Genomic DNA, 115,343 nt, shown 5'->3' with positions numbered 1-115,343 from the left:
TGATGCGGGAGATGAAGCTGTTCGCCATCGACGATGACGATCTGAAGAACTACCTCAAGGTCTCCGCCATCCACAACGAGGAGGGTTATCGACTGGTACGCAATACCCTGTCGGCCCAGTACAACTTGAGCAATCTGGAGCCCAACATTCAGGTCTACAACGTGGCGGTGAAGGGCGATCGTTCGCTGACCCTGCGCTATGTGCCGCACAACCGGATCCCGCTGGGGGATTCCCGCCACGAGGTGCTCAGGCATCTGCATCAGCTATGGGGATTCGATGTGGTGCTGGAGCAGGATAACGGCGACTTGCCTGCCGACATCATAGGCCGCTGTCCGGAGAAGAAACCGGCCTGAGGCCACTTTCAGCCATAAAAAAACGCGCCAGAAGGCGCGTTTTTCTTTGCATCAGCAATCAGTTATCGCACAGATTGCTCGGCATGTCCTGACGCAGGCGGGTCCACAGCTTGCCGGACTCTATCCCGTACTGGCGTACCGTCATGAACACGGCCTCGTGATTCTTGGTCTCGGCCAGACCCAGCAAGGTCTTGTAATAGGCATCCGCCGTTTCACGAGCCTGCTTGTCAGAGAAGTAGTAACGTCCAACCCGACTATAGAGCCCCTTGAAGCCATTGAGGATCAGGGCGTAGATGGGGTTGCCGGAGGCAAAGGAGAGCTGGTGATGCAGACGGTAATCAAACTCCGCATACGCTTCCGGAGTGCTGTCCACCGCATTGGCACCACGCAGTATCTCGGCGGCTTGCTCAGGATTGTTGCGGATCGCGCCACGGATGAAGATGGTGCAGATATTGGTGCGGGCTGACAGCAGCTGGGCCACCAGATCCGGTACCTTGTCCTGATCCAGACGGGCCAAAGTTTCCAGGATGTTGAGACCCGAGGTCTCCCAGAAATTGTTCACCTTGGTCGGTTTGCCATGCTGGATGGTGAGCCAGCCATCGCGGGCCAGACGCTGCAGCACTTCGCGCAAGGTAGTACGAGTCACCCCGATCAGCTCGGACAGCTCGCGCTCGGCCGGCAATATGGATCCTGGAGGAAAGCGATTGTTCCAGATGGACTCGATGATGTATTCCTCGGCAAACCCTGCAGGGCTCTGCGCTTTTATGACCATGTAGTGACTCTGTTGTAGTACGTAAAAAGGCCCACGAATAATAGCAAAGCAGAGAGGGCTGGCAAGCAGAAGGTCAGTCCTCTGCTCACATAAGCAGGCTATCTTGTTAAATAAATGTATGTATTTCCACCATGGGTGCCAGCCAACCCCGCCGTCTGGCGATAAAACGGACATTCTCTTGGGCAAGGGTCACTATGTTATTTATAGTTAAGGCCATTTTTGATTAAAATCATGAGGAATCAATCTGATAAGGGACAACATCCGGATGTTCTGGTCGAGCCTGTCTTGACTGCATAGACGCAGATACCCACAACAAAACAGAGACCCATTATTATGCCAATCAGCTTAGGACAAGCCTTTGCCAGGAACTTCCTGGGCAATGCGCCCCAGTGGTACAAGGCCGCCATTCTGCTATTTCTGCTGATCAACCCGATCGCCTTCCATCTCGACCCTTTCGCCGCCGGCTGGCTGCTGGTGGTCGAATTCATCTTCACCCTGGCCATGGCGCTCAAGTGCTATCCACTGCAACCCGGTGGCTTGCTTGCCATCGAGGCCGTGCTGATCGGCATGACCTCGGCAGAGCAGGTCAAGCATGAGCTGGTGGCCAACATAGAGGTGCTGCTGCTGCTGGTGTTCATGGTGGCCGGCATCTACTTCATGAAGCAGTTGCTGCTCTACGTGTTTACCAAGCTGCTGATCCGTATCCACTCCAAGACCCTGCTCTCCCTGGCGTTTTGCCTGGTATCGGCCTTCCTGTCTGCCTTCCTCGACGCCCTGACCGTGATTGCCGTGGTGATCAGCGTCGCGACGGGCTTCTACGCCATCTACCACAAGGTCTCCTCCGGCAAGGATTTCGGCAATTCACACGACTACACCAACGACAATTCCGTCAACGAACTCAATCGCCAGCATCTGGACGACTTCCGTGCCTTCCTGCGCAGCCTGATGATGCACGCCGCCATAGGGACGGCCCTCGGCGGTGTCTGTACCCTGGTGGGAGAGCCGCAGAACCTCATCATAGGTGAGCAGGCTGGCTGGCATTTTGGTGAATTTGCCATCCGCATGTCACCGGTCACAGTTCCCGTGTTTTTCTGCGGCCTGCTCACCTGCATCCTGGTCGAGAAGTGCCGCTGGTTTGGCTATGGCGCCCAGTTGCCGGATGCGGTGCGTCGCATCATGGAGGATTACAACCGCTACGAAGAGGCCGAGCGCTCCCCACAAGACAAGGCCAAGCTGATCGTACAGGCGCTGATCGCCCTCTGGCTGATCGCAGGGCTGGCCATGCACTTGGCAGCCGTCGGGCTGATCGGGTTGTCTGTCATAGTACTGGCGACCTCACTGACCGGCATCACGGAGGAGCATTCGCTCGGCAAGGCGTTCCAGGAGGCCCTGCCCTTCACCGCTCTGCTCGCCGTCTTCTTCAGCGTGGTGGCCGTCATCATAGATCAGCAGCTGTTCAAACCCGTGATCCAGTGGGTGCTGGCAGCCGAGCCGGACGATCAACTCGCCCTCTTCTATCTGGCCAACGGCCTGCTCTCCATGGTCAGCGACAACGTCTTCGTCGGCACCGTCTACATCAATGAGGTGAAGACGGCCCTGCTCAACAACGCCATCAGCCGTGAACAGTTCGATCTGCTGGCCGTCGCCATCAATACCGGCACCAACCTGCCGTCAGTCGCCACCCCCAACGGCCAGGCCGCCTTCCTGTTCATGCTGACCTCGGCACTGGCTCCCTTGTTGCGCCTCTCCTATGGCCGCATGGTATGGATGGCGCTGCCCTATACCCTGGTGCTGGGGCTGGTGGGTTTCGTCTCGGTGGAGATGCTGCTCGGCCCGGTAACCGAGTGGTTCTATCAGGCCGGTTGGCTGGTGCTCGACAAGGTCACACCTACGGTGCTGCCTGTACTGCACTGATCCCATAAGGGCCCGCCTGGGCCCTTTCTTTTTAACCCCTGCTCTGCTCTAATTCAGCCACTGTTTTTTCTGTGAGATCAACCAGATGATTGAGTTTCTGCGACGTATCGCCGCCCATCGGCTGGCATGGGGCCTGCTTGCCGCCTCCGCCCTGTTCCTCGAGTTGAGCGCCCTCTTCTTCCAGCACGTGCTGGGCCTGCATCCCTGCGTCATGTGCGTCTATGAGCGGATCGCCACGCTGGGGGTCATATCGGCAGGCCTGCTTGGTATGGTGGCACCGCAGAAGTGGTATGTGCGCTGGAGCGCCCTGCTGCTGTGGGGCTACAGTGCCTTCCGCGGCCTCCAGCTGGCGCTCAAGCACGTGGATTATCAGATGAACCCCTCCCCGTTCAACGTCTGCAGCCCCTTTGCCGACTTCCCGAGCTGGGCGCCGCTGGATCAGTGGGTCCCCTGGCTGTTCTTCCCGGATGGGGATTGCAGCGAGATCAGCTGGCAGTTTCTGAGCTTCTCCATGCCCCAGTGGCTGGTGGCCATCTTCGCCGCCTACCTGCTGGTCTTCGTGGTGGTAGCCATCGGCAACCTGGTCAAGGGCCGCTGCTGCAGCTAAACCAGACAGTGCCATTAAAAATGGGAGCCATTGGCTCCCATTTTTTCAATCATTATCCATCGCCAGACCCAGCGCTCATCCGCTTCCAACACGCACTCACCATGCCGTAGCCAGCTTAGCCGCCTGCACGCGGGTTTATGCGGTGGTGGCCATCGGCAATCTGGTCAAGGGTCGCTGCTGCAGCTGAGGCTGCCAATACCACATAAAAAGGGGAGCCACTGGCTCCCCTTTTCTCATGCTGATCTCTCACCCATACAAGATGTGGATCAGGATGCCGCCTTGCTGGCGTTCATCCTGGCCTTCACCATGCCGATCACCATGGGCAACAGCGAGATGCCGATGATACCGAAGATGAGCAGCGTAAAGTTCTGACGCACCACAGGCAGATTGCCAAAGAAGTGGCCGGCGTAGACGAACGAGAGCACCCACAACAGGCCGCCCACCAGGTTGAACACCAGGAAGCGCGGGTAGGTCATGGCGCCCATGCCCGCTACGAAGGGGGCAAAGGTACGCACGATCGGCAGGAAGCGGGTGATGATGATGGTCTTGCCGCCATGACGCGCATAGAAGGCATGAGTCTTGTCCAGATAGTCCCGACGGAAGATCTTGGAGTCCGGATTGCGGAACAACTGCTCCCCGAAGAAGTGACCTATGGTGTAGTTGACCACGTTGCCGAGCACGGCGGCCACGATCAGCAGCCCAGCCAGGGTATGCACGTCCAGCACGCTGCCGACGGTGAGGGCTCCGGCCGCAAACAGCAGGGAGTCACCCGGCAGGAAGGGTGTCACTACCAGCCCGGTTTCACAGAAGATGATCAGAAACAGGATGGCGTAAACCCAGACACCATAGTTTTCGAACAGCTCTTTCAAATGCACGTCGACGTGCAGGATAAAGTCGATTGCAAACAGGATCAGATCCATTTTTTCATACTCATAAAGTGAACGGCGTGGAGTCTACGCCAATGCATCCAGGGTCACAATCTCCCTATTATGCTCTTTTTAATCAGTGGAAAACGAAATCCAATCGATTCCCTTTTTTACCTGAAAAAGATAAAAAACCGGCTCCTGTTCACCCCTGATTAAGAGGGGAACTGATTCAGTTTCGTTTATCCAGCGTCAGCCTGACGTGTTCAGGCAGGCATTTCTCCCAGCCCCACAGCAACACCAGCAGTAGAGTCACATCATCGAGCCAGCCGAGCAGGGGCACCACATCGGGGATAAGATCCACCGGGCTGATGCCATAGAGCAAAATGAGGATCACCAGCCCCTTGGCCCACCAGGGGGTGGCCGGATGGCGAAAGCCCAGATAGAGGCGACGCACGCGCCGCCAGATGAGCCAGCGTTTGCCCATCAGCTTTCGATCAACTCGTGGCGCAGCCGCTGGATCTGGTCTCGCAACGCGGCCGCCTGTTCGAACTCCAGATCCCGCGCATGCTGGAACATCTGCTCTTCCATCCGCTTGATCTCTTTGGCGATCTCGCTGGCGGAGCGGGCATGATATTCCCCTTGTGGCTCGGCTGCCTTGCGACCGCCCCTGCCCGCCTTGCCCGCGCTGCGGCTGCCCCCCATATCCATCACGTCCCCCACCGACTTGTTGAGCCCCTTGGGGGTAATGCCGTGTTCGAGGTTGTGGGCATGCTGCAGGGCGCGGCGGCGCTCTGTCTCCTCAATGGCCACCCTCATGGAGTTGGTGATGGTATCCCCATAGAGAATGACCTTGCCGTTGAGGTTGCGGGCGGCACGGCCAATGGTCTGGATCAACGACCGGGTGGAGCGCAGGAAGCCCTCCTTGTCCGCATCCAGAATGGCCACCAGGGAGACCTCCGGCATGTCTAGCCCTTCGCGCAACAGGTTGATGCCCACCAGCACGTCGAACTTGCCGAGGCGCAGATCGCGGATGATCTCCACCCGCTCGACGGTGTCGATGTCGGAGTGCAAATAACGCACCCGCACGTCGTGATCCGCCAGATACTCGGTCAAGTCCTCCGACATCCGTTTGGTGAGCGTGGTCACCAGCACCCGCTCCTCCACCGCGACCCGCAGCCGGATCTCGGAGAGCAGATCGTCCACCTGGGTGGTAACAGGCCGCACCTCGATCTCGGGATCGAGCAAGCCGGTGGGACGCACCACCTGCTGCACCACGTCGCCACCGGACTTGTCCAGCTCGTAAGGGCCAGGGGTCGCCGAGACAAACACCGTCTGCGGCATCAGGGCCTCGAATTCATCAAACTTCAGCGGCCGGTTGTCGAGTGCCGAGGGCAGCCGGAAACCGTACTCCACCAGGGTCTCCTTGCGGGACCTGTCCCCTTTGAACATGGCGCCTATCTGCGGCACGGTAACGTGAGACTCGTCGATGATGAGCAGGCCATCCCCCGGCAGGTAGTCAAACAGGGTGGGCGGCGGCTCCCCTGGCGCCCGGCCCGAGAGATAGCGGCTGTAGTTCTCGATGCCGGAGCAGTAACCGAGCTCCTGCATCATCTCCATGTCGAACTGGGTACGCTGGCTGATGCGCTGCTCCTCCACCAGCTTGTTGAGCGACAACAGCTGCTCCCGGCGGCTCCTGAGCTCCTCCTTGATGTGTTCGATGGCGCCCAGTATGGTCTCGCGCGGGGTGGCGTAGTGGGTCTTGGGGTAGATGGTGTAGCGCACCACAGTCTGCTCGATGGCACCGGTCAGGGGATCGAACTGGGAGAGCCGCTCCACCTCCTCGTCAAACAGCTCCACCCGCAACGCCAGCTTGTCCGATTCGGCGGGATAGATGTCGATCACCTCGCCCCGCACCCGGAAGGTGCCGCGCTGAAACGCCATGTCGTTGCGGGTGTATTGCAGCTCGGCGAGGCGGCGCAGTATGTCCCGCTGGTTGATCAGGTCCCCGACTTTGAGGTGCAGCATCATGCTGAGATAGGCTTGGGGATCCCCCAGACCATAGATGGCCGACACAGAGGCGACTATGATCACGTCCCGCCGCTCCAGCAGGGCCTTGGTGGCCGACAGCCGCATCTGCTCTATGTGATCGTTGATGGAGGCATCCTTCTCGATGAAGGTGTCCGTGGTCGGCACATAGGCCTCGGGCTGGTAGTAGTCGTAGTAGGAGACGAAATACTCCACCGAGTTGTCGGGGAAGAACTCCTTCATCTCGCCATAGAGCTGGGCCGCCAGCGTCTTGTTGGGGGCCAGTATCATGGTGGGACGGTTCAGGGTCGCGATCACGTTGGCCATGGTGAAGGTCTTGCCCGAGCCAGTCACCCCGAGCAGGGTCTGGTGGGCGAGGCCGGACTCTATGCCATCGAGCAGGCGGGCGATCGCCTCTGGCTGATCGCCCGCGGGTTCAAACTGGCTGGCCAACTGGAATAACTTGCTCATGACGACTCCCGGCAAAAAACGGCAAGGCAGAAGTGTACTCCGAGTTGGGGTGGCCTGGGTATCCACTCTCCTGCCCAAGCGGCTATTGACCTCGAAAAGCGAGCTCTGTATAGTGCCCCTCCTTGCCTGATGTTCCCCCGTAGTTCAGTCGGTAGAACGGCGGACTGTTAATCCGTATGTCACTGGTTCAAGTCCAGTCGGGGGAGCCAATTCCTCACCATCTCGGTGCAAGTTATCCACTTTAGTGCTTTCCTCTGCCAATTTTAATGCACAAGCCGCACCCTGCGGTGACAACCTCTCATTGCTCCCTCTCCCGCCCCGACAGCGTTTTGTTCTGTCACACCTAACCATTTGATTTTTATAGAAACATTTTTTTCCGGTATTTTTTGAACAGCCCTTGCGCCCCAGTATTGGCGCGGCCTGCAGGCTGATCACCAAGTTTCACGCACAGGGTTATCCACAGATTTTGTGGGTAAGTCAGCCAAAGCCAGTCGTGGCTTAGCCTCGCAGGCCATCGCCGCCAGCGAGAGCCCATTTTCCTTGCCGCCCCCATTTTCTGCTGTTTTTGAGCGCCCCCCCGAATGGGTCAAAAGGCCAGCGAACAGATACTTTTTCCAGATATCTTTTCGCCATCCCATACGCCATGGGTCACCCCCCATCCGGTCCCCCAATACCCGTTTCCATTACGGTCCATCGCCCCCAGTCAGATATGCTGAAAAAGCGCGAAACCTGGCCGCCAAACAGCAGGGAATAAATTTTCAAGCTGGGTGCACGGGCCGAGATCACAGATAGCAGGAATCACTCATTGACAGCGGGGCAGACAGAGGGAAATAGAGGTTATTTTCCTGCCAGCCCCGAGGTTTCCCTCGACCATGGCGGCAGCGGAACGCTTTACTGCCGATTAATCCTCCTTTGACGCTTCTTTATTGGTGAGGGATCCGGCACAATATCGGCCCCACTTTTTTCCTCGGTTTTTCCGGGCATGACCATAGATTTCGTGACACTGCTACATCAAAGCGACTCCCTGCTGCTGTTCGTGGTACTGGCCTTCGGCCTGCTGCTGGGCAAAGTCAAACTCGGCAATTTCCAGATTGGCAACACCATAGGCGTGCTGTTTACCGCCCTGCTGTTCGGCCAGATGGGCTTCGAGTTCACCGCCACCACGGAGAACGTCGGCTTCATGCTGTTCATCTTCTGCGTGGGCATAGAGGCGGGACCGCACTTCTTCAGCGTCTTCCTGCGCGACGGCATCCACTACATCACCCTCACCCTGGTGATCCTGCTGACGGCGCTGCTGTTGACGGTGGGGCTGGCCAAGTTCTTCAACCTGGGACCAGGCATGGCCGCCGGCATATTGGCCGGTTCGCTGACCTCGACCCCAGCCTTGGTGGGGGCCCAGGATGCCCTGCGCAGCGGCCTGCTCAACCTGCCCCATGGCACCGACATGCAACCCGTGCTCGACAACATGGGGATCGGCTATGCCCTGACCTACCTGGTGGGTCTGGTGGGGCTGATGCTGGTGGTGCGCTACCTCCCCTCCCTGGCACGGCTGGACCTCAACACCGAGGCCCAGAAGATAGCCCGCGAGCGGGGGCTGTCCGACAGCGAGAGCCGCAAGACCTATCTACCCATCATCCGCGCCTACCGGGTCGGCCCGGAGCTCGCGGCCTGGATCGGGGGACGCACCCTGCGCGAGACCGGCATCTATCCCCACACCGGCTGCTATGTGGAGCGGATCCGCCGCAACGGCATACTGGCGAGCCCGGATGGCGACGCCGTCATCCAGGAGGGGGACGAGATCGCCCTGGTGGGTTATCCCGAGAGCCACGAGAAGCTCGACGTCAACTATCGCAACGGCAAGGAGGTGTTCGACCGCAACCTGCTTGACCTGCAGATAGTCACCGAAGAGATAGTGGTGAAGAACGATGCCGTGGTGGGCCGCCATCTGGTGGAGCTCAACCTCACCGAGAAGGGCTGCTTCCTCAACCGGGTGGTACGCTCCCAGATAGAGATGCCGTTCGATCGCAACATCATGCTGCAAAAGGGCGACGTGCTGCAGATCAGCGGCGAGAAGCAGCGGGTCAAGCTGCTGGCCAACAAGATAGGCTTCATCAGCATCCACAGCCAAACCACGGATCTGGTGGCCTTCACCACCTTCTTCGTGCTGGGCCTACTGATAGGCTCTGTCTCCCTGGTGTTCGGCCAGCTCGAATTTGGTTTGGGCAACGCCGTCGGCCTGCTGCTGGCGGGGATCCTGATGGGCTACCTGAGAGCCAACCACCCCACGGTCGGCTATGTGCCGCCGGGCGCCCTGCGTCTGGCCAAGGATCTGGGGCTCGCCGTCTTCATGGTGAGCACCGGCCTCAAGGCGGGCGGCGGCATTCTGGATCACCTGAGCCAGGTCGGTGCCGTGGTGCTCTTCTCCGGCATGCTGGTGACCACCTTGCCGGTGCTGGTGGGCTACCTGTTCGGGGTCTGGGTGCTGAAGATGAACCCGGCCCTGCTGCTGGGAGCCATCACGGGTGCTCGCACCTGTGCCCCAGCCATGGACGTGGTGAACGAGGCGGCCAACAGCTCCATCCCGGCGCTCGGCTATGCAGGCACCTATGCGGTGGCCAACGTCATGCTGACCCTGGCAGGCTCCTTCATCATCGGCTTCTGGTTCTAGCGCCGTATCGCACCGCAACAAGAAGGGAGCCATTATGGCTCCCTTCTTCATTTCACCCCCATCACCCGCACACAGCCTAGACCACTGCCTCCCCCTTCCTGACCCGGCCAATCCAATAGGGCCTATTGTGCTATCCGGCTCGTTTTAGCAAACCCAATGAGCTAAGTAGCACTTAGCCTGCCGCTTACACTCAATGAAACGAGTGAGGTACTCATCATGAAACGGTTATGGATCATCCTGAGCTGCTTGCTGTGCACCCTGGCCCCGGCCACGGCGGCGGAGCAGAAAGTGGCAGCCGACGAGGAGCCAGCCTCGCTGGCATTCAGCGCCGAAGAGCTGGCCACCCCCATGCTCGGCGACCTCGATGACATGCTGGCGCGGCGCACCCTGCGGGTGCTGACCACCTACAACAAGACCGGCTACTTCATCAACAAGGGGGTGCAAAGGGGCGTTACCTACGACGCCTTCATGCAATTGGAGAAACGGCTCAACGAACAGCTGCGCAAGGGAAAAAACCTCAAGCGCCACCTCAAGCTGCACATCGTCTTCATCCCGGTAGCCAGGGAGTCCCTGCTCAAGTCCCTTGTCGAGGGCAAGGGTGACATAGCCGCCGCCAACCTCACCATCACGGATCAGCGCAAGAAGCAGGGGGTTGAATTTACCGCGCCCCTGCTGGAAAACGTACGGGAGCTGCTGATCTCGGGGCCGGCCTCCCCCAAGGTGGAGAGCGCCGCCGATCTGGGGGGCCAGACCCTCTATGTGCGCCCCTCTTCGAGCTACTTCGAGAGCCTGATCGCCTACAACCTGGCGCGCAAGGCGGCGGGTGAACCCCTTATCGATATCCAGCCGGCCCCGGAGGCGCTGGAAGATGAGGATCTGGTGGAGATGGTCAACGCCGGCCTGCTGCCCTTCATCGTCATGGACGAGCACAAGGCCCGCTTCTGGCAGAAGATCTTCCCCGCCATCCGCATCCATGAAGACCCCGTGTTCCGGGAGGGAGGCATCATCGCCTGGGCGGTGCGCAAGGAGAGCCCCCAGCTGCTCGCCATGCTCAACGAGCAGATAGCCGCCCTGCGCGGCAAGGCGACGGGAGAGGCCATCCTGGCCCGTTATCTCAAGCAGAACAAGTTCGTCAAGAGCGCCGCCGCCGAGGCCGAGCGCAAGAAATTCCTGCAGGTGGTGGAGCTGTTTCGCCAGTATGGCGATCGCTATGATGTGGACTGGCTGCTGATGGCAGCCCAGGGTTATCAGGAGTCGGCGCTCAACCAGAAGGCGCGCAGCCACGTCGGTGCCATCGGCATCATGCAGATCATGCCCGCCACCGGCAAGGGGTTGAAGGTGGGCGATATCCGCCAGATCGAGCCCAACATCCACGGCGGCGCCAAATACATGCGCTGGATGATAGATCACTACTATGCGGACGAACCCATGACGGCCCTCGACAAGGCGCTGTTCTCGTTCGCCTCCTACAACGCCGGCCCCGCCCGGGTGGCGCGGCTGCGCACCGAGGCGAAGAAGCGGGGGCTGGATCCCAACGTCTGGTTCCACAACGTCGAGTACGTGGCGGCGGAGAAGATAGGCCCCGAAACCGTGACCTACGTGGGCAACATCTACAAATACTACATCGCCTACAAGCTGGTGATGGAGCAGTTGCAGCTCAAGCAGCAGGCAACCGAAGCCATCAAGCAGCAGGGAAGCCGCGACGACAAGGTGTCCGCCACGCCATCAAAGGGATGAGCCACACCCGGCATCCGCTGGGCTCACCACTTTCAGGCGGGGAGCCTAGCGCATTTTCACCCTGCGGCAGGGTTCGCACATGCCCGCCATCCGCCATGGCCAAGCCCCTCACACCGCCATGACCAGAATGAACACAATGACCACAACAGCCTTAATAGCCATTACGGCCAGATTGTTTTCCAGCCAGGCATGATTAATTAACCTTCTTGCAACAATCACAAGGAGTACACCATGTTGCAAGGAACCCTCAAACGCACGTTGCTCTGCTGCCTGCTGGGCGCCAGCCTCGGCGCCCAGGCCAAGATAGACGAAATCCACTTCCTCATTCCGGGCGGTGCCGGCGGCGGCTGGGACAACACGGCCCGTGGCACCGGCGAGGCGCTGACCAAGTCCGGCCTCATCACCACCGCCTCCTACCAGAACATCTCGGCCGGCGGCGGTGCCAAGGCCATCGCCCACCTGATCGAGACCTCGGCCCAGTCCGACAAGACGCTGATGGTCAACTCCACCCCCATCATCGTCAAATCCCTCTCCAAGGAGCTGCCCCAATCGTTCCGGGATCTCACCCCGGTCGCCGCCATCATCGCCGATTATCAGGTGCTGGCCGTGCCGCTGGACTCCCCCTACCAGAACTGGCCCCAGCTGCTGGCCGCCTATGAGGCCAACCCCGCCAAGGTGAAGATAGCCGGCGGCTCAGCCCGTGGCAGCCTGGATCACCTGGTGGCGGCCATGACCTTCAAGAATGCCGGGGCGGATGCCGGCAAGCTGCGTTACGTGGCCTATGACGCCGGCGGCAGCGCCATGGCGGCTGTGCTGTCAGGGGAAACCCAGGTGCTCTCCACCGGCTTTGGCGAGGCGATGGAGGCGGTCAAGTCCGGCCAGATGCGGATCCTCGGCATGACGGCCCCGACGCGCATGCCGGATGCCAGCGAGATCCCCACCTTCAGCGAGCAGGGCAACCCGACTGTCTTTGCCAACTGGCGCGGCTATTTTGCCTCCCCCGCCGTCAGCGCCGAAAAATCCGCCGAATTCGCCGCCCTGCTCAAGCAGATGTATGACAAGCCGGAGTGGGAAACGGTCCGGGCCCGCAACAGCTGGACCAATCTCTACCAGGCCGGTCCCGAGTTCACCGCCTTCCTCAACCAGCAGGAGCAGCAGATTGGCGGCCTGATGCGCGAGCTCGGCTTCATCAAGTGATCCCTCAACCTGTGGCGGGCCAGCCCCGCCCAACGGAGTCATCGTCATGCACCTGACCAAGGAGCGACTCGGGGGGCTGCTGTTTTTGCTGCTCTCCCTCGCCTACGGCTATCACGCCACCCAGATCCCCGGCTACCCCGGGGACGAATATGAACCCTTCACCGCCAGCACCCTGCCCTATGCCCTGGCCGGCGCCGGCGCCCTGCTCTCCCTGCTGCTGATCTGCTTTCCGGGCGGCGAGCGGCTGCAGCGGGAGAGCGGCAACTGGCGGCTGGTGTTTGCCCTGTTGCTGCTGATGCTGGCCTACGGCCTGGCCCTTGGCTGGCTCGGTTTTCTGGTCGCCACCACCCTGTTTCTCATCGGCGGGATCCGGCTGATGGGCGAGCAGAGCCTCACCTTCGCCTGCAAGGTGAGCCTGCCCTTCACCCTCATCTTCTGGGCCCTGCTCACCAAGGGGCTCAACGTCTACCTCGAGCCAGGCCGGCTGTTCACCCAGTTGCTGGGATAAGGAGAACCCATGTTAGACGGCATTTTGCAAGGACTGGGCACCGCCATGATGCCCATCAACATCTTCATGGTGATCGTCGGCTGTTTCGTCGGCACCTTCATCGGCATGCTGCCGGGCCTTGGGCCCGTCACCGCCATCGCCCTGATGATCCCCATCACCTACGGGCTGGACCCGGCCTCCGGCATCATTTTGATGGCCGGGGTCTATTACGGCTCCATGTTCGGTGGCTCCACCTCCTCCATCCTGATCAACACCCCGGGCTGCTCCGCCAGCATGATCACCGCCATCGACGGCTTTCCGCTGGCCTGCAAGGGGCAGGCGGGCAAGGCGCTGGCCATCGCCGCCTACGCCTCCTTCACCGGCGGCACTCTATCGGCCATCTTCCTGATGGTGGCGGCACCGCTGCTGGCCAAGGTCTCCCTCTCGTTCCAGTCGGCGGACTACTTCGCCTTGATGGTGCTGGGGCTCTCGGCGGTGGCGGCCTTTGCCGGCAAGGGCCAGGTGCTCAAGGCGCTGATCATGGCGCTGTTCGGCATCATGCTCTCCACCGTCGGCATCGATCGCAGCGTCGGGGTGGACAGGTTCACCTTCGGTCTGCCGGACTTGCGCGACGGCTTCTCCTTCCTGCTGCTGGCCATGGCCACCTTCGCCCTGGCGGAGATCCTGATGACGGTGCTGCGCCCGGGCAAGGACACCAGCAAGGAGGAGGCGCGCAAGATCCAGCAGCTCGGCTCCCTCAAGCTGAGCAGGGACGAGGTCAAAGAGATAGCGCCCCCCATCGCCCGCTCCTCGGTGATGGGTTTCCTCATCGGCGTGCTGCCGGGGGCCGGTGCCACCATCGCCTCCTTCATGGCCTATGGCGCCGAGCGCAACTTCGCCAGCAAGCGCAGGCAGGAGGAGTTCGGCAAGGGCAGCCTGACCGGCATCGCCGCGCCGGAAGCAGCCAACAATGCCGCCTCCAGCGGGGCCTTCGTGCCGCTGCTGACCCTGGGGATCCCGGGCTCGGGCACCACGGCGCTGATGCTGGGGGCCCTCATCGCCTACGGTATCCAGCCGGGCCCGCGCCTGTTCATGGAGCACCCGGACGTGTTCTGGTCGGTGATCATCTCCATGTACCTGGGCAACGTGGTGCTCTTGATCCTCAATCTGCCGCTCATCCCTTATCTTGCCAAGATCCTGCAGGTGCCGCGCCCCGTGCTCATCCCCATGGTACTGCTGTTTTCGCTGATCGGGGTCTATCTGGTCTCCTTCAACACCATGGACATCTATGTGATGGCGCTGGTGGCGCTGATCGCCATCGGCCTGCGCCTGCTGGACTTCCCCATGGCGCCCATGCTGCTCGGCTTCATTCTGGGGGGCATGCTGGAGGACAACCTGCGCCGGGCCCTGGTGATCAACGACGGCTCCCTAAGCTTCCTGTGGGAGCGCCCCATCACCCTCGCCTTTACCCTGATCACCCTGGTGATGCTGCTGTTGCCGGTGTGGCAGTGGTGGCAGGCGCGCCGCGCACCGGCCGCCCAGCTGCAATCCGATCCGAGCTGAGTTGGCGGATCTCACACAGCAAAAGAGCGCCGACAGGCGCTCTTTTTATGGACAAGACGAGATGGGGGATTATTCCATTCAGGGCTGGCGATAACGCCGCTCCGGCCGGCCCACGGTGCCGTACTCCAGCTCCGGGCTCGCCAGTTGCTGGCCCACCAGAAACTCCAGATAGCGGCGCGCCGTGGTGCGGCTCACCCCGACCCGGTTGCCTATCTCCTCGGCGCTGGCTCCCTGCGATCCCAGCGCCGCCAGCACCCGCTGCAGGGTGAGCCCATCGATCCCCTTGGGCAAGCCGCCCGCCGCCACCTGCTGCAACGGCGTCCCCAGCAGGGCGTCCACCGCCTGCTGATCGATGTCGGCCAGCGCCGCCAGGGCGGCGCGGTTCTGGCAATATTTGTCGAGGGTGTCGCGCAGCCGCTCGAACACCACGGGCTTGAGGATGAAATCCACCACCCCGAGCCGCATCGCCTCCTGCAGGGCACTGGCCTCCCGCGCCGCGGTGAGCAGTATCACATCCAGGCCGGCCCCGGCCTGGCGCAATTCACGCAAGAGGGAAAACCCTTCGCCATCCGGCAGCCACACATCCAGCAGCACCAGATCGGGTTTGAGGATCTCTATCTGTTCTCTGGCATCGAACAGGGTGAGCGCCACCCCCAGCACCTCGAAGCCCACCAGCCGCTGCACGAAGCGGCGGTGGATCTCGGCAATGGCCGGGTCATCCTCGACCATCAGGATCTTGATCACTCACACCTCCTTGGGAATGTAACAGACGACGCAACTCCCCTGCGCCGTGGCTTCTATGGTGATCTGCCCCTGCAGGGCATCCAGGGTCTTGCGCACCAGCGCGAGGCCGATGCCGTGATCCGGCTCCGCCTTGCTGCTGACGCCCCGTTCGAACAGGCGATCCGCCAGCGCGGGATCGATCCCCCCCGCCCCGTCTTCCACCTCCAGGATCAGAACCTGGCCGAGATCGCTCAGCGCCACCCGCACCGGCTGGTAAGGGGCACCGTGGCGACGGGTCGCCTCGAAGGCATTGTCGATGAGATTGCCCAGCACTGTCACCAGCTGGGAACCGCTGACGCGAAGGGGGATGTCGTGCAGATGAGCGTCGGCGTCGACCACCAGTACCAGCCCCAGCTCGTGGGCCCTGTGATACTTGCCAAGCAGCAGGCCCGCCACCTTGGGCTTGGCGATGGCCCCCATCAGGAAGCTGAGCAGGGTCTGCTCGGTGGCGGCCTCCCGTCCGATGAAGGCGAGCGCCTCCTGGGTGGCACCGAGTTCGATCAGGCCGGCTATGGTGCCGAGCTGGTTGTTGTGTTCGTGGGTCTGTACCCGCAGCAGGTCGCTGTAAGCCTGCACCTGGGAGAGCTGGGCGCTGAGCTCCGCCAGCTCGTCCTTGCGGCGAAAGCTCGACACGGCGCCGATCAGCTTGCCGTCCCGCACCAGCGGCAGCCGGTTGACGATGAGCTGCTGGCCGTTGAGCACTATCTCCTCATCAAACTGGGGACGGGGATCCTGAATGAGGGAGAGCATGCGGCTCTCCGGCAGCAAGCGGGTGACGGGCTGACCTATGGCCGCCCTCGCCACCTGCTCGTCAAGACGCAGCAGGCGGATACCGTTGGGGTTGAGAGAGGTGAGCCGCCCCTGTTCATCTATGGTGAGGATCCCCTCACGCACGGTGCGCAGGGTGCAATCCAGCTCCGCATAGAGGCGGCCGATCTGCTCAGGCTCGAACCCCAGCAGGGCGCGCTTGTAGCGCCGTGCCAGCCAGGCCGCCGCACCGCTGTTGAGCAAGACGATGAGCAGAGTCATCGCAAGGCCAAAACGCAGGAAACCCTGCAGATCCGCATCTATGTCGCGCACCAGATAACCGACCGACACCACGCCAATCACCTGTCCCATTTCGTTGCGGATCGGCCCCTTGCCGCGCACCGAGACCCCGAGCGATCCCTGGGCACGGGAAATATAGGCTTCTCCTTGCAGGGCACGCCTGGGATCGTCCCCCACCATGGGCTGGCCGATGCGATCCGCATTGGGGTGCACCAGCCGCCGCGCTTCGCTGTCACCGATGACGATGTAACTGGCGCCGACCTCGGCGCGGATCCGCTCCACCAGCAGGTTGAGCCTGGCGGTATCGTCGCGCTTCACCCCGGCGATGACACCGGGTTCACGGGCCACCAGCCGCGCCACGTCGAGGGCCTGATCCCCCACCTCGCGGTAGCGTTGCTCGGAGACGTAGTAGTAGCTGGCCCCGCTCAGCAACACCAGTTGCAGCAGACTGACCAGACAGAGCATGAGCAGGAAGCGTCCTTGCAACCCGAGTCTCATGCCTCCTTGTCACCTCGCAACAGGTCGAGCAGCAGGCTGCCGTCGCGCAGGGCCTTGTGCACCTGCACCGAGGTGGGCTTGGTGGGATCTTCGTAGAAATGGGTGGATTCGATCTGCAGCCGCACCAGGTATTCGGCCGGCAACTGGCTGGCCAGGGACTGGTGCAGCATGGGGAACAGCAGCCGATCGGCGCGGGTTATTTCCCCCCCCAGCAGCAGCTTGCCCGGATTGAGCAGACAGATGAGGTTGGAGAGCACCCGGGAGAGACGACCAGCCGCCTGATGGAGAATGTCCTGACACAGGCTGTTGCCCGCCAACGCCAGCTCGCACAACTCGCGGATGGTGACACTCTCCGGCAAATCATACTCCTGCATGCGCTCGCGCAGATCCCGGTATTGCGCCTCCAGCGCCTGATTGGTCACCAGGGTGCAGGCACAGCCAAAGCCGCCGCAGTAGCAGCGCTGGCCGTAGGGTTCGAGCTGCAGGTGGCTGAGATCGCCGAGCAGGGCCGACTCGCTCTCGATGAGCTGACCGTTGACCACCATGCCGACACCTATGTCGTTGTGCACGAACACCAGCACAGCATCGGCACAATTTTTGGCGGCGCCCCACTCGCGCTCGGCCTGGATCCAGGTGCGCACGTCGCCACTGACCAGCACGGGCACCTCGAACGCCTGTTGCAGGGTCGGACCAAGTGGCCAGTTGCGCAGATCATAGAAGGGGAAGTGTTTCACCATGCCGGAGTGACGCTCCACCTGCCCGGGCAGACAGAGGGCGATACAGGCAAGGCGCAACGCCTTCTTTGGCAGGAAACCCTCAATGGCTCGCACCAGACTGGCCAGCAGATCGGCGCGTTCCACTTCGCTGAAAGTATGACGATGACGGGCGAGAGAGCGACCGGCCAAATCGAACAGGGCCATGTCCACATAGCCACGGCCCAGACGCATGGAGAGAAACTGGAAGCGGCGTTCGTTGATGCGCAGCAGGGTCTGACGGCGACCACGTCCCACCGAGCTTTCACCACAGGTCACCACCAGACCGCCATCAAGCAGTTCACGGGTGATCTTGGTGATGCTGGCCGGAGAGAGGCCGGTCAAACGGGACAGATCGGTACGGGACAGCTCCTTGTGCTCCTCCAGGCTGGCGTAGACCAGGCCATAGTTGAGCTGACGGATCAAATCGATACTGCCTTTCACGATCTCATTCATAGGGTACGGGTTAACGAAAGGAACGGATGGCGGCAATTTTCCCACATTCTCCGCCGATCCCCAAATTTGCCGTCTGGAAATGACGTCCAGACGGCAAAAATGCGATCAATAACGGAATTGGGAGACAAGTTTACGCAATTTGTCACCCGTGCTGGCCAGGTCGCGGGTGGTGCTGTTGGACTCCACAGCCGCATCGGTCAGCTCGCTGACGATCTGCTGTATGGCCACCAGGTTCTTGTTGATCTCCTCCGACACCGCATGCTGCTCCTCGGCGGCGGTGGCAATCTGGATATTCATGTCGTTGATGGTGCTGACCGCCATCACCATGCTGTCGAGAGAGGTGGCGATATGGCTTGCCTCCTGTACCGTCTCCTGGCTGCGCTCCTCGCTGGCCTGCATCACGTCTACCGCCTGTTTGACGCCACTTTGCAGCCGTTGAAGCATCTCGTTGATCTCCTTGGTGCTCTGCTGGGTTCGGCCCGCCAGGGAGCGCACCTCGTCCGCAACAACTGCAAAGCCGCGCCCCTGCTCACCGGCCCGTGCCGCTTCGATGGCGGCGTTGAGCGCCAGCAGATTGGTCTGCTCTGCAATGCCGCGAATGACCTCCACCACAGAGCCAATCTTGCCGGTTTCATGGGCCAGCTGCTCGATGACCCCGGAGGCGGTATGCACCTCCCCCACCAGCCGGTTGATGCTGTTGATGGCGGTGCCCACCACACCACGGGCAGCGTCGGACTCCCGTGCCGCATCGCTGGTGGCAGTCGCCGCGTTGGAGGCACTGGCCGCCACTTCCTGCGCGGTGGAGCTCATCTCGGTCACGGCAGTGACCACCTGATCCGTCTCTCTGCTGTGGCCCTGCATCTGATGATCATAGTGTTCGCTCAAACTGTGCAACTTCTCCACGGCACTGAACAGATGATTGCTGGTTTCCCCCACCTGGCTCACCACCGACTGGATCCGCTCGACGAAGCGGTTGAACGCCGTGGCCAGCTGGCCAATTTCATCATTGCTCTGCACCTTGAGGCGCTGGGTCAAATCCCCCTCACCGTCTGCGATGTCATTAAGTGCCTGAACTGCATCTGCCAGCGGTCGGGTAACCCGGTTGCCTATCACCACTGTCGCCACCAGGGTGATGCCCAGTATCACCAGAATGAGCAATACACTGCTCTGCAGGGAGTCGTGCATGTTGTTCTCGCGCTCGGTGCGCAGCGCCGCCAGCTCGTTGTCGATGTCGTCGATATAAAAGCCGGTACCGATAATCCACTCATATTTGTCGAGCACCAGGTTGAAGGAGAGCTTGGGCGCATCCCGCCCGATAGAAGGCTTGGCGGTCCAGTATTCCGAGAAACCATCTCCCTGACGGGCGGCTTTGACGATCTCCTGGATCAGCAGCTTGCCCTTGGCATCCTTGTCCTGCCAACGGTTCTTGCCCTCCATCTCGGGACGGGTCGGCAACAAGACGGTATTGCCCTGAAAGTCGTAAACGAAGAAATAGCCATCGCTGCTGTAGCGCAACGGCCGCAATATTTCGGCTACCTGCTTGCGCACTTCCGGGGTATCTGGCTGGTTGTAGACAGTGTCGACAGCCGTCTTGGCGAGCATCAGATAGCTGCTGAGCAGCGCCTTGCGCTCCTTGATCGCATTCTCCCGCGCAACGATCAGATCGGCTTCGAGATCGCTCTTGGAGATCATGTAATTGCTGAGGTTGACTACCAGAGCCATCAGGAGCACGGGGACGGCTCCCAACAACAGAATTTTCTGTTTTAGCGTCATTTTTCACATCCTTGCTGCTGTTTTTATTGGTGTTCCGTTCCTACCTGACCAGTATAGGACGCTGGTCGACGGGGACCCGCTTTCGCTACAATCCCCGCACCTTTATCTATCGACCCTGATGGGCTGACACATGAACAAATGTCCTTGCGGTTCCACTCTTTCTCTCGAACTGTGCTGTGGATCACTGCACCAGGGGGCCGAGGCCCGCACACCGGAGCAGCTGATGCGCTCCCGTTACAGTGCCTTCGTGCTGGGGCTGGGCGACTATCTGGTACACAGCTGGCACCCTGATCATCTGGGTGGGTTGACGGCAGATCAACTCTCCCAGACCGACACCCGCTGGGACGGGTTGGATATCCTCGCCGCTCAGGGTGGTCCGCTGGACGACACCGGCATGGTGGAATTCAAGGCCTGGTTCCGGGAGGGAGATGAACGCCACTGCCTGCATGAGCGTTCCCGCTTCGTGCGCCATCAGGGGCGCTGGGTCTATGCCAATGGCGAGCAGGATCCGGCACCGCTGCAGGCAGGGCGCAACGACCCCTGCCCCTGTGGCAGCGGCACAAAGTTCAAGAAGTGCTGCGGTTAAAGGCTCGACCATCCAGCTTTTGGGGCGCTCGGCGCCCTTTTTCTTTGTTCGCCGGTGACGCCTGCGGCTGTCTCTTGTGACTCCCGTCACATAATGCTCATATCCTTGTCATTTATGCGCGTTTACGAACATTAATTTGGCCCATATCAAACATTTTTGGCTAGAGAGGCGCCACACTGGCGTCATCTGGAAGAGATGAGACGGGCAAGAATGAAAAGAATAACCACACAAGTCGTCATCATAGGGGGTGGCGCCACCGGAGCCGGCATCATGCGCGATTGCGCACTGCGCGGCATCGACTGCATCCTGCTGGAGCGCGATGACATCGCCGCCGGCACCACGGGCCGCAACCACGGCCTGCTCCACTCGGGCGCCCGCTATGCGGTGACGGATCCGGAGTCCGCCCGCGAGTGCATTCAGGAGAACCGCATCCTCAAGCGGATCGCCAGCCACTGCGTCGAGGACACGGGCGGCCTCTTCGTCACCCTGCCGGAAGATGACATCAATTTTCAAAGCACCTTCATGGACGCCTGCGCCCTGGCGGGTATCGACGCCCGCCAGCTGGATCCGGCCGATGCGCTGCGCCTCGAGCCCAACGTCAACCCGGCGCTGATCGGTGCCATTCAAGTGCCGGACGGCACTGTCGATCCCTTCCGCCTCGCCGCCGCCAACGTGCTGGATGCGAAAGAACATGGCGCGCGCATCTTCACCCACAGCAAGGTGCTGGGGCTGCTGCGCAATCAGGACAGGGTCCATGGCGTCAAGGCCATCAACACCCGCACCGGCGAGGCGTTCGAGGTGGAGTGTCAGGAGGTGATCAATGCCGCCGGGATCTGGGGCCAGCAGATCTGCGAGTACGCCGATCTCGGCATCCGCATGTTCCCGGCCAAGGGCTCGTTGCTCATCATGGATTACCGCATCAACCAGATGGTGCTCAACCGCGCTCGCAAACCGGCGGACGCGGACATTCTGGTGCCGGGCGATACCATCTCCCTCATAGGCACCACCTCGAGCCGCATCGACTACCACAAGATTGACCAGCTCACCGTGGATCCGGACGAAGTGGAGGTGCTGCTGCGTGAGGGGATCAAGCTCGCACCCATCATGGCGCGCACCCGTCTGCTGCGCGCCTACGCCGGGGTTCGACCCCTGGTGGCGGTGGATGGCGACGAAACCGGCCGCAACATCAGCCGCGGTATAGTCCTGCTCGATCACAGCGATCGTGACGGCCTGCAGGGCTTCAACACCATCACAGGCGGCAAGCTGATGACCTATCGGCTGATGGCCGAGTGGGCCACCGACCTCATTGCCAAGAAGATAGGCAACACCAAACCGTGCCGCACCGCCGAACTCAGCTTGCCAGGATCGCGGGATCCGGAGAAGGTCTCCGCCCCCGGTCTGTCGGCCCCGGCAGAAGGCTCGGCCCAGTATCGCCACGGCGAGCGGGTCATCGCCTTCTTTCGTGACAACCCCAAAGCCAACGCCCTCATCTGCGAATGCGAGATGGTGACGGCTGGCGAAATCGAGTACGCCCTGCGCGAACTGGACGTGGACAACCTGGTGGATCTGCGCCGCCGCACCCGTCTGGGCATGGGTCCCTGTCAGGGTGAGCTCTGCGCCTACCGGGCCGCCGGCCTGATGCAGGAGTACGGCAAGGCCGATGGCCGCCAGGCCTGCGTCATGCTGCGCCAGTTCCTGGAGGAGCGCTACAAGGGCACCCGTCCCGTGCTGTGGGGCGATGCCCTGCGCGAGGCGGAGTTTACCTACTGGATCTACGAAGGGCTGTTTGGTCTGGGAGAGTGGACGGCGCCCCACCTGGTGGCCGAGCCCCCCTTTCCCCTCGACCCCGTCACCAGGACAGAAGACCACAGCCAGGCCCCATTGACTCAAGGAGTGCAGTCATGAAATTTGACAGTATCGTGATAGGTGGCGGCATGGCGGGCCTCTCGGCGGCACTGCGCCTCGCCGAAGCGGGTCAGAAGACGCTGCTGATGGCCTCGGGCCAGAGCGCCTTGCACTTCTCCTCCGGCTCGGTCGATCTGCTGGAGAGCGAGGGCGATCCCCGCGCCGCCCTGCCCGCCTTCATGGCCGAGCACCCGGATCACCCCTACAGCAAGGTGGGCCTGACCAACATAGAGGCGAGCCTCGCCGATCTGCAGCGCCACTGCCACGAGCAGGGGCTGCCCCTGTTTCGCCAGGAGACCAACCACCAGCGGCTAACCCCCATAGGCACCCTGAAATCCACCTGGCTATCGCCCCATACCTGCGCCTGCCAGACAGATGCGCCCGCCCCCGATGCCATCCTGCTGGCTACCCTGGAAGGGTTTCGCGACTTTCACCCGGCGCTCGCGGCTGCCAACCTGGCGACCCATCCGCGCTTCGCCCACTGCCGCATCATGACGGGTGAAATTCGCCTGCCCCAGCTCGCCGAATTCAGCCGCAATCCCCACGAGTTTCGCTCCGCCGACATAGCCCGCCTGTTTGACAAGCAAAAGGGCGAACAGCCCGATCTGCTGGCCGATCTGGCCCGCGAGATCTGCCGCATGGTGCACGAGAGCAGCGATCCCGGTTGCCGTCATGTGGTGTTGCCCGCCTGCCTGTCGCTGGGGCTGGTCGGCCCCCGTCTGGCGGAGCTGGAAAAACGCACCGGCTGCACCATCAAGGAGGTGGCCACCATGCCGCCCTCACTCATCGGCATGCGGATGCAGGAGGCGCTCAAGCGCCGCTTCCTGGCCCTTGGCGGCACCTTCCTCACCAGCGAACGGGTGCTGGGCGCCCGCTATGAGGGGGACAGAGTGATAGGCGTGCACAGCCAGAACGGCGACGATCAGCTGTTCGAGGCGGACCACTTCGTGCTCGCCTCCGGCAGCTTCTTCAGCCGCGGCCTCGAATCCCGACTGCGCGGCATTCGCGAACCCATCTTCAACGCCGACGTGCTGAGCCTGGAGGAGCGCGATGCCTGGGCCGGTCGCCGCCTGTTCGACCACCACCCCTTCATGGGCTTCGGGGTCAAGACGGACGACAAGCTGCGGGTGATGCGCGGCGGCAAACCGCTCGCCAACCTCTATGGGGCGGGCAGTGTGCTGGCCCATTACGACCCGATCAAAGAGGGCTCAGGCTCAGGTGTTGCGGTTGCCACCGGCTGGCAAGCCGCCGGCCATATTCTGGCAGGGGTGTGAGATGCCCACCCTGCATTTCCTGACTGCGGGCAGCCCGCTGCCCGCTCGACAATCCCATTGCCGCGTCCCTTGCGCTTTCAATCCGGCCCGGGAGGAGTAAATCATGCTACTGGATCACGCCAACCAAACCTTCGATCAGTGCATCAAATGCACCGTCTGCACCGCCTACTGCCCGGTGGCCAAGGCCAATCCCGCCTACCCGGGCCCGAAACAGGCCGGCCCAGATGGGGAGCGGCTGCGCATCAAGAGCCCCGAGCTGTTCGACAGCGCCCTCAAGTACTGCACCAACTGCAAGCGCTGCGAAGTGGCCTGCCCGAGCGGGGTGCGCATCGGCGACATCATCGCCAAGGCCAAGCACAAATACAGCGACTTCAAGCCCGGGATCCGCGAATTCGTGCTCTCCCATACCGACCTCATGGGCGGCATGTCCACCCTGATGGCGCCCGTGGTCAACTTCACCACGGGGCTCAAGCCGATGAAGCTGGTGCTGGACAAGGCGCTGGGGGTCTCCTCCCACCGCGACCTGCCCAAGTATTCGCAAGGCACCTTCCGCGGCTGGTACAAGAAGCAGAAAGCCAGCCAGGCCCGCTTTGAACGTCAGATAGCCTATTTCCACGGCTGTTACGTCAACTACAACCACCCGCAGCTCGGCAAGGAGCTGATGCAGGTGCTCAACGCCATGAACATAGGCATGCAACTGCTGGAGCGGGAGAAGTGCTGCGGCGTGCCGCTGATTGCCAACGGCTTCATGGACAAGGCCAAACAGCAGGCGGCCTTCAACATCAAGCAGCTGGAGAACACCCTGCTTGGCAACGAGATGCCGCTCCTGGCCACCTCCTCCACCTGCGGCTTCACCCTGCGGGACGAATACCCCCACCTGCTGGAGCAGGACAACCACAAGGTGCGCGATCGCATCTCGCTGGTAACCCGCTTCCTGTGGAACGAGTTCTACCGAGGTAACAAGCCGGCCATGAAGCCGCTCAATCTGCACATCGCCTACCACACCCCCTGCCACATGGAGAAGATGGGCGGCGTCATCTACACCCTCGAATTGCTGCGCGCTATTCCCGGGGTCAAGGTGACGGTACTGGAGTCCCAGTGCTGCGGCATCGCCGGCACCTACGGCTTCAAGTCGGAGAACTACGAGACCAGCCAGGCCATAGGCGAAGGGCTGTTTGATCAGATAAACCGCCTCAAGCCTGATCTGGTCATTACGGACTGCGAGACCTGCAAGTGGCAGATAGAAATGAGTACGCCGTTCCGCTGTGAACACCCCATCCACCTGCTGGCACAGGCGCTGGCATAAGAGACCACAGTGGGGGGATGCAACACTCAGCTGGCTATCGAGACGAGCCGCTGTGAACACCCCATCCACCTGCTGGCAAAAGCGCTGGTCTGATAACGCCATCACCCACAAATAAATAAAGAGAGCCGGCAATCGCCGGCTCTCTTTATTCCCCGTACCCATCGAGGGGCTGGGTGATCAGCGCGGATCACCCAGCATGGAAACGGGTGATGACAAGGGCGCTCAACATGATTGAATCCGCTGGTTCAGCCCTTGTTTTGCCTCTCTTTGACGCCATCAGATTGAGTATTTATGCAAATTTACTTTTATATCCCGAAATAGATAGACCACCCCCTACCCCGCAGCACATTCCATGCAGGACAAGGCTTGCCGACCCCACTCACCGGCAAATGACAATAGTGTCGGTTAGCTGTGGCCCAATAAGTTGAGTTTCCTCATAATTTAACCGGGATCTCATTTCCGGCACTTGCCTCCCCCGGCAATTGATCTAGCGCAAACCCCGCCTCGATAAATCATCATTCATTTTACCCATTTGGTAATATCCAGTCCGAGCAATCGCATAATTACATGGGTTTTATTCACTAATAACAATTAATCGGCCTGCCTGCTCCTGCCTAGTGCGGGGGCTGATGCCCACATCCAGGATGGAACGGTCAGGTCTGGCAATGAGATCGATTTGGGAGTGATGATCGTGAGTTCACACAACAGACAGACCAGACTGGGCCTTGCCGCCCTGCTGCTTACCACCTGCCTTGGCGCCAGCGGCTGGGCACAGGCGGCCGACGAGGCACAGCCCAAGGGCAAGATAGAGGCGCGCAGCGAGCTGTTCGCCAAGGATCACGCCGATCAGTTCAGCAGCTGGAAAGGCACCAGCGAGAGCAAGGAGCGCACCGACGCCCTGGCGGACGATCCCCAGATGGTGGTGCTCTGGGCCGGCTACCCCTTCTCCAAGGATTACAACAAGCCGCGCGGCCACTTCTACGCCCTGACCGACGTGCGGGAAACCCTGCGCACCGGCGCCCCCAAGACCGCCGAGGATGGCCCCCTGCCCATGGCCTGCTGGAGCTGCAAGGGCCCGGACGTGGCCCGCGTCATCAATGAAAAAGGCGAGGATGGCTACTTCAAGGGCATGTGGGCAAAAGGCGGACCCGAGATAGTCAACACCATAGGCTGCGCCGACTGCCACGACACCGCCTCGAAAGAGTTCAAGGAAGGGAAACCTGCCCTGCACCTCTCCCGTCCCTATGCCGACCGCGCCATGACCGCCATTGGCAAGCCGTTCAAGGAGCAGGGGCGTTTCGATCAGCAGTCCCAGGTGTGCGGCCAGTGCCACGTGGAGTACTACTTCAGCGGCCCCACCAAGGCGGTGAAATTCCCCTGGGACAAGGGCACCACGGTTGAGCAGATGGAAGAGTACTACGACGAGATCGGTTTCGCCGACTGGACGCATGCCCTCTCCAAGACCCCCATGCTCAAAGCCCAGCACCCCGAGTACGAGACCTGGCGCGCCGGCATTCACGGCCAGAACAATGTCGCCTGCGTCGACTGCCACATGCCCAAGGTGCAGAACGAACAGGGCAAGGTCTACACCGATCACAAGGTAGGCAACCCCTTCGATCGCTTCGACCAGACCTGCCGCAACTGCCACACCCAGAGCAAAGAGATGCTGCAAGGGGTGGTCAAGCAGCGCAAGGATGCCGTCACCGAGATCAAGCTCAAAGTCGAGAAGCAGCTGGTGCACGCCCACTTTGAAGCCAAGGCCGCCTGGGATGCCGGCGCCACCGAGGCCGAAATGAAGGACATTCTGCAGGACATCCGTCACGCCCAATGGCGCTGGGACTTCTCCATCGCCTCCCACGGGGTGCAGATGCACGCCCCAGAAGTGGCGCTGCGCATGCTGGGGACCGCCCTGGACAAGGCCGCCGATGCCCGCACCAAGCTGGCACGCCTGCTGGCCGCCAAGGGGATCAGCCACGAGATCGCCATTCCTGACATCTCCAGCAAGGAGAAGGCCCAGGCCGCTCTTGGCATGGACATGAAGCAGATGAACAGCGACAAGGCCCAGTTCCTCAAGACCACAGTCCCCGCCTGGGATGCCGAGGCCAAAGCGGCCGGACGGCTCGCACAATGACGAGGCATGCGGGCCCGCAGTGTCGGGCCCGCAGCCGGATGGAGGCTTCCTATGGGTGATTTAACGATGGATTTCTTACGACTGATGCTGATGGCAGCCATGCTGCTGACCAGCCTGCAGGGCCAGGCCGCCGATGCGGCCAATGCGCCTGCGGCCCTCCCCACCACACCTGTCTCTGCCACACATGAGGTGGATTTTTTGCGCAATCCCGATGCCGCCTGTACCGACTGCCACAAGGAGCAGGCATACGGCATGCACGGCAAGCACGGTCAGGCGACCAACCCCAACAACCTGGCGCCGGTCACCTGCACCAACTGCCATGGTCAGCCCTCCCCCCAACACAGGGAAGGGGTCAAGGATGTGATGCGCTTTAGCGACAGCTTCAAGGACAAACAGAGTACCGAGAGCTACCCCATCGCCGAGCAGAACGGGGTCTGCATGAGCTGTCACGAGCCCAAACCGCTGCGCGAGGCGCTCTGGGCCCACGACGTGCACGCCACCAAGCTCACCTGCACCAGCTGCCACCAGCTGCACCCGGCCAAAGAGCCCATGGTGGCGATCCCGGAGAAGTCCCGCATCAAGCTCTGCGTCGACTGCCACAGCAAGCAGCATGAGGCCGTCAAGGCGGCCAAGGCGAACACCACCTCGGGCAAGGAGGCACAATGAGCTGCTCTCGCCGTCACTTCATGGCGGGGATGAGCGCGGGGGCCCTCATCATGATGACGGGGGCTGCTCGTGCCAACACCCGCTCCCTTGCCACCACCCTCGCCCACAGCCAGACCATCGACGGGGTCCGCTACGGCATGATCCACGACGAGACGGCCTGCATCGGCTGTACCGCCTGCGTGGATGCCTGCCGGGAGGTGAATCAGGTGCCAGAGGGGGTCTCGCGGCTCGAGATCATCCGCTCCGGTCCCATCGGCACCTTCCCTGATGCCGAGTACCACTTCTTTCGCAAGTCCTGCCAGCACTGCGACAATGCACCCTGCGTCCACGTCTGCCCGACCGGCGCCTCCCATATCCGCAAGGAGGATGGCATAGTCGACGTGGACCCGGACTTGTGCGTCGGCTGCATGTACTGTCTGGCCGCCTGTCCCTATCAGGTGCGCTTTATCAACCCTGTGACCAAGGTTGCCGACAAGTGCGATTTTTGCCGCAAGACCAACCTGGCGGCGGGCAAGGAGCCGGCGTGCGTGGCCTCCTGCCCCACCAAGGCGCTGGTGTTCGGTAATCTGGATGATCCCGACAGCCCCATCGCCAAACGGCTGGTGAAGGAGACCACCTATCGCTACAAGCAGGCGCTCGGCACCTCGCCCAAGATGTACCGCGTGCCCAAAGGGGAGATAAAGTCATGACGATGCAAGCGGCGTTTCACTTCCCCTCGCTGGTGTGGGGATTTGCCCCATCACCATCTACCCCGGCCGTAACAGATGGAGGGAATGACCATGTGGCATGACGCATTTCACTTCCCTTCCCTTGTCTGGGACTGGCCCATCGCCATCTATCTGTTCCTGCTCGGCATCTCGGCCGGTGCCACCAGCCTCTCGGTGCTGCTGCGCCGCAAGGGAGCCGGCAGCGAGAGCGGCATCATCAAGGCGACTGCGATTCTGGCGCCGGTGAGCGTGGTTCTGGGGTTACTGATCCTTATCTTCCACCTGGCCCGCCCCTGGACTTTCTGGAAGCTGATGTTCCACTACCAGTTCGACTCAGTGATGTCGATGGGGGTCATGCTGTTCCAGGTCTACATGGCGGTGCTGTTTGCCTGGCTGGCGGTGGTATTTCGCACCGAGATCGAGACCCTTCGCAGCCGGTTGCTGAAAGAGAAGTTCGCCTTTGTGGATGGGCTGATCGCCCTGCTGGCACGCTTCGAGCAGCTGCTGGCACCGCTGCTGCTGCTGCTCGCCGTGCTGCTGGGGGCCTACACCGGCTTTCTGCTCTCGGCGCTCAAGACCTATCCGCTGTTGAACAACCCTGTGCTGCCAGTACTGTTTCTGGTCTCCGGCATCAGCTCCGGCATCGCCTCCACCATCTTGCTGGCGGTCACCCTGTTCAAGGAGAACTATCACAGCCAGGGGGTGAGCTTCGTGCATCGCTTCGAGCGGCCGGTGCTGGCGGTGGAGGTGCTGCTGCTGGTCTGCTTCTTTACCGGTCTCTACTTCGGGGGCGGCCAGAAGGAGGTGGCGATGTGGGCCGCCATCGGCAGCGGCTTCTGGGCCCAGGTGTTCTGGCTCGGGGTGGTGGGCATCGGCATGCTGCTGCCCCAGCTGGTCGGCCTGTTGGCCCCGGCGCCCCTGCGGGCAAAGAGCGGCTATCTGGTGCTGGTCTGCAGCCTGACCCTGGTGGGGATACTGCTGCTGCGCTACTTCGTGCTCTATGCCGGCCAAATGACGGTGGTATAAGAAACAGGTCACAAGCGCCAGCCGCCCTCGGGCGACTGGCGTTTGTTTGTTGCTGGCCCAATGAATTTCTGGTGATGCCACACCCGTTGCTTGGCAATGTTCCCCGCCAAAGGGAGACGACGCGGCGTGTGTGTCATGACATGAATGACATCAAAGATTGATCCTGGAGGTTGTGTGCTGGCTGAGCTCGGCTATCTCTCACTGTTGCTGGCGACCGGGCTCGCCCTGCTGCAAGGCACCCTGCCCTGGCTGGGACTGCGGCTCGCCTCCCCGGCTCTGTTGGGCTGCGCCAAGCCGCTGGCACTGCTCAATGCCGCCCTGCTCGGGGCCGCCCTGCTGCTGCTCGCCAGTTGCTTCGGGCTCGATGACTTTACCCTGGTCTATGTGGCCCAGCACGCCAACAGCGCCCTGCCTATGGGTTTCAAGCTGGCGGCCGTGTGGGGCGGCCACGAGGGCTCCATGCTGTTCTTCGTGTTTGCGCTGGGGCTGTGGGGCGCCCTGGTGGCGCTCTGTTCGACACGGGTCGATCCATTGATCCGCACCCGGGTATTGGCCATCATGGGGCTGATCGTCGGGCTGTTCGGCCTCTATACCCTGATCTTCTCCAGCCCGTTTGACCGCCAGTTCCCGGGACCGCTGGAGGGGCGCGATCTCAATCCCATGCTGCAGGATATCGGCCTCATCATTCACCCCCCTCTGCTCTATCTCGGTTACGTCGGCTTTGCGGTCAACTTCGCCTTCGCCATGGCGGCGCTGCACTCGGGTCGGCTCGATGGCGCCGTGGCCCACTGGAGCCGCCCCTGGGCGCTCGGCTCCTGGGTGTTTCTCACCGCCGGTATCGTACTCGGCTCCTGGTGGGCCTATTACGAGCTCGGCTGGGGCGGCTGGTGGTTCTGGGATCCGGTGGAAAATGCCTCCCTGCTGCCCTGGCTGCTCGGCACTGCCCTGCTCCATGCCCTCGTGGTCTGCGAGAAGCGTGGGGCCTACGGCCACGGCGTCTTGCTGCTCTCCATCTTCACCTTCTCGCTGAGCCTGCTCGGCACCTTTGTGGTGCGCTCCGGGGTGCTCACCTCGGTGCACGCCTTCGCGGTGGATCCCAATCGCGGTCTCACTCTGTTGCTGCTGCTCGGTCTGCTATTGACCTGCGCCCTCACCCTGTTCGCGCTGCGGGCCGATACCCGCGCCCCCTACGCCCGCTTCGGCTTACTGTCAAAAGAGGGGCTGCTGGGCGCCACCATACTGCTGCTGTCGGTGGCCTGCGCCTGCGTGCTGCTCGGCACCTTCTACCCCATGGTGTTCCAGTCGCTGCACCTGGGCTCGCTCTCGGTCGGTGCCCCCTATTTCAACGCTGTTTTCGTGCCGCTGGCGCTGGTGCTGATGGCGCTGATGACCCAGATCCCGCGCCTGCGCTGGCAGGGGCTGATGACATCTTCCCGCCTGCGGATGCTGCTGCCGCCCCTGCTCGGCCTGCTGGGGGGGGGCCTGCTCAGCCTCGGTTATCGCGAGCAGGGAACCCTAGGCTGGAGCAGCCTGATCGCCAACATGGTGAGCCTCTGGCTCATCGCGAGCCTGCTGCTCAATGTCTCATTCAAGACTCGCGACCTGAGTGCCAGCCGGCTCGGCAGCCTGCTGGCCCACCTCGGGGTGGCGGTATGCGCCCTCGGCATAGCGCAGGTGAGCCACCATAGCCAGGAGGGGGGCACAGTGCTCAGTCCGGATACGCCCTACCGGCTCGGCGCCCATGAATTTCGCTATGAGGGGAGCGAGCCGCTGATCGGCCCCAACTACACGGCCGAGCGCATCACTGTCAGCGTGCACAAGGATGGCCGGGAGATGGCCAGGCTAACCCCGGAGCGGCGCCACTACAGCGTGCGCACCATGAACATGAACGAACCCGGCATCAAGGGGGGACTGTTTGGCGATCTCTACGTGGTGCTCGGCGAGAAGATGGGGCCTGATGCGTACGCCATGCGCCTTCACTACAAGCCGCTGGTGCGCTGGATCTGGCTCGGCGGCCTGTTGATGATGGCGGGCGGCGCCCTGCGTTTGCTGGGACGCAAGCCGTTGCTGGCAGCCCAACCGCAGACCGCTGCACATCAAGTCGCGGGCTTGCTCCCCAAGGAGGCGCCATGAGAGCCCGCCTGCGTCTCTTCATGCCGCTGCTGCTGACCCTGTGCCTCGGCGTCCTGCTCTGGCTGGGGCTTGGCAACAACCCTTACAGTCAGGATGAGGCGACCCTGGGCCGCAGTTTGCCGGCCTGGCAAAGCGAGAGTTTGTTTGGCGGCGACCCCATCCATACCGAGGCGCTCAAGGGGGAGCCCTTCGTGCTCAACGTCTGGGCCAGCTGGTGCCCCAACTGCCGCGCCGAGCACCCGCTGCTCGCCGAGCTGGCCAAGACAGTGCCCCTTTATGGCCTCAACTACAGAGACAAGGGCGATGCTGCCCGCGCCTGGCTTGAGGAGGCAGGCAACCCCTATCGCGCCGTGCTGGCGGATCTGGACGGCAAGTTGGCGCTGGAGCTCGGCGTCTACGGCACGCCGGAGACCTATCTGTTTGCCGCCGATGGCACCCTGCTCACCCGCCACACGGGTCTCTTGACCACGGATATCTGGCAGCGCCAGTTTGTACCAAAGCTTAAGGCCGCCCGCCAGGAGGGCAAACCATGAAGGGCTTCATCATCCTCTGCGCCCTGCTGGTACTCGGCGTGCCCCTGAGCCAGGGCGCCTTGGCCAGCGGCGTCGACACCTATCAGTTCCAGCACCCCGAGTTGCAGAGCCGCGCCCAGGATCTCGCCCGTGCCCTGCGCTGCCCCCAGTGCCAGAACCAGAACCTGGTGGAATCCAACTCCCCCATAGCCCGGGATCTGCGGCTCGAAGTCTACCGCTGGGTGGATGAGGGGCAGAGCGACGAACAAGTGATCGCCCGCATGACCAGTCGCTTCGGCGACTTCGTGCGCTACGCTCCCCCCTTCAAGGCCAGCACGGCGCTGCTGTGGGGGGGACCAGCCCTGCTCTTGTTGCTGGCGCTTGCTCGCCTGCGCGCCAGCCTGCAGCGCAAACAGCCGGTGCAGGCGCCCTTGCTAGGCTATCAGCCGCAGGGAGAACCCGCCCAGGATCCCAGGGCCGAGCTGAACCGGCGCATCATGGCCGAGCAACAGGCCGGACTCGCCCCCCACAGCCGCCTCTACCGGGAGCTGGAGCTGGCCCGCCTCGCCAACGCCACTCCGGCCACCGAGCAGGCCTTGCGCGCCCGGGTGGCCAGCTCGCACACCGCAAGCCGCCCCCTGCCCTGGCTGCTGCTTGGCGCCCTGCTGCTGGCGCTGATCGTCGGCGTCTATTCCAGCACAAACCGCTATCAGGCATGGCAGGCGTATCAGGATAGACCCGATCCCCTGGCGGGATTGAGCCCGCGGGATCTGCAGGACAAGGAGCTGGGCGCCCTCCACCAGCGGCTGCAAAGTAACGCCCAGGATCTCGATGGCTGGGCCGAGCTCGGCCAGTTGTATCTGTATCGGGACGAATACGAGGATGCCTGGCTCGCCTATCAGCGCCTGGCCCTGCTGGAAGGGGGCGCCAGCGCCGCCACCCTGGCCGCCCAGGCTACGGTGCGCTACTACCAGGCGGGCCAGCAATTCACCCCGGAGGCGCGCCGCCTGCTCGACGCCGCCCTGGCACTGGACAAGGGGGAAGTGAGCGCCCTGATGCTGCTCGCCGCCGATCACTTCCTGCACGGCCGCTACTCTCAGGCCATCGCCCTCTGGCAACGGCTGCTGGACGAGGAGCGCCCCCGCATCAACCGCGCCGCCCTGATCCAGGCCATTCAGACCGCCCGCATCATGGGGGGATAACGAGCCATGGCAGATGGCCCGGCGGCCCCTCGCCGGACGGATCGCCATCTTTTATCCAGAGGCCGCCCATACCGGCGGCCAATCCACGCCGCCCAATGACAGGCGATAACGGATATTCATGGTCTATTCTCTGCGCCATAATGCAGATCCTTAGCCAGCAACGACAAGGTGCACACATGATCCCCATTCGCTGTCACGCCGTCTCCGGTGTCGCGTTATCGGAAATCGACGGCCAGATAAAAATGCTGCTGATGAAGCGGGTCAAGGGCGGCTTCTGGTGCCATGTGGCTGGCACGGTCGAGGCGGGGGAAACCGGCTGGCAGACCATAATGCGCGAGTTTGGCGAGGAGACAGGCATCGCCGTCACCGAGCTCTATAACGGCCAATATCTGGAACAGTTTTACGAGGCGGCCACCAATACCGTGATGATGGTGCCCATCTTTGTGGTCTATTGCCCACCCAACCAGCCGGTGCGGCTCAATGACGAGCACACCGAATATCGCTGGTGCACCCTGGCCGAGGCCAAGGAAGTGGTGAGTTTTCCCGGCCAGCAGGCGCTCTATGACCATGTCTGGCACTATTTTGTCGAGCGCACTCCCTCGGCGCTGATGCGAGTCGCAACAGAGGCCTGAAAATGCAGGATCTCTCAACGCAGGGGGCGCCGCCTGCGCTGCGGCAAGGGGGATTAACGGGCCGTTAGGCCCCCGGAGGCGCAATAAGACGTAAAAAGAGTGGTAACCCATGGCCATAACAGGCATATAGTGCGCCACCATGACGGGTGAAGCTGACGACCATCAGACTCGCTCATGGCTGGGTATTTCCCGGATCGGGTCGCCATTTGGCCGTCAACATGGGCATTTCAAGGCGCAAGATCCCATAAAATTGAAATATCAGGCCATTAGACGTTGTGAAGCGTCAATTACCGTCATATAACTTACCCAAATGTCCCTGTCAGTCGTACGGTAGCGTCAAATCATGATTATTCGCCCTTTTCTTACCCTGTTGCTCGGTGCCTTCCTCGTTCCCGTCAGCATGGAGAGCGCCCAGGCCAATCCGTTTTCAGCCCAGTCCCACTCCCCCAACAGCTTTCTGGAACAACGCAACGATCTGGCCCTGAGTTCGGCCGCCTTCGTGGTGGCCAATCCGCGCACCGGCGAGGTGCTGTCCGAGCGCAACGCCAACCGGGTCATGCCCATCGCCTCCATCACCAAGCTGATGACGGCGCTGGTGGTGCTCGATGCCAATCAGCGCCTCTCCGAGACGCTGACCGTCACCATGGCCGACGTGGATCGCCTCAAGGGCACGGGCTCGCGGCTGGCGGTCGGATCGCGTCTGAGCCGGGCCGACATGCTGCACATAGCCCTGATGTCGTCGGAAAACCGTGCAGCTTCCGCCCTGGCCAGAAATTACCCGGGTGGCCAGCGCGCCTTTGTCGAGGCGATGAATGCCAAGGCCCGCATGCTCGGCATGTGGAGCACCCAGTTCGCGGACAGCACTGGCCTCACCCCGCGCAACGTCTCCAGCGCCCATGATCTGGCCAAGCTGGTGGCGGCCGCCTCCGCCTACCCACTCATTCGCCAGTACTCGTCCACCGAGGAGCGCATGGTGCGCAACGGCAAACGCCAGTTGCACTACCTCAATTCCAACCGCCTGGTGCGTGAAGGCAGCTGGCCTGTCACCCTCTCCAAGACGGGCTACATTCGCGAGGCGGGTCGCTGCCTGGTGATGGCAACCCAGATCAACCGCGAGCCTGTGATCCTGGTGCTGCTCAATGCCGATACCCCCAATTCACGGGTGGCGGATGCCAAGCGGATCAAGTCCTGGCTGGAGACCTCGGGCCGCATGAGCCTGACCGCCCAGTCCAGTCCCCAGACCAAGCTGTTCAGCAGCCAGTAATCCGCTTCAGACGCTCACGTTAAAAAGCCCCCGCACCAAGGTGCGGGGGCTTTTTCATTGGGTCTTGTTGTGACCAGGCCACTTGGCGGCAGTCCGGCAGCCGGTCAGACCGGCTTGAGCCGCGCGGTGAAGTGGCGCAGCAGCGGCGGCTCGTAGTCGAAGGTGAGACCGCGGATCTCGCCAGCCCGCGCCTTGACGGCAATGAGGCAGTCGGCCACATAGTCCATGTGATCCCGGGTGTAGACCCGGCGCGGAATGGTGAGGCGCAACAGCTCAAAGTCCGCCGCCTCCTGCTTGCCGGTGGCGGGATCGCGCCCCAGCAGCAAGGAGCCTATCTCCACCCCGCGCACGCCCCCTTCCAGATAGAGCGCACAGGCCAGGGCATGGGCCGGGAACTGCTCCCCCGGAATGTGGGGCAGCAGCTTCTTGGCATCCACAAAGACCGCATGACCACCGGTCGGCGTCTGGATGGGAATGCCCGCCTCGGCCAACCGCTCGCCCAGATAGGCCACCTGACCGATGCGATAGGTCAGATACTCCTCATCCATCCCCTCGCGCAGGCCTATGGCCAGCGCCGCCATGTCGCGACCGGCGAGGCCGCCATAGGTGACGAACCCCTCCATCGCCACGCAGCGCACCTGCACCGCACGGAACAGGTCGAGATCCTCCTTGAAGCAGCACAGCCCCCCGATATTGACCAGCCCGTCCTTCTTGGCCGACATGGTGAACATATCCCCCAGGGCAAACATCTGACGCACTATCTCCTGGATGCTGCTGTTGGCATAAGCCGGGTCACGTTCCTTGATAAACCAGGCGTTTTCGGCGAAACGGGCGGCATCTATCACCACAGGAATATGGTGGCGGCGGGCCAGTGCCGAGACCGCCTGCATGTTGGCCATGGAGACCGGCTGGCCGCCGGCGCTGTTGCAGGTGACAGTGATGATGACAGCGGCCACGTTGTCGGCCCCCACTGTCTCTATGGTGTCAGCCAAACGGCCCAGATCGAAATCCCCCTTCCAGGCATAAGGGGCCGTGGTGTCGAGGGCCTTGGGGGTGAGCAGGTTGATGGCCCGCGCCCCGGCCAACTCCACATGGGCCTTGGTGGTGTCGAAGTGGTAGTTGGAGATGAACACAGGCGCCTTGCCCTGGCAGCGCTTGACCAGCTCGGGGAAGAGGATCTGCTCGGCCCCGCGCCCCTGGTGGGTCGGCATCACATGCTGGTAGCCAAACAACTCGCGCACTGTGCGCTCCAGTTCGACGAAGTTGCGGCTGCCTGCATAGGCTTCGTCCCCCATCATGATGCCGGCCCACTGGCGATCCGACATGGCACCCGTGCCGCTGTCGGTCAGCAGGTCGATATAGACATCCTCGGCCAGCAGCAGGAAGGGGTTCCAGCCTGCGGCCTCGAGGGCGGTGCGGCGCTCGGCGCCTGTGGTCTGCTTGATGGGCTCGACCATCTTGATACGAAACGGTTCGGGTATACGACGCATGATCTTCTCCTTGCACCAGCCGCGCGAACGCCTGGCGACAGTCACCAATATGAAATGAAAACAAGTGGGGTTAACGCAGGGAGATCAGCGGCGAGGGAAGTCGCACACCAGCACTATATCTTGCAGATACCAGGGCAGTGTGTGGGGACTGGCGGTGGGCCAGCCGGATGGGGCGTCAGCAGTTCGGGTCATCACATCCTTTCCTGTGGTGGTCTAACACGAGCGAGCCTGTGAAACGCGCATGCACCATGCAATGCGCCACCCACTCTAGGCAGGGGCGGCTGGGGGCGACAAGCGGCATGCATCGCCGTTGCGATCGGGCGCACAAATTTAACAATCCCCTTACCTTGGCCGCGCAGACGATCATGGGGTGAATGCGGCGCCAGCCAGCCCCAGGCCCCCATCAACGCATCTTGCTACAGTCATAAACATCACATTATTGTGATTAATCGTCATTATCATCTGGCTATAAATGTTAATGTAGTGATAAATCACATTTTCAAACGGGTGAATTTGCCGATCACGCTGCCGGTGATAACGTGTGGCATGTGCGCTGGGCCCCCCTCCTTGTCCGCGAGCAACAATCGCAGCGACGGGAGCTGGCTGGCCCTCATAACAACAGCAGGATCTGCCGGTGGCGCCTGCATGACGACAAGGATGGAGTGATGAAGATAGTGGTGTTGGGTGGTGGCGTGATTGGCGTAGCCAGCGCCTGGTATCTGGCCAAGGCGGGTCATCAGGTGACCCTGCTGGAGCGACGGGATGGGGTGGCGCTGGAGACCAGCCATGCCAACGCCGGTCAGATCTCCCCTGGTTATGCCTCCCCCTGGGCGGCGCCCGGCATTCCCCTCAAGGCCGCCAAGTGGCTGCTGCAAAAACATGCCCCCTTCACGGTGCGCCCGACCTCGGACCCGTTCCAGCTGCGCTGGATGCTGAAGATGTTCGCCAACTGCACCCCGGCTGCCTATGCCATCAACAAGGGGCGCATGGTGCGCCTTGCCGAATACAGCCGCGACTGCATGAAGGGGCTGCGCGATGAGCTGGCGCTGGATTACGAGGGGCGCCAGCTCGGCACCCTGCAGCTGTTTCGCAGCGAGATCCAGCTCGATGCCAGCAAACGGGATATCGAGGTGCTGGAAGAATACGGCGTGCCCTACCAGTCGCTGGATGCCAACGGTTGCGAGGGGGTGGAGCCGGCGCTGACACGGGTACGTGGCAAGATAGTCGGTGGCCTGCGCCTGCCGGGTGATGAAACCGGCGACTGCTTCCGCTTCACCAAGGCACTGGCCGCCGAGGCACAAAAACTCGGGGTGGAATTTGTCTTCAACTGCGCCATCGACGAGATTGAACTGGCTCAGGGACGCGCCGTCGCGGTGCGGGCCGGTGAGCAGCGTTTCAAGGCCGATGCCATCGTCTGTGCGCTGGGCAGCTATGCCACCGGCTTGCTGCGCCCGCTTGGGCTCGATCTGCCTGTCTACCCGGTCAAGGGTTACTCCCTCACCCTGCCGATGACCAACCGTGATGCAGCGCCCCGCAGTACTGTACTGGATGAAACCTACAAAGTGGCCATCACCCGCTTCGATGAGCGGATCCGGGTCGGCGGCATGGCGGAGCTGTCGGGTTTCAACCTGGCGCTCAACCCGAAACGCTACGACACCCTGGCCATGGTGGTGGGGGATCTCTTCCCCGAGGGGGGCGACATACAGCAGGCCGAGTTCTGGACCGGGCTGCGGCCCATGACGCCGGACGGCACCCCGCTGGTGGGCCCAAGCCCTGTGCCTGGGCTCTGGCTCAACACAGGCCACGGCACCCTGGGCTGGACCATGGCGGCAGGCTCGGGCCAGCTGCTGGCGGATCTCATCAGCGGCAACACGCCCACCATCAGCGATGAGGGGCTGACCCTGGCCCGCTACGGCTGAGGCTGGGGCTGCTACAAGGTCGAAAATGCAAGAGGGAGTGCCTGGCACTCCCTCTTCATATCCGTCTCTCGACCCCCTCTCAGCCCGCGGTATCCGTCAGCAGCCTGGGCACCGCCTGCCACACCCGCTCGGGGTCGGGCTCGGCAATGGCCGCCGCCAGCAGTTGCCCCAGCCACTGCTGATGCAACTGCCACATCCGCTGGCCTTCTGACCCCTGCTCCTTGGCACTCTGCTTGACCACATCCGCCGTCCGGTAGAAATAACGCACCAGCGCCGTCAACGCGGGCTCGGGCCAACGACAGCCGAAATGGCGCAGTCGCTCCGACCAGAAGGCAATCTGGCCTCGCTCATGCACCCGCTCCACCTCGTGCAGTGCCGGAATGAGATCCATCGCCTGCCACAGCGCCCCATAGCCGACGAAACGGGCATCCAGCGCGTCCAGCGCCTGATCCAGCAGCAACAGCGTCTCCTGCAAGCCGCACTCCTGGGTGCGGATCGCCTCCTGTGCCGCGCACACCGCCGCCAGCCAGTCCATGGCCAGCCGACAGATGATGGCCTCCTTGTTGGGAAACAGGTGATAGAGCGACTTGATGCCGACCCCGGCCCGGGTGGCGATGGCGTTGGTGTTGAGCGCCGGAAAGCCCTGCTCCTGCAACAGGGCCAGGGTGGCCTGCTCGATCCGGGTGACCGTCTCCTGGCTGCGCTGCTGTCTGGGTTGGCGCCGCATGCAGAGATCGGCGGGCAACGGCTGTTCTGACATGGGTTCTCCCTCACCTTGGTCGCGGCATGGTTTTATAACTACATGATGAAACAAGGAAAATATAAGTCAAAAAGAATATTTTCAGTAATTACTGGCTTTTATCCCAACAGCTGCAATAAACAAGAGTGCTCATATTTGCAGTAAAGACTGCATTATAACCAAGGAGAGCAATGGCATATGGATGGCAAGCAATCAGGTTTTAGGTTGACAACAAGCGCCGCACTGCTGCTGGTGGCCGGAGTGCTGACCGGCTGCAATCAGGAGAGCACGGGGCCAGAGGCGCAGCGAACCCTCTACCTCAACGGCGCAATTCACACTCAGGACGGGCAACGCAGGGTTGCCGACGCCATGGTGGTCGCCGATGGCAAGTTCCTCTACGTGGGCTCACGCCAGGGGGCCGAGGCCTATCAGGGCAAGGATGGCAAGGTCGTGGATCTGAGGGGTCGCATGGTGCTGCCCGGCCTGCACGACAACCACATTCACCTGCTCGGCACTGTGGCGCTGGATATGTGCGACCTGGACGGTCAGAGCGTCACGCTGGATCAGCTGGCCGACAAGATCCGCACCTGTCTGCCTCGCTACGCCCCCACCAAGGGGGAGTGGCTGGCGGTCAATCAGTGGTCCCCCTACGACGGCAATACCCCGACTGCGAACTACGCTACCCTGCTGGCCACCCTGGACGCCGTGGCCCCGGACAACCCTGTGGTGCTGCTCGGGGCCGATGGACACGCCAGCGCCTATAACTCGCAGGCGCTGGCCAGCGCGCAGGATGAAGATGGCAATACCGTGGGTTTCAACAGTGTGACCCTGGCACCGGGCGGGGTGTTCGAGGCCTTTATTCCCTACGTGGATCTGACCAGCGGGGTGATCCGGGAGGGTGCCCGCAGCGCCATACCGGTACCCGACACCGGGGTGCTCAGCGCCAGCGATGAGCAGGCCGCCAGCCAGTACGACAAGATCCTGCCCGCCATCTCTACCCTGATGGCCTCCCGTGGCATCACGGGGATCCAGGATGCCTGCGCCACCGACTTCATCCGTCAGCGGCTGCTCAAGATGCAGTCGCTTGGGCTGCTGCACATGCGCATCACGGCGGCCACCTGTTTTCACCAGGATGACTACAGCGGCAAACTGGACATAGCCGGTCACCTGGCCAAGGCCAGCCAGGTCAGAAGCGCCTTTGCCGACAATCCCCTGATCAAGGCCGATGCGGTCAAGATCTTCCTCGATGGCGTACTGGAAGGGGATCCCTTTACCGCCCCGCCCTTCCTGCCCAATGCGGGCATGCTGGAAAACTACCAGAACCCGCACCTGGCCATGGATCTCGCCACCGAGCAGGTGACCATCACGGCCGATAGCGAGGATGCGGGCAGCAACGGCATCGTCAACTACCGGGACGCCGACCTGAAAAACTATGTCACCGCCCTCGATCGGGCCGGTTTCAGCATTCACATGCACAGCATCGGCGATCGCAGCACCCGGATGGCGCTGGATGCGCTGCAAGCCGCCCGCGCCAGCAACGGTGACAAGGGGATCCCCCATACCCTGGCTCACCTGCAGGTGGTGCACCCCGACGATCAGAAAAGGCTGGGAGAGCTCGGTCTCTACCTCACCTTCACCTACGCCTGGACCACGCCCCAGCTCGCCTACGACATGCTGGTGACGCCCTTCATCCAGCCCACCCGCGCGGGACAATCCTTGCGCGAGGCGCTGTATGATCCCCTGGGCTATCTGCACGATGCGCTCTATCCGGTGGAAAGTGCGCGCAAGGCGGGCGCCATCCTGGTGGCGGGCAGCGATGCCCCCGTGGACAGCCGGGATCCCCGCCCCTTCGTCAACATGGCGGCCGGCATCGCCAAAGCGGCGGGAAGCGGTGAGGATTTTCGCGCCAACCAGCGTACCTCGCTCGCCGAAATAGTGGCCGCCTACACCATCAATGGCGCCAGGGCGGTACGTCAGGGGGAGATCACCGGCTCCATCGAAGCGGGCAAGTCGGCCGACTTCATCGTGCTTGACAGGGATCTGTTCGCCCTGGTCGAGGCTGGCACCCCGGAGCAGATCGCCGATACCCGAATCGAGCAGACGGTGTTTCAGGGCGAGACCGTCTATCTGGCGCCCTGAGCCCACGCATCTGCCCCCATCAAAAGGCCCCGCGATGGGCCTTCTTCGTTAGCCGCCGGCTCCCTGATCAGCCTCGGCCAGCGCGGGCTGCAGGGCCAGGGTGAACAGGGCCGCCACCATGTCCGACTGGGTCAGCATGCCGACCAGCTGCTCCCCGTCCACCACCGGCATGTGGTGCAAGCCGCCATCGGAGAAGGCGGCCACCAGATCGTAGAGGGGCTGGTAGCGGCGGGCCGTCGACACGTCGCGGGTCATCAGATCCGCGACCCGCAGTGCTGCCAGAGCCGCGGCGCCCCGCGGTTGTTGCAACACCCGATCGATCATCAAGTCGTGCAGGGTAATGATGCCGGCGAGGCACCCCGCCTCATCTACCACCGGCAGCGCCTTGATCTGATGATGGGAGAGCAGCCGCCACGCCGCCATGGCCGGCTGATCCGGCCCGATCAGGATCAGATCCCGCGACATCACATCCTGTACTCGCACCGTACCCACCCTCGCACGCAGGGCGTGCAGCTGGGCCTCCTGCAGCAAGGCCTGCAGATCCTGGCGACTGATGTCGAGCAGCTCACCGTGCTGCTCCAGCGCAAGATCGATCGCCGTGGCCTGGGTCGCGATACGCTCGCTCGGCTGGGGATCGGCGGTCTGGTGACGATTGAGCTGAGCCTTGCCGCTATTGGGGTAACGGCGCCCCAGCAGCCGGTTGTAGAGCAGGGCCAGCATCAGCAACAACAACGAATTGAGCAGCACCGGCAGCAATACGTAGCCCACCCCCAGCTGGCGGATCCCCTCGCCGCCGATGACGGCGGTCAAGGCCACGGCGCCCCCAGGCGGATGCAGGCTGCGGGTGAGGAACATGGCCGCGATGGCCAGCATCACGGCTGCGGCAGAGGCCAACGCCATGTCCGGGATCAGCTGGGCACTGATCACCCCCATCAACGCCGATACCCCGTTGCCCACCAGGATGGACCAGGGCTGGGCAAGCGGGCTGGCGGGCGCGGCAAACAGCAGCACGGCGGACGCCCCCATGGGCGCGATCAGCCAGTGAACATTGAGCCCCAGCCCCCACTGGCACACGAAGGCGGTGCCGAACAGCCCGACGAAGGCACCGAGGGCGCCATAACAACTCTCTTTGACACTGGTATTGGTCGATACCGGAAAGAAATCCCTGAACTGCATGCGGTTTCCAACGGATAAGGTTTATTTCAAATGCGCAATTCTAGCGAGTCACCCTCACTCAATGCCAGCGCGCAGGCAAGCGGATCACGCAGAAATCCCATCCGGCCCGTCGACCGCCGTCATGCAGGCGTTTTTCATCAAAAATGGCCTCCCGGATCCGCTCAGCCGCCTCCAAACTGTGATGCCGCAAAAAATTCTTACAAAAAAAGGGGTGACGACCGCTTTTTTCTCTCCTCTTAACGCTTTCTTAAGACTTGCCGTGTCACCTTGATGTCATTGTCATCAACAGAGCCACTCATCATGAGCACCATCAGAGATGCCCTGCGTCGCTTCGACGGCCAGCGCCGTTGCTGGACGGCCGGGCTGGAGCGGGCGGCCCTCGCCTGGCTTGCCAGACGAAGCAGGCTGCCGGCCTCAAGCCAGCCAGCCCGACGGATCCTCATCATCCGCAGCACCAACCGCATCGGCAACAATCTGTTCCTGCTGCCCTTTTTGCAAAAGGTACGCAGCGCCCACCCCAACGCCGAGATAGAGCTGGTGTGCAGCGGCGGCCAGCTGCTCCCCTTTCTGGCCGATCTGCAACTGCACCAGCTTCATCAGGTCAGATTGCAGGGCAAGCGCCTGCTCGCGGCCCTGCCCGTGCTGTGGCGCCTGCGTCGCCAGCAGTATGACAAGGTCTATGTGCCGTTTGCCTCCAGCACGGATCACCTGATCGCCGCCTGGGTGAAGGCCTGCGAGAAGCTGGGCTTTGAGGATGCCAGAGGCGATGCGCTGTTCGATCGGCCGCTCGCCGCCAACGACCACTGCCACTATGCCCACCAGCCGCTGCAACTGCTCGGCATGCACGCCAGCCTGGCCGATCAGATTGAACTGGGCAGCGTGCTGTGCACCGCCTGCCCACACCTGACGGCGTTGGCACAGACCCATCCCGGCCGGCCCCTCATCGGCTTTTTCACCGGTGCCCGCAAGGGCAAGGGGCTCTCCCTTCCCCAATGGCAGCGGCTGCTCGGGGATCTGCGCCGCCAGCGCCCGGATGCCCTGCTGATCCAGTTCAATGATCCGGCCGATCCCCTGCCCCTGCTGGGCGACATGCAGGTCTCCCTGAGCAACTTGAGCGAATTGGCCCGCTTCGCCAGCGGCCTCGCCCTCTTCGTCAGCTGCGACACGGGCCCGCTTCATCTGGCCGCCGCCAGCGGCGTGCCTTGCCTGGGTCTCTTTACCCAGACAGATCCCGCGCGCTACGGCTGCCTCGGGGCCCAGCACCTCAACCAGGTGGTCGACGATCGCAACGCCATTCCCCTCGATGCCCACTGGCTGGCCGAGACGCTGGCGCGGGAGCAAGCACCTCGGGAGCTGCAACCCGCCCTCTCCCATGTGCACTACCTGAACCCGTCCCCGGCGCCCTTGCTGATGGCGCGCTGACGCAGATACAAGGAGGGCGGCCCTGGCCGCCCTCCTTGTTTTAACAAGCCGTTATCCGGCGCCATGGCGCAACCTCCCTAACGATAACGCGCCTCGATGCGGGCCAGCTCGCCGCTCTGGCGCAGCCTGACCAGGACGCGGGAGAACTCGGCCGCCCGGCGGTGAAAGGGAGAGGTATGGGCGAGGCAGAGGGTGAGCGGGGTCAACCCCAGCTGAAGCGGCACCTCTATGATGTGTCCCGTCAGCCCCAGTTGGCGGAGCTTGAAGTTGGCCACGATGGGATCCGTGATCATCAAGTCCCCCCGGCCGGCCGAGAGCATCTTGAAGACGTTGTCCACATTCATGGTCAGATGGACCTTGAATCCCACCAGATTCTCCTTGCCCCAGCCATTGCCTATGTAGTCGAGGATGGTGAACGCCTTGAGATCCGCCAGGGCGCGAGCCTGATTGAGCCGCGCCAGCTGGGGGTGGCCCGCCTGGGTGAACAGGGTCAGGGTGGATACGGCGACCGGCTCCTCCACCACCTGGGTATAGCCCCGCCGCTCCTGGGTCGGCACTGTGACAAAGCCATCGGCCTGGCCGGAGCGCACCAGTTTCTGGGCCCGCAGCCAGGGATACCCCTGATGAGTGACGCGGATGCCGAGCTCGCCCGCGACCCTGTCCATCACATCCACCATGATGCCCCGCATCTTGCCCTGCTCGTCACGCCAGGAGTAGGGAGCAAAATCATTGAAATAGACCATGTTGAGCGAGGGGTCAGGAGCCGCCAGAGGGCAAGTGGCCAATAACAGTGCCCATAGACTCCCGATCCAGACACCTGCTTTCATCATTTCCTGCCCCGCCCACATCACCCTGTCCTGAGCCTAGCGCACACAGGGTTGGCGCGGGCCTGCCCGCACAAAAACAGAGGGAAGGCGTGCGCCTTCCCTCTTTCGTTATACCCAAACTCTGTTGTTATTTGCTGATTCTTGGCCGGCCTGGCTGCCTAACTAGGCCAGTTCTGCCCGCAGTGCCCGAGTCGCCTCCACCATCACTGTGAGAGCAGCAGTGGTCTCTTCCCAGCCGCGGGTCTTGAGGCCGCAATCCGGGTTGACCCAGAGCCGCTCGGCCGGGATCTGTTTGGCCGCCTTGCGCAGCAAGCCCTCAATCCAGCTCTGGCTCGGCACGTTCGGTGAGTGGATGTCATAGACGCCCGGGCCGATTTCGTTGGGGTAGTTGAAGCGCTCGAACGCTTCGAGCAGCTGCATCTGGCTGCGGCTGGTCTCTATGGTGATCACGTCCGCGTCCAGCGCCGCCACCGCCTCTATGATGAGGTTGAAGTCGCTGTAACACATGTGGGTGTGGATCTGGGTGCTGTCCACTACCGGGCTGGCACTCAGGCGGAAGGCGCGCACCGCCCAGTCGAGATACGTCTGATGATCCTGCTTGCGCAGGGGCAAGCCCTCGCGGATCGCCGGTTCATCGATCTGGATGATCTTGATGCCAGCGGCTTCCAAGTCAGCCACCTCGTCGCGAATGGCCAGCCCAATTTGCAGGGCGGACTGCTCGCGGCTCACGTCTTCGCGCGGGAAGGACCAGCAGAGTATGGTCACGGGCCCGGTCAGCATGCCCTTGACCGGCTTGTCGGTCAGGCTCTGGGCAAACTTGGTCCACTCCAACGTCATGGGGGTCGGGCGGTCGATATCCCGGGTGATCACCGGCGGCTTGACGCAGCGGGAGCCATAGCTCTGCACCCAGCCGAAGCGGGTGATGGCAAAGCCGTCCAGCAGCTCACCGAAATACTCCACCATGTCGTTGCGCTCGGCTTCGCCGTGCACCAGCACGTCCAGCCCGATGGCCTCCTGACGCTCGATGGCATCCTTGATCTGGGCTTGAATACCCGCCTCGTAGGCCTGGTCGTCGATGCGACTGGCGCGCCAATCCTGGCGCAGCACCCGAATTTCCGAGGTCTGCGGGAAGGAGCCTATGGTGGTGGTCGGCAAGAGCGGCAGCTTGAGATCCGAGCGCTGCGCCTGCGCCCGCACCGGGTAGGCGCTCTGGCGGTCGAAATCGCTGTTGGTGAGGCTGGCGAGCCGTGACTGCACCGCTTTCTTGTGGACCCGGCTGTCGGACTCCCGATCCACGATGGGCTGGCTGTAGGCGGTGATCTTGTCGATGTCACCACAGTCCAGATAGTCAGCCAGCAACCCCAGCTCGTAGCACTTTTGCAGGGCGAAGGCGAACCAGCTGCGGGTCTGGCCGTCCAGCTCGTGCTCCAGGGTGAGATCCACCGGACTGTGCAGCAGGGAGCAGGAAGAAGCCACCCAGAGCCGCTCGCCGAGCTTGGCTTTCAATGCGTTGAGCGTCGGTGCCAGCTTGGCCAGGTTGGCACGCCAGACGTTACGACCATTGATCACCCCGGCGGAGATGACCCACTGGGCCGGCAGATGAGGAATGAGGGTCTCCAGCTGCTCGGGCGCCGCCACCAGATCCAGGTGCAGGCCATCCACCTTCAGGCTGGTGATGATGTCGCGCTGATGGGCCACGGAACCGAAATAGGTGGTGAGCAGCAGCTTGCAGGGGCCGCTCAGGCGCTCATAGGCATTCAGATAGGCCAGGCGCCACTCGTCCGGCAGGTCCAGCGCCAGCGCCGGCTCGTCGATCTGTACCCACTCCACTCCCTGAGATGCCAGCTTGGCCAGGATCTCCTGATAGACGATCAGCAGGCGCTCGAGCAATTCCAGACGAGAGAATCCGCTCTCTTTCTCCTTGCCGAGCCACAGGTAGGAGACGGGCCCCAGCAGCACGGCCTTGACCGGCAGCCCCTGCGCCTTGGCCTCTTCCACCTCATCAAACAGCTGACTCCAACCCAGCTTGAAGCGCTGGTCACGGCTGAACTCGGGCACCAGGTAGTGGTAGTTGGTGTTGAACCACTTGGTCATCTCGGCGGCGGCGGCCGCCGGGCCGGTCGGCGCACGACCACGGGCCACCCGGAACAGGGTATCGAGATCGGTGTCGCCATGGCGGTGACGCTCGGGGATGGCATCCACCAGCAGGCTGGTGCCGAGCACTTGGTCGTACCAGGCAAAGTCCCCCACCGGCAGCAGGTTGACCCCGGCGGTGCGCTGGGCCTGCCAATGACGTTCACGCAGGCTCTTGCCGGTGGCGATGAGTTCCGCCTGAGTTGTCTCGCCACGCCAGTAAGATTCGAGGGCAAATTTCAGCTCGCGCTTGGCGCCGATACGGGGGAAGCCCAGGGTGTGTGCTCGTGTCATAGGTCCAATTCCTTATGCTCGTTCATCTGATGGGAAACTGGATGATTTAGCCATCCAGATGTTTACACATCCAAAATGACAAGATAAGGTGACGTTGGCTATTGAATCCTTTTCAACAGCCTCTCAAGAAATCCGCGATTGATGCAACAAGGAGCCATGTTATGGCAGTGCCAAGCAATTCAGGCCTGGAAATCAAGCACTTGAGAACCCTGACCGCGCTGGCCGAGCAGGGTTCGCTGGCCGGCGCGGCGCTGACTCTCAACCTCACCCAGTCGGCCCTCTCCCATCAGCTCAAAGAGCTGGAAACCCGCCTCAACCTGGAGCTCTACCTGCGCAAGAGCCGCCCCCTGGTGCTGACGGCGGCGGGCCAGCAGTTGCTGAGTCTGGCCCGCCAGGTGCTGCCGGCGCTGGCCCAGACCGAGAAACAGCTGCAGGCCCTGCACAGCGGCGACGCGGGCCGGCTGCACCTGGCGCTGGATTGCCACAGCTGCATCCAGTGGCTGCTGCCGCTCTTGCCCGATTTTCGCCGCCAGTGGCCCGGGGTGGATCTGGAGGTGGAGTCTGTGCCCGGCTTCGATGCCATCAATGCCCTGCTCGGCGGCCAGCTCGACCTGCTGCTCACCTCGGATGTGCAGGCACGCGGCGATCTGCACTTCGAGCCGCTGTTCGCCTTCGATCTCACCCTGGTGATGGCGCCCGATCACTCCCTCTGCCAGCAGTCACTCATCAGCCCCACCGATCTGCAACGGGAAGTGCTGCTGGTCTACCCGGTGGAGCGGGCCCGCATGGACGTGTTCAGCCGCTTTTTGCAACCCGCCGGGGTCGAGCCCGCCCGCTGCAAGCTGGTGGACAACACCTCCGTCATGCTGCAGATGGCCGCCGCCGGGCTCGGGGTCGCCGCCCTGCCGCGCTGGGCCAGCGAGGAGTTTGTGCGTCAGGGCTTGCTCGAAGCCAGGCCGCTGGGACAGGGCATCCGCCGCCATATGTATGGGGCCGTGCGTGCCGCCGACAAGGACCAGCCCTGCCTGCAGAGCCTGTTCGAGCGCATTCGCAGCAAGATGGGGGAGCAGAAAGAGGCGTAAAAAAGCCGCCCCTGGGGGCGGCGCCCACGCCTCTCGACACGCCGGCGCCTGGGCGCCTCAGGATCCCTCGCCGCAACTTGCGGCCCCCTGCCGCCTCGGGCAGTTGGCGCAAAGCTCCCCATCACGGCGCTTGTAGTGCAGGCAGCAACGCTGGCGCACATAGCCAGGAAAAGCACCCTCTTGCGGCCATGACGCCGGACGCCACCCCGCCAGATGCTCGGCCGGCAGACCGCAGGCGGCGAGCCAGCGCGGCGCGTGCTCGCTCACCTGTTCAGGGCTCACATGGGTGAAGAAGTCGGGTACCCGCACCAGGGCCGCCAGCAGATCGTCCGCCAAGAGCGGGCGCACGAAACCGGGTCTGAGCCGCTGCACCCCGCCCAGCAGCGTGAACAGCGCCTGCCAGTGGGCCTGCAGCCGCTCGCCCGCGGCCTTGATCAAGGCATCCAGCTCCCCCTTGATCATGGGCTCGGCCGGCAGGATGAAGCCCGATACCAGCCCATCCTGATAACCCTGCCCCAGCTTGTCCAGCGCAGGCACGGCCCCCAGTCGATAGACGGCCACCATGGCGAGATAGAGGGACTGCCAGCACAGCATGCCCCAGCAGCGGGTCAGCCAGTAGGCGGGCCCCGCCTCCGGGTGCGCCAGCCGCCAGTGATCATGCAGCGCCGCCGCTACCTCGGCCGGGGTTGAATGAGGGGAAGCTGCCAGCAAAGGGGGCGAGTCCCCCGCCTCCGCCAACCGCCCCTTGAGCGAAGGAATAAGCCCGCTGGCTGCCGCAAACAGGGCGCCATGATCCGCCAGCGCACGGATCTCCGTGTGCACGGCCAGCGCGCCGAGCCCGCGGGGCAAGGCGCGCGGACGACCATCTGCGGCGAGTAGAAGATGAGCATGCCCCGGACGCGGCCCGGGGCGCAGGGTCAGAATACGAATTTGAGTCGCGCCTCCACGTTGCGCTCTGCCCCGAACCAGCAGTTGTTCTGGTCGTAGCAGGAGTAGTAGGTCTTGTTGAACAGGTTGCTGGCGCTCAGCGAGGCCTCCACCCCTTGCAGGCGCTGGCTGAGTTGGGCCAGATCGTAGGAGGCGGACATGTCCATCAAGAGATAATCCGGCACCGTATCCGTGTTGGCGGCATCAAGCTGCGCCTCCCCCACGTAGCGCAGGCCGGCGCCAACCCGCATCCCCTCCAGCTGGCCACCCGGCAGGTAGTTGCTCCAGAGCGAAGCCATCTGCTTGGGCACCCAGACCGGGGTCTTGCCCTGCAGGCTGGTGGTATCTCGGGTGATCTCCATGTCCTGGCGGGTATAGCTCAGCGCCAGATCCAGCCGGCTGGTGAGATCGACGCGCCCCTCCAGCTCGACGCCCCTGGAGACCATCTCGCCGGTCTGCAGCTTGGGCCCGTAGACGTTGTCCGGATCCGTCACCAGGGCATTTTGCTTGGTGATGTGGAAGACCGAAGCGGTAAAGGTCTTGCTCATGTCCTCGGAGAGAAACTTGAGCCCCCCCTCCCACTGATGGCCTGTGGCCGGTTTGAACGCCTGGCCATTCTTGTCCGCCCCCGCCACCGGCTCGAAGCTCTCGGCATAGCTCACATAGGGCGAGAAGCCGCCATCCAGCTCATAGAGAGCGCCGAGACGGAAGGATAGGTTGTCCTGATCAATCTGGGCCAGGGTGTTGCTCGCCGCCCCCTGATAGAGGGTCTGGCTGTCGGTGTCCATCCGGTAGCTGTCATAGCGGGCACCGCCTATGGCCACCAGCCGGTCCAGACGCACCTGATCCTGCAGATAGACGCCGGTCTGGGACTGGCGGATGGTCTTGCTGTCCTGATAGTTGAAGGTGAGGGCCGCCGGCACTATCTGGCTGTGGTTCGGGTTGAAGATGTCGATGCCGGGCGCCGAATAGTCGAGGGTGTCCCGGTAGAGAATACGGGCATCCAGATACTGGTAATCGACCCCAAGCAGCAGGTTGTGCCGGGCGCTGCCGGTCATCACCTTGCCCGCCAGCTGGTTGTCGATGACAAAGCCGCGAGAGTCTTCATCGGTCAGATAGGCGTTGCGGGCCAGGGTGCGGTTGTCTGCCGCCAGCGCCGCATTGTAGGTGTTCTGCTGGTTGGCCGAGGCATCCATGTAGCGGGCGTTTTGCAGCAGCTGCCAGTTGGCGTTGAAGTCGTGGCTCAATTTGTAGCCGAGCAGGGTCACCTCACGGCTGTAGTGGTTCCAGTTTTCATCGCCAAGGAAGGTATCGCTGCCAAGCTGGCCCAGAGGATTGGATTTGACCGAGCCGCTGGCAGGCACTGTGGTGTAGATACCGGCTTGCGGGTCTTTCTGGTAATAGAGGTTGAGGTTCAGCAGGGTGCGATCACTCAACTGCCAGTCCAGCGACGGCGCCAGCACGTAGCGCTCCTCCTCTGAGGTCACCGCCTGGCCGTCTTTCTGACGGGCCAGTCCCACCAGCCGATAGGCAAGCTGATCGTTGAGGGCACCCGTGCTGTCGAGGGTCAGCTCCTTGAGGGTGCCTGTGCCCGTCGCCACGCCGACGCTGTGCCTGGCTTCCCGCTGCGGCCGCTTGGCGATCAGGTTGACCATGCCCCCCGGCGGCATGCTGCCGTAGAGCACAGAGGTCGGCCCCTTGAACACCTCCAGCTGCTCTATGGCCACCGGATCTATCTGGGGTTGCAGGTTCCAGTCGTTGTACTGCAGCAGCAGGCCGTCGTAGAAGTTCTGGTAGTTGTCAAAGCCGCGGATGTTGAACAGATCCAGCCGGTTGACCGCCCCGCCGCGCAGCTCGGTATTGACGCCGGGCACGTAGCGCAGCGCCTCGCTCACCGAGCTTACACCGCGCTGCTCCAGGGTCTCGCCATCCACCACAGAGATGGCCTGGGGCGTCTCCATGGGGTCGAGCCGGGTCTTGGTCGCCGTGTTGCGATAGGTCTGACCCAGTACCGTCAGGGTTTCATCGGCCACCGCGCCTTGCGCATTGGACGTGGGTGCGGCCAGCACTGGGCCTGCCAACAGGGCGGAGAGGGTCGCGGCGACCAGGGTCAAAGGGGGGTGAGTGGCGTACATCTGATCCTCGAATGCAATGATTGAATAGTAACAAATCTCATTTGCATTTTATTGGGTCAATTTGCCCTTGAATTAACAATTTGGGGCATGTTGGCAGGAAAAACGGCAAAAAAGGGGCAAGACAAGCCCCATCCGACGACCTTCCATGTCGATGGAAAAAAGGGATTGAATTCAAATGGCTATTTTCTCTGAGGGAAGGCTGTAATGAGATGGCGGTCAATGGCAAGGCGCCACAGTGCTTTATGCAGACCGGGGGATGGGCGCCCTGCCGCCAAACCGCTCACAGGGTTCAGCCCTGGCGGGGCGCTATGGGCAACCAGTACTCCATGCGGGCATAAGGCTGTTGGCCATCGAAGTCGGGGGTGTAACGCTCCAGCTCGAAACCATCCAGCCCCCGATAACCCGAGGCGGGCAGCCAGTGCAGGATGAACCAGTTGAGAGTCTGCCCCAGCTGGCTGATGGGGCCCACATGGCTGAGCACGGCGTACTCCTGGGGCGGGATGGCCAGACGAGCCAGCCCGCTCGGCGGCTCGCTCCCCTCCTCTGCCGCCACGCCCGCCCAGTAGACCAGCTGCTCTCCCGCGCCTGACACATCCACCACGCCGATCAGATCGCGGGCCCTGTCCAGACCGCCGGCACTGCGCAAGGCATGCCAGATGGCGGGCACCGTCTGCTGGAAATCGGGCTCGCTGGCGAAGAGCCCGCGGATCAGCCCCTTGACCCCCTGCAATATGAAGCCCGGCTGACTCTCGACCCGTACCTGCACCAGTCTGGGGGCGCTGGCGAGCGGCGTATGGGCTCGCACCAGCGGGGTGCGCAACCCCAGCCGCATCCCCCGCTTGCGATAGGCCAGCGGCGAGCAGCCGAACTGCTGCTTGAAGGCGCGGCTGAAACTCACCTCGGAACCAAAGCCGTAGCAGAGCGCCAGATCCAGCACCCGCTGGCGGCTCGTGAGCAGCGCCTCCGCCGCCAGGCTCAGCTTGAGCTCGCGCACATAGTGGGCCACCGTCTGCCCTGTCTCGTGCAGGAAGACCCGCTGCAACTGCCAGCGCGACCAGCAGCTCTGCTCGGCCAGCTGCTCCAACGACAACGGCTGATCCAGATGCCCATGGATGTAGTCGAGCACCCGCTCGATGCGGGTGAAATGGGCGCTAGCCTGTGGCGCGGGGCCCGGGGATGCGAGAGGGAAGGTAGGTGTCATTGGGTGGTCGGGATCGCTGCCGGCAGAGGGGCACGCTCGCCCAAGTGGCCACATTAAACATGGCCGTCGCCCCGGCGGCAAGTGGCCTGCGGCCACCGGCAGGCAGCGCACGCCGCTTGTCACTCGACGCCATGCCGTCACCTGGGCCTTCAACAAGGCCGTCACGCCAGCTTGGCAGGCTGTCACAAAAATGACGCATTTCCCTGTCAGATTGTTTGAAAACAAATATATCAATTAGCCTGAAAAGCCAATAAAGTCCTCGTTCGAATCTTTTGCAGGGAGAGCCAAGATGAAAAAAATTGCCTTGATCACCGGAGCCCGTGGCGGCATAGGATCCGCCATCACCACCGCCTTGCTGGCCCAGGAGTATCGTATCATAGCCACTCACTCCAGCGGCAACAGTGCGGCGGCCCACGACTGGTACGGGGAGCAGGGTTATCGGCCGGAGCAGGTGCGGCTGCTGCCGCTGGACGTGGCCGACACCGCCATGTGCCGCGAAACCCTGGGTCGCCTGTTGCAGGACGAGGGTCGGGTGGACGTGCTGGTCAACAACGCCGGCATCACCCGGGATGGCGCCTTCAAGCGCATGGCGCCGGAGCAGTGGTTCGAGGTGATCCACACCAATCTGTGCAGCCTCTACAACGTGACCCAGCCGCTGTTCGACGCCATGTGCGAGCAGCGCGATGCCCGCATCATCAACATCTCCTCGGTCAACGGCCAGAAGGGGCAGTTCGGTCAGGTCAACTACTCGGCGGCCAAGGCGGGCATGCTGGGCTTCACCAAGGCACTGGCGGCGGAAGGGGCCCGCTTCGGGGTCACGGTCAACGCCATCGCCCCCGGTTACACAGCCACCCCTATGGTGGAGGCGATCCGCAGCGATATCCTCGACAGCATCAAGGCCGACATTCCCATGCGCCGCCTCGCCAAGCCGGAGGAGATAGCCGCCGCCGTGGCCTTTCTCGCCAGTGAGGCGGGCGCCTATATCACGGGGGAAACCCTGGCCATCAACGGCGGCCTCTACATGAAGTAATGCCGGGAGTTATCTCATCGACAGAGGGCAGCCAATCGGCTGCCCTCTGCTTTTGGCAAGTTGAGACAAAATGGCGCAGCCCCTGCCTGCCACCCGGCTCAGGGGCGCGCCGCCGCGGCCCCCACCGGCTCGGCGAAGTGGCTGCGCAGGGCCGTGATCACCCGTCGCACCTTCTCCGGGATCTCCCGCTGGGGAGTGATGGCGTGGATCTCCATGGGCGGCACCCGATAGCCCGGCAGCAGCTCCAGCAGCCGCCCCTGGGCGAGATCCTCGGCGATCTCCCCCTCGGGTTGCAGCGAGACCCCCTGCCCCGCCAGGGTGAACTGGCGCAGCGGCAGCACGTTGTTGCACACCACCCTGGGCTTGGGTTTGACCTTGTGGCCCTGCCCCTTGTCATCGAAGAAGGTCAGGCCCCCGCTCAGCATGTCCGCCGCCAGCCAGTCGTGTTCCAGCAGATCTGCCGGGCTGCGCGGTGTGCCCTTGCGCGCCAGATAGGCGGGCGAGGCACACAGCAGCATACGGGTCTGACCCAGCTTGCGTGCCACCAGGCTGGAGTCGGACAGGGTGCCGACCCTCAGCGCCACGTCGATGCGTTCGGCGATGAGATCCCGCTTCTCGTCGTCCGCGATGATCTGGATGCACAGGCCGGGGTGGGCCTGCAGCAGCGGCGAGAGCGCCCGCGCCAGCGGCTGGCCAGCCATCCCCACCGGGGCGGTGATCCGAACTTCACCGAGTAGGGCGTCACGCACCTCCGAGAGGCGCAGCTCGGTCTGATTGAGGGTCTGCTGCAGGGACTGGCACCCCTGCCACACCACCTCTCCCGCCTCGGTCAGGTTGAGGCGGCGGGTGGAGCGGTGCAGCAGGGTGAGGCCGAGCAGGCTCTCCAGCTGGCTGATATGCTGACTGACGGCGGAGGGGGTCATGCCGAGGGCCTTGGCGGCGCCTGTCATGCTGCCCGCCTCCACCACAGCGGCGAAGATGGCGTAACGCTTGAGCTGTTCCATTGTTAAATCCAGCTTACAAGTGAATCAATTTTATAGCCGATTATTAAATCACATTCGGCGGCGTAGGATAGCCTCATTCCAACAGTGAAGGAGAATTCCCCATGAAAATTGCCCTGATCGGTGCTAGCGGTTTTGTCGGTACAGCCATCCTCAATGAAGCCGTCAGTCGCGGCCATCACGTCACCGCCATCGTCCGTGACACAAGCAAGGTGGCCGCCCACCCGCAGGTCACCGCCGTGGCGGTGGATGCCCAGGACAGCCAGGCGCTGGCCGAGGCGCTCAAGGGGCACGACCGGGTGATCAGCGCCTACAACCCGGGCTGGACAGCACCGGACATCTACGACCAGTACCTCAAAGGGGCCAAGGCCATAGTCGCGGCGGCCGTGACCGCCCACAGCTGGTTGCTGGTGGTCGGTGGTGCCGGCAGTCTGGAAATCGCCCCCGGCGTACAGCTGGTGGATACCCCGGACTTCCCGGCCGAGTGGAAGCAGGGCGCCCTGGCGGCCCGCGACGGTCTCACCGCCCTGCGCCGTGAAACCACCCTCGACTGGCGTTTCGTCTCCCCGCCCGTGTTCCTCGAGCCCGGCGACAAGCGCGGCGGCTATCACCTCGGTGGCGATCAGGTGCTCTTTAGCGGTGACAAGCCTGCCGGGATCACGGTCGGCGATCTGGCCGATGGCGTGCTGAACGAGGTGGAAAAACCGGCTCACCTGCGCCAGCGCTTTACCCTGGGTTACTGAGTGGGCAACTGAGCACGCTCACCGATCAGGCCTCTGCCTGATCCCCGCCCAACGCGCACAACAGGAAGGGAGGCCTCAGCCTCCCTTCCTGTTGTGCGTCTCCGATAGCCAGGCCTACTCCCGCCCGTGAACGCTCATGCCAGCCAGCCGCTTGTTTTCGCACTAACCGGGTGCCCGCTGCCCCCATGGGACAGCCGGTACACGGCCCCATTGACCGCTTAATAAACACCCAGCCAAATGGGTATCGAATTCTATTTCGATTTTTGTATATAACTAAGAATAATTTGTTGTTTCCGTCTTATAACGCCGAACAGTAGCATCACCCTCAATCCAAATGGCGCCATCTTTACCGATCGGCCCGGTGGCTTACCACCGATCGGCGCGCTGTCGTTTTTGCACTGAGTGGCCGGGAAACGTCCCGGCGCTCAGAAAATGAGGAGGTGCACATGGAACATTCACCACTGCCGATCATCGATCTCGCCGCGCTCGAAGGCGCCCCTGACACTCGTCGCCAGATGCTGGCCAAGCTTGGCCGGGCGGCCCGCGACATCGGCTTTTTCTATCTGACAGGCCATGGCCTGAGCGAGGCGCAGCAGCAAGAGACCCTGGCGCTGGCGGCCCGCTTCTTCGCCCTGCCGGAGCAGGAAAAACGCGCGGTGCAGATGGTGCACTCCCCCCATTTTCGCGGTTACAACCAGGTGGGTGCCGAGCTCACCCGCCAGCAGCCGGACAGGCGAGAGCAGTTCGACATCATGAATGAGGCGCCTGCGCTGGCAGAGGACGAGATCCATGCCCCCTGGCAGCGGCTGATAGGCCCCAACCAGTGGCCCGCCGCCCTGCCCGAGATGAAAACGCAGCTGCTGGCCTGGCAGGAACGCCTGAGTGACATCACCCTCACCCTGCTCACCGCCTTCGCCGAGGTGCTGGCGCAGCCGCAGGGAGTGTTCGATGCCAGCATCCAGGGCGCCCCCTATCAGCACATGAAGCTCATCCACTATCCGGGGCGCGAAGCGGGTAGCAGCAGCCAGGGAGTGGGCGCCCACAAGGATCCCGGCTACCTGACCCTGGTGATGCAGGACCATCACTCCGGACTCGAAGTGGAGACGGCGGCAGGCTGGATCCCGGCACCGCCCCTGCCGGGGGCCCTGGTGGTCAATATCGGCGAACTGCTGGAGCTGGCTTCCAACGGCTATCTCAAGGCCACCCTGCACCGGGTGGTGAGCCCGCCGCCGGGGGTATCGCGCCTCTCCTGCGCCTTCTTTATGGCGGCGAGACTCGATGCTAACGTGCCTTTGTTGCAGCTCTCCCCCGAGCTGGCGGCGCAGGCACAAGGACCCGAGAGCGACCCCGCCAACCCGCTCTTCTATCAGGTGGGTGAAAACGTGCTGAAAGGGAGGCTGCGCTCCCACCCGGACGTGGCGGCGCGCCACTATACCGCCGCCCCGGCGTCGGCCAATCAGCAGACAACAAGCGGGCAGACGACAAACAGCGAGCGGCGCGAACCGCAGCCAGCCTGACTCTGCCATACCTATTAGACGGAGGACGCCGCGGCGTCCCGCCACCCGGATGACACAAGCAGTTAAGCCACAGCCTGGCAATGACGGAGTAATAGAATGAAATTCAAAACCATGAGCGTGCACAGCGGCCAACGGATCGATCCCCAGACCGGCGCCCTCACCACCCCCCTCTACCAGAGCAGCACCTTCAGCTACTTCAATGCCCAGGCGGGCAAGGAGCGTTTCGCGGGTCAGGCCCCCGGCTTCATCTACAGCCGCTTTGGCAACCCCACCACAGCCGAGCTGGAACAAAAACTGGCAGCCCTTGAGGGTGCCGACGAGGCACTGGTGGTGGCGAGCGGCATGGCGGCGGTGAGCGCCATCATGTATGCCCTGGCCGACAGCGGCGACGAGGTGGCCTACATAGGCCCGCTCTACGGCGGCACAGATGCGTTTCTCAAGCAGACCTTCAGCCGCGCCGGCATCAAGGTGACCGCCTACGAGAGCGATCAGGATCTGCTGGCCAACATTCGTCCCGCCACCAAGGTGGTACTGTTCGAAACCCTGACCAACCCCACCCTCAAGGTGGTGGATCCGCGCATCGTGGTGCAGGCGGCCCGCAAGGTGGGCGCCATCAGCGTGTGTGACAACACCTTCCTCACCCCCTATCTGCTGCGCCCGCTCGAGCTTGGCATCGACATCGTCATGCACAGCGGCACCAAGTATCTGGGCGGCCACGGCGACATCATAGCCGGTGTGGTGGCGGGCTCTCACGCGCTGATGAAATCAGTGCGCACCGTGGCCCTCAAGCACATAGGCTCCCCCATAGGCCCGCAGGAGGCCTACCTGCTGCAACGGGGGGTCAAGACCCTGCCACTGCGCATGGATGCCCACCTGCACAACGCGCAGAAGGTGGCCGAGTTCCTGGCCGATCACCCGGCGGTGAAGAAGGTGATCTACCCGGGCCTTGCCAGCCATCCGGGTCACGACGCCCTCGGCGCCTTCGCCAGCGGCTTTGGCGGCATGGTGAGCATAGAGCTGGAAGGCGGCTTTGCGCGCTGCGCCACCCTGCTCGACAACCTGCAGCTGTTCGTGCAGGCGGTGAGCCTGGGGGATCTCGAGAGCCTGGCCTGCCATCCGGCCAGTACCACCCACGCCGCCATGGACGAGGCGAGCCGCCTCGCCGCCGGGGTGAATGACGATCTCATCCGCTTCAGCATAGGGGTGGAAGATGCCGACGATCTGATCGCCGATCTGGCGGCGGCGCTGGCCGTCGCCTGATGCCCTAGCCACCTTTCACGGCTCAAAAAACAGCCCGCCCCATGTGAATGGGGCGGGCTGTTTGCATCAAGGAGTGGAGAGCCGCTTGTCAGGGGACAGAAGAGATCCGCTGCACCGGCCAGCCCAGCGCGGCGAGCTCGGGGGCCAGCACCTTGGCATCCCCCACCACCAGGATCACCATGTCGTCGGGGTCGAGCCAGCGACGAGCCAAGTCTCGCAAGGTGAATGTCGACAACTGGCTGACCGTCCGTACCCGCTGCTCCACATAATCCTGCGGCCACTGCGCCAGCAAGATGGGCAGCATGTACTCCACCTCCTGCGGCAGCGTCTCGTAATCCAGCGCCTGGCGGTTGAGCACACCTTCACGCAGGGTACGCACCTCCAGTCGGGTCGGGCCCTGCCGCTGGTATTTGTCGAGCTCCTGCAGGATCTGCTGCAGGGCGGCCCGGGTCACCTCGGTGCGCACGCTGCTCTGCAGCAGAAAATAGCCCGCCTGACTGTTGCCGTTGAAGGCGGTATCGATGAAGTAGGTGTATCCCAGCTCCTCACGCAGGCGGATATGCAGCCGATCCGCCAGGGAGGCATTCATCAACCCGGCCAGGAACTGCTCACCAAACCCGTCGCTCGCCATGGCACGGCGCCCCATGCGAACAAGGCTCTGGCTGGCGCCGGGATTATCCAGCAGATAGATGGCCCGCTTGGCCTGCTGGCCGGCAAAGCCGAGGGGCCGCAGGATGGGCGATTGCCCCTCTGGCTCAACCAGAAAAGAGAGTGCACTCACCACCTTCTCCTGCGCCAGATCCCCGCTCACCACCACCCGAGCCTCCCCGCTGCGATAAACAGCCCGATAGAAGGCGCGCACATCGTCCAGGGTCAGGGATTGCCACTGTGTCTGCGGATCCGGCACCCTGGCCAGGCCGTCGATCAACGCATGAAACTGCTGATCGGCCTGCCACTGGGGCTCTCGCACTTGCTGCTTCAACCATTGCTGGGTCTGGAGCTTGAGGCGCTGGAAATCCGCCGGTCGCAAGGCCGGCTGCAGCAACAGCTCCCGTACCAGCGCCAGCGTCTCATCGAAGTGAGAGGTCACCCCCTGCACAGTGATCTGGCTGTAGCCTTCCTCATAGCCAAAACTCAGGCTGGCGCCCAGCTGACGCGCCCGCTCCTCAATGGCGGCAGCCTGCCACCGCTCACTGCCCTGGGACAGCATGCTGGCGGTCAGTTCAGCCAGTCCGGCCTTGCCCTCCGGCTCGGCCCGGTACCCGCCGGGCCAGTTGATGCGCATGACAAAGGCTGGCACCTCATCGCTGTAGTGACCGAGCAGGGAGACCCTATCCCCCAGGCTGGCCTGCCACAGGGTGGGCAGTGGCACGGGCAGCGCCCCGCCACTGGCGGGTTCCTGGCGCCGGTCCAGGGTCTCCTTGACCGGACGTGAACGCAAGAGAGGCTCAGCCAGGGTGCGCGGCAAGGGGGGCGGCTCGACAAAATTGGCCTGGCCGGCCTGCCACCCTTGATGCGCCTCGGGCACCACGCTCAGCACCACCCTGGGTTTGTGCAGTACATAGTGGTCCAGTACCCGCTTTACCTCGGCGGGCGTCACCCGCGCCATCCGTTCGAGATAACGATGCAGGTAGTTGGGCTCCTGAAACAGGCTGTGGCCCGTGCCCAATAATTCCGCCTTGCCGGCCACGCTGTCCAGCGACCAGACCAGGTTGGCACGCAAGGCATTGGCAGAGTGCTCGAGCCGGGCCCCGGGGATGCCCTCCTGGGCCAGTCTGGCGATGACACCGTCTATCTCGCGCTTGATGGGTTCGAGCTCGGCGCCCTGCTCCAGATTCGGAATGGCCTGGATCACCAGCATGCAGGCGAGCACACCACACTCATGGCGGGCAGAGACGAACACCAGCTTGCCGCTCTGTTGCAACTGTTGTTGCAGCAGGCCACTGGCGGAGCCCCCCAGTTGATCGGCCAGCAGATCGAGGGCTTCGAAACCCGGATCCCGGGCCGAAACGGTCGGATAAGCCAGCACCAGCATGGGGTCCTGTACCGGGGCCGTCAGGGTACGATATCGACTCTTTTTCAGCGCCACAGGCCGGGGCACTGAGCGAGCCTGGCCGGGGGCTGGCGACAAGGCGCCGAAGTAGCGTTCGACCCAGGCCAGGGTTTGCGCCGGCTGGATATCACCGCCGATCACCAGGGTGGCATTGTTGGGGCCATACCAGCGCAGGAAAAACTGGCGTACATCCTCCAGGGTGAGGTGCTCCAGATCCGCCATCCTGCCAAACGGCGTGTTGAAATAGGGGTGATTGGGTGGATAGAGGGTACGGTTCAACACCTCCAGCACCCGACCATAGGCAGGCGTGTCGACCAGGTCGGCTCGCTCGTTCCTGACCACGTCACGCTTGGCATCAAACTTTTGCTGATACAGGGTATCGAGCAGGAAGCCCATCCGATCCGCCTCCAGCCAGAGTACTTTCTCCAGCTGATTGGCCGGCACCGTCTGGTAATAGCGGGTTTGATCCCGTGTCGTCAGCCCGTTGATGTCACGCCCCCCCACCTGCTGCAGCAGGCGGATATGCCCCTCCTCTCCCACATGGGCCGAGCCCTGAAACATCATGTGTTCGAACAAATGCGCCATGCCGGACTGGCCCGGCGCCTCTTCGGCCAGCCCGACCCGATAATTCACTTCCACATGCACCAGAGGATCCGAGTGATCCGGGGTCAGGATCACCGTCAGGCCGTTATCCAGCCGATATTGCTGATAAGGCACGATCAGCGGATTGGTGCCTTTCTTTTGCTCCTTGACCAGCACGGGGCCGGCCAGGGCCAAGGCACTGAATAAATACAATAAACTCCACGCGACTCTCATTTTGTTTCCCAATTCTCAAGTCTGAACATTATTATTGTTATCTGTTGTTGCACTCACGCCATATTCACGCCGATTCGCCAGCGGCCACATTATTCATCTCTATTTGAGTGGTGATATGAATCATGCTGGCAGGTCAGTACGCTGGCGACATATCGTCAGATGACTGACCCTTGTATCAATATTTGCACGCCATGGGTGCCATGCCTGCGCACGGGTAGCCCCCGGGGCCAAGGCCACCAGTGTAATCAATCGGGGCCTTCAGGGATATCTTGCGGGCACCGTCATTTGTAACAAGCCATGAGATGACCAGAGATAAGCGTTAATCATGGCCATCACAACCCTTATTTCCGAGCCGGATTCATCGCCATTTTTCAATGTGTCAAAAGGCGCACACGGATGCATTTCTCAGCGGGGTGACTATTTACCATTGAGTCAGGAGAAAATACGCGATCGGAGATGAATAATATCAATTCAATTAATAACGAGACTCGGCCTCTCCATGCGCACAGTCCAAGTGAATATGCCATTGCGCCGGAACGCCCGCGCTCTGCACGCCAAAACGGGCAAAAAAACAGGGGGCCTAGGCCCCCTGCGTCACACTCACCCAAATTGGATCAACCGCGATCCAGCAGTATGTTGAGCATGCGGCGCAGCGGCTCGGCGGCGCCCCACAGCAGCTGGTCACCCACGGTGAAGGCGGCCAGGTACTCCGGCCCCATGTTGAGCTTGCGCAGACGACCAACCGGAATGCTGAGGGTGCCGGTGACGGCGGCCGGAGTCAGCTCGCGTGCCGTAACGTCGCGATCGTTGGGGATCACTTTCACCCAGTCGTTGTGAGCGGCCAGCAGGGCTTCGATCTCGGGGAGCGGCACGTCCTTCTTCAACTTGATGGTGAAGGCCTGACTGTGACAGCGCAGGGCACCGATCCGCACGCACAGGCCATCCACCGGGATGGCGGCATCTTCTACCCCTAAGATCTTGTTGGTCTCGGCCTGGCCCTTCCACTCTTCGCGGCTCTGGCCATTGTCGAGCTTGGTGTCGATCCAGGGGATGAGGCCACCGGCCAGCGGTACGCCAAAGTTGTCCACCGGCAGGGTGCCGGAGCGGGTCTTCTCGGTGATCTTGCGCTCTATGTCGAGGATGGCAGAGGCGGGATCCGCCAGCTCCACCGCCACTTCGTCGTGCAGCAGGCCCATCTGGGTGACCAGCTCGCGCATGTGACGCGCGCCGCCGCCCGATGCGGCCTGATAGGTGGCCACGCTCACCCACTCCACCAGATCGGCCTTGAACAGACCGCCAAGGGCCAGCAGCATCAGGCTGACGGTGCAGTTGCCGCCGACGAAGGTCTTGAGCCCCTTGTCCAGCGCCTGTGCTATGACGTCGCCGTTGACCGGATCCAGAATGATGACGGCGTCCTTCTCCATCCGCAGGGAGGAGGCGGCGTCAATCCAGTAACCCTGCCAGCCGGCGGCTTTCAGGCGTGGATAGACATCCTTGGTGTAGTCGCCGCCCTGCGCCGTGATGATGATATCCTGCTTGGCCAGCGCCTCGATATCGAAGGCGTCCTGCAGGGTACCGGCATCGACGCCGAAGTTGGGGGCGGCCTCACCGGCCTGGGAGGTGGTGAAGAAGGTGGGTTGAATGCGGGCAAAATCCTTCTCTTCCTGCATCCGGCTCATCAGTACCGAACCCACCATGCCACGCCAACCGACCAAACCTACTTTTTTCATAATGTCCTACCCTGGATAGCTGCTATAGAAAATTGTGTATTGAAACCCGTAACCCCTTGTCCGGCGCGGGCCGTTCACAAACAGATTACAAAATACGTGTTGCGAAAAATGCGTCTATCCACATTACGGATTGTGACGACGGGCGCAAGTCGAATTGCGCAATTTTCTGTGCCGTTCGCTGCAATATCCGCCAGCCAGCTCCCGGCTGATGCGATCTCTTGGCACCCAGCGTCAGCTTGGGGCATGATTGAAACCGACTGGCAGCCACTGCCCCCTGGGGACGACCCCGGGGCCTCATGATGCGCAGGGACGACCCTGCTTCCTGCGGAATATCCTTATGTCCTGGTTACTCCTGTTGCTGGCCGGCCTGTTCGAGGTCGCCTGGGCCATTGGCCTCAAATACACCGACGGTTTCAGCCGCCCCCTCCCTACCCTGCTGACCCTGAGTGCCATGGGTGTGAGCGTTGTGCTGCTCGCCATGGCGGTCAAACAGTTGCCGCTTGGCACCGCCTACGCGGTCTGGACCGGCATAGGTGCGGTCGGCACCGTACTGATGGGGATCTGGCTGTTCAACGAGCCCGCCACCCTGGCCCGGGTGCTCTGTCTGCTGCTGATCATCGGCGGGATCCTGGGTCTGAAGTTTATCGGCTGAACCGACGGCAGATCCCGGATCTGTGGATAGCTAAGCGGGGCTCTTGCCCCGTTTTTTGCCTGCCAAACGCGCCGACCCCTGCTATTATCTGCGGCCAAACATGAGCCAATAAAAATCAGGATATTGTGATGACCGACCACACTTTTATTCCCGGCAAGGACGCGGCACTGGAAGACTCCATCGACCGCTTCCAGACCAAGCTGCAAGCCCTGGGGTTTGATATCGAAGAGGCCTCCTGGCTCAATCCCGTGCCCAACGTCTGGTCCGTGCACATTCGGGACAAGGAGTGCGCCCTCTGTTTCACCAACGGCAAGGGTGCCAGCAAGAAGGCGGCACTGGCCTCGGCCCTTGGCGAATATTTCGAGCGTCTCTCCACCAACTATTTTTTCGCCGACTTCTATCTGGGTGAGCAGGTCGCCAACGGCGACTTCGTGCACTACCCCAACGAGAAGTGGTTCCCCATCGAGGGCGATCAGTTCCCGGCCGGCCTGCTCGACAGCTTCACCCGCAAGTTCTACAACCCGGACGGCGAAGTGACCGCCGACATGCTGGTGGATCTGCAGTCGAACAACGAGGAGCGCGGCATAGTCGCGCTGCCGTTCGAGCGCCAGTCCGATCACCAGACCGTCTACATCCCGATGAACATCATCGGCAACCTCTATGTCTCCAACGGCATGAGCGCCGGCAACACCCGCACCGAGGCCCGCACCCAGGCGCTGTCCGAGGTGTTCGAGCGCCACGTGAAGAACAAGATCATCGCCGAAGCCCTGAGCCTGCCGCTGATCCCGAATGAGGTGATTGCCCGTTATCCCGGCATCAAGGCCTCCATTGATGCGCTGGAAGCCGAAGGCTTCCCCATCTACAGCTTCGATGCCTCCCTGGGCGGCCGCTATCCGGTCATCTGCGTGGTGCTGCTCAACCCGGACAACGGCACCTGCTTTGCCTCCTTCGGTGCCCACCCGCGCTTCGAAGTGGCCTTCGAGCGCACCGTCACCGAGCTGCTGCAGGGCCGTGGCCTCAAAGATCTGGACGTGTTCGTGCCGCCCTCGTTCGACAACGAGCAGGTAGCGGATCACCACAACCTGGAGACCCACTTCATCGACTCCTCCGGCCTCATCAGCTGGGATCTGTTCAAGCAGGATGCGGACTTCGCGTTTGCCGACTGGGATTTTCGCGGCACCTCGCAGGAGGAGTTCGACCACCTGATCGGCATCTTCCACGAGCTGGAGCAGCCGGTCTACATCGCCGACTACGAGCATCTGGGTGTCTACGCCTGCCGCATCCTGGTGCCCGGCATGTCCGACATCTATCCGGCCGAAGACCTGCTGCTGGCCAACAACAACATGGGCGCCAACCTGCGGGAAGTGATCCTGGCGCTGCCATCGCTGGCGTGGGATGCCGAGCAATACATGGCGCTGTTCGATCAGCTGGACGAAGAGGGGCACGACGAGCGCACCCGCGTCCGTGAGCTGCTCGGCATCGCCGCCGCCAAGGGCACAGCCCTGCACACCCTGCGCGTCGGCGAGCTGAAAGCCATGCTGGCGCTGGCCGCCGGTGAGCTGGAGACGGCGCTCGATCTCATCGACTGGACCATGGAGTTCAACCAGTCGGTGTTCCCGGCGGATCGCGCCAACTACTACCGTGCCCTGCGCGCCTGCGTCGAGCTGTTCATCGACCAGGAGCGGGATCCGGAGCAGTACCGCGCCGTGTTTACCCGCATGTATGGCGAGCAGACCCTGGCCGATGCCTGGGCCAACGCCAGCGGCGAAGCACGTTTCCACGGGTTGACGGCGGCCGATCTGTCCCTCGCCCAGTTTCCGCAGCACCAGAAACTGCTGGCAGCCTATGAAAAGCTGCAAAAGGCCAAGCGAGCCCATCATTGGGCCTGATGTGGTAGTATTTGGGGGGGCCTTGATGGCCCCTTCTGTTTTATGGTGCCCCGGCTGGACGTTTGTTATTCAAGGATGAAATAAAAAACAAAAAATACCCCTTAGGGGGTTGCCAACGCCGAGTCCATGATGCGGGGGGGATGCAAAGATGCCTTGCCAGTACCTTTTTTCAGGCTTGACAAATAAATTCTTTAAAATCATTACATTAAAAAATCAGCATTTCTGTTTCAGCTGAAACCTGGTGTAAAGAGAGGCTTCCAGGGGACTCAAATTTTTGTAGTAAAATTACATTCACAATCTGCAATTCTTGATCGGAGTCAATTTTGACGATCTGGCCCTTTGTTATGATTTCCACAGGCAAAACAGCAGGTACATGAGAATTGAAAGCAGAATCTCCCTTTGATTGTCTCAAGCCAGAAGCCATCGCTGCACTGGCAGAAGATATAACCTATGCCAAGGCCACCAAGCCGGCATACAAGGTCATCCCCCTGGCCATCACAGCAGGCGCTTTCATCGCCATCGCTTTTGTCTTCTTCATCACTGTCACCACGGGTGCCGGCAACGTAGCCTGGGGCCTCAGCAAGCTGGTCGGCGGTCTCTGTTTCTCCCTCGGTCTCATTCTGTGTGTGCTGCTCGGTGCCGAGCTGTTCACCTCCACCACGCTGACGCTGGTGGCCAAGGCGGCCAATCGCATCACCTGGGGTCAACTGCTCAAGAACTGGGGTCTGGTCTACTTCGGCAACCTCATCGGCGGTCTCATCATAGTCGCGCTCATCATCATGTCGGCCGAGTACATGGCGGCGGATGGTCAGTGGGGCCTGAACGCCCTGAAAGTGGCCCAGCACAAGATCCATCACACCTTCTTCGAGGCCCTCGCCCTCGGTATCCTCTGCAACCTCATGGTGTGTCTCGCCGTGTGGATGGCCTTCGGTGCCCGCAGTGCGACCGACAAGGTGATGGTCATGCTGCTCCCCGTCGCCATGTTCGTGGCTTCCGGTTTCGAGCACAGTATCGCAAACATGTTTATGATCCCGGTCGGTATCGCTATCCATGCGGTAGCAGGCCCGGAATTTTGGCAGGCCATCGGCCAGGATCCGGCGACCTTCGCCGACTTGACCGTATCCAACTTCGTCCTACACAACCTCATTCCCGTCACCATTGGTAATATCATTGGTGGTGGCGTCATGGTTGGTCTGACTTACTGGTTTATCTTCCGTCGTCATCATTAAGGATGATTGCGGGATACTACATCAATACCGTGTGAGGTAATGAAAATGGCAGAACTTAACGAACAGTTCCAAAAAGCATGGGAAGGCTTCGCGGCCGGTGAATGGCAGTCCTCTGTCAACACCCGTGACTTCATCCAGAAGAACTACACCCCGTATGAAGGTGACGAGTCCTTCCTGGCTGGCGCGACCGAAGCTACCACCAAGCTGTGGGACAAGGTCATGGAAGGCATCAAAATCGAGAACCGCACTCATGCGCCGGTCGATTTTGATACCGACCTACCCTCCACCATTACCGCTCACGATGCCGGCTATATCGATCAGGGCCTGGAGCAAATTGTAGGTCTGCAGACCGACAAGCCGCTCAAGCGCGCCATCATCGCCAACGGCGGTATCAAGATGGTTGAGACTTCTTGCAAGGTGTACGGCCGCGAGCTGGACCCCATGGTCAAGAAGATCTTCAGCGAGTACCGCAAGACTCACAACCAGGGCGTGTTTGACGTTTACACCAAAGACATCCTGAACTGCCGCAAGTCTGGCGTCATCACCGGTCTGCCGGATGCCTACGGCCGTGGCCGTATCATAGGTGACTACCGTCGTGTCGCCCTGTACGGCATCGACTTCCTGATGGCTGACAAGCTGTCTCAGTTCAAGTCTCTGCAAGCGGACCTGGAAAACGGCGTCAACCTGGAAGCCACCATCCGTCTGCGCGAAGAGATCTCTGAGCAGTACCGTGCCCTGGCCCAGATCAAAGAGATGGCCGCCAAATATGGCTGCGATATCTCTGTACCTGCTGCGAGCGCCAAAGAAGCCGTGCAGTGGACCTACTTCGCCTACCTGGCGGCAGTCAAGTCCCAGAACGGTGCCGCCATGTCCTTCGGTCGTACCTCCAGCTTCCTGGACGTGTACATCGAGCGTGACCTGAAGAAAGGCGTGATCACCGAGCAAGAAGCCCAGGAGCTGATGGACCACATGGTCATGAAGCTGCGCATGGTTCGCTTCCTGCGTACTCCTGAATACGATTCACTGTTCTCCGGCGACCCCATGTGGGCTACCGAGACCCTGGCCGGTATGGGCGTTGATGGCCGTACCCTGGTCACCAAGAACAGCTTCCGTATGCTGAACACCCTGTACACCATGGGCCCGTCCCCTGAGCCGAACCTGACCATACTGTGGTCCGAGAAGCTGCCGGTCGGTTTCAAGAAGTACTGCGCCAAGGTATCTATCGAGACCTCTTCCGTTCAGTACGAGAACGACGACCTGATGCGTCCGGACTTCAACAACGATGACTACGCCATCGCTTGCTGCGTGTCCCCGATGATCGTCGGCAAACAGATGCAGTTCTTCGGTGCCCGTGCCAACCTGGCCAAGACCATGCTGTATGCAATCAACGGCGGTATGGACGAGAAGCTCAAGATCCAGGTCGGTCCCAAGACCGAGATGGTGACCTCCGAGTACCTCGACTACAACGACGTGATGGATCGTCTGGATCACTTCATGGACTGGCTGGCCAAGCAGTACGTCGCCGCCCTGAACATCATCCACTACATGCACGACAAGTACAGCTACGAAGCCTCCCTGATGGCGCTGCACGACCGTGACGTGTATCGCACCATGGCTTGCGGCATCGCCGGTCTGTCCGTTGCGGCTGACTCCCTGTCTGCCATCAAGTACGCCAAGGTCAAGCCGGTTCGTGACGAAGATGGCGTTGCCATCGACTTCGAAATCGACGGTGAGTACCCGCAGTTCGGTAACAACGACGCTCGCGTCGATGACATCGCCTGTGACCTGGTAGAACGCTTCATGAAGAAAATTCAGAAGCTGAACACCTACCGTGGCGCCGTGGCTACCCAGTCCGTACTGACCATCACCTCCAACGTGGTGTATGGCAAGAAAACTGGTAACACCCCGGATGGCCGTCGTTCCGGTGCGCCGTTCGGCCCGGGCGCCAACCCGATGCACGGTCGTGATCAGAAGGGTGCCGTTGCTTCCCTGACTTCCGTCGCCAAGCTGCCGTTCGCTTACGCCAAAGATGGTATCTCCTATACCTTCTCCATCGTGCCGAACGCCCTGGGCAAAGACATGGAAGCGCAGAAATCCAACCTGGCGGGTCTGATGGACGGTTACTTCCATCACGAAACCAACCTGGAAGGCGGTCAGCACCTGAACGTCAACGTGATGAACCGTGAAATGCTGCTGGACGCCATGGAAAACCCGGAGAAATATCCGCAGTTGACCATCCGCGTATCCGGTTATGCCGTTCGCTTCAACTCTTTGACCAAAGAGCAACAGCAAGACGTCATCACCCGTACCTTCACCGCTTCTCTGTAATCGCTTATTGCTAAGCAAGAGTCGCAGTGACTAAAAACCGGCGCCCAGGCGCCGGTTTTTTTATGTCTGATTGCCAGCCAGTATCGACTCGAAAGAGTGATGACGGCCCTCCTTCCCCTTCACCTAAAAGGGACTGAGGTGGATTCTCCCCTCACCCTCTTGTTCCCCGTCTCTTCCCCCTTTTCAATGAAACGGAAAGCAGCAACGGGATCCCTCGATAGGCCCCATAGTCCTCGCACTACGCGCTTGGTGCACTCTCCCGTAGGCAAGGGGACATAGAAGCTCGTCTATCGCTCGCAGCAGGCCGCCAGATAGCAACAGGGGCAGAAGAGTATGACTCCCCTGCCCCTGCGGCATATCAACGGCACTGTGAGCCGGATAACGGCTTGGCCGGTCTGGGTTCAACTCGCCCAGGTGATGATGTGATCGATCCACTCACCGGCATGGGCTTCGTGTATCACCTTGCCGCGCACCGACTGACCGGCCTGATGCATGGCGGAGCGACTGCCGGTGATAAGCGGATGCCATTCGGGCAGGGTCTGCCCCTCGGCCAGCAACCGGTAGGCACAGGTCGAGGGCAGCCAGTCATACTCGGCAATCTTGTCATGGGTGATCTGCAGGCAGTCCGGCTCTTTTTTAAAGCGGTTGCCGTAATCGGAGCACTGGCAGGTCTTGGTGTTGAGCAGATCGCAGGCGACGTTGGTGAACACCAGTTCGTCGGTGTCCTCGTCAATCAGCTTGTTCAGGCAGCACTTGCCGCAGCCGTCGCACAGGGATTCCCACTCCGCATCCGTCATCTGCTGCAGGGGCTTTTCCTGCCAAAAAGGAGTTGGCTGCATTTTCTCGACTTGCTGCATGGAAGGGGCTCGCTAAATAGACCAGTAAAGCGCGTGGTTATACGCCTTATGGCCCGATTTTTCAAGGTTGGCGGCCAAGCCCTGCTAACTCACCGAGCAGAGCTATCAGCAAAAACAAGGGGGTGTATCAATATGCTGACCATCACAAATCTGAAGGCCTAAGGCTTCCGGATGCATAGGGTTACATGACTTTATACGAAAATAACCCTCTTTCTGACTATTCATGCCATTAGCTCCCACGCCAGAAAAGTGGATGTCTCTGATTTTCGATGACAGTGTCCCGCTCAACCTTGAACACCAAGTGGTAATGGTTGTTCATCACCGCATAGGCGCAAACCCCAATGGCAGACAGCCGCAACAGCTGCCCCAGCTTGTCGACTACCCATTGCCGCCTGCGTTCGTAACTCTGGCCGGAATGGGCATATTCGCCACACAAGAAGGTCCGTCACACACAGCGGCTGACCACATGGTAGTAAGGCATATCCTGCAAACTGATTTGACGTGAACGGGCCATGGTCATGCTTCATCCCACTCGGCAATGACTTATCAAGCCAAGTACAGCATTACACCGCTGTCAAAAAGATGGGTGTCCCAAGTTTCCCCAGATTTCGTTGCTTTAATATTTGTTGATAGTCAAATGTTTGTTGCAATAGTCAGAGGCTCCAGAAAGGTCAGGAAAGAGAGTTGAATGATTGATATTCATACGATTTAAATAACGAAGGCAATCTTGAATCCCACTATTAGGGATAATTATTTTTATTAAAGACATTTCACCTCCTTTGTATGTATTGAATTTATTAACCCATGCTTCAATATCCATATTATTAGGTCCTCGAGTGAATAGCCCTCTTTGACTTACAAGTCTTCTATTTTCATCACTGAGAGGCTTCACAATTTTAACTGTTGGCTTTCTATCATTAACTAGCATTACATTAGAATCGTTAGTTATCGCATTATTAAAAACTTTTGCAGAATGCTGAAAAAATGCGAAAACTGCAAGTGAACTCGTTTTTAACTTATGAGCATTTGAGGCCGCAAAATAGAGCGCAACAAAAGGGGACTCAGTCCAATCAAGTAAAGGAGTATGTAATCCATGATGTTGACCTAATGCCCACCAGTCATTCTCATCTTGCATTATGGACGGATTAGGCCCTCTTCGGCCTCTCACTTCATATTTGAAGTTTTCCAAATGCACATTTCTTTTGGGCGATTCGGGGTTTTTTATAACTCTATCTAGAGTTGGCTCTAATTTCCATGAACTATCAGCATGCCCTCTAAACACATAACTTGTATAATCCAGAAGTTCCTGATTAACATAATCAGAAAAATATTTCCAAGAACTAAGTTTGCAAATTGCCACCCCTTTTTTTGTTGGCTCCAGATTCCACCTTGCAGGTCTCCCCATGAAATTTCACCTTACTTTTCTTAAAAAATAAAAATATGGCTGTCTATCCTGCCGCGAAAATGAGCCATGATCAACTTATATAAAAGCCATCGTTTCAAGACACACCTTCAAAATACAGCCATAAAAATGCCGCCCTAGGGCGGCATTTTTCTATCAGAGATAACGGGCTGAAAGGAATTACCAGCCGGTTACTTCACGCAGGGCCTTGCCGATATCGGCGAGGGAGCGCACGGTTTTCACGCCGGCATCTTCCAGGGCGGCAAATTTCTCTGCGGCCGTGCCCTTGCCACCGGCGATGATGGCGCCCGCATGACCCATACGCTTGCCAGCCGGGGCGGTAACGCCCGCGATGTAGGAGACCACCGGCTTGGTGACGTGGGCCTTGATGTAGGCCGCGGCTTCTTCCTCGGCGCTGCCGCCGATCTCGCCGATCATGACGATGGCTTCGGTCTTGGGATCGTTCTGGAACATCTCCAGAATATCGATGAAGTTGGAGCCCGGGATGGGGTCGCCACCGATGCCGACGCAGGTGGACTGGCCGAAGCCCTCGTCCGTGGTCTGCTTGACCGCTTCGTAGGTCAGGGTGCCGGAGCGGGAGACTATGCCCACCTTGCCCGGCTTGTGAATGTGGCCCGGCATGATGCCGATCTTGCACTCACCCGGGGTGATGACGCCCGGGCAGTTCGGCCCGATCATGCGCACGCCGGTTTCCTGCAGCTTCACCTTGACCTGCAGCATGTCCAGGGTCGGGATGCCTTCGGTGATGGTGACGATGAGCTTGATGCCGGCATCGATGGCTTCCAGGATGGCGTCCTTGCAGAAGGGCGCTGGCACATAGATGACGGAGGCGGTGGCGCCGGTGGCTTCGACCGCGTCACGCACTGTATTGAACACCGGCAGGCCCAGGTGGGTGGTGCCACCCTTGCCCGGTGACACGCCGCCGACCATCTGGGTACCGTAGGCAATGGCCTGTTCGGAGTGGAAGGTACCCTGACCGCCGGTAAAGCCCTGGCAGATCACCTTGGTGTCTTTGTTGATCAGAACGCTCATTATTTGGCCTCCGCTGCTTTAACCACTTGCTGAGCTGCGTCAGTCAGACTCGTTGCGGCGATGATATTGAGGCCGCTGTCGGCCAGTTTACGGGCACCCAGTTCGGCATTGTTGCCTTCCAGACGCACTACCACGGGCACCTTGACCCCCACTTCCTTGACCGCGCCGATAATGCCTTCCGCGATCATGTCGCAGCGCACTATGCCGCCGAAGATGTTGACCAGTACGGCCTGCACCTTGGTGTCGGAGAGGATGATCTTGAAGGCCTCGGTCACGCGCTCCTTGGTGGCGCCGCCGCCGACGTCCAGGAAGTTGGCCGGTGAGCCGCCGTGCAGGTTGACGATATCCATGGTGCCCATGGCCAGACCGGCGCCGTTGACCATGCAGCCGATGTTGCCATCGAGCGCCACATAGTTCAGCTCCCACTGGGCGGCATGCGCTTCGCGGGGGTCATCCTGGGAGGGGTCATGCATCTCGCGCAGCTTGGGCTGACGATAGAGGGCGTTGGCGTCGATGTTGATCTTGCCGTCGAGGCAATGCAGGTTGCCCTGGGCGGTGATCACCAGCGGGTTGATTTCCAGCAGGGCGAAGTCGCAATCCAGGAACATCTGGCCCAGACCCATGAAGATCTTGGTGAACTGCTTGATCTGATCGCCGACCAGACCCAGCTTGAAGGCCAGCTCGCGCGCCTGATAGGCCTGCGGGCCCACCAGCGGATCGATTGCGGCCTTGTGAATCAGTTCCGGGGTTTCGTGGGCGACTTTCTCAATCTCCACGCCACCTTCGGTAGAGGCCATGAAGACCACGCGACGGCTGCCACGATCGACCACGGCGCCCAGATAGAGCTCCTTGGCGATGTCGGTGCAGGATTCCACCAGGATCTTGGTGACCGGCTGACCGTTGGCGTCAGTCTGATAGGTCACCAGGTTCTTGCCGAGCCAGTTCTGGGCAAAGGCGCGGATCTCGTCCTTGCTCTTGGCCAGCTTGACGCCGCCCGCTTTACCGCGGCCACCGGCGTGGACCTGGCACTTGACGACCCAGGTATTGCCGCCAATCTTGTCGGCCGCTTCAGCCGCTTCCTGCGGGGTAGCACAGGCATAACCTTCGGAGACCGGCAGGCCATACTCGGCAAACAGCTTTTTTGCCTGATATTCATGCAGATTCATAGATGCTCTATCCGTGTTGTAGGTATTTCCGTCCGGGGCTCGTGTTTCTCAATCCCCTGTGAATGGGGGCCTGGGCGGCCCCTCGTTATCTTTCTAATTCGCTCAGAATGTCGCTGATTGCCTAGACATCCAGCAACAGACGGGTCGGATCTTCCAGCAGCTCCTTGATGGAGACCAGGAAGCCCACCGACTCGCGACCGTCGACGATGCGGTGATCATAAGAGAGGGCCAGGTACATCATCGGCAGGATCTCGACCTTGCCATCGACCGCCATGGGTCTGTCCTGGATCTTGTGCATCCCCAGGATGGCGCTCTGCGGCGGGTTGATGATGGGGGTGGACATCAGAGAGCCGAACACGCCACCGTTGGTGATGGTGAAGTTGCCGCCGGTCAGTTCGTCCACGGTCAGCTTGCCGTCACGGCCCTTGCCCGCCAGATCCTTGATGGCCTTCTCGATGTCCGCCAGGCTCATGTTGTCGCAATCGCGCAGCACAGGGGTCACCAGCCCGCGCGGGGTGGAGACGGCGATGCTGACGTCGAAGTAGTTGTGGTAAACGATGTCGTCACCGTCCAGCGCCGCGTTCACTTCCGGGTAGCGCTTGAGGGATTCAACGACCGCCTTCACGTAGAAGGACATGAAGCCGAGCTTGATGCCGTGCTTCTTCTCGAAGATCTCGCCGTACTGCTTGCGCAGCTTCATGATGGGCGCCATGTTGATCTCGTTGAACGTGGTCAGCATGGCGGTGGTGTTTTTGGCTTCCAGCAGACGCTCGGCGATGCGCTTGCGCAGACGGGTCATGGGCACACGCTTCTCGGTGCGACCAACCAGCGGCGCTACCGCAGCCACAGGGGCAGCCGCGACCGGCGCGGCGGCAGGCTTGTTGCCACCCTTGATGAAGGCTTCCACATCTTCCTTGCTGATGCGACCGCCCTTGCCGGTGCCGGTCAGCTTGGTCACGTCGATGGCATGCTCGGCCACCAGGCGGCGCACCGAGGGGCTCAGGCCATCGGCGCCGTCATCGGCTACGGCTTCCACCGGCTTCTCCCTGGTCTCTTCACCGGCCACGGGAGCCGGCTTGAGCATGGCGATCAGCTGGCGAGACAACACGGTCGCCCCTTCCGCTTGCAGGATGTCGCCGAGGACGCCGGCTTCCGGCGCGGGCACTTCCAGCACGACCTTGTCGGTCTCGATGTCGACCAGTACTTCGTCACGGGCAACCAGATCACCCGGTTTCTTGTGCCAGGTGGCGATGGTGGCGTCCGCCACTGATTCCGGCAGGTCCGGTACCTTGATCTCGATAGTCATGTAATCAGTTCCTTGTTACTTCTTGTTCAGGGCTTAGGCCAGAGTAAGGGCGTCTTCCACCAGGGCTTTTTGCTGCTTGGCGTGGACCGACATGTAACCGACTGCCGGTGAGGCCGAGGCCGGGCGACCGGCATAACGCAGACGGGCATGGCTTGGCAGCACGCTGTCGTAGTGATGACGGGTGCTGTACCAGGCGCCCTGGTTCTGCGGCTCTTCCTGACACCAGACGAAGTCGGTGACGTGGGCATAGTCGGCCAGAATGGCGCGCACTTCCTCCTCCGGGAAGGGGTAGAGCTGCTCGATCCGCACCAGGGCCACATCGTGCTGCTCGGCCTTGCGACGGGCATCGAGCAGGTCGTAGTAGACCTTGCCGGAGCAGAACACCACCCGCTTGACGCCTTTGGGATCCAGCGCGTCGATTTCGCCAATGGCGTTCTGGAAGGTGCCGGTCGCCAGCTCTTCGAGCTTGCTCACCGCCAGCGGGTGGCGCAGCAGGGACTTGGGCGTCATCACGATGAGCGGACGGCGCATCGGGCGCACCACCTGACGGCGCAGCATGTGGAACACCTGGGCCGGGTTGGACGGCACGCATACCTGCATGTTGTGCTGGGCGCACATCTGCAGGTAACGCTCGAGACGGGCGGAGGAGTGCTCCGGGCCCTGCCCCTCATAACCGTGGGGCAGCAGCATGGTCAGACCGCACATCCGGCCCCACTTCTGCTCGCCGGAGGAGAGGAACTGATCCACCACCACCTGGGCGCAGTTGGCGAAGTCGCCAAACTGGGCTTCCCAGATGGTGAGACCGGCCGGCTCGGCACTGGCGTAGCCATATTCGAACGCCAGCACCGCGTTTTCGGTCAGCACTGAGTCGTAAATTTCAAAGGGACCTTGCTCGTCGTGCAAGTTGCACAGCGGAGTGTAGGTGCTCGCATCGCTCTGGTTGTGCAGCACGGCGTGGCGGTGGAAGAAGGTGCCACGGCCGGAGTCTTCCCCGGTGAAGCGGATGCGCGAGCCCTTGTCCACCAGGGTGGCGTAGGCCAGGGTCTCGGCAAAGCCCCAGTCCAGCAGCTTGTCGCCGGCGGCCATCAGGCGTCTGTCTTCGTAGATCTTCTCGACCTGGCGCTGCAGCACGTGGGTGGCCGGATACTGGCTGATGCGCTCACCCAGGGATTTCAGGTGATCCATGGGCACAGTGCTGTCATAGCTCATGGCCCAGTCGTGACCGAGATAAGGGGTCCAGTCGACGGAGTGCAGCTCCATCGGACGCCACTCCTTGCTCACCCGCTCGCCCCGATCCAGGGTATCGCGATAGTCGTTGACTAGGGTAGTGGCCAGCTCCTGACTGATGCTGCCTTCCGCCACCAGCTGGTCGGCGTAGATCTTGCGCGGGGTCGGGTGCTGTTTGATCTTCTGGTACATCAATGGCTGAGTTGCACTGGGCTCGTCGGCCTCGTTGTGACCGTGACGACGGTAGCAGACCAGCTCGATCACCACGTCACGCTTGAAGGTGTTGCGATAATCCAGCGCAATCTGGGTCACCAGCACCACGGCTTCCGGGTCATCCCCGTTGACGTGCAGCACGGGGGCCTGCACCGCCTTGGCGATGTCGGTACAGTATTCGGTGGAGCGCAGGTCACGTTGATAGGAGGTGGTGAAGCCTACCTGGTTGTTGATGACGATGCGCACAGTGCCGCCGACGCCGTAGGCACGGGTCAGGGACATGTTGAAGGTTTCTGCCACCACCCCCTGCCCCGCGATGGCGGAGTCACCGTGGATGGTGATGGGCAGGACGCTGGAGCCATCCTTGTCACCGCGTCTGTCCATGCGGGCACGGACCGAGCCGATGACCACGGGGTTGACGATCTCGAGGTGGGACGGGTTGAAGGCCAGCGCCAGGTGGACGTTGCCGCCCGGGGTGGCGAAGTCGGAGGAGAAGCCCATATGGTACTTCACATCCCCTGTGCCCCAGGATTCACCGTGCTTGCCAGCGAACTCGTCGAACAATTCTTGCGCCCGTTTGCCGAGCACGTTGATCAGCACGTTCAGGCGACCACGGTGGGCCATGCCGATGACGGCCTCTTTGCAGCCCTGCTCACCGGCACGACGAATAAGCTCCTTGAGCATGGGCACCATGGCATCGCCCCCTTCCAGGGAGAAACGCTTGGCCCCCGGGAACTTGGCGCCCAGGTATTTTTCCAGCCCTTCGGCCGCGGTCAGGCTCTCGAGGAAGCGGGTCTTCTCCTCTGTGCTGTAGTTGCCCGTGGCTTCGATGGATTCAAGACGGTCTTGCAGCCAGCGCTTCTCCTCGGTGGAGGTGATGTGCATGTAGTCTGCACCTATGCTGCCGCAATAGGTTTTCTTCAGCGAGGCGTAGAGATCGGAGAGCACCATGGTCTCGCGACCTATGGCGTAGGAGCCCACGTTGAAGGTGGCCTCCATGTCAGCGCCTTGCAGGTTGTGGAAGGCAGGATCCAGTTCGGCAACGGTTTCACGGGTCCAGAGTCCAAGGGGATCCAGATTGGCATTCTGGTGACCACGGAAGCGGAAGGCGTTGATCAGTTGCAGCACGCGCACCTGTTTCGCATCCACTTGCGGATCGGACACAGGGGCACTGTAACGGGAGGGATCCTTGGCCAGACGACGGAAATAATCGCGGACTTGGGAGTGAGGTTGTTCAACCGCATGGCCATTGACCTGGGGCAGCGAGCTAAACAGGCTGCGCCACTCGTCGGCTACGGATTCGGGGTCTTCCAGGAAGGATTCGTACAAATCCTCAATATAGCTTGCATTCGCACCAGCCAGGTGAGATGACTCCAACCAGGCCTTCATCACGCCGTTATGCATTTCTATCCCTTGTACATCTTGTTCACTGCAGCGCAGCTTGTAGGGTTTAAATAGCCATCCAGCCATGGGGTCGGATGGCTATCCAGAGGTCGGGCCTGGCGCGTGACGCCCTGGCCCTGATACTAAACAGCCCGATTGAGCAGCATCGACTTGATCTGACCGATGGCCTTGGTCGGGTTCAAGCCCTTGGGACAGACGTTCACGCAGTTCATGATGCCGTGGCAACGGAACACGCTGAAGGCGTCATCCAGGTTACCCAGTCGTTCGCTGGCGGCGGTGTCGCGGCTGTCGGCCAACCAGCGATAGGCGGCGAGCAGCCCGGCCGGGCCGATGAACTTGTCCGGGTTCCACCAGAAGGAGGGGCAAGAGGTGGAGCAGCAGGCACAGAGAATACACTCGTACAGGCCATCCAGCTTGGCGCGCTCTTCGGGGGATTGCAGGTGCTCACGCACGGGCGGCAATTTCTCATCGTTGATGAGGAAGGGTTTGACCTTCTCCCACTGGGTGTAGAACTGAGTCATGTCGATCACCAGATCGCGGATCACCGGCAGGCCGGGCAAGGGGCGGATAACGACGTTATTGCCCTTCTTCAGCAGATCGGAGAGCGGGGTGATGCAGGCAAGACCGTTCTTGCCATTCATGTTGAGACCGTCTGATCCACAGACCCCTTCGCGGCAGGAGCGGCGGAAGGCGAGCGTGGGATCCAGCTCTTTGAGCTGGATCAGTGCATCGAGCACCATCATGTCGGAACCTTCAGGAATATCAAGACGATATTCCTTCATATAGGGGACGTTATCAACATCCGGATTGTATCTGTAGACAGAGAATGTGACGTTCATGTTGTTTGGCTCCGCAATCGTTAAGTCCGCACCTTGGAGAAGAGAGATGGGAATGCCTCCCACCTCTTCACAGACCGGCACATGCTGCGATCAGCCGACTGTCTGCTCTTCATGGTGCCTGTCTCCGCCATCGGTCAGTAAGTCCGGACCTTGGGTGGGAATGCCTCACGGGTTTTCGGAGACATGTTGACAGCGCGACGGGTCATGGACTCTGTGTCCGGATGATAGAGGCTATGACACAGCCAGCCCTCATCGTCGCGATCCGGGAAATCGAAGCGGCTGTGGGCACCCCGACTCTCGGTACGGAAGTTGGCCGCCACCGCGGTGGCAAACGCCGTCTCCATCAGGTTGTCCAGCTCCAGGCACTCGATGCGCTGGGTGTTGAACTCCTTGGAGGTGTCGTCCAGACGGGCATTCTTCAGCCGCTCGCGGATGCGTTTCAGCTCGGCCAGCCCTTCGGCCATGGCGTCACCTTCACGGAACACGGAGAAGTTGTTCTGCATGCAGGTCTGCAGATCCTTGCGGATCTGGACCGGGTCTTCCCCGTCGCGGTTGTTTTCCCAGCGATTGAAACGGGCCAGCGCGGCGGCCAGATCAGACTCGGAAGCCTCGCGACCATGTTCCATCTCGCCCAGGGTGTTGACCAGGTGCATACCCGCAGCGCGGCCAAACACGATCAGATCCAGCAATGAGTTGCCGCCCAGACGGTTGGCGCCGTGCACCGAGACACAGGCTATCTCGCCCACCGCGAACAGACCGACCACAGGGACGTCGTTGCCGTCCTTGTCCTGGGTCAGACACTGGCCATTCACGTTGGTCGGCACGCCGCCCATCATGTAGTGGCAGGTAGGTATGATGGGGATGGGTTCCTTGACCGGATCCACGTGGGCGAAGGTGCGAGAGAGCTCGCAGATGCCAGGCAGACGGGATTCCAGTACCTCTTTGCCGAGGTGATCCAGCTTGAGCTTGATGTGCGGACCCCAGGGACCGTCACAACCGCGGCCTTCGCGGATCTCGATCATGATGGAACGGGCCACCACGTCGCGACCGGCCAGATCCTTGGCGTTCGGCGCGTAACGCTCCATGAAGCGTTCGCCGTCTTTGTTGAGCAGATAACCGCCTTCACCACGACAGCCTTCGGTCACCAGCACCCCTGCCCCGGCGATGCCGGTCGGGTGGAACTGCCAGAACTCCATGTCCTGCACGCCGACCCCGGCGCGCAGCGCCATGCCGACGCCGTCACCCGTGTTGATGTGGGCGTTGGTGGTGGACTGATAGATGCGACCGGCGCCGCCGGTGGCCAGCACGGTTGCCTTGGCCTTGAAGTAGACGACTTCACCGCTCTCCATGTCGATGGCGGTACAGCCAACGATGTGGCCGTCCTGGTTTTTCACCAGATCCAGCGCATACCACTCGGAGAAGACGGTGGTCTTGTTCTTGACGTTCTGCTGATAGAGGGTGTGCAGCAAAGCGTGACCGGTACGGTCCGCTGCGGCTGCGGTACGAGCAGCCTGCTCGCCACCAAAATTCTTGGACTGGCCGCCAAACGGACGCTGGTAAACGGAACCGTTGTCGAAGCGGGAGAAGGGCAAGCCCATGTTCTCCAGCTCATAGACGGCCTCGGGGCCCGTCTTGCACATGTATTCGATCGCTTCCTGGTCACCGATATAATCGGAGCCCTTGACGGTGTCATACATGTGCCATTGCCAGTTGTCGTCGTGGGCATTGCCCAGCGCAACCGTGATCCCGCCCTGGGCAGAAACCGTGTGAGAACGGGTCGGGAAGACCTTGGATAACAGAGCGCAGCTCTTGCCGGACTGGGCAATCTGCAGCGCGGCGCGCATGCCGGCGCCACCGGCACCGATCACGACCGCATCAAATTCACGAGTTGGAATAGTCACCTTACACCCCCCACAGCACAACGAAGCCGGTCATCAGGTAGACAAACAGCACCACTACCAAGGCAAATTGCAGCGCACCGCGCAGCCCCACCGGCTTGATATAGTCGGTCAGCACCTGCCACAGACCGATCCAGGCGTGGATCAGGACGCACAGCAGGGTCAACAGGGTGAATACCTTGGTGAAGGTTTTGGCGAAGAAGCCGGTCCACACCTCGTAGCTGATGTCATTGAACGCGACAAAGCCAACCAGATAGAGGACGTAGGCCGTCATGATGAGGGCGGTGGCGCGGATCAGGATGTAATCATGAACACCGCTGCGCCCGAATGTTGCAGAATTGGTTACCATACCAGTACTCCCGCCAATACCGCCAAAACCGCGGTGATCACGAAGGCCACACGGGCACTCTGATTACCGGATTCCAGCTCTTCCCAATAGCCCATGTCCATGACCAGATGACGCAGACCGCCCACAATGTGGTAAGCCAGCGCAGTCAGGATCCCCCACAACACGAATTTGACCAGGAAGTTGTCCATGATGGACACCACGGTTTCAAATCCTTCGGGAGAGGCGAGTGAAGTACCAAGCATCCACAGCAAGATAGAGAGCGCCACAAAGGTGATCACCCCTGAGACACGATGCAAGATGGAAGCGATGGCGGTGACAGGAAAGCTGATCGTCTGTAGGTCGAGGTTTACAGGTCTCTGTTTATTTTTCACGGCTTTGCCCACTCAGCTCCATTGAGCACGTTAGTTATTGTTTTTACACGCTTATGAGGGCACGGAGTGGCATTTGTTAGGTTTTTGTTACCAAAACAACTCAAAAAAGCCAAAAACAACATTTTCAATATCGCATCCGACTTTGCGCAAGCGTTTCAAACACCGACAGCCATCACCCACGAGGCGCAGTATATCGGCGGGCTTAACCAATGACAATCAATTAGCTACAAAGAAAACCCAAAACCGTAAACCAGATCTCACAACTCATTTAACAACTCATTAATGATCATCCAGAAAAATTGACAGCGCCCCTGAACTCTGTTTCAAATAAGGCGCTCCAGCCGCCCTGGTACGGGTCAGAACCTTTGCCAGCGTCATCAAACTCGTAATAAAGTAGAGCTGGAATCAAATTATAAAAGAGCAAAGGAGACGTGCTATGGCTGATAAGATAGCCACCCTACATCTGCCCGGTAAAAACCCGGTAGAACTACCGATCCTGTCAGGGACTGTCGGACCCGACGTGATCGACGTCAGAAAATTGGGCGCGCAAGGGTACTTCACCTTTGACCCCGGTTTTATGGCCACCGGTGCTTGTAAATCATCCATTACCTATATCGATGGCGATCAAGGTGTCTTGCTGCACCGTGGTTACCCCATCGCCCAGTTGGCCACCCAGGCCAGCTACCTCGAAGTCTGCTATATCCTGCTGTACGGCGAGGCGCCCACCAAGGCGCAGTACACAGAGTTCGAACGTCTGGTCACCCGCCATACCATGGTGCACGAGCAGATCGCCTTCTTCTTCCGCGGCTTCCGTCGTGACTCCCACCCCATGGCGATCATGTGTGGCGTGGTCAGTGCGCTGTCCGCCTTCTATCACGATGCGCTCGACATCAACAACGAAGAGCACCGCGAGATCTGTGCCTTCCGTCTGCTCTCCAAGATGCCGACCCTGGCCGCCATGTGCTACAAGTACTCCATCGGCCAGCCGTTCATGCAGCCGCGCAACGCCCTCTCCTATGCCGGCAACTTCCTGCACATGATGTTTGGCGTGCCGACCGAAGAGTACAAGGTCAACCCCATAGTCGAACGCGCCATGGACCGCATCTTCACCCTGCATGCGGATCACGAGCAGAACGCCTCCACCTCCACAGTGCGTCTGGCCGGCTCCTCCGGTGCCAACCCGTTTGCCTGCATCGCCGCCGGGATCGCCTCCCTGTGGGGACCGGCTCACGGCGGTGCCAACGAAGCCTGCCTCAAGATGCTCGAAGAGATAGGCTCAGTGGAGCGTATCCCCGAGTTCATCGGCCGCGCCAAGGACAAGAACGATCCCTTCCGTCTGATGGGCTTCGGTCACCGGGTCTACAAGAACCACGATCCCCGTGCCACCGTGATGCGCGAAACCTGCCACGAGGTACTGACCGAGCTGCAGATCAAGGATCCGCTGCTGGATGTGGCCATGGAGCTGGAGCGCATCGCGCTGTCGGACCCCTACTTCATCGAGAAGAAGCTCTACCCGAACGTGGACTTCTACTCCGGCATCATCATGAAGGCCATCGGCATCCCCATGTCCATGTTCACCGTGATCTTCGCCATCTCCCGCACCATCGGCTGGATTGCCCACTGGAACGAGATGCACTCGGACCCGGATCAGAAGATCGGCCGTCCCCGTCAGCTCTATACCGGCCTGGCCCAACGGGAATTCACCCCGCTCGATCAGCGTTGATGCGCTGAGTCGACACGGTTTGTTACCAAGGCGGTCATTGACCGCCTTTTTATTTGCCGCTCTAATGCCCCCTTTCGATCAGAAGGAGTCCATCATGAGACCATTGTTCATCAGCGCCGCCCTGCTGCTCAGCGCCTGTCAAAGCGCCCCCACGCCAACCACAGGCGAGACCCTCTACATCAACAGCCAGCTGGTACACTGCGTCGGTGTCGGCCCCATGCAGTGCATGCAGGTTCGCAGCGACGAGCAGCAAGCCTGGACTCTCTTTTATCAGCAGATAGAAGGCTTTCAGTTTGAACCCGGCTACCAGTACCAGCTGACCGTCAGCAAGGAGCAACTCACCGACGTGCCGGCGGATGCCCCTTCCCTGCGTTATCGCCTGATCAAGCTGGTCAACAAGCAGGCTGCTCGTTAAGACACCCGCAATAACGGGCATCGTTTGGAAATGATTGTTCAGTTCATGGCCGCATTCTGGTTCGCTGGCTGACGCACACATTATTTAATCAGCGTACCCAGGCAGCGATGCCCCATGACTATGATCCAGATCCGCACTACCCGGGCCAATGATTGGCCCACCATCATGGCCATTCAGGATGAGTGTTATCACCAGCTGGATCCTGAACCCCTCGAGGTCATGAGCAACAAGGCCGAACTGGCCCCCGACTGCTGTTGGGTGGCCGAATACCAGGGCAAGGTACTGGGTTACCTGCTCTGCCATCCCTGGCGCGCCCATCAGCCCCCCTCCCTCTCGGTACCCATGCAGACGCTGGCAGGGAACGACGAGTTCTATCTGCACGATCTGGCCGTGTCAGCGCAGGCGCGCGGCAAGGGCATAGGCCAGCGACTGCTGGAGACAGCACTCGCCTTCGCCAGCGATGAGGGTTACGAGCATGCCGGACTGGTGGCGGTGCAGGATGCCCCGGCCTTCTGGCGCAAGCAGGGCTTTGTACCCGCCAGGACCCCCAAATCGTTGGACGAGTATGGTGAGGGCGCCGTCTATATGCGGCTGCCCTTGACCGACCCCGCCTGAGGGTCGCCCGATTGCCAATAAAAAAGGCGCCTTGCGGCGCCTTTTTCACATCATCGACTCATCAAGCCTTGAACTTGCTGAATACCAGGGAGGCGTTGGTACCGCCAAAGCCGAAGCTGTTGGACATGATGGTATTGAGATCGGCCGCTTCGTACTCGCGTACTATGGGCAGACCTTCAGCCTTCTCGTCCAGGGTCTCGATGTTGATGCTGGGGGCGATAAAGCCATGCTCCATCATCAGCAGGGAGTAGACAGCTTCATGCACGCCGGCAGCGCCCAGGGCATGGCCAGTCATCGCCTTGGTAGCGGAGATCTTGGGCCCCTTGGTGCCAAACAGAGTCTGGATGGCTTCCAGCTCCTTGGTGTCACCAACCGGGGTAGAGGTGCCGTGGGTGTTGATGTAATCCACCTTGCCAACACCCTGCATCGCCATCTTCATGCAACGCACGGCGCCTTCACCGCTCGGGGCGACCATGTCGTAGCCATCGGAGGTGGCACCGTAACCGGTCAGCTCGGCATAGATGTGAGCACCACGGGCCAGGGCATGTTCCAGCTCCTCGACCACCAGGATGCCGCCGCCACCGGAGATGACGAAACCATCGCGGTCGGCGTCATAGGTACGGGACGCTTTTTCCGGGGTGTCGTTGTACTTGGTGGACAGGGCGCCCATGGCGTCGAACTGTATGGTGGAGGACCAGTCCAGCTCTTCACCGCCGCCAGCGAAGACCACGTCCTGCTTGCCCAGCTGGATCAGTTCCATGGCGTGACCGATGCAGTGAGCAGAGGTGGCGCAAGCGGAACTGATGGAGTAGTTCACACCCTTGATCTTGAACGGCGTGGCCAGGCAAGCGGAGGTGGTGGAAGACATGGTGCGCGGCACCATGTAAGGGCCCACCCGCTTGACGCCTTTCTCGCGGGCAATGTCGCAAGACTCGGAGGTGTTCTTGCCGGAGGCACCACCGGAACCGACTACCAGGCCGGTACGCTCGTTGGAGACCTGATCTTCCGGCAGACCGGCATCTTCGATGGCCTGTTGCATGGAGAGATAGGCATAGGCCGCAGCGTCACCCATGAAACGCATGACTTTACGGTCGATCAGTTCAGACGGCTCGAGTTTGATGTTACCCCAGACACGGCTGCGCAGGTTGTGCTGCTCGAACTGCTCGGAATAGGTGATGCCGGATTTACCTGCTTTCAGGGAGGCCAGCACTTCTTCCTTGTTGTTGCCGATACTGGAGATGACGCCGATACCGGTGATCACTGCTCTTCTCATTAATTCATCTCGTCTGGAAAAACTGGCGCCAAGTCTACCCGCTTTCGGCTGCCAAACTGGTCTGCTTTCACGTAGAATGCCCGCGTTCTTATGACGCGAGCAGAGGAAAACGTGAGTCAAACATCCTTACATCATGCCCGATTGGACTGGAATGAAGCGGGAACTCCAGTCTCCAGTGACTTCGGGGATGTGTACTTTTCCAATGATAACGGTCTAAGTGAAACCCGCTACGTCTTTTTGCAGCAAAATCGGTTGCCAGCGCGATTTTCGCACCACGATAGTGACAGTTTCGTGATAGGTGAAACAGGTTTCGGCACAGGCCTTAACTTTCTGGCGACAATGGCCGCCTTCCTGGAACAGGCGCCCCAATCCGGCAACGGCTCGCGCCTGCACTTCATCAGTTTCGAGAAATACCCCCTCACCCAGCGCGATCTGAGCAAGGCGCTGGCGGCCTGGCCCGAGCTCGCTCCCTTGAGCCAGGATCTCATCGCCCAGTGGCCGCTGCCGGTCCAGGGCTGCCATCGCCTGCAGTTTGCCAAGGGCCGCATCCGGCTCGATCTCTGGTTTGGCGACATCAAGGAGATGTTGCCGCAAGTCCCCCATCAGGAGGGCGGGCTGGTGGATGCCTGGTATCTGGATGGCTTCTCCCCCGCCAAGAACCCCGAGATGTGGACGCAAGCGTTGTTCGATGGCCTGGCCCGTCTCGCTCGCCCCGACGCCTCTATTGCCACCTTTACCTGCGCCGGCTTCGTGCGCCGCGGCCTGATTGCCGCAGGCTTTGCCATGAAGAAGGTCAAGGGCCACGGCAGCAAGCGGGAGATGCTGATAGGGGATCGCACCGACAAGCAACCGGTGCAGACCATAGCCCCCTGGTATGCCCGCCCCGCAGGCCCGGACGGCGAGGTGCTGATCATAGGTGGCGGCATCGCCTCGGCCATGACGGCGCTCTCGCTGGTGGAGCGGGGCCGCAGGGTGACACTCCTGTGCGAAGGCCGCGAGCCCGCCACCGGTGCCTCCGGCAACCGGCAGGGGGCGCTCTATCCCTTGCTCAATGGCGAGCACGATGCGCTGTCGCGCTTCTATTCGCTGGCCTTTGGCTATGCGCGCCAGCGGCTGCTGGCCCTGGCCGAGCGCCACCCCATCGCCTTCGATCTGTGCGGCGTGGTGCAACTCGGCTATGACGACAAATCCAGCGCCAAGCTGGCCAAGATGAGTCAGGGCCCCTTCCCCCCCGAGCTGATGCACTCCCTTTCGGCCACAGAGGCCGAACAGATCGCGGGCCTGCCCAGCGGCCATGGCGGCGTCAGCTATCCGCTGGGAGGCTGGCTCTGTCCGGCCGATCTCACCCGCGCGGCCATCAGGGAGGCGCAGGCCAGCGGCCTGCTGCAGGTGGAATATGACACCCCCATCACGACGATCGATGAGCGAGCGGATGGCTGGCGGGTGGAGAGCGACACCCGCCGCCACTGGCAGGCTCCCACGCTGGTAGTGGCCGCCGGTCACCAGTTGCCCGCCCTGCTGCCCTTTGCCGAGCTGCCGCTCTATCCGGTGCGCGGCCAGGTGAGCCATGTGCCGACCACGGCCAGTTTGAGCCGGCTCAAGACGGTGCTCTGTTACGACGGCTACCTCACGCCCGTGCACAACCACCAGCACTGCATCGGCGCCAGCTACGGTCGCAACCAGAACAGCCTCGAGTTTCGCGCAGAAGAACAGCAGCAGAACCGGGCCAGACTGCAAGCCTGCCTGCCGGATCAGATCTGGCCAGCCGAAGTGGATGTGAGTGGCAATGAGGCGCGGGTGGGTGTGCGCTGCGCCAGTCGGGATCACCTGCCAGTGGTGGGGCCAATCGCCAGATTGACAAACCTGGCGGATCACTACGCCCAGCTTCAGCGTGATCAGCAAAACGCAGCACCACTGCCGCTGCACCCCGGCCTTTATGTGCTGGGGGCGCTCGGCTCACGGGGCCTCTGCTCGGCACCGCTATGTGGTGAGCTGCTCGCCAGCGAGATCTGTGGCGATCCACTACCACTATCTGCCGATCTGCTGGAGGCGCTCCATCCGGCGCGCTACTGGGTGCGCAAGCTGCTCAAGGGCAAACCCCTCAACTGACCGCCAGCCCGGTTAGCGGTTCCAGTCCAATAAAAACGGGCTCCCTGATGGGAGCCCGTTTTTATCTCAGTCAACAGCGACCGATGCGCTAGATGCCCTTGGGCCAGATCAGCCCCAATTTGCGGCCGTGATCCGTCTGCTGCTGCAACCGGGTGAAACGCTCGCGCGAGCTGGCCAGCACCCCCTGCCCCTGTTGCCAGGCCTGATATTGCAGGGCGGCGCAATCGCGCTCCACCGGCAGTTGTGCCAGCTGGATGCCAAGCTGGCTGACGCTCTCCAGCAAGATGTCCTTGTGACGGCTCTCATAGTCGAACATGGCGGCCACCAGCTTGTCCCACTTCTGGCGCTCGGCGGCGGAGGCCCTGGCCTTGTCCATCCAGTTCGGCACCATCACCTTGATCCGGGTGGTGACCCTGACCTGCTCCAGCGCGCAGCGGTCGGCCTCGGGGCGGGTCTGCAACTGCCAGGAAAGTTGGTAGCTGGCCATGCCGATATGGCCTCTGGCCTGGGTTTGTCCTTGCTTTGCTATCTGGCGGGCCACACTGACCACATCCGGTCCAAAAACCCGGTAAAACTGGAAATCAACCTTGATGTCAGGCGCGACCTTGATGCCGGAATAACGGGAACTTTCGGCCCCTGCCGCGGCGGCATACAACAAGGCTGCCACCATGAAAACTTTGCTGACCATTCCCATTTCTGCTGCCTTGACCTCGTTGATGACCGGGGTGTTATTTTAATTAATAATCAACGTATTAATACTCGAAGCAGGAGATTAACCGCGATCCCCGCGACTGTCACCTACTCCCGTCACAAAGCCTAAGTGTCAGGTTGACAAGTCGCAACCCCGCGCCTTCATTGATTTGCAAGCAAGATCACAAGTGATGATGGACATCATGGTGGCTTACCCCTTATTGGATAATAATCACCGAGTTTTATGTCGATACAGTTCGGGATTGGCCAGATTAACCTCCAAGTTGACGCCAAAAATGTATCCACCTTCATTTCGTACTCAGGAACTCACTCTATGATGGAACTCCTTATTGGCACCCTGGTCACCCTGGCCGTGGGTCGCTACATCTTCAAGGGCTACTCGGCCACCGGGGTGCTGCTCAGCGGCGGTCTGCTGCTGCTGACCATTACCGCCCTGATGGGCAAGGCCGTACTGCCTGCCAGCGTCACCTCCACCGGTCATGTGGCCACCGACGTCTTTGAATATGTGCGCTTCCTGCTGGTGGATCGTGGCGGTGGCCTTGGCATGCTGATCATGGTGTTGTGCGGCTTCGCCGGCTACATGAGCCACATAGGCGCCAACACCATCTTGGTGAAGCTGGCCAGCAAGCCGCTCGGCATCATCAAGTCCCCCTACATATTGCTGGTCGCCGCCTATCTGGTGGCCTGTGCCATGTCGCTGGCGGTGAGTTCGGCGACCGGCCTCGGCGTGCTGCTGATGGCCACCCTGTTCCCGCTGATGGTCAACATGGGGATCTCCCGTGGCGCGGCGGCGGCTGTGTGCGCCTCCCCGGCCGCCATCATACTGGCGCCCACCTCGGGGGATGTGGTGATGGCTGCCCAGGCCGCCAACATGGAGCTGCTCGACTTTGCCTTCAAGCTGACCCTGCCCATCTCGCTGGTGGCCATCGCCGCCATGGCGGTGACCCACTTCTTCTGGCAGCGCTATCTGGATCAGAAATCGGGCGAGCACAACGAGCCTGTCGCCCCGAGCGATCTCATCACCGACGCCCCCGGCTTCTACGCCATACTGCCGTTCACCCCCATCATAGGCGTGCTGCTGTTTGACGGAAAACTGGGTCCCAAGCTCGACATAGTGACCATCATCGTCATCTGTCTGGTGCTGGCCGCCCTGCTGGAACTGGTGCGCAAACGCAATGGCAAAGAGCTGCTCGACGGTCTGCAGGTGTGCTGGCGCAGCATGGCTGACGCCTTCGCCGGCGTGGTCATGCTGCTGGTGGGTGCTGGTGTGTTTGCCCAGGGTCTGATGGGGCTCGGCTTCATCGCAAACCTCCTGGATCTGGCCCAGAGCTTTGGCACCGGCGGCATCGTCATCATGCTGGTACTGGTGGTCATCACGACGCTGGCGGCCTTTACCACGGGTTCCGGCAACGCCCCCTTCTACGCCTTCGTGGAGCTTATTCCCCATCTTGCCACCAGTCTGGGCGTCAATCCCGCCTACCTGGTCATCCCCATGCTGCAGGCCTCCAACCTGGGTCGTACCATATCCCCTGTCTCCGGCGTGGTGGTCGCCTGTGCGGGCATGGGCAACCTCTCCCCGTTCGAGGTGGTCAAGCGCACCTCGGTGCCGGTCGCCGTCGGCCTGGTGGTGGTGATCCTCGCCACCCAGATCATGGTCCCCGCCTGACATTCGGCCTGCACCAGCGCGGGACCTGACCCAAGGCCCCGCCTGATTTGGCGATTGTCTCACCAGCCCGGCGTCCTGCCGGGCTGGTATCTTCCCCCGAGCTTGGAGTAGACTCTGTGCTCTTTTTTCTCTAAGGAGGACCGAGATGAGTATTACGGTTCAACTTGCCCATTTCAGTGACTGCCACTCCCATTTCGATGGCGCCCCCATGCGCTTCTCCCCCGTTGGCGAGTCCGAATGGCGCACTCAGTGTGGCGGCTATGCCCGCATCCTTTCCCGACTCACAGCCCTGCGCCAGCAGGCAGACGCAGCGGGTCAGACCTGTCTGTTCCTGCACGGCGGTGATACCTTCCAGGGTTCGCTCTATTTCAACCGTTTCAAGGGGCGCGCCAACGCAGATCTGCTGAGCCTGCTGCGACCGGATGCCATGGTGATCGGCAATCACGAGTTCGATCTGGGCAACGGCCCTCTGGTGGAGTTTTTGCGCCAGCTCGACTTCCCTGTGCTGGCCGCCAACCTGGACAGCAGTCAGGAACCGGCCGATGCCCCGTTGCGGCTGAGGGGGCTGCCCATGCTGCATGATGCCAGCCGCCCCTGGCACAAGCGCATCATAGACGGCGTACCCTTCGCCCTGCTCGGCATCACGCTGCCGCAGATGGCCGCCATCGCCAACCCGGATGCCTATACCCATTTTCACGGCATAGAGGAGACCCTGGTTGCTGCGCTGGCGGAGATCAAGGCCGAAGGCATTCACCACATCATCTTGCTGAGCCACCTGGGGCTGGAGCAGGACAAGCGTCTGGCGGCCCGCTTTCCCGAACTCAGCCTCATCATAGGCGGCCACACCCACAGTCAGCTGGGGGATCTGGCTCCACTCGGGCTCGAGAGCGACGGCAGCTATCCGCTGATGGTGAACGAGGTGGCGATATTGCACGCAGCCCACAGCGCGCTCTGTCTCGGGGTGTGCGAGCTGGAATTTGACGCCCGTGGCCGGGTGCAACGCAGTCAGGGCCAGCTGGAATGGTTGCCCTGGCAACCCTGGCCGTTTGCCTCTGTGCCGCCGGCCGGACTGCACTTCTGCGAACCGGCTCCCGCACTGGAGCTGCATCTGGCCAAGCGCTATCGGCCCGAGCTCGAGACCATGACCCAGCGCATCGTGACCCGGCTCGCCGGGCCGCTGCACCATCAGCGCCTGCCCGATGCCAATTTGCCCGCCGGCAGCCAGGTTGCCCCCCTGGTGGCCCACGCCATGCTGACCGGCGCTCGCGAGCAGGTCGGTCAGGTGGATTTCGCCCTGCACAACGCCGGGGGCGTGCGCTGCTCCCTCGAACCCGGCCCCTTGAGCGAGGCGGACATCGCCGGTCGCCTGCTGCCCTTTGCCATTCCGCTCACCCTCTATCGGGTGCACGGCCATGAGCTGGCCGAGGCGCTGGAGGGGGCCATCGACAACGCCACCAACAACGGCGTGACGGGCAACGGCAGCGGCAGCTTTCCTTATACTGCCGGGGTCCGTTTCAGCTACCAGGCAGACAAGCCCAAGGGGGCCAGGATCACCCGGCTGGAGTGGGAGGCGAGCCCAGGTCAGTGGCAGCCGGTCGAGGCAGATGCCATCTATCGTGGCGTCTCAAGCGCCTATACCGCCTCCGGCAAGGAGGGCTACACGGCGCTGGCCCGCACCCTGACCCAGCACAATCAGGAGCTCGGCATCACGCTGGCGGATGCCTTCATCCGCTGGGCCCGCTATCTGCCCGAGCTGAGTGTCATGCCGCCGCTGCTGGCGTATCAGGGCCCTGGCGTCGTGTCTTGACCCCTGGGGGACTCAGGCCACAGCGTCTGCCGCGTTTGTCATGAAAAAGTGCCGCTTTCTTGCCAGAAGGCGGCACTTTTGCAAATTATTTCAAGCACATCTCCCTCGCCCATTGCATAGCGCAGTCAGGCTCGGCAAGATAGGCCCGCTTTCGAGACTTCCCAGCAGGAACAGGTCACCCATGAATCATGCCATCCGTTTTACCCCTCCTCGTGTCAATCCGGGCCTGCGGCCCTTGGTGATCCTGCTCACTGGCCTGCTGGCCTTGCTGTTCTGCCTGCGCAACCCGCTGTTTCATGGCATGGCTCCCGGCTTCGATGCGTCCTTGTTCGCTGTGATGGGCAAGATGTGGAGTGAGGGGGGCGTGCTCTATCGGGACATGATCGACATCAAGGGCCCCATGATCTTCGCCCTCGATGCACTCGGCTACAACCTGGCTGGCTTCTTCGGGATCTGGCTGCTGGAGTGGGCGCTCTGCTGGCTCGGTCTGCTGGCCAGCTGGCAGGCATTCGGCCAGCTCGGCCTCTCCCTGCGCGCCCGCCTCGGCACCATGCTGGCGGTGCTGGCGCTCTACAGCACCCGTTATTACTACGGCAACATGACCGAGGACTGGACCTTCCATCTGGCCCTCCTCGCCCAGTGGGCCTTCATCACCATGCTGCTGGACAAGCGCTTCAGCTGGGGACCGGCTCTGGTGGCGGCGCTGACCTTCGCCATCGTGGCCTGGATGCGCACCAACAACGGCGCCTTCTGGGGCGCCTGGTATCTGGTGCTGTTCTGCCACTGGTGCCTGCGCGAACAGTGGCGCTGCGCCTTCGCCCTGCTCTTCTCCAGCCTGCTGGGGCTGGCCCTGATAGGCGGCCCCCTGTTCGCCTACTTCCAGCACCACAGCCTGCTGGCCGAATTCAAGTATTACGCCTTCGACATCTTCTTCGAGGGCAGCTACGGCAACGGCTTCTCGCCGGATGTGGGCAGCGTCGGCCTGCTGCGTACCGGCCTCATCATGCTGCTGCCCGCCTTCATCGTACTCATGATGGGCCGGCGACAGGAGTGGTATCTGCCCGCCCTGTGCGCCACCCTGTTCGGCGTGGTGTTTACCCTGGTCGCCAACTCCGTCTCCGGCCATGTGTTCGATCACTACGACGTGCTCTATCTGCCACTGGCCCTGCTGCCGCTTGCCTGCCTGCTGGATCGCAGCGAACAGCAGGCCGATGGCCTCGGCCTGCTCTGCATCTCGCTGGTGGTACTGACCGCCAGCTGGCTGCTGGCCCAGCAGCTCGGTTACGGCTGGAGCACCAAGGAGTGGTCGCTGGAGCGGGTGCGGGAAGTGCTCGGCAACAGCCTGTTGTGGGCCCTGCCCGTGCTGATCCTGGTGCCCCTGTGGCGCGCCTGGGATGTGCGCAGTGCCACCCCCTGGCTCGCCTCGCTGGCCATGCTGGCCCTGCTGCTCAACAACGCCTGGGAAGGCAGCCTGAAGGGCAGGCCGTTCAACCCGCCGGCCCAGGTACGGGTTGATCGGATCAAGGCCGAAACCGGCCCGACCGACAAGATCTGGGTCGATGGCATACAGCCGCAATATTATCTGTGGACCGATCGCCAGCCGGCCTCCGCCTATCTCTTCTTTGCCAACGTCAATCCACCCTACGACGTGCGTGAACGTGTGCTGGCCGACATCAAGCGCCAGAGTCCCAAGTTCATCATCGCCAAGCCGGAACGGATTGCCGACGAGCTGAAAAAACCGAGCACCCCTTCCAGCCTCGCCTTCTATCAATATCTGGTGAACCAGTATGAAGAGGTGGACCCGGGTCTCTATCGCAGGCGCTGATCCCGCACCATCGCCAGCCAGGGCCGTCATTGATCACAGTGACGGCCCTTTTGCTTGGATGAACACACGCCGGGAAGGGAGCAAGTCCTACCCAAGCCGACGCGGGATGACTACAATGGCGCTCTTTTTTGATATGACGAGTGACAAACCATGGTGGAACTGACCTATCTAGGGGGCTACCCGGACCCGCTCAAGGCCCAGGTACAACAGCTCATCGCGGCCGGCAAGCTGGGCGACATGCTGGAGAAACGCTACCCGGACAGCCACCTGATCCAGAGTGACAAGGCGCTGCTGGGTTACGCCATGGAGTTGAAGAACCGCTATCTGAAAAGCTCGGCGCCGCTCTCCAAGGTGATCTTCGATGGCAAGATCAACGTGATCAAGGATGCCCTCGGCCTGCACACCTATGTCAGCCGGGTGCAAGGCAACAAGCTCAAGGCCAAGAACGAGATCCGCATCGCCGCCCTGTTCAAGGAGGCTCACCCCGCCTTCCTGAAGATGATAGTGGTGCACGAGCTGGCCCACCTGAAGGAGAAGGATCACAACAAGGCCTTCTACCAGCTCTGTCAGCACATGGAGCCGGACTATCATCAACTGGAGTTTGATCTCAGGCTCTGGCTCACCTGGCGCGATCTCGAGCGTGCCGCACGCTGACTGACTGCCGTTTCAAGGAGGAAACATGATCCCGTTGCGCCATCCGCTGCTGCCCCGTACCCGCACACTCAAGGGCTGCTTGATGGGCGTGTGGAGCCTGGTAATGCTGCTCCCGTTGCTTCCCCTGCACGCCGCCGAACGCTGGCAGAGCGATGCCTATCTGACTCAGAGCTTCTTCGAAGTCGCCATGAAACGGGAATATGGCCACGAGCAGGGGGTACGCTTCTCCCGCTGGCAGCAGCCCATCCGTCTCAGGCTCATCAACGAATTTGGCGACAAGCCGCTGCAGGCCGAGGTGGTCAAGATCCAGAGCCAGCATCTGGCCAGCATCATAGGTCGTCCCATCACGCTGGTGAACGACAAAGCCAACATCACCCTGATCATGACCCAGCGCTCGCAGATGGCGAACTGGGCCAGCCGCACCATGGGCCAGGATGCCTCCATCAAGACGGCGCTCAAGGAGGGGCTGTGCATGGCCAATTTCGCCACCAATGCCCGCCATGAGATAGCCCGTGCCACCATCATCATTCCTGTGGATTACAGCCGGGCCAAGGGGCGTTTTCTCGATTGCGTGGTGGAGGAACTCACCCAGGTGATGGGGCTGCCCAACGACTCGGACAAGGTATTTCCCTCCATCTTCAACGACAACAGCATCGACAGCTTCCCGACCGGACTCGACTATGTGCTGCTCAAGCTCGCCTATCACCCCGCCCTGCAGGCCGGCATGACGGCCGCCGAGGTGCGCGCCGCCCTGCCCGACGCCATCAAGGCGCTACGCACCCATGGCGAGATAGCCCAGGCCGATCAGCGGGTGCAGGTCAACAGCCTCAAGCGCTGGGCCGGGTTGTAAGGCACGGGCTCCCCCTTCCTGCACGCAGTGAACAGGCCAATCCCCGAGTGATCAGAGAAAACGCAGCCCAAGGCTGCGTTTTCTCTGATCCGGATTGAGTCTTGCAGGCAACTGCCATACAGGGCTCTCGCGGCTGCCAGCGAGCCTCAGGAGGCGACGTTTTCCGGCATCCAGCTGTCGGCGTTTTCCCACACCTCCTGCACCATGGCCTCCGCCAGCTCCTTGTCTTCCTTGCTGGCACGGCTGACCGTCATCGCCATGGCGCCGCCCGGCGCGACCCGCACATGCAGGTCGGGGAATTTCTCGCCCAACTGCTTGAGCAACTCCTGACGCAGCGCCTCCATGGTGGTGGTAGGGATCTGATGTTTCTTGTCGATGATGATTTCCAGACGCATAGGATAAGTCTCCATGATTTATAACTGTATTTTTATACAGTAAAAATCAAAAGTAAAGGGGGCATTATCTGCTTCCCCAGAGAGGCCTTCAATCAAAGTCGCAGCGACACGGCAGATAACCGGACTTCCCCGCTCCCAGGCGGTGCACGCCAGCCGGTTTTTCCTCTATGCCGGCCCGGCCCCCAGGTGTCATTCCAAAAATTTGTTGATATTCATTCTCAACAGGAGCATGATTTGATTGTTATGAGATAACATACCAATTCATTAGGCGAGTATCATGCGTCCCGACATACACCCCGAATACCGCCAGGTCCTGTTCCACGACCTGACAGGCAATACCTATTTTCTGGTGGGCTCCACCCTCAAGGCAGATCGCACCAAATTGTGGGAAGACGGCAAGACCTATCCCTATGTGACCCTGGATGTCTCCAGCGCGTCACACCCCTTCTACACCGGCAAGCAGAAGCAGGTCAGCAAGGAAGGTCAGGTTGCCCGTTTCGGCCAGCGCTTTGGTCAGTTCTTCAACAAAGGAAAAGACAAGTCATGAAAGTGCTCTCCTCTCTAAAATCAGCCAAGTCGCGCCACCCGGATTGCCAGATTGTCCGTCGACGCGGCAAGCTGTTCGTGATCTGCAAAAGCAACCCCAGGTTCAAGGCTCGCCAGCGCTGAAGGCCGCCGCACCATAGACAACCCGGGCCCTCTCGCGAGGGCCCGGGTCTTTTTTAACCTTCATCACTCCGGCATCAGGCCGAATCTGCCGCTGTTGAAGTCATCGATGGCCTGCACTATCTCTTCATGGCTGTTCATCACGAAGGGACCGTGACCCACTATGGGTTCCTCGATGGGCTCACCGCTCAGCAGCAGCACCACAGCCTCGCTGTTTGCCTCGATCATGACCTGGCACCCCGCCCTGTCCAGCACCACCATCTGCGCCTCCCGGGCAATGGCGCTGCCGTTGACCTGTACGGTTCCCTTGAGCACGACGAGCGCGCCGGTCCAGCCTTCGGGCAACTCGAGTGTGCTGATGCCGCCCTGCACCAGCCGCAGATCCCAGACATGCAGCGGGCTGAAGGTACGGGCCGGGCCGCGGTGCCCCTCAAACTCCCCGGCGATGACCCGCACTGTGCCTTCGCCCTTGGCCAGCGCCACCGTTGGAATATCCCGATCGAAGATGGCCTGATAGCCGGGCGGCGTCATCTTGTGCCGGCTGGGCAGGTTCACCCACAGCTGCACCATCTCGAGCTCGCCGCCCGACTCGCTGAAGGCCGGTGCGTGAAACTCCTCGTGCAGGATGCCGGCACCGGCGGTCATCCACTGCACGTCACCCGGGCCTATCACACCGCCCTGACCGGTCGAATCCCGGTGCGCCACTTCGCCCTTGTAGACGATGGTCACCGTCTCGAAACCGCGATGGGGATGCTGACCCACGCCGCGCGGCTGGCTGGTCGGCGTAAAATTGGCCGGGCCGGCATAGTCGAGCAGCAGGAAGGGGCTCAGCTGCTTGCCGTGGCTGCTGTAGGAGAAGAGGGAGCGAACGGGGAAGCCGTCGCCAACCCAGTGAGGGCGGGGTGCGCTGTAGACGCCGAGGATCTTTTTCATCTGTCGCTCCTGAATTATCCGGTGGATTTCATCGTTGGAGACAGCTTAGTTTCGAGACTAATCCATGGGTAGACTGCTAAATTGACCATCAGCGTCCTATTTTTGGAACGATAAGAGCACCCTATGCAGGATCTGAACGACCTCTACTACTTCGTCCAGGCGGTGGATCACGGCGGCTTTGCCCCCGCCGGACGGGCCATCGGCATGCCGAAATCCCGGCTCAGCCGCCGCATCGCACTGCTCGAAGAGCGGCTCGGCGTGCGCCTGATCCAGCGCTCGACCCGCCAGTTCGCTGTGACCGAGCTGGGCCGCACCTATTACGAGCACTGCAAGGCGATGCTGGTGGAAGCCGAGGCGGCGCAGGCCGCCATCGAGGTGACCCGCGCCGAGCCCTGCGGCCTGATCCGCCTGAGCTGCCCCATCGCCCTGCTGCACACCCATGTCGGCCCCATGCTGGCGGATTTCATGGCGCACCATCCGCAGGTCAGCGTGCAGCTGGAGGGAACAAACCGGCGGGTGGATCTCATCGCAGAAGGGGTGGATGTGGCGATCCGGGTCAGGCCGCCGCCGCTGCAAGACAGCGAACTGGTGATCCGGGTGCTGGCGGATCGCAGGCAGTGCCTGGTGGCGAGCCCGGCACTCATGGCACAACATGGGTTTCCCGCCGCCCCTTCCGAGCTGAACGGCTGGCCCAGCATGGGGTTGGGCACCTTGCAGCAGAGCCATCACTGGTCGCTGTTCGGGCCGGATGATGCCCATGCCAGCGTCGTCCACCAGCCCCGTTTCGTGACCACAGACATGGTGGCACTGCGTAGCGCCGCCCTGGCCGGGGTAGGCGTGGCCCAGTTGCCGCTATTGATGGTGCGGGAACAGCTGGCCGCCGGTGATCTGGTGCAAGTGGTGCCCGAATGGGAGCCAAGGCCCGAGATCATCCACGCCGTCTTCCCCTCCCGCCGCGGCCTGCTCCCCTCGGTGCGGGCGCTGATCGACTATCTGGTGGAGCGCTTCGCCGCCATCGATGAGGAGTGACGAAACGGGAAGCACCACCTCATCCCCCGACGGCCGCACCGTTATGCGGCTGTGGTTCATGAAGCGAAACGGTCAGCACCATCAAGCAAAGGCCGTCACAGCGGGGTGGCGCATTTGCGGTATTCGGTGGGGCTGACCCCCACCCGCTTTCGAAACACCCGCGAGAAGTAGAGCTGATCGTCATAGCCCACCTGCTGGCCTATGGTGGCCACCGACAGCGGCGTGGTCTGCAGCAGCAGCTTGGCCCGCATGATGCGCTGATCCTCGCGCCAGCGCACTATGCTCACCCCCACCTGCTCGCGAAACAGGTGCGCCAGCCGCGAGGGGGACAAAAACACCTGCTCTGCCAGCGCCTCCACCGAGATCTCAGCACAGAGCGACTCGCTCAGGATCTGGCACGCCTGGTGAACTCTGTGATCTATGGTGGGGTAGGCATTGAGGGAGGAGGCCTCGTAGCAACGGATGAGCAGCCGCTCCAGCAGGTTCATGGCGAGCTGCTCCGACATGGGTCGCAGCTGCTGGTGGGTCTCTTCGATGTCGAGGAAGAGGGCATCAAACTCGGCGAGCAACTGGCTGTCCGCCAGTTGCAGGCGCCCCACCCGCTCAGTGACCTGCGGCCACTTGAGCCAGTCGGCCCAATAGGCTCTCGGCCGGAAATAGACCCAGCGGTGATACCACTCCCGCGCATCCGGCGCCCGGCCGTAATGGTGTACCGCCGCCGGCGGGAACAGCAGCAAGTCGCCGGGCTCCACCGTGAAGGCCTGATCCCCCTGAAATATCTGCCCCTTGCCCCTGATGGTCAGGTTGACGATGAAGCCCTTCATGCCCAGGGGGCGGTCGATGATGAAGTCGAGCGCACTCCCCTGCTCTATGGGGGTCATGCCCGAGACCAGGAAGACGTCGAAGGCGTACCCCGGCAACAGGGGGTTGAGTTGTTTCGGTTTCTCTTTTTGCATCGAGGACATGGCGGAAAACAGCGCTTGAGTAAAAAAATCGGCTTGGGCCATTGTAAAGACTCACCTTGGGAACGCGCTATCCGGCGCTCGGCGTCGTGTGAAATTGTTGAACTGGCTCACAATGGCATGGGCCGTGCGCCATGGTGTCACCGGCCATCATGGGACCATCGGCAATCAGGCCCGCAGCACGCGGGCCTGCACCGGTTGGACAGGGATCAGACGCGCGCCTTGCGCACCTGCTTGTAGCGGTCGAACAGCACGGCGGCGAGCAGGATCAGGCCGCGCACCACGTACTGGGCGAACGGGGATATGTTGAGCAGGTTCATGGCGTTCTCCATCAACCCCAAAATCAGTACCCCGGCGATGATGTAGGAGATCTTGCCGATGCCCCCCTTCATGGAGACCCCGCCCAGCACGCAGGCCGATATGACCACCAGCTCGAAGCCGATGGAGGTCATGGGCTGGCCCGAGGTCATGCGCGACGCGAGTATGATGCCCGCGATGGAGGCAATCAGCCCGGTCATGGTGAAGATGATGATCTTGGTGCGCACCACGTTGACCCCGGCCAGGCGCGCCGCCTCCTCGTTGCCCCCCATGGCCAGGGTGTTGCGGCCGAAGGTGGTCTTGTTGAGCAGCAGGCCAAACAGCACGAAGCAGAGCGCCGTCAGCCAGACCGGGGTCGGGATGCCGAGCAGGGCTGAGTTGCCGAGTTCGAAGAAGCCCTCTTCCACTATGCCGACCGCCTTGCCGTCCGAGATGATGTAGCCCACCCCGCGCGCCATCTGCATGGTGGCCAGGGTGGTGATGAGGGCGTTGATCTTGAATTTGGCCACCACTATGCCGTTGATGAGGCCAAACAGCACCCCCACCGACATGCCGGCCAGTATGCCGACCGTGATGCTCTCGGTGGCGTTGATGCCGACCGCACAGGCGACGCCGGAGCAGGCCACCACTGAGCCGACCGACATGTCGAACTCGCCGGAGGCGAGGCAGAACAGCATGCCGCAGGCCACCATGCCCGACATGGAGACGGCGAGCCCCAGGCCGCGCATGTTGATCAGGCTGGCGAAGTTGGGTACCAGCACGCAGGCCAGCAGGAACAGGATGGCGAAGATCACCAGCATGCCGTATTGATCCCAGATCCGGGCCAGTTGCACTCTGGAGCCGCTCGTCGCAGAGACGGTCGCGGCCTGACCGACTGAGGTAGTTGTTGTCATGGTATTTCTCCTGAAGTTTCCGGGTGCTATCGCGTTGCAGTCACGGGGGATTAACGGGCCGGCATGGCCAGATTGAGCGCCTTGACCTCGTCGGCCTCGTCGTGGGAAAGCTCGCCGGCGATCTCCCCCTCCCGCATGACCATGATCCGATCCGCGATGCCCAGCACCTCAGGCAGTTCGCTCGAGACCACCACCACGGCGATACCCACCTTGGCCAGATCGTAAATCACGTTGTAAATCTCGTTTTTTGCCCCGACGTCTATGCCGCGGGTCGGCTCGTCGAGCAAGATGACCTTCATGTCCTCGGAGAGCCAGCGCCCCAGAATGGCCTTCTGCTGGTTGCCGCCGGAGAGGTTCATGATGGCCTGATGGGGGGACGGGGTCTTGACCCGCATGTCGCGGATCCTGAGCCTGGCGTTCTCGTCCTCCCATTTCTGGTTGATCCAGAAGCCCCACCACGCGTGGTGGCGGCGGGCGCTGATATTGATGTTCTCCTGCACCGAGTGAATGGGGATGATGCCGAGCGCCTTGCGGTCTTCGGTACAGAGCATGATGCCGCTGTGAATGGCATCGATGGGGTTGCGGATGGGCACCGGCTTGCCAAACACCGCTATCTCGCCCCCACGCGCCCTCTCGGCGCCGAAGATAAGCTTCATCAGCTCGCTGCGACCGGCCCCCACCAGCCCGAAGATGCCGAGGATCTCCCCCCGTTTCACCTCAAACGAGATGGGCGCCTTCAGCCCAGGCCCCATCAGGTTCTCCACCTTGAGGCCCGCCTCGCCAAGCGGCCTTGGGCTGTAGCCATAGACGTCGGTCAGCTCGCGCCCCACCATGGTCTTGACCAGCAGATCCCGGCTGACCTCGGCCATTGAGGCGAAGGTGCGCACGAACTGACCGTCCTTGAAGACGGTGATGGCGTCGCACAGGGCGAAGATCTCGTCCATCCGGTGGGAGACGTAGAGAATGACCTTGCCCTCGTCGCGCAGCTGACGGATGACCCTAAACAGCTGATCTATCTCGCGGGACGAGAGGCTGCTGGTCGGCTCGTCGAAGGCGATGACGCTGGCATCCCTAGTCAGCGCCTTGGCGATCTCCACCATCTGCCATTGCCCGAGCGACAAGTACTTGAGCGGCGTCTCCGGCGACACATCCATGCCGAGGCGCGCCAGCTGCCTGGCGGCATCCTGATAGAGCTTCTCCCGATCGATGACCCCGCGCCGGGTGGGCAGCTGGCCGAGATAGATGTTCTCGGCGATGGTCATCTCGGGGACCAGATGCAACTCCTGGTAGATGATGGCGATCCCGCTCTCCAACGCATCGACCGTGTTCTGAAACACCCTCTCCTGACCGGCCAGCTTCACCACCCCTGTGGTGGGGGCCTGAAAGCCGCTCAGGATCTTGAGCAGGGTGGATTTGCCCGCGCCGTTCTCCCCCATCAGCGCATGCACCGAGCCCTGCTGGCAGGAGAAGGAGACGTTTTGCAGCGCCTTGACGCCTGGAAACTCCTTGCTGATGCCGCAAAACTCCAGATAAGGAACTTGATTCATGTGTTCACTCCAGCCAACCGGCATGACGCCACTGCGTCATGCCGGTCTCGGTGTCAGGGTTTAAATGGCGTCAATCACAGACCTTTCTTCTGCAGCTCGACCTTGAAGTTGTCGCGGGTGATGAGCACAACATCGGTCACTTCGGTGAACTTGGCCGGCTCTGCGCCATTGACCACCCAGTCATGGAGCATCTGGATGCTCTTGTAACCGTGCACGTCCGGGCTTGGCAGCAGGGAGCCGAGGAAACCGGTGGCGCTGGACTTGGAGAGCTCGTTCACCGCATCCACCCCGTTGATGCCGATGCCGATGACGTTCTCCGCCTTGAAGCCCTGCCCTTCGGTGGCACGCACGCCGCCGAGCACTGTGTTGTCATTCATGCCGACGATGAGCCAGTTCTTCACCTCAGGGTGCTGCACCAGCATGGAGTTGGCGGCATCCAGCGCCCCCGGAATGTCATTGGCCTTGGCCGGGGAGCGATAGATCTGGGCATCGGGGAAACCGGCGGCCTTCAGGGCACCGAGAGAACCCTCGACCCGGCGGCGGGCGGTATCCAGCTCGTCAGCTGTGATGGCGAGCACGGCGGTGCTCTTCAGATCCCACTGGCGCTTTTCCATCTCCTTGTAGAGCTCCTGACCCTGGCGCTCCCCTATCTTGGTGGCTGCCATCATCACCAGCGGTACCTGTTCCATCGGCTGACCCTTGGCGTTGACGAACTGGTCATCCACTGTGATGACCTTCAGATCCATGCTGTTGGCCTTGGCCATGATGGCGGCCCCGAGCTTGGGATCAGGGGTGCAGATGACGAAGCCCTTGGCGCCGTTGGCCGCCAGGCTGTCGATGGCATTGAGGGTCTTTTCGCCATCGGGGACGGCTATCTTGATCACCTCGAAACCGAGATCCTTGCCCGCCTTGTCGGCGAAGTTCCATTCGGTCTGGAACCAGGGCTCCTCCGGCTGCTTGACCAGATAGCCCAGCTTCAGTGCCTCGGCCGAGAAAGCAGAATTTGCCATACCAAGGGCAAACCCCATTGCGATCATGCTGTTAACGATTTTGTTCATGCGAGTGTCTCCAGGTGTTCTATCAATCCATGTATCCACGCAGTGCTGCTCCTTGAGTCAATCAAGCCGCAGCCATATAAAAACATGCTTAAACAGGACGTTATTGTTGTTGCTAGTTGAGCGAACCAAGTTGTAATCGTTTTCACATGGAAAAATGGAGAGCAGGATCACGCCATGAAATTGCAGCCGTTTTGTCTATGTTTTCAGCAAAATAATCACATAGCGGATCTTAGATAGCCGTCACCCTCTTGCCGGCATAGCGTTTAAATCCATATTTCCAGCAGCCAATGGCTAACCGCCCGTGCGCTCCATCTCCTATGGTTCCTCACCAGTCACCCCTCATTGATGGTCAGGAGCACTTATGTCTGAGCACCCTAGGTCCGAGCAGATCACCATCGGACTCGATTTCGGCAGCGATTCGGTCAGGGCACTCGCCGTGCGCTGCCACGACGGCGCCGAGCTGGCAACCCAGGTCGTCTATTACCCGCGCTGGCAGGCCGGTCGTTACTGCCAGCCGGTCACCAACCAGTTCCGCCACCACCCCCTCGACTATCTGGAATCCATGGAGCAGGCGGTGGTGGCGGTGGTGAGCCAGCTCACCCCGGCCCAGCGCGCCGCCGTGAGTGGCATAGGGGTGGACAGCACAGGCTCGACGCCAGCCCCCATCGACAAGGAGGGGCGTGTGCTGGCCCTGCGCCCGGAATTTGCCGACAACCCCAACGCCATGTTCGTGCTGTGGAAGGATCACACCGCCATCGAGGAGGCCGAGGCCATCACGGCGCTGTGCCACGGCGGCCAGTTCCCGGACTACAGCCGCTACATAGGCGGGGTCTACTCCTCCGAGTGGTTCTGGGCCAAGATACTGCACGTTTCCCGCAGTGATGCGGCGGTGCGCGCCGCCGCCTGCAACTGGGTCGAGCTGTGCGACTGGGTGCCCGCCATCCTGAGCGGCACCCAGGCCCCGGCCGACGTCCGACGCGGGCGCTGCGCCGCCGGCCACAAGTCTCTCTGGCACCCGAGCTGGGGCGGCCTGCCCCCCGTCGAGTTTCTCAACGCACTGGATCCGCTGTTGACCGAGGATCTCGACTACCCGCTCTTTACCGACAGCTGGACCGCCGATCTGCCGGTCGGCACCCTGACCCCCGAGTGGGCGGAGCGGCTGCATCTCTCCTGCGAGGTGGTGATCGCCGGCGGCGCCTTTGACTGCCACATGGGGGCGGTGGGGGCCGGGGCCGGCAACAATGCGCTGGTCAAGGTGATAGGCACCTCCACCTGCGACATCCTGATCGCCGACGAAGCCACCATAGGTGATCGGGCCATTGCCGGGATCTGCGGCCAGGTGGACGGCAGCGTGGTGCCGGGCATGGTGGGGCTGGAGGCAGGGCAATCGGCATTCGGCGACATCTATGCCTGGTATCAGCGCCAGCTCGGCTGGCCGCTGGAGAGCCTCGCCGCCCAGTATCCGGAGCTGCGCACCGCCATCGAGGCCCACAAGCGGGAGCTGCTGCCAAGCCTCGCCGCCGCCTGGGAGCAGCAGCGCGATCTGGCCCACCTGCCGGTGGTGCTCGACTGGTTCAACGGCCGGCGCACCCCTTACGCCAACCAGCGCCTGCAGGGCACCGTCACCGGGCTCAACCTCGGCACGGATGCGCCCGACTTGTTCGGTGCCTTGGTGGCCTCCACCGCCTTCGGGGCCCGCAGCATCATGGAGTGCATGACCCACCAGCAGGTGCCGGTGGAGCAGGTGATCGCCCTTGGCGGCATAGCCCGCAAGTCGGCCACAGTGATGCAGACCTGCGCCGATGTGATGAACAGGCCCATCCAGGTGGTGGCCTCGGATCAGTGCTGCGCCCTGGGGGCGGCCATCTTTGCCGCCGTGGCGGCCGGGATCCACGGCGATGTCGCCGAAGCTCAGCGCCACATGGCGAGCGCCGTGGAGCGCACCCACCAGCCTGACCCTGAGCGGGTCGTCGAATACGAGCGCCTCTACCAGCGCTACCTCGCCTGGGGCGCCGCCGCCGAGCCGCTCTACAACCGGGGAGTACCGGCATGAACCTCAAGATGCTCAAGGAACAGGTGCTCGTCGCCAACCTGGATCTGCCGCGCCACGCGCTGGTGACCTTCACCTGGGGCAACGTCAGCGGCATCGACAGAGAGCGCAATCTGGTGGTGATAAAGCCGAGCGGCGTCAGTTACGAGCGGATGCTGCTGGAGGACATGGTGGTGCTGGATCTGGCCGGCAAGCAGCTGGAGGGCGCCTTGCGCCCCTCCTCCGACACCGCCACCCACCTGGTGCTCTATCGCGCCTATCCAGAGCTTGGCGGCGTGGTGCACACCCACTCCACCCACGCCACCGCCTGGGCCCAGGCGGGGCGCGCCATTCCCATTTTCGGCACCACCCAGGCCGACTATTTTCACGGCGAGATCCCCTGCTCGCGCCTGCTCACCCCGGGTGAAGTGGAGGAGGATTACGAGGGGCTGACCGGTCACCTCATCGTCGAGACCCTCAAACAGACCCCCATCCTCACCATGCCGGGGGTACTGGTGGCCAACCACGGCCCCTTCAGCTGGGGCAAGAGCGCCGAGGACGCGGTACACAACGCCGTGGTGCTGGAGGAGGTGGCCCGCATGGCCTGGCTCACCGGCCAGATCAACCCCGCAGCCCGCCCCCTGCCCGATTACCTGCTGGAGAAGCACTACCAGCGCAAACATGGCAAACACGCCTATTACGGCCAGACAAAAGCATAAAGAGGACACCAAGATGGAATTGATGAAACAGCTGGAAGTGTGGTTCCTGGTCGGCAGCCAGCACCTGTATGGCGCCGCCACCCTGAAGCAGGTGGCCGATCACGCCCACACCATCACCAGCCAGCTCAACGAGCGCGCCGGCCTGCCGGTCAAGATAGTGCTCAAGCCCACCGGCACCACCCTCGACGAGATAAGCGCGGTAGCCCGGGATGCCAATCACGACCAGCGCTGCATCGGGCTCATGGTGTGGATGCACACCTTCTCCCCCGCCAAGATGTGGATCCCGGCCCTCAGCCAGTTGCAAAAACCCCTGCTGCAATTTCACACCCAGTTCAACCGGGATCTGCCGTGGAGCGAGATCGACATGGACTTCATGAACCTGAACCAGACCGCCCACGGCGGCCGTGAGTTCGGTTTCATGGGGGCCCGCCTGCGGCTGCCGCGCACCGTGGTGGTCGGTCACTGGCAGGATGAAGAGGCCCACCGCAAGCTGGGCAACTGGATGCGGGTCGCCGCCGCCATTCACGACAGTCGCCACCTGAAGATCGCCCGCTTTGGCGACAACATGCGCAACGTGGCGGTCACCGAGGGCGACAAGATTGAGGCCCAGATCCAGTTCGGCTATCAGGTGAACTACCACCCGGTCGGGGACCTGGTGAAGGTGATCGACGCCGTGCCCGCAAGCGACATCGAGGCGCTGCTGGCCGAATACGAAGAAACCTACACCCTGACCGAGGCGGTGCAGGCGGGCGGGCCGCTGCGCACCTCCCTCTATGAGGCGGCGCGCCAGGAACTGGGGATGAAGAAATTCCTCACCGACGGCGGCTTTGGCGCCTTCACCACCACCTTTGAAGACCTTCACGGCCTGCACCAGCTGCCGGGGCTGGCCTGTCAGCGCCTGATGCAGCAAGGCTTCGGCTTTGGGGCGGAGGGGGACTGGAAGACGGCGGCCCTGCTGCGCACCCTCAAGGTGATGGGGGCCGGTCTTGCGGGCGGCACCTCCTTCATGGAGGACTACACCTACCACCTGGAGGCGGGCAACAACCTGGTGCTAGGCGCCCACATGCTGGAGGTTTGCCCCTCCATCGCGGCCGATAAACCCGTGCTGGATGCCCAGCATCTGGGGATAGGCAAGAAGGCCGACCCGGCCCGCCTGCTGTTTGCGGCCCCCGCCGGCAAGGCGGTCAATGCCAGCCTGATCGACCTGGGCAACCGCTTCCGGCTGGTGGTCAATCAGCTGGAAGTGGTGGACCTGCCAGAGGCCATGCCGAAACTGCCGGTGGCCAGCGCCCTGTGGCAGCCCATGCCGGATCTGCAGACCAGCGCCGAGGCCTGGATCCTGGCGGGGGCCGCCCACCACTCTGTGTTCACCCAATCGGTGGATATAGCGCAGTTGCGTACCTTCGCCGACATCATGGGCATAGAGTTAGTGGTGATCGACGAGCATACCCGCATCCCCGAGCTCAAGCAGACCCTGCAGTGGAACGAGGTCTACTACAAGATCTGCGGCTAACACCTTCTTAGGCCAGCGGCCACCAGCATGACAACAGCCCCGCCAGACGAGGCGCTGACAGCGATCAGGGATGGTCGCGGCTCTCCAGCAACCAGTGACAGGTGCGGGCCACCCCCTGGCGCTGGCTGTCGGGGCGGGCGAGCAGGGCGTACTCATGATCCGTGCTGAGCACGGGGGCAAAGGGTGCCACCAATGCTCCGCTGCCGAGCTCCTCGGCCACTATGGTCGGGTCCCCGAGGGAGAGGCCAAAGCCCTGCAAGGCCGCATTCATCGCCAAGTCCAGGGTATCGAACAGCTGGCCGCCCTGAGGCTGCCAGGGAGTATCGAGGAAGGCGGCGAACCAGTTGCGCCAATCCCGCCGATCCGCACTGGCATGGAGCAGCGGCAACAGGGGCAGCTCCTCGAGGGAGCGTTCGCACAAGCGATGCTTGGCCGCGAAGGCGGGGGCACAGATGGGGGTCAAGCGCTCCCGAAACAGCGGCTGGCTGTGGGGGTATCTGGCCTGAGTGGATTGATAGACGATGGCGAGATCGAAGGGCTCGCGGGAAAAATCGATGCCGTGGCTGTGACTGCCACGCACCTCGACCGCCTCTCCATCGAACGCTTGCAGCCGTCGCAGCAACCAGCGGCTGGCGCAGGAGGGCACCTTGATGCTGATAGCCTGCTCGTGGGGCAGGGTTTGCAGGGCGCTGACCCCCTCCCCCATACGAGCCAGTCCCTCCCCGATGAAGGGCAGCAGCCGCTCGGCGGCCGGGGTCAGGCTCAGGCAGCGGGTGCCGCGCACGAACAGCAAATGACCGAGGCGGGCCTCCAGCTGGGCTATCTGCTTGCTCACCGCCCCCTGACTCACGCATAGCTCGTCAGCCGCCAGGGTGAAACTCAGATGGCGGGCGGCACACTCGAACACCTGCAGGCCATAGAGGGGCAAGTGGCTACGGGGCTGGCTGGTCAACATTCAAGGCTCCATGCTTGAGAAAAACTCATGCGTAACATGCCGAATAATCCGTTGTCCGGCAAGGGCCCGCGAGGCTAAAAAGGGACATCTTTCACACACACATCGGTGATGGCGCCATGTCCTCCCCCCGCATTGTCAGCAAACTGCCCCAGGTGGGTACCACCATCTTCAGCGTCATCGGGGATCTGGCCGACCGCCACCCCAGCATCAACCTCTCCCAGGGAGCCCCGAGCTTCCCCTGCGACCCAGAACTCATCCGGGTCACCCATGAGGCCATGCTGGCCGGGGAGAACCAGTATGCCCCCATGACGGGGCTGCCCGCCTTGCGCGAGCAACTGGCGGCCAAAATAGCGACCAGCTACGGCCACCACTACGATGCCGGCGAGGAGATCACCATCACCGCCAGCGCCAGCGAGGCCCTGTTCTGCGCCATCACGGCCCTGGTGCATCCCGGGGACGAGGTGATCATGTTCGAGCCGGCGTTCGACAGCTACCGCCCCATGATCCAGCTGCAGGGCGCCACCCCCGTGGTGATCGCCCTCAAGGCGCCGAGCTTCGCCATCCCCTGGGACGAGGTCGCGGCCCGCGTCACGCCCCGCACCCGCATGATAGTGCTCAACACCCCCCACAATCCCACCGGCACCGTCTGGCAGGCGGGGGATCAGGAGCGCCTCGCCCGCCTGGTGCGCGGCACCGACATCCTCATCCTCTCGGACGAGGTATATGAGCACGTGGTGTTCGACGGCGCCCTGCACCAGAGCGTCATCCGCTATCCGGAGCTGGTGGAGCGCTCCGTCGCCGTCTTCTCCTTCGGCAAGACCTTCCACGTCACCGGCTGGCGGGTGGGCTACTGCGTGGCACCCCGCCCCCTGATGGAGGAGATCCGCAAGGTGCACCAGTTCGCCATGTTCGCCGCCGACACCCCCATGCAGTACGGCTTCGCCCACCTGTTGCAGCAACCGGCCCACTATCAGGGGCTGGCGGCCTTCTATCAGCGCAAGCGAGACCTGCTGGTCTCGGCCCTGGGGGATTCGCGTTTCACGCTGCTGCCCTCCGCCGGCAGCTTCTTCATGCTGGCCAGCTACGAGCGGATCAGCGACGAGGCGGACAGCCTGTTCGTACAGCGGCTGATCCGCGAGCACGGGGTCGCCACCATTCCCGTCTCCGCCTTCTATCACGACGGCACGGATCAGCGGGTCATTCGCCTCTCCTTCTCCAAGGATGACGACACCCTGCTGGCAGGCGCCGAGCGCCTGTGCGGCGTCTAGGAGGCAACATGGATTCAGTGCGCGTTGCCGTCTTGCAGATGGTGTCCGGCGATGAGCTCTCCCACAACCTGGCCCAGGCCGAGGGGCTGCTGCGCCAGGCAGCGGCCGAGGGGGCCGAGTTCGCCTTGCTGCCGGAATATTTCTACCTGATGCCGGTCGATGAGAGGGCGCGGGTCGCCCTGGCCGCACCGGTGGACGCTCACCCCCTGCTCACATGGGCGCAAGGCTTGGCCCGGGAGCTCGGGCTCTGGATCCTGGCGGGCACATTGCCGCTTTCGAGCGAAGAACCCGGCAAGATGCACAACAGCAGCCTGCTGATCGACCCGCAAGGGAACCTGGCCAGCCGTTATGACAAGCTGCACCTGTTCGGCTTTTGCACCGACAGCGAGCAATATGACGAGGCCGCGACTATGAGTCCGGGCCGGCAGGTGATGAGCCACCCCCTGCCCTGGGGTCTGCTGCGTTTTGGGATCTGTTACGACTTGCGCTTCCCCGAGCTGTTTCGACTCGATCCCGCCCCCGATTTCATCGCCCTGCCCGCCGCCTTCACCCATACCACGGGCCTGGCCCATTGGGAGCTGCTGCTGCGAGCCCGGGCGGTGGAGAACCTGGCATTCGTGCTGGCCTCCGCCCAGGGGGGCCATCACCCGGGTGGACGCCGCACCTTCGGCCACAGCATGATCATCGATCCCTGGGGCCGGGTGCTGGCCCAGGTAGAGGAGGGTCAGGGACTGGCCATCGCCACCCTGGATCTGGCAGCCCAGCGCAACGTGCGCAGCCAGCTGCCGGCCCTCAACCATCGCAAGATACCCGTCGGCCCCTAAGGCCGGTACATTCAAGACCATCGGCATGACGCCACAGACGTACAACTGCAAGGGAATGACCATGAAACTCAACACAGCCATGATACTGGTGGCCCTGGCCACCGCCGGCCAGGCCGCCGCCAAACCCCTGGTGATCGCCACCGACGCCACCTATCCCCCCTTCGAGATGGTCGATAGCAGCGGCAAGCTCGGCGGCTTCGAGGTCGATCTTGCCTACGCCCTGTGCGCGGCCATGAAGACCGAGTGCGAGGTGATCAACCAGCCCTGGGATGCCCTGCTGCCGGGCCTGCAGGTGCGCAAGTACGACGCCATCATGTCCTCCATGAACATCACAGACGAGCGCCGCCAGAAGGTGGACTTCAGCCAGGTCTATTACATGATGCAAAACCGCTTCGTGGGGCGCAGCGACAAGGCCGCCACCTTCGCCGACGACCAGGCCCACTTCAAGGGCAAGGTGATAGCGGTGCAGGAGGGGACGCCCCAGGACAACTTCATCACAGCCCGTTACGGGGAGGTGGCCAGCATCAAGCGCTACGTCAACGCCCAGTCCCCCATGCTGGATCTGCAGTCCGGCCGCGCCGATTACACCTTCGGCAACATGGTGCAGCTGAAAGTCGGCTTCCTCGACAAGGAGATGGGCAAGCAGTTCGCCTTCGTCGGCCCCCAGTTCAACGGCACCCAGGACAAGAGCCTGGGTGAAGGGGTGGCGGTGGCGCTGCGCAAAAATGACGCCAAGCTCAAGGGCCAATTCGATGCCGCCATCGACAGCGTCAAGGCCGATGGCACCTTCGATCAACTGCTCAAGAAGTATCAGCTCGAAGACCTGCTCTAAAGCCGGTTGGCCCATCGCAGGAAGCGATCCCTGAGCCCACAATGCCAGTCAGCTGCGACTGGCATTCTTTTACCCGGGATCTGCCGGCAACGCGGCAAACCGCCCTCCTTTATGCAGGCCGCCTGTCACTTCGGCGCGAGAGAACCCCCATCTGCCTCTACAATGGCGAGGCAGAGCATGCCATGCTGCACTTGTCCACGGGCCCCCGATCATCCCATCGGCCATCCGGCGGCACGAGCCGGTCACACCAGACAAGGAGGCAAGCCATGAACCCGTCACCGCTGATCAGACGCTTCGCCCGCAATCCTCTGGGGCGGGATCTCGCCGTCGGCGATATCCACGGCTATTTTTCGCGGCTGGAACAGGCGCTGGACCAGGCGGGATTCGACCCCGCTCGGGATCGCCTCTTCTCCGTGGGCGATCTGACGGATCGCGGCCCCGACTGCACCCAGGTGCTCGAGTGGCTGGCCAGGCCCTGGTTCCACCCTGTCTGCGGCAATCACGACGACTACGTCTGCCGTTACGAGAGCTGCGATCGGGAGAACTGGATCCAGAACGGCGGCGGCTGGTTTCAGCAGCTGACCCCGGACGAGCAGAGGGCGCTCTCCGCCCACTACCGCACCCTGCCCATCGCCATCGAGGTGGCCACCCCAGCCGGCCCGGTCGGGCTGCTCCACGCCGATTGCCCCTTCTCCTCCTGGCAGGGGCTGCTGGACAAACTGGATGCGGGGGTGAGCGGCGGGAGGCTTAGGGCCATCAAGAACGTCTGCCTCTGGTCAAGGCGCCGTATCGAACGGCTGGACGAGAGCGGGGTCGAGGATCTTGTCGCCCTGGTGGTGGGGCACACCCCGGTGGGCCGCCCGGCCCGCCTTGGCAATGTGTACTACATAGACACAGGCGGCTGGTATCCCGACGAAGGCGGCTTCTTCACCCTGCTGGACCTGCATACTCTGATGCCGGTGGCTCTGGGGGCATCCCGATGAGCCACCTGAGTGTGCAATGTTTCACCATGCAATCCGCGATCATGCTCGGCCCCTTGAGCCGGCGCCCTTGAGCGTTCAATAAACCGGCAGCCGGGCTGCCTGCCCTTCGTTCTGTCTGCGCTATGGTTTACCATGCAGGCAATTGTGGTGCATGGCACCGCCCACTCAGGTGCGTGGCACCACCGCATCGGACACCCATCTCGGAACTTATGAGCAAAACAGCACAATCCGGCACAGCGCCCACCTTCTACTTCCACGACTACGAGACCTTCGGCATCAGCCCGGCCAAAGACAGACCGGCGCAGTTCGCCGGCATTCGTACCGATGCGGATTTCAATCTCATCGGCGAGCCGCTGGTCATCTATTGCAAGCCGCCGGCGGACTATCTGCCGGAGCCGGAGGCCTGTCTCATCACCGGTATCACGCCGCAAAAGGCGCTGAAAGACGGGCTGTGCGAGGCGGATTTCATTGCCCAGATCCACGAGCAGTTTGCCACCCCGAATACCTGCGTGCTGGGCTACAACAGCATCCGCTTCGATGACGAGGTGACCCGCTACACCCTCTATCGCAACTTCTACGATCCCTACGCCTACAGCTGGCAGAACGGCAACTCCCGCTGGGACATACTCGACATGCTGCGGGCCTGCTATGCCCTGCGCCCGGAGGGGATCGAGTGGGCATTTGACGAAGAGGGCAAGCCAAGTTTCAGGCTGGAGAAGCTGACGGTGGCCAACGGCGTGGCCCACGCCAATGCCCACGATGCGCTCTCCGACGTGCTGGCCACCATAGAGATGGCCAGGCTGGTGAAAAAAGCCCAGCCCAAGCTGTTTGGCTATCTGTTTGAGCTTCGCAACAAGAACAAGGTCAAGGCACTGATCGACGTGGTGACCATGAAACCGCTGACCCATGTCTCCGGCATGTTCTCCCCCTGGCAGGGGTGCGTCAGCTGGGTGTCGCCGCTCGCCTGGCATCCCAGCAACCAGAACGCGGTGATCATGGTGGATTTGACCCGCGACCCCACCCCGCTCATCGAGCTCACGAGCGACGAGATCCGCGAGCGGCTCTACACCAAAAAAGAAGAGTTGGGGGACTTGGCGGGCATTCCGGTGAAACTGGTGCACATCAACAAGTGCCCGGTGCTGGCGCCGGCGGCCACCCTGACCTCCGAGCGCGCCGACGAACTTGGCATAGACAGGGAACAGTGCCGCAAGAGCCTGAACCTGCTGCGGGCTCACCCCGAGGTGCGGGAAAAACTGGTGGAGGTGTTCAATCAGGAGTTTGCGGGCAACAACGACTCGGATCCGGATACCCAGCTCTACGCCGGCTTCTTCGGTCACGGCGACAAGGCCACCATGGATCTGGTGCGTGCCACCCCGGCCGAACTGCTGGGGGAGCGGGAATTTGCCTTCACAGACGCGCGTTTGCCCCAGATGCTGTTCCGCTACCGCGCCCGCAACTGGCCGCACACCCTGAGCGAGGCGGAGCAGAAGCGCTGGCGCCTGCACTGCAGCGACTACTTCAGCCGCCGACTGCCGGACTACGCCCCTCGCCTCGAGGCGCTGGCCGAGCAGAATCAGGGTAACGAACGGAACTTTGCGATTCTCAAGAGCCTCTATCACTACCTCGAAGATCTGTGAGATGTGATCGGTTTCACAGTTAAATGTCGGTATGCTCCCCTCGCCCAAGACATAATGGGAAGGGGAGCAAAGACTCCTGAAGTTTCAATTATTTGTGCGCTAACATTGCATTAACGGCCTTTGGCTATCGACCCTTGGGGATGCCTCATCTGATGCGTTCAGGATTATCCGGTTTCGGTTTGCTCGTCTGCTCCCTGCTGCCTTCGGCCGGCATGGCGGGCGTGCGTTTTGATGTCCCCGACTATTTGCTGCAATTGCCGCAACAGACTTATCAGCTGATCGAGAGCAATTTCAGCCGCCTCTATCAGCAGACCGACTTCACTCCCCAGATCACCAACAGCTATTTCAACCGATCCGATCTCTACAACTTCGTCGGCGTGCCGCTGGCCATCACCCCCCAGGCGGGTTTTCAGCTGGAAGTGTTCGGTCAGCTCTTCAATCGCGCCTCCCAGAGCTATGTGCACATGAGCCAGGACATGTCGCTCTATCGGATGATCCGGGCCGACATGATTGGCAACACCAACGATGAAGTGGCCATCGGCATGGGGCTCGGCATTCCCCTCAGCCCGCAGCTCACCTTCAAGGCGCTGCTCTCCAGCAACGAGATCCCGGGCTATGGCGCCGCCAACTACGCCATCGGCTTCGAGTGGCGTTACTGATCTACCGCATATTTTCCCCTCTACGAACGATTCAGGCTCCCATGGGAGCCTGAATCGTTCTTGCCAGTGTGTGATCAGCGGTAGCGGATCACCCGCCCCTCGCCCCCTTGCAGGGTGAGCGCGGTGCCGACCACACCCTCATCCCAGAAATCCTGGCCGCCCGCCGGCAACAGGAACTCCTGGGGCTGCCCCTCCCAGTTGAAGAGGCAGAGCAGGGTACCGCCCTCGGGCAGGCTCACTTCCCCACCGGCAAACTCCATCGACTCGAAGCGGGCTGAAGGGGCCCGGGCCGCGCACAGGGCCAGCAATTTGTGCAGTTGCGCCGTCTGTGCTGCATCGAGATCCTGCAGCCGGTCACCGGCCAGCATCATGCCGCCGCTCGCCACCAGCGCCGCCAGATGGAAGCTGTACTCTGCCGGGCTGGCCTGCTGACTCGGCAGATCCCGCAGGCAGATGCAGTCGGGATCCAGCGCCCACAGCCGCTCGTTTTGCCAGGCGCGGCAGAAGGCCTCGCGGGCAATCTGGCGAAAACGGTGACCATTGCGCTCCACGTCATCGCTTACCCGCATGCCGTGCACCAGCCCCAGGCTTGGCCAGATGGGGGCGTTGCAGCCGAGCAGGAAGGCGCCCTCACCCGCCCCGCGCAAGATGGCGGCCATGCCGCGCCGATAGGCTTCGACCCGGGTGGCGGAAGAGTCATGGAAGCGGCCGCCGTGAATGGCGCCCCAGAAGTTGGCATCCAGCTTGAAGTAGTGAATGCCCCACTGCTGGCGCAGGGTGCCAAACACCCGCGCGAGGTGAGCCTGCACCTCGGGGTGGGTGCCGTCCAGCACATACCAGGGGGTGCAGCGCCAGCCGCCGTAGGTGACCCGCTCTGAGGGGAGCGGCAGACCGTCATCCCCCTTCACGAACCAGTCGGGGTGCTCCTGAAACACCTGTGAGGTCGGCTCGGCAATAAAAGGGGCGACCCAGAGCGCGGGCTCGCAGCCGGCACTGCGGATCTCCGCCGCCAGGGCTGCCACTCCCTGTTCGAACTTGGGCGAAGGGGTGAGCCAGTCCCCCATCTTCGCCTGATAGCCATCGTCGATCTGCACGTAGCGCAGGGCCGGAAAACGCTCGGCCCGCACCGCCAGATTCTCGCGAATATCGGCGGCGCTCACCTGTGCATAGTAGTGATACCAGGAGCACCAGCCGCTGGGGCGGCTCGCCACCTCGGCGATCAGGCTGCCGTGTTCGGCCTCGATCATGCTCGCCAGTTCGGCCAGCAACGACTCGCGATCTGCCCCCTCCAGACAGATCAGCGCCTCGCTCTGCCAGTGCTGGCCTGCAGGCAACAGCCGCTCTT

At 61.8% G+C, this 115,343-nt stretch carries 93 protein-coding genes, 1 tRNA gene and 1 pseudogene (2 of these 95 only partly in view); 55 read left to right on the top strand and 40 right to left on the bottom strand.

Features of this window, described 5'->3' with window-relative positions:
- Window positions 1-353 carry the 3' end of a SpoVR family protein gene (locus IU367_RS09855; protein WP_043139096.1) on the top strand. Its footprint begins 1,165 nt before the window's first position, so 353 of the gene's 1,518 nt are visible here — the last part of the coding sequence; its start codon lies beyond the left edge, outside the window; the stop codon is at window positions 351-353.
- A gap of 58 nt (window positions 354-411) precedes the next feature.
- Here the strand turns inward: IU367_RS09855 and fadR are convergent, their stop codons facing one another.
- Window positions 412-1,125 (bottom strand): fatty acid metabolism transcriptional regulator FadR, encoded by a 714-nt coding sequence (gene fadR, locus IU367_RS09850; protein WP_042869993.1) that lies wholly within the window; start codon window positions 1,123-1,125, stop codon window positions 412-414.
- A gap of 333 nt (window positions 1,126-1,458) precedes the next feature.
- On the opposite strand from fadR, the gene nhaB reads away from it, so the two are divergent.
- Window positions 1,459-3,039, top strand: coding sequence for a sodium/proton antiporter NhaB (nhaB, locus tag IU367_RS09845; RefSeq protein WP_274454188.1), 1,581 nt, complete (start codon window positions 1,459-1,461; stop codon window positions 3,037-3,039).
- 85 nt (window positions 3,040-3,124) lie between these two features.
- A complete protein-coding gene (dsbB, locus tag IU367_RS09840) occupies window positions 3,125-3,646 on the top strand; it encodes a disulfide bond formation protein DsbB (RefSeq protein WP_042869989.1) in 522 nt (173 codons plus the stop codon).
- Between the two features lie 266 nt (window positions 3,647-3,912).
- Here the strand turns inward: dsbB and IU367_RS09835 are convergent, their stop codons facing one another.
- The 3 genes from IU367_RS09835 to uvrB form a co-directional block, all read right to left on the bottom strand.
- The gene (locus IU367_RS09835) at window positions 3,913-4,566 is read right to left on the bottom strand and encodes a DedA family protein (protein ID WP_241279129.1); all 654 of its coding nucleotides are present in this window, start codon (window positions 4,564-4,566) and stop codon (window positions 3,913-3,915) included.
- Window positions 4,567-4,741: 175 nt separating this feature from the next.
- The gene (locus IU367_RS09830) at window positions 4,742-4,999 is read right to left on the bottom strand and encodes a YkvA family protein (protein WP_241279156.1); all 258 of its coding nucleotides are present in this window, start codon (window positions 4,997-4,999) and stop codon (window positions 4,742-4,744) included.
- On the bottom strand, window positions 4,996-7,008 hold the full coding sequence (gene uvrB / locus IU367_RS09825; RefSeq protein ID WP_098983936.1) for an excinuclease ABC subunit UvrB: 2,013 nt from the start codon (window positions 7,006-7,008) through the stop codon (window positions 4,996-4,998). The genes IU367_RS09830 and uvrB overlap by 4 nt, the downstream gene beginning before the upstream one ends.
- A gap of 133 nt (window positions 7,009-7,141) precedes the next feature.
- On the opposite strand from uvrB, the gene IU367_RS09820 reads away from it, so the two are divergent.
- From IU367_RS09820 to IU367_RS09795, 6 genes are all read left to right on the top strand, one after another.
- A tRNA-Asn gene (locus IU367_RS09820) sits at window positions 7,142-7,217 on the top strand.
- Between the two features lie 773 nt (window positions 7,218-7,990).
- The gene (locus tag IU367_RS09815; RefSeq protein ID WP_042869981.1) at window positions 7,991-9,676 is read left to right on the top strand and encodes an aspartate:alanine antiporter; all 1,686 of its coding nucleotides are present in this window, start codon (window positions 7,991-7,993) and stop codon (window positions 9,674-9,676) included.
- 216 nt (window positions 9,677-9,892) lie between these two features.
- A complete protein-coding gene (locus tag IU367_RS09810; RefSeq protein ID WP_274454186.1) occupies window positions 9,893-11,413 on the top strand; it encodes an MltF family protein in 1,521 nt (506 codons plus the stop codon).
- A gap of 231 nt (window positions 11,414-11,644) precedes the next feature.
- Window positions 11,645-12,610 carry a tripartite tricarboxylate transporter substrate binding protein gene (locus IU367_RS09805; RefSeq protein ID WP_274454185.1) on the top strand — a complete coding sequence of 322 codons (966 nt, stop codon included), beginning with the start codon at window positions 11,645-11,647 and terminating at the stop codon, window positions 12,608-12,610.
- A 46-nt stretch (window positions 12,611-12,656) separates the two neighbouring features.
- Complete coding sequence (locus IU367_RS09800) at window positions 12,657-13,118, top strand: tripartite tricarboxylate transporter TctB family protein (protein WP_146061774.1); 462 nt, start codon at window positions 12,657-12,659, stop codon at window positions 13,116-13,118.
- 9 nt (window positions 13,119-13,127) lie between these two features.
- Window positions 13,128-14,660: a tripartite tricarboxylate transporter permease gene (locus IU367_RS09795; protein WP_274454183.1), complete on the top strand. Its 1,533-nt coding sequence runs from the start codon at window positions 13,128-13,130 to the stop codon at window positions 14,658-14,660.
- Window positions 14,661-14,738: 78 nt separating this feature from the next.
- On the opposite strand, the gene IU367_RS09790 is transcribed toward IU367_RS09795, so the two are convergent.
- The 4 genes from IU367_RS09790 to IU367_RS09775 form a co-directional block, all read right to left on the bottom strand.
- Window positions 14,739-15,404, bottom strand: coding sequence for a response regulator (locus tag IU367_RS09790; protein WP_274454182.1), 666 nt, complete (start codon window positions 15,402-15,404; stop codon window positions 14,739-14,741).
- Window positions 15,405-16,988, bottom strand: coding sequence for an ATP-binding protein (locus IU367_RS09785; protein ID WP_274454180.1), 1,584 nt, complete (start codon window positions 16,986-16,988; stop codon window positions 15,405-15,407).
- Window positions 16,985-18,196: an ROK family transcriptional regulator gene (locus IU367_RS09780; protein WP_113720451.1), complete on the bottom strand. Its 1,212-nt coding sequence runs from the start codon at window positions 18,194-18,196 to the stop codon at window positions 16,985-16,987. The genes IU367_RS09785 and IU367_RS09780 overlap by 4 nt, the downstream gene beginning before the upstream one ends.
- Window positions 18,197-18,301: 105 nt before the next feature.
- Window positions 18,302-19,969, bottom strand: a complete 1,668-nt coding sequence (locus IU367_RS09775; RefSeq protein ID WP_058394472.1) for a methyl-accepting chemotaxis protein — start codon at window positions 19,967-19,969, stop codon at window positions 18,302-18,304.
- A 130-nt stretch (window positions 19,970-20,099) separates the two neighbouring features.
- On the opposite strand from IU367_RS09775, the gene IU367_RS09770 reads away from it, so the two are divergent.
- The 13 genes from IU367_RS09770 (at window position 20,100) to pbpG (ending at window position 35,313) form a co-directional block, all read left to right on the top strand.
- A complete protein-coding gene (locus IU367_RS09770; protein ID WP_274454178.1) occupies window positions 20,100-20,555 on the top strand; it encodes a YchJ family protein in 456 nt (151 codons plus the stop codon).
- A 210-nt stretch (window positions 20,556-20,765) separates the two neighbouring features.
- Window positions 20,766-22,460: an anaerobic glycerol-3-phosphate dehydrogenase subunit A gene (gene glpA, locus IU367_RS09765; RefSeq protein ID WP_274454177.1), complete on the top strand. Its 1,695-nt coding sequence runs from the start codon at window positions 20,766-20,768 to the stop codon at window positions 22,458-22,460.
- Entirely contained in the window at window positions 22,457-23,734 is a 1,278-nt protein-coding gene (gene glpB / locus IU367_RS09760) for a glycerol-3-phosphate dehydrogenase subunit GlpB (protein ID WP_274454176.1), read from the top strand. Before glpA ends, glpB begins: the two co-directional genes overlap by 4 nt.
- Before the next feature lie 103 nt (window positions 23,735-23,837).
- Window positions 23,838-25,040: an anaerobic glycerol-3-phosphate dehydrogenase subunit GlpC gene (gene glpC, locus IU367_RS09755; RefSeq protein ID WP_103470655.1), complete on the top strand. Its 1,203-nt coding sequence runs from the start codon at window positions 23,838-23,840 to the stop codon at window positions 25,038-25,040.
- A 685-nt stretch (window positions 25,041-25,725) separates the two neighbouring features.
- Window positions 25,726-27,171, top strand: a complete 1,446-nt coding sequence (nrfA, locus tag IU367_RS09750) for an ammonia-forming nitrite reductase cytochrome c552 subunit (protein ID WP_274454175.1) — start codon at window positions 25,726-25,728, stop codon at window positions 27,169-27,171.
- A gap of 51 nt (window positions 27,172-27,222) precedes the next feature.
- Entirely contained in the window at window positions 27,223-27,837 is a 615-nt protein-coding gene (gene nrfB / locus IU367_RS09745) for a cytochrome c nitrite reductase pentaheme subunit (RefSeq protein WP_274454174.1), read from the top strand.
- Window positions 27,834-28,526 (top strand): 4Fe-4S dicluster domain-containing protein, encoded by a 693-nt coding sequence (locus tag IU367_RS09740; RefSeq protein ID WP_274454173.1) that lies wholly within the window; start codon window positions 27,834-27,836, stop codon window positions 28,524-28,526. Before nrfB ends, IU367_RS09740 begins: the two co-directional genes overlap by 4 nt.
- A gap of 90 nt (window positions 28,527-28,616) precedes the next feature.
- Window positions 28,617-29,570, top strand: a complete 954-nt coding sequence (gene nrfD / locus IU367_RS09735) for a cytochrome c nitrite reductase subunit NrfD (RefSeq protein WP_274454172.1) — start codon at window positions 28,617-28,619, stop codon at window positions 29,568-29,570.
- A 174-nt stretch (window positions 29,571-29,744) separates the two neighbouring features.
- Window positions 29,745-31,703, top strand: coding sequence for a heme lyase NrfEFG subunit NrfE (gene nrfE / locus IU367_RS09730; protein ID WP_274454170.1), 1,959 nt, complete (start codon window positions 29,745-29,747; stop codon window positions 31,701-31,703).
- Entirely contained in the window at window positions 31,700-32,236 is a 537-nt protein-coding gene (locus IU367_RS09725; protein WP_274454169.1) for a DsbE family thiol:disulfide interchange protein, read from the top strand. The genes nrfE and IU367_RS09725 overlap by 4 nt, the downstream gene beginning before the upstream one ends.
- The gene (gene nrfF, locus IU367_RS09720) at window positions 32,233-33,417 is read left to right on the top strand and encodes a heme lyase NrfEFG subunit NrfF (protein WP_274454168.1); all 1,185 of its coding nucleotides are present in this window, start codon (window positions 32,233-32,235) and stop codon (window positions 33,415-33,417) included. Before IU367_RS09725 ends, nrfF begins: the two co-directional genes overlap by 4 nt.
- 176 nt (window positions 33,418-33,593) lie before the next feature.
- Window positions 33,594-34,049, top strand: coding sequence for an NUDIX hydrolase (locus IU367_RS09715; RefSeq protein ID WP_274454167.1), 456 nt, complete (start codon window positions 33,594-33,596; stop codon window positions 34,047-34,049).
- Window positions 34,050-34,392: 343 nt separating this feature from the next.
- Window positions 34,393-35,313, top strand: coding sequence for a D-alanyl-D-alanine endopeptidase (pbpG, locus tag IU367_RS09710; protein WP_043138942.1), 921 nt, complete (start codon window positions 34,393-34,395; stop codon window positions 35,311-35,313).
- A gap of 104 nt (window positions 35,314-35,417) precedes the next feature.
- Here pbpG and IU367_RS09705 read toward each other — a convergent pair whose 3' ends face one another.
- Window positions 35,418-36,803 carry a tryptophanase gene (locus tag IU367_RS09705; RefSeq protein ID WP_274454165.1) on the bottom strand — a complete coding sequence of 462 codons (1,386 nt, stop codon included), beginning with the start codon at window positions 36,801-36,803 and terminating at the stop codon, window positions 35,418-35,420.
- 665 nt (window positions 36,804-37,468) lie between these two features.
- Between IU367_RS09705 and IU367_RS09700 the strand changes: the two genes are divergently transcribed.
- The gene (locus tag IU367_RS09700; protein WP_274454164.1) at window positions 37,469-38,722 is read left to right on the top strand and encodes a D-amino acid dehydrogenase; all 1,254 of its coding nucleotides are present in this window, start codon (window positions 37,469-37,471) and stop codon (window positions 38,720-38,722) included.
- A 79-nt stretch (window positions 38,723-38,801) separates the two neighbouring features.
- On the opposite strand, the gene IU367_RS09695 is transcribed toward IU367_RS09700, so the two are convergent.
- Window positions 38,802-39,482 (bottom strand): TetR/AcrR family transcriptional regulator, encoded by a 681-nt coding sequence (locus tag IU367_RS09695; protein ID WP_274454163.1) that lies wholly within the window; start codon window positions 39,480-39,482, stop codon window positions 38,802-38,804.
- Between the two features lie 177 nt (window positions 39,483-39,659).
- Between IU367_RS09695 and IU367_RS09690 the strand changes: the two genes are divergently transcribed.
- A complete protein-coding gene (locus IU367_RS09690; RefSeq protein ID WP_274454162.1) occupies window positions 39,660-41,600 on the top strand; it encodes an amidohydrolase in 1,941 nt (646 codons plus the stop codon).
- A 48-nt stretch (window positions 41,601-41,648) separates the two neighbouring features.
- Here the strand turns inward: IU367_RS09690 and IU367_RS09685 are convergent, their stop codons facing one another.
- Window positions 41,649-42,776: an HPP family protein gene (locus tag IU367_RS09685; RefSeq protein WP_274454161.1), complete on the bottom strand. Its 1,128-nt coding sequence runs from the start codon at window positions 42,774-42,776 to the stop codon at window positions 41,649-41,651.
- A 300-nt stretch (window positions 42,777-43,076) separates the two neighbouring features.
- On the opposite strand from IU367_RS09685, the gene IU367_RS09680 reads away from it, so the two are divergent.
- Window positions 43,077-44,198, top strand: coding sequence for a glycosyltransferase family 9 protein (locus IU367_RS09680; protein ID WP_274454160.1), 1,122 nt, complete (start codon window positions 43,077-43,079; stop codon window positions 44,196-44,198).
- Between the two features lie 77 nt (window positions 44,199-44,275).
- Here IU367_RS09680 and IU367_RS09675 read toward each other — a convergent pair whose 3' ends face one another.
- Together IU367_RS09675 and metE are read right to left on the bottom strand one after the other, a co-directional pair.
- Complete coding sequence (locus IU367_RS09675; protein ID WP_241325953.1) at window positions 44,276-44,941, bottom strand: substrate-binding periplasmic protein; 666 nt, start codon at window positions 44,939-44,941, stop codon at window positions 44,276-44,278.
- Window positions 44,942-45,187: 246 nt separating this feature from the next.
- Window positions 45,188-47,452: a 5-methyltetrahydropteroyltriglutamate--homocysteine S-methyltransferase gene (metE, locus tag IU367_RS09670; RefSeq protein ID WP_274454159.1), complete on the bottom strand. Its 2,265-nt coding sequence runs from the start codon at window positions 47,450-47,452 to the stop codon at window positions 45,188-45,190.
- A gap of 161 nt (window positions 47,453-47,613) precedes the next feature.
- Here metE and IU367_RS09665 point away from each other — a divergent pair, with 161 nt between their 5' ends.
- A complete protein-coding gene (locus IU367_RS09665; RefSeq protein WP_274454158.1) occupies window positions 47,614-48,534 on the top strand; it encodes a LysR substrate-binding domain-containing protein in 921 nt (306 codons plus the stop codon).
- 57 nt (window positions 48,535-48,591) lie between these two features.
- On the opposite strand, the gene IU367_RS09660 is transcribed toward IU367_RS09665, so the two are convergent.
- From IU367_RS09660 to IU367_RS09650, 3 genes are all read right to left on the bottom strand, one after another.
- Window positions 48,592-49,383: a siderophore ferric iron reductase gene (locus IU367_RS09660; RefSeq protein WP_420796499.1), complete on the bottom strand. Its 792-nt coding sequence runs from the start codon at window positions 49,381-49,383 to the stop codon at window positions 48,592-48,594.
- A 68-nt stretch (window positions 49,384-49,451) separates the two neighbouring features.
- Window positions 49,452-51,596, bottom strand: coding sequence for a TonB-dependent siderophore receptor (locus IU367_RS09655; protein WP_274454157.1), 2,145 nt, complete (start codon window positions 51,594-51,596; stop codon window positions 49,452-49,454).
- Between the two features lie 289 nt (window positions 51,597-51,885).
- Window positions 51,886-52,797, bottom strand: a complete 912-nt coding sequence (locus IU367_RS09650) for an AraC family transcriptional regulator (RefSeq protein ID WP_241325902.1) — start codon at window positions 52,795-52,797, stop codon at window positions 51,886-51,888.
- A 289-nt stretch (window positions 52,798-53,086) separates the two neighbouring features.
- Between IU367_RS09650 and IU367_RS09645 the strand changes: the two genes are divergently transcribed.
- A complete protein-coding gene (locus IU367_RS09645) occupies window positions 53,087-53,827 on the top strand; it encodes an SDR family oxidoreductase (protein WP_043557713.1) in 741 nt (246 codons plus the stop codon).
- Between the two features lie 98 nt (window positions 53,828-53,925).
- On the opposite strand, the gene IU367_RS09640 is transcribed toward IU367_RS09645, so the two are convergent.
- On the bottom strand, window positions 53,926-54,831 hold the full coding sequence (locus tag IU367_RS09640; RefSeq protein ID WP_274454156.1) for a LysR family transcriptional regulator: 906 nt from the start codon (window positions 54,829-54,831) through the stop codon (window positions 53,926-53,928).
- Window positions 54,832-54,932: 101 nt separating this feature from the next.
- On the opposite strand from IU367_RS09640, the gene IU367_RS09635 reads away from it, so the two are divergent.
- The 3 genes from IU367_RS09635 (at window position 54,933) to IU367_RS09625 (ending at window position 58,348) form a co-directional block, all read left to right on the top strand.
- Window positions 54,933-55,571 (top strand): NAD(P)-dependent oxidoreductase, encoded by a 639-nt coding sequence (locus IU367_RS09635; RefSeq protein WP_274454155.1) that lies wholly within the window; start codon window positions 54,933-54,935, stop codon window positions 55,569-55,571.
- Window positions 55,572-56,017: 446 nt separating this feature from the next.
- Complete coding sequence (locus tag IU367_RS09630) at window positions 56,018-57,088, top strand: isopenicillin N synthase family dioxygenase (protein WP_274454154.1); 1,071 nt, start codon at window positions 56,018-56,020, stop codon at window positions 57,086-57,088.
- A gap of 96 nt (window positions 57,089-57,184) precedes the next feature.
- Complete coding sequence (locus IU367_RS09625) at window positions 57,185-58,348, top strand: trans-sulfuration enzyme family protein (protein WP_241279097.1); 1,164 nt, start codon at window positions 57,185-57,187, stop codon at window positions 58,346-58,348.
- Window positions 58,349-58,436: 88 nt separating this feature from the next.
- On the opposite strand, the gene IU367_RS09620 is transcribed toward IU367_RS09625, so the two are convergent.
- Together IU367_RS09620 and asd are read right to left on the bottom strand one after the other, a co-directional pair.
- Window positions 58,437-61,217: a M16 family metallopeptidase gene (locus IU367_RS09620; RefSeq protein WP_274454153.1), complete on the bottom strand. Its 2,781-nt coding sequence runs from the start codon at window positions 61,215-61,217 to the stop codon at window positions 58,437-58,439.
- A 614-nt stretch (window positions 61,218-61,831) separates the two neighbouring features.
- Window positions 61,832-62,947, bottom strand: a complete 1,116-nt coding sequence (asd, locus tag IU367_RS09615) for an aspartate-semialdehyde dehydrogenase (protein WP_274454152.1) — start codon at window positions 62,945-62,947, stop codon at window positions 61,832-61,834.
- 337 nt (window positions 62,948-63,284) lie between these two features.
- Here asd and sugE point away from each other — a divergent pair, with 337 nt between their 5' ends.
- From sugE to pflB, 4 genes are all read left to right on the top strand, one after another.
- The gene (sugE, locus tag IU367_RS09610) at window positions 63,285-63,599 is read left to right on the top strand and encodes a quaternary ammonium compound efflux SMR transporter SugE (protein ID WP_103470632.1); all 315 of its coding nucleotides are present in this window, start codon (window positions 63,285-63,287) and stop codon (window positions 63,597-63,599) included.
- A gap of 128 nt (window positions 63,600-63,727) precedes the next feature.
- Window positions 63,728-65,488 (top strand): 30S ribosomal protein S12 methylthiotransferase accessory factor YcaO, encoded by a 1,761-nt coding sequence (gene ycaO, locus IU367_RS09605; protein ID WP_241279093.1) that lies wholly within the window; start codon window positions 63,728-63,730, stop codon window positions 65,486-65,488.
- 380 nt (window positions 65,489-65,868) lie between these two features.
- Window positions 65,869-66,717, top strand: a complete 849-nt coding sequence (gene focA, locus IU367_RS09600) for a formate transporter FocA (protein ID WP_043136208.1) — start codon at window positions 65,869-65,871, stop codon at window positions 66,715-66,717.
- Window positions 66,718-66,762: 45 nt separating this feature from the next.
- The gene (gene pflB / locus IU367_RS09595; protein WP_274454151.1) at window positions 66,763-69,045 is read left to right on the top strand and encodes a formate C-acetyltransferase; all 2,283 of its coding nucleotides are present in this window, start codon (window positions 66,763-66,765) and stop codon (window positions 69,043-69,045) included.
- A gap of 401 nt (window positions 69,046-69,446) precedes the next feature.
- Here pflB and IU367_RS09590 read toward each other — a convergent pair whose 3' ends face one another.
- The 11 genes and pseudogenes from IU367_RS09590 to sdhC form a co-directional block, all read right to left on the bottom strand.
- Entirely contained in the window at window positions 69,447-69,884 is a 438-nt protein-coding gene (locus IU367_RS09590) for a YcgN family cysteine cluster protein (RefSeq protein ID WP_043556903.1), read from the bottom strand.
- Between the two features lie 295 nt (window positions 69,885-70,179).
- Window positions 70,180-70,422: pseudogene (locus tag IU367_RS09585) on the bottom strand (transposase); the annotation flags it as partial.
- Between the two features lie 96 nt (window positions 70,423-70,518).
- Window positions 70,519-71,307 carry an FRG domain-containing protein gene (locus IU367_RS09580; protein ID WP_274454150.1) on the bottom strand — a complete coding sequence of 263 codons (789 nt, stop codon included), beginning with the start codon at window positions 71,305-71,307 and terminating at the stop codon, window positions 70,519-70,521.
- Between the two features lie 177 nt (window positions 71,308-71,484).
- Window positions 71,485-72,357: a succinate--CoA ligase subunit alpha gene (sucD, locus tag IU367_RS09575; RefSeq protein ID WP_042649072.1), complete on the bottom strand. Its 873-nt coding sequence runs from the start codon at window positions 72,355-72,357 to the stop codon at window positions 71,485-71,487.
- Window positions 72,357-73,523 carry an ADP-forming succinate--CoA ligase subunit beta gene (gene sucC / locus IU367_RS09570; RefSeq protein WP_042872307.1) on the bottom strand — a complete coding sequence of 389 codons (1,167 nt, stop codon included), beginning with the start codon at window positions 73,521-73,523 and terminating at the stop codon, window positions 72,357-72,359. The genes sucD and sucC overlap by 1 nt, the downstream gene beginning before the upstream one ends.
- Window positions 73,524-73,644: 121 nt before the next feature.
- A complete protein-coding gene (odhB, locus tag IU367_RS09565) occupies window positions 73,645-74,829 on the bottom strand; it encodes a 2-oxoglutarate dehydrogenase complex dihydrolipoyllysine-residue succinyltransferase (protein WP_043136195.1) in 1,185 nt (394 codons plus the stop codon).
- A 33-nt stretch (window positions 74,830-74,862) separates the two neighbouring features.
- Complete coding sequence (gene sucA, locus IU367_RS09560; protein ID WP_274454148.1) at window positions 74,863-77,673, bottom strand: 2-oxoglutarate dehydrogenase E1 component; 2,811 nt, start codon at window positions 77,671-77,673, stop codon at window positions 74,863-74,865.
- A gap of 122 nt (window positions 77,674-77,795) precedes the next feature.
- The gene (locus tag IU367_RS09555) at window positions 77,796-78,512 is read right to left on the bottom strand and encodes a succinate dehydrogenase iron-sulfur subunit (RefSeq protein WP_043136189.1); all 717 of its coding nucleotides are present in this window, start codon (window positions 78,510-78,512) and stop codon (window positions 77,796-77,798) included.
- Window positions 78,513-78,646: 134 nt separating this feature from the next.
- Window positions 78,647-80,413, bottom strand: a complete 1,767-nt coding sequence (sdhA, locus tag IU367_RS09550) for a succinate dehydrogenase flavoprotein subunit (RefSeq protein ID WP_043136186.1) — start codon at window positions 80,411-80,413, stop codon at window positions 78,647-78,649.
- Between the two features lies 1 nt (window position 80,414).
- The gene (gene sdhD, locus IU367_RS09545) at window positions 80,415-80,759 is read right to left on the bottom strand and encodes a succinate dehydrogenase, hydrophobic membrane anchor protein (protein WP_005310895.1); all 345 of its coding nucleotides are present in this window, start codon (window positions 80,757-80,759) and stop codon (window positions 80,415-80,417) included.
- Window positions 80,753-81,142 (bottom strand): succinate dehydrogenase cytochrome b556 subunit, encoded by a 390-nt coding sequence (gene sdhC, locus IU367_RS09540; RefSeq protein WP_011705795.1) that lies wholly within the window; start codon window positions 81,140-81,142, stop codon window positions 80,753-80,755. The genes sdhD and sdhC overlap by 7 nt, the downstream gene beginning before the upstream one ends.
- Before the next feature lie 424 nt (window positions 81,143-81,566).
- On the opposite strand from sdhC, the gene IU367_RS09535 reads away from it, so the two are divergent.
- From IU367_RS09535 to IU367_RS09525, 3 genes are all read left to right on the top strand, one after another.
- Window positions 81,567-82,853, top strand: coding sequence for a citrate synthase (locus tag IU367_RS09535; protein ID WP_274454147.1), 1,287 nt, complete (start codon window positions 81,567-81,569; stop codon window positions 82,851-82,853).
- A gap of 94 nt (window positions 82,854-82,947) precedes the next feature.
- Window positions 82,948-83,268, top strand: coding sequence for a DUF4377 domain-containing protein (locus IU367_RS09530; protein ID WP_274454146.1), 321 nt, complete (start codon window positions 82,948-82,950; stop codon window positions 83,266-83,268).
- Between the two features lie 120 nt (window positions 83,269-83,388).
- A complete protein-coding gene (locus tag IU367_RS09525) occupies window positions 83,389-83,883 on the top strand; it encodes a GNAT family N-acetyltransferase (RefSeq protein WP_098983895.1) in 495 nt (164 codons plus the stop codon).
- A 61-nt stretch (window positions 83,884-83,944) separates the two neighbouring features.
- On the opposite strand, the gene fabB is transcribed toward IU367_RS09525, so the two are convergent.
- Entirely contained in the window at window positions 83,945-85,156 is a 1,212-nt protein-coding gene (gene fabB, locus IU367_RS09520) for a beta-ketoacyl-ACP synthase I (RefSeq protein WP_043136178.1), read from the bottom strand.
- A 90-nt stretch (window positions 85,157-85,246) separates the two neighbouring features.
- Here fabB and mnmC point away from each other — a divergent pair, with 90 nt between their 5' ends.
- Window positions 85,247-87,265: a bifunctional tRNA (5-methylaminomethyl-2-thiouridine)(34)-methyltransferase MnmC2/FAD-dependent 5-carboxymethylaminomethyl-2-thiouridine(34) oxidoreductase MnmC1 gene (gene mnmC, locus IU367_RS09515; RefSeq protein WP_274454144.1), complete on the top strand. Its 2,019-nt coding sequence runs from the start codon at window positions 85,247-85,249 to the stop codon at window positions 87,263-87,265.
- Window positions 87,266-87,353: 88 nt separating this feature from the next.
- Here the strand turns inward: mnmC and IU367_RS09510 are convergent, their stop codons facing one another.
- The gene (locus IU367_RS09510) at window positions 87,354-87,953 is read right to left on the bottom strand and encodes a DUF922 domain-containing Zn-dependent protease (RefSeq protein WP_241325895.1); all 600 of its coding nucleotides are present in this window, start codon (window positions 87,951-87,953) and stop codon (window positions 87,354-87,356) included.
- Between the two features lie 336 nt (window positions 87,954-88,289).
- Between IU367_RS09510 and dcuC the strand changes: the two genes are divergently transcribed.
- The 5 genes from dcuC (at window position 88,290) to IU367_RS09485 (ending at window position 94,778) form a co-directional block, all read left to right on the top strand.
- Window positions 88,290-89,642, top strand: a complete 1,353-nt coding sequence (gene dcuC / locus IU367_RS09505) for an anaerobic C4-dicarboxylate transporter DcuC (RefSeq protein WP_065401788.1) — start codon at window positions 88,290-88,292, stop codon at window positions 89,640-89,642.
- A gap of 145 nt (window positions 89,643-89,787) precedes the next feature.
- Window positions 89,788-91,449 carry a bifunctional metallophosphatase/5'-nucleotidase gene (locus IU367_RS09500; RefSeq protein ID WP_274454142.1) on the top strand — a complete coding sequence of 554 codons (1,662 nt, stop codon included), beginning with the start codon at window positions 89,788-89,790 and terminating at the stop codon, window positions 91,447-91,449.
- Window positions 91,450-91,630: 181 nt separating this feature from the next.
- Window positions 91,631-93,274: a hypothetical protein gene (locus IU367_RS09495; RefSeq protein WP_274454141.1), complete on the top strand. Its 1,644-nt coding sequence runs from the start codon at window positions 91,631-91,633 to the stop codon at window positions 93,272-93,274.
- A 150-nt stretch (window positions 93,275-93,424) separates the two neighbouring features.
- On the top strand, window positions 93,425-93,928 hold the full coding sequence (locus tag IU367_RS09490) for a M48 family metallopeptidase (RefSeq protein ID WP_042872274.1): 504 nt from the start codon (window positions 93,425-93,427) through the stop codon (window positions 93,926-93,928).
- An 82-nt stretch (window positions 93,929-94,010) separates the two neighbouring features.
- Window positions 94,011-94,778: a DUF2927 domain-containing protein gene (locus tag IU367_RS09485; protein WP_274454366.1), complete on the top strand. Its 768-nt coding sequence runs from the start codon at window positions 94,011-94,013 to the stop codon at window positions 94,776-94,778.
- 146 nt (window positions 94,779-94,924) lie between these two features.
- Here IU367_RS09485 and IU367_RS09480 read toward each other — a convergent pair whose 3' ends face one another.
- Window positions 94,925-95,173, bottom strand: coding sequence for a DinI family protein (locus IU367_RS09480; RefSeq protein ID WP_274454140.1), 249 nt, complete (start codon window positions 95,171-95,173; stop codon window positions 94,925-94,927).
- Window positions 95,174-95,450: 277 nt separating this feature from the next.
- Here IU367_RS09480 and IU367_RS09475 point away from each other — a divergent pair, with 277 nt between their 5' ends.
- Entirely contained in the window at window positions 95,451-95,720 is a 270-nt protein-coding gene (locus tag IU367_RS09475; RefSeq protein ID WP_274454139.1) for a type B 50S ribosomal protein L31, read from the top strand.
- On the top strand, window positions 95,717-95,842 hold the full coding sequence (gene ykgO, locus IU367_RS09470; protein ID WP_005300174.1) for a type B 50S ribosomal protein L36: 126 nt from the start codon (window positions 95,717-95,719) through the stop codon (window positions 95,840-95,842). The genes IU367_RS09475 and ykgO overlap by 4 nt, the downstream gene beginning before the upstream one ends.
- A 63-nt stretch (window positions 95,843-95,905) precedes the next feature.
- Here ykgO and IU367_RS09465 read toward each other — a convergent pair whose 3' ends face one another.
- Entirely contained in the window at window positions 95,906-96,772 is an 867-nt protein-coding gene (locus IU367_RS09465; protein WP_274454138.1) for a pirin family protein, read from the bottom strand.
- A 123-nt stretch (window positions 96,773-96,895) separates the two neighbouring features.
- Here IU367_RS09465 and IU367_RS09460 point away from each other — a divergent pair, with 123 nt between their 5' ends.
- A complete protein-coding gene (locus IU367_RS09460; RefSeq protein WP_274454137.1) occupies window positions 96,896-97,801 on the top strand; it encodes a LysR family transcriptional regulator in 906 nt (301 codons plus the stop codon).
- A gap of 95 nt (window positions 97,802-97,896) precedes the next feature.
- Here the strand turns inward: IU367_RS09460 and araC are convergent, their stop codons facing one another.
- The 4 genes from araC to IU367_RS09440 all read right to left on the bottom strand — a co-directional run bounded on the left by araC (window position 97,897) and on the right by IU367_RS09440 (window position 102,579).
- Entirely contained in the window at window positions 97,897-98,808 is a 912-nt protein-coding gene (gene araC, locus IU367_RS09455; protein WP_353852256.1) for an arabinose operon transcriptional regulator AraC, read from the bottom strand.
- A 164-nt stretch (window positions 98,809-98,972) separates the two neighbouring features.
- The gene (araH, locus tag IU367_RS09450; RefSeq protein ID WP_043556881.1) at window positions 98,973-99,974 is read right to left on the bottom strand and encodes an L-arabinose ABC transporter permease AraH; all 1,002 of its coding nucleotides are present in this window, start codon (window positions 99,972-99,974) and stop codon (window positions 98,973-98,975) included.
- A 50-nt stretch (window positions 99,975-100,024) separates the two neighbouring features.
- Window positions 100,025-101,521, bottom strand: a complete 1,497-nt coding sequence (araG, locus tag IU367_RS09445; protein ID WP_274454136.1) for an L-arabinose ABC transporter ATP-binding protein AraG — start codon at window positions 101,519-101,521, stop codon at window positions 100,025-100,027.
- Window positions 101,522-101,595: 74 nt separating this feature from the next.
- Window positions 101,596-102,579, bottom strand: coding sequence for an arabinose ABC transporter substrate-binding protein (locus IU367_RS09440; protein WP_274454135.1), 984 nt, complete (start codon window positions 102,577-102,579; stop codon window positions 101,596-101,598).
- A 361-nt stretch (window positions 102,580-102,940) separates the two neighbouring features.
- On the opposite strand from IU367_RS09440, the gene IU367_RS09435 reads away from it, so the two are divergent.
- Genes IU367_RS09435 through araA form a run of 3 tightly spaced genes read left to right on the top strand, consistent with a single transcriptional unit; the run spans window position 102,941 to window position 106,840 of the window.
- The gene (locus tag IU367_RS09435) at window positions 102,941-104,632 is read left to right on the top strand and encodes a ribulokinase (protein WP_274454134.1); all 1,692 of its coding nucleotides are present in this window, start codon (window positions 102,941-102,943) and stop codon (window positions 104,630-104,632) included.
- Entirely contained in the window at window positions 104,629-105,327 is a 699-nt protein-coding gene (locus IU367_RS09430; RefSeq protein ID WP_274454133.1) for an L-ribulose-5-phosphate 4-epimerase, read from the top strand. The genes IU367_RS09435 and IU367_RS09430 overlap by 4 nt, the downstream gene beginning before the upstream one ends.
- A 13-nt stretch (window positions 105,328-105,340) precedes the next feature.
- Window positions 105,341-106,840: an L-arabinose isomerase gene (gene araA, locus IU367_RS09425; protein WP_274454132.1), complete on the top strand. Its 1,500-nt coding sequence runs from the start codon at window positions 105,341-105,343 to the stop codon at window positions 106,838-106,840.
- Between the two features lie 64 nt (window positions 106,841-106,904).
- On the opposite strand, the gene IU367_RS09420 is transcribed toward araA, so the two are convergent.
- Window positions 106,905-107,795, bottom strand: coding sequence for a LysR family transcriptional regulator (locus IU367_RS09420; RefSeq protein WP_274454131.1), 891 nt, complete (start codon window positions 107,793-107,795; stop codon window positions 106,905-106,907).
- A 116-nt stretch (window positions 107,796-107,911) separates the two neighbouring features.
- On the opposite strand from IU367_RS09420, the gene IU367_RS09415 reads away from it, so the two are divergent.
- The 6 genes from IU367_RS09415 (at window position 107,912) to IU367_RS09390 (ending at window position 113,998) form a co-directional block, all read left to right on the top strand.
- Window positions 107,912-109,063 (top strand): methionine aminotransferase, encoded by a 1,152-nt coding sequence (locus tag IU367_RS09415; protein WP_274454130.1) that lies wholly within the window; start codon window positions 107,912-107,914, stop codon window positions 109,061-109,063.
- An 8-nt stretch (window positions 109,064-109,071) separates the two neighbouring features.
- Complete coding sequence (locus tag IU367_RS09410) at window positions 109,072-109,887, top strand: carbon-nitrogen hydrolase family protein (RefSeq protein WP_274454129.1); 816 nt, start codon at window positions 109,072-109,074, stop codon at window positions 109,885-109,887.
- 61 nt (window positions 109,888-109,948) lie between these two features.
- Window positions 109,949-110,719, top strand: coding sequence for a transporter substrate-binding domain-containing protein (locus IU367_RS09405; protein WP_274454128.1), 771 nt, complete (start codon window positions 109,949-109,951; stop codon window positions 110,717-110,719).
- A gap of 266 nt (window positions 110,720-110,985) precedes the next feature.
- Window positions 110,986-111,702 (top strand): metallophosphoesterase, encoded by a 717-nt coding sequence (locus IU367_RS09400; RefSeq protein ID WP_274454127.1) that lies wholly within the window; start codon window positions 110,986-110,988, stop codon window positions 111,700-111,702.
- Between the two features lie 209 nt (window positions 111,703-111,911).
- Window positions 111,912-113,339: an exodeoxyribonuclease I gene (sbcB, locus tag IU367_RS09395; protein WP_274454126.1), complete on the top strand. Its 1,428-nt coding sequence runs from the start codon at window positions 111,912-111,914 to the stop codon at window positions 113,337-113,339.
- Window positions 113,340-113,491: 152 nt separating this feature from the next.
- Entirely contained in the window at window positions 113,492-113,998 is a 507-nt protein-coding gene (locus IU367_RS09390; RefSeq protein ID WP_274454125.1) for a hypothetical protein, read from the top strand.
- 74 nt (window positions 113,999-114,072) lie between these two features.
- Here IU367_RS09390 and IU367_RS09385 read toward each other — a convergent pair whose 3' ends face one another.
- Window positions 114,073-115,343 carry the 3' portion of a glycoside hydrolase family 36 protein gene (locus IU367_RS09385; protein WP_274454124.1) on the bottom strand. The gene runs 439 nt beyond the window's last position, so only the last 1,271 of its 1,710 coding nucleotides appear in the window; its start codon lies off the right edge, out of view; the stop codon is at window positions 114,073-114,075.

This window comes from Aeromonas bestiarum, assembly GCF_028751155.1.
Taxonomy (GTDB): Bacteria; Pseudomonadota; Gammaproteobacteria; order Enterobacterales; family Aeromonadaceae; genus Aeromonas; species Aeromonas bestiarum.
This window is presented reverse-complemented; position numbering and strand designations above follow the sequence as displayed.

Coding starts and splice junctions, on each gene's coding strand:
- nrfA (WP_274454175.1), top strand. CDS start 25,726: ATGATCGTGAGTTCACACAACAGACAGACCAGACTGGGCCTTGCCGCC.
- IU367_RS09655 (WP_274454157.1), bottom strand. CDS start 51,596: ATGTACGCCACTCACCCCCCTTTGACCCTGGTCGCCGCGACCCTCTCC.
- araC (WP_353852256.1), bottom strand. CDS start 98,808: ATGGCCCAAGCCGATTTTTTTACTCAAGCGCTGTTTTCCGCCATGTCC.
- IU367_RS09440 (WP_274454135.1), bottom strand. CDS start 102,579: ATGAACAAAATCGTTAACAGCATGATCGCAATGGGGTTTGCCCTTGGT.
- IU367_RS09685 (WP_274454161.1), bottom strand. CDS start 42,776: ATGCAGTTCAGGGATTTCTTTCCGGTATCGACCAATACCAGTGTCAAA.
- IU367_RS09795 (WP_274454183.1), top strand. CDS start 13,128: ATGTTAGACGGCATTTTGCAAGGACTGGGCACCGCCATGATGCCCATC.
- IU367_RS09695 (WP_274454163.1), bottom strand. CDS start 39,482: ATGTCAGAACAGCCGTTGCCCGCCGATCTCTGCATGCGGCGCCAACCC.
- IU367_RS09530 (WP_274454146.1), top strand. CDS start 82,948: ATGAGACCATTGTTCATCAGCGCCGCCCTGCTGCTCAGCGCCTGTCAA.
- mnmC (WP_274454144.1), top strand. CDS start 85,247: ATGACGCGAGCAGAGGAAAACGTGAGTCAAACATCCTTACATCATGCC.
- IU367_RS09475 (WP_274454139.1), top strand. CDS start 95,451: ATGCGTCCCGACATACACCCCGAATACCGCCAGGTCCTGTTCCACGAC.
- asd (WP_274454152.1), bottom strand. CDS start 62,947: ATGAAAAAAGTAGGTTTGGTCGGTTGGCGTGGCATGGTGGGTTCGGTA.
- IU367_RS09525 (WP_098983895.1), top strand. CDS start 83,389: ATGATCCAGATCCGCACTACCCGGGCCAATGATTGGCCCACCATCATG.
- IU367_RS09785 (WP_274454180.1), bottom strand. CDS start 16,988: ATGAGACTCGGGTTGCAAGGACGCTTCCTGCTCATGCTCTGTCTGGTC.
- fadR (WP_042869993.1), bottom strand. CDS start 1,125: ATGGTCATAAAAGCGCAGAGCCCTGCAGGGTTTGCCGAGGAATACATC.
- IU367_RS09535 (WP_274454147.1), top strand. CDS start 81,567: ATGGCTGATAAGATAGCCACCCTACATCTGCCCGGTAAAAACCCGGTA.
- IU367_RS09510 (WP_241325895.1), bottom strand. CDS start 87,953: ATGGTCAGCAAAGTTTTCATGGTGGCAGCCTTGTTGTATGCCGCCGCG.
- nrfD (WP_274454172.1), top strand. CDS start 28,617: ATGTGGCATGACGCATTTCACTTCCCTTCCCTTGTCTGGGACTGGCCC.
- IU367_RS09620 (WP_274454153.1), bottom strand. CDS start 61,217: ATGAGAGTCGCGTGGAGTTTATTGTATTTATTCAGTGCCTTGGCCCTG.
- dcuC (WP_065401788.1), top strand. CDS start 88,290: ATGATGGAACTCCTTATTGGCACCCTGGTCACCCTGGCCGTGGGTCGC.
- dsbB (WP_042869989.1), top strand. CDS start 3,125: ATGATTGAGTTTCTGCGACGTATCGCCGCCCATCGGCTGGCATGGGGC.
- IU367_RS09700 (WP_274454164.1), top strand. CDS start 37,469: ATGAAGATAGTGGTGTTGGGTGGTGGCGTGATTGGCGTAGCCAGCGCC.
- sbcB (WP_274454126.1), top strand. CDS start 111,912: ATGAGCAAAACAGCACAATCCGGCACAGCGCCCACCTTCTACTTCCAC.
- glpB (WP_274454176.1), top strand. CDS start 22,457: ATGAAATTTGACAGTATCGTGATAGGTGGCGGCATGGCGGGCCTCTCG.
- IU367_RS09415 (WP_274454130.1), top strand. CDS start 107,912: ATGTCCTCCCCCCGCATTGTCAGCAAACTGCCCCAGGTGGGTACCACC.
- metE (WP_274454159.1), bottom strand. CDS start 47,452: ATGACACGAGCACACACCCTGGGCTTCCCCCGTATCGGCGCCAAGCGC.
- odhB (WP_043136195.1), bottom strand. CDS start 74,829: ATGACTATCGAGATCAAGGTACCGGACCTGCCGGAATCAGTGGCGGAC.
- IU367_RS09770 (WP_274454178.1), top strand. CDS start 20,100: ATGAACAAATGTCCTTGCGGTTCCACTCTTTCTCTCGAACTGTGCTGT.
- IU367_RS09775 (WP_058394472.1), bottom strand. CDS start 19,969: ATGACGCTAAAACAGAAAATTCTGTTGTTGGGAGCCGTCCCCGTGCTC.
- IU367_RS09650 (WP_241325902.1), bottom strand. CDS start 52,797: ATGACACCTACCTTCCCTCTCGCATCCCCGGGCCCCGCGCCACAGGCT.
- IU367_RS09800 (WP_146061774.1), top strand. CDS start 12,657: ATGCACCTGACCAAGGAGCGACTCGGGGGGCTGCTGTTTTTGCTGCTC.
- nrfF (WP_274454168.1), top strand. CDS start 32,233: ATGAAGGGCTTCATCATCCTCTGCGCCCTGCTGGTACTCGGCGTGCCC.
- araA (WP_274454132.1), top strand. CDS start 105,341: ATGGAATTGATGAAACAGCTGGAAGTGTGGTTCCTGGTCGGCAGCCAG.
- IU367_RS09400 (WP_274454127.1), top strand. CDS start 110,986: ATGAACCCGTCACCGCTGATCAGACGCTTCGCCCGCAATCCTCTGGGG.
- IU367_RS09465 (WP_274454138.1), bottom strand. CDS start 96,772: ATGAAAAAGATCCTCGGCGTCTACAGCGCACCCCGCCCTCACTGGGTT.
- IU367_RS09430 (WP_274454133.1), top strand. CDS start 104,629: ATGAACCTCAAGATGCTCAAGGAACAGGTGCTCGTCGCCAACCTGGAT.
- ykgO (WP_005300174.1), top strand. CDS start 95,717: ATGAAAGTGCTCTCCTCTCTAAAATCAGCCAAGTCGCGCCACCCGGAT.
- IU367_RS09630 (WP_274454154.1), top strand. CDS start 56,018: ATGGAACATTCACCACTGCCGATCATCGATCTCGCCGCGCTCGAAGGC.
- IU367_RS09715 (WP_274454167.1), top strand. CDS start 33,594: ATGATCCCCATTCGCTGTCACGCCGTCTCCGGTGTCGCGTTATCGGAA.
- IU367_RS09410 (WP_274454129.1), top strand. CDS start 109,072: ATGGATTCAGTGCGCGTTGCCGTCTTGCAGATGGTGTCCGGCGATGAG.
- pflB (WP_274454151.1), top strand. CDS start 66,763: ATGGCAGAACTTAACGAACAGTTCCAAAAAGCATGGGAAGGCTTCGCG.
- nhaB (WP_274454188.1), top strand. CDS start 1,459: ATGCCAATCAGCTTAGGACAAGCCTTTGCCAGGAACTTCCTGGGCAAT.
- IU367_RS09490 (WP_042872274.1), top strand. CDS start 93,425: ATGGTGGAACTGACCTATCTAGGGGGCTACCCGGACCCGCTCAAGGCC.
- araH (WP_043556881.1), bottom strand. CDS start 99,974: ATGACAACAACTACCTCAGTCGGTCAGGCCGCGACCGTCTCTGCGACG.
- sucC (WP_042872307.1), bottom strand. CDS start 73,523: ATGAATCTGCATGAATATCAGGCAAAAAAGCTGTTTGCCGAGTATGGC.
- IU367_RS09780 (WP_113720451.1), bottom strand. CDS start 18,196: ATGAATGAGATCGTGAAAGGCAGTATCGATTTGATCCGTCAGCTCAAC.
- IU367_RS09725 (WP_274454169.1), top strand. CDS start 31,700: ATGAGAGCCCGCCTGCGTCTCTTCATGCCGCTGCTGCTGACCCTGTGC.
- IU367_RS09815 (WP_042869981.1), top strand. CDS start 7,991: ATGACCATAGATTTCGTGACACTGCTACATCAAAGCGACTCCCTGCTG.
- IU367_RS09555 (WP_043136189.1), bottom strand. CDS start 78,512: ATGAACGTCACATTCTCTGTCTACAGATACAATCCGGATGTTGATAAC.
- sucD (WP_042649072.1), bottom strand. CDS start 72,357: ATGAGCGTTCTGATCAACAAAGACACCAAGGTGATCTGCCAGGGCTTT.
- IU367_RS09835 (WP_241279129.1), bottom strand. CDS start 4,566: ATGGATCTGATCCTGTTTGCAATCGACTTTATCCTGCACGTCGACGTG.
- IU367_RS09665 (WP_274454158.1), top strand. CDS start 47,614: ATGGCAGTGCCAAGCAATTCAGGCCTGGAAATCAAGCACTTGAGAACC.
- IU367_RS09635 (WP_274454155.1), top strand. CDS start 54,933: ATGAAAATTGCCCTGATCGGTGCTAGCGGTTTTGTCGGTACAGCCATC.
- IU367_RS09640 (WP_274454156.1), bottom strand. CDS start 54,831: ATGGAACAGCTCAAGCGTTACGCCATCTTCGCCGCTGTGGTGGAGGCG.
- nrfB (WP_274454174.1), top strand. CDS start 27,223: ATGGGTGATTTAACGATGGATTTCTTACGACTGATGCTGATGGCAGCC.
- IU367_RS09435 (WP_274454134.1), top strand. CDS start 102,941: ATGTCTGAGCACCCTAGGTCCGAGCAGATCACCATCGGACTCGATTTC.
- IU367_RS09485 (WP_274454366.1), top strand. CDS start 94,011: ATGGGCGTGTGGAGCCTGGTAATGCTGCTCCCGTTGCTTCCCCTGCAC.
- uvrB (WP_098983936.1), bottom strand. CDS start 7,008: ATGAGCAAGTTATTCCAGTTGGCCAGCCAGTTTGAACCCGCGGGCGAT.
- IU367_RS09645 (WP_043557713.1), top strand. CDS start 53,087: ATGAAAAAAATTGCCTTGATCACCGGAGCCCGTGGCGGCATAGGATCC.
- IU367_RS09405 (WP_274454128.1), top strand. CDS start 109,949: ATGAAACTCAACACAGCCATGATACTGGTGGCCCTGGCCACCGCCGGC.
- IU367_RS09625 (WP_241279097.1), top strand. CDS start 57,185: ATGAAATTCAAAACCATGAGCGTGCACAGCGGCCAACGGATCGATCCC.
- IU367_RS09580 (WP_274454150.1), bottom strand. CDS start 71,307: ATGGGGAGACCTGCAAGGTGGAATCTGGAGCCAACAAAAAAAGGGGTG.
- IU367_RS09810 (WP_274454186.1), top strand. CDS start 9,893: ATGAAACGGTTATGGATCATCCTGAGCTGCTTGCTGTGCACCCTGGCC.
- IU367_RS09740 (WP_274454173.1), top strand. CDS start 27,834: ATGAGCTGCTCTCGCCGTCACTTCATGGCGGGGATGAGCGCGGGGGCC.
- IU367_RS09690 (WP_274454162.1), top strand. CDS start 39,660: ATGGATGGCAAGCAATCAGGTTTTAGGTTGACAACAAGCGCCGCACTG.
- IU367_RS09680 (WP_274454160.1), top strand. CDS start 43,077: ATGAGCACCATCAGAGATGCCCTGCGTCGCTTCGACGGCCAGCGCCGT.
- IU367_RS09480 (WP_274454140.1), bottom strand. CDS start 95,173: ATGCGTCTGGAAATCATCATCGACAAGAAACATCAGATCCCTACCACC.
- IU367_RS09500 (WP_274454142.1), top strand. CDS start 89,788: ATGAGTATTACGGTTCAACTTGCCCATTTCAGTGACTGCCACTCCCAT.
- sucA (WP_274454148.1), bottom strand. CDS start 77,673: ATGCATAACGGCGTGATGAAGGCCTGGTTGGAGTCATCTCACCTGGCT.
- ycaO (WP_241279093.1), top strand. CDS start 63,728: ATGACCGACCACACTTTTATTCCCGGCAAGGACGCGGCACTGGAAGAC.
- sugE (WP_103470632.1), top strand. CDS start 63,285: ATGTCCTGGTTACTCCTGTTGCTGGCCGGCCTGTTCGAGGTCGCCTGG.
- IU367_RS09420 (WP_274454131.1), bottom strand. CDS start 107,795: ATGTTGACCAGCCAGCCCCGTAGCCACTTGCCCCTCTATGGCCTGCAG.
- sdhD (WP_005310895.1), bottom strand. CDS start 80,759: ATGGTAACCAATTCTGCAACATTCGGGCGCAGCGGTGTTCATGATTAC.
- IU367_RS09675 (WP_241325953.1), bottom strand. CDS start 44,941: ATGGTCTATTTCAATGATTTTGCTCCCTACTCCTGGCGTGACGAGCAG.
- IU367_RS09705 (WP_274454165.1), bottom strand. CDS start 36,803: ATGCGTCGTATACCCGAACCGTTTCGTATCAAGATGGTCGAGCCCATC.
- pbpG (WP_043138942.1), top strand. CDS start 34,393: ATGATTATTCGCCCTTTTCTTACCCTGTTGCTCGGTGCCTTCCTCGTT.
- glpA (WP_274454177.1), top strand. CDS start 20,766: ATGAAAAGAATAACCACACAAGTCGTCATCATAGGGGGTGGCGCCACC.
- glpC (WP_103470655.1), top strand. CDS start 23,838: ATGCTACTGGATCACGCCAACCAAACCTTCGATCAGTGCATCAAATGC.
- IU367_RS09805 (WP_274454185.1), top strand. CDS start 11,645: ATGTTGCAAGGAACCCTCAAACGCACGTTGCTCTGCTGCCTGCTGGGC.
- IU367_RS09390 (WP_274454125.1), top strand. CDS start 113,492: ATGCGTTCAGGATTATCCGGTTTCGGTTTGCTCGTCTGCTCCCTGCTG.
- IU367_RS09495 (WP_274454141.1), top strand. CDS start 91,631: ATGAATCATGCCATCCGTTTTACCCCTCCTCGTGTCAATCCGGGCCTG.
- IU367_RS09590 (WP_043556903.1), bottom strand. CDS start 69,884: ATGCAGCCAACTCCTTTTTGGCAGGAAAAGCCCCTGCAGCAGATGACG.
- IU367_RS09460 (WP_274454137.1), top strand. CDS start 96,896: ATGCAGGATCTGAACGACCTCTACTACTTCGTCCAGGCGGTGGATCAC.
- araG (WP_274454136.1), bottom strand. CDS start 101,521: ATGAATCAAGTTCCTTATCTGGAGTTTTGCGGCATCAGCAAGGAGTTT.
- fabB (WP_043136178.1), bottom strand. CDS start 85,156: ATGAGAAGAGCAGTGATCACCGGTATCGGCGTCATCTCCAGTATCGGC.